The organism is Acinetobacter sp. KAM396, from assembly GCF_021602765.1.
Classification (GTDB): Bacteria; Pseudomonadota; Gammaproteobacteria; order Pseudomonadales; family Moraxellaceae; genus Acinetobacter; species Acinetobacter towneri_A.
Genome location: NZ_BPPH01000007.1, coordinates 1 through 110,765 on the forward strand (window position 1 = coordinate 1; position 110,765 = coordinate 110,765).

Genomic DNA, 110,765 nt, shown 5'->3' on the forward strand with positions numbered 1-110,765 from the left:
TCTCAATGAGTTTATTTCGCTATGGTTTAGACTATGTTCAAATGGCGATTCAGCGTTTAATTGGTTTTGGGAAAAAAGAAGAGTTTAAGGAAATTTTGGCAATTTTAAGAAAGCAGAATCCTGATAGGATAAGGGTTCTGTGAAATTTGTCGTGTACAGAGGAAAATAAAGATAATGTGTTTAATTTCTCATATTATAAGCGGCGGATTCAAGCGGCAAGTGCAACAGTATAAAAACCAGCCATAACTTCACTCGGTGTATACCAACCTAGTGTTTTTCTAGGACGATGGTTGAGTGCAAATTCTATCTGCTCTATTTGTTCGTTTGACACGCCATCAAACGATGATGATTTTGGCAGATATTGACGGATTAAACCATTCGTATTTTCATTTTGAACCGTACCGGGTTTGTCGGAGACTTTTTTATTTTTGTCGGAGACTTTTTTATTTAAGTTAAGCCACCTGACCTAACGGGTTAATCTTATCATAGTACATTGCTTCAAACTCAAAAGGCGACACATAACCCAGTGCACTGTGTACACGCTTTTTATTGAACCAATCTACCCAGTTTAGTGTCGCAAGTTGTACATCTGCTAAACCTTGCCAATCTGCTTTTAAATAGATGTTTTTGCATAGACCCAAGTGTTAAATCATCATTACGATTCTTGCGTACCATACCATGGGCACGTGAAAAAGTAGAAAGCTTATATTTGTACGTCTTACGCCAAAAGGCCAAACAGAAACCGTAGCCTCAGGCAACACCCCTCTCATCATAAAATTATACCAGTCAGTAAAATACCTTTAGATTAAGCATATGTATGTTGGTTATTATTGTTGATTATCACAATAAATTAGTGACCAAAAATAAAAGTACCCCACCCCATCTTAAATTACGTCACACAAAATAAAAACTCTATATAACTGTTATATATAGAGTTTATTAACGTACCAATTGTGTTATTTAGTGTATTTTATGTCGGTGACTCTTGCCAAGGTTGGGGTCGCGAGTTCGAGTCTCGTTTCCCGCTCCAAAATTTTAAAAGCCCTCATCGAAAGATGGGGGCTTTTTTATTGATTTTGAATAGTTAAAAACCTACCGCTCCCCATACACCGTTGCAATCAATTGCTCCACCACTTGCGGCTCAGCCAAAGTAGATGTGTCACCTAAACTATCCAATTCATTCGCTGCAATTTTCCGCAAAATACGGCGCATGATTTTACCTGAACGGGTTTTGGGTAAAGCAGGTGCCCAATGCAGCGCATCAGGTGTTGCCACAGGCCCCAAAATTTTGCGTACCCAGTTGACTAATTCTTCACGCAACTCCTCTGACTCAGGTGTACCAACTTGCAAGGTTACAAAGGTGCAAATCCCCTGTCCTTTAATCTCATGGGGCATACCCACCACTGCCGCTTCAGCCACAGCTTCATGTGCCACCAAGGCACTTTCAATTTCTGCGGTACCTAAACGGTGCCCCGAAATATTCAAGACATCATCCACACGCCCTGTAATCCAGTAATAGCCATCTTCATCACGGCGTGCACCATCTCCTGTAAAATACGCACCCGGATAGGTCGAAAAATACGCTTCAATAAAACGTGCAGGGTCGCCCCAAATACCGCGCATTTGCGCTGGCCATGAATCTTTCATAATTAAATTGCCTTCGGTCGCGCCTTCCAGTTCATTACCTTCGGCATCGACAATTGCGGGTTGTACCCCAAATAAAGGGCGCGTCGCCGAACCGGGTTTCAGTGGCGTTGCACCTGGCAATGCTGAAATTAATATGCCCCCTGTTTCGGTTTGCCACCATGTATCTACAATTGGGCAACGTCCTTCACCTACCACGTTGTAATACCAGTTCCATGCTTCAGGATTAATCGGCTCACCGACTGAACCGAGTAAACGCAAACTGCTACGGTAACTCTCACGTACAAAACGATCTCCCTCTCGCATCATGGCGCGAATGGCAGTCGGCGCGGTATATAGAATGGTGATGTTGTGTTTATCGACAATATGCCCTGTGCGCGCCCAACTTGGATAGTTCGGCACCCCTTCAAACATCACGGTTGATGTACCATTCGACAATGGCCCGTATAAGACATAAGAATGCCCTGTAATCCAGCCTACATCAGCGGTACACCAAAACACATCATCCTGTTTCAGGTCAAAAACCTCCCTAAACGTGCTATTCACATAGGTCAAATAACCCCCTGTAGTATGCAAAACGCCTTTGGGTTTTCCTGTCGAACCCGAAGTATATAAAATGAATAATGGGTCTTCGGCATTCATCGGCTCGGGTGGGCAGATGTCATTGACCGACATAATTTCCATGTGATACCACACGTCGCGTTCGGGCAGCATCTCAATCGGATTGCCTGTACGATGCACCACAATCACATTTTGCACACAGTCAGTACCTGCTACTTTTAGGGCAGCATCGACATTGGCTTTTAAATAAATTGGCTTACCACCACGCATGGCCGAGTCGGCAGTGACAATTAACTTGGCCTGACAATCTTCAATTCGGCTAGCCAAAGCATCGGGAGAAAAACCACCAAAAACCACACAATGCACTGCACCAATCCGCGCGCAGGCCAGCATGGCAATCGCAGCTTCGGAGACCATCGGCATGTACAGCACCACCCGATCACCTTTTTGCACCCCGTTCTTTTTCAGCACGTTGGCAAAACGACAGGTTTCATCATGCAAAGAAGCAAAAGAAACCACTTTATGCCGAGATGGATGATCTCCTTCCCAAATTATTGCAGGTTTATGCGGATGTTCTTTTAAATGGCGATCTAAGCAATTGGCACTGACATTCAGTTGCCCATCCACAAACCATTCAATTTTAAAATTCTCAGGGTCAAAGCTGGTATTTTTGACTTGGGTAAAAGGTTTAATCCAATCTAAGCGTTGGGCCTGCTCTGCCCAATAAGTTTCAGGGTCATCTATAGATTGTTGATAGCGTTGAAAATATTCTGCCTCAGTGGTGCGGGCAGTCTTTTTAAATTCATCTGGAACAGGATATACGTCTTTCATCTGCTACTTCCTTGATGTTCTCGCATCTCATCACGAGATGTATGCCACGTTATTGATTATTATTTCTGCATATTCACAGTATGAACTTTCTTTTTTATGGCCCACCATTCGGCTTTAGTCGCATAAATTTTATATAAAAAAAAGCATGCCAAAGCGTTGATCAAATGCCATGTTCTTGCATTCATACTTTTCAGGTTTTCATTCCACTGTACTGCACATTGCATTATTTTTAAACAAAATATCGTCCAATAATCATGAGTATTAACATTTTTTTACGCAGCTAATCATTCATACCTGCGACCCTGTCTTAAAGATAAAACCACATACAACTATCAGTTTAAGTGCTACAAAATAGTGTGCTCATCACATCTACCCAAGTTGTCTAAAATACTCGCAAGTAAGCATTGCTGCATTAACCAAATTGAGTTTTTCAGGCAAAATACTCGCTTCATTTTGAATTCGGAATTATCGTGGCAGAATCCAAACCCTCACTCAGTGAAGTTTCTGAAAATACCAGTCAGCTGTTGCATGAGGCCACTGAAAAAACTACGCAAACCGTGATCAATCATACAGCCAAGTACAATGACGCCTATTCAACCATCGACAAAATTATGGAAGGATTTTGGGAGCGTGTGCCGTATTTGATAATTGCAGCCGTAGTGCTGTTTGTATTTTGGCTGCTTGCTCGCGTGTTCAAATGGTCTATCCGTAAGACCCTAAACAATCGTTCCTATACCCGACAAAATCTGGTTTTGGTGCTGAATCGGGTTGGTAGTTCCGCTATTATTTTCTTTGGCTTTCTGATTGCGATGGTAATTGCGATTCCAGGATTCACCCCTAGCCAACTCATGAGTGCCTTGGGTCTAGGCTCTGTTGCAATTGGTTTTGCTTTTAAAGATATTTTCCAGAATTTATTATCGGGCGTGCTGATTTTGATTGGTGAGCCATTTAAAATTGGTGATGACATTATCGTAAATAATATGGAAGGTACGGTAGAAGATATTCAGATTCGTGCCACCTTCCTGCGCTCTCCCGATGGACGTCGCATCGTGATTCCAAATGCGACAGTGTATACCAGTGCCGTGACGGTCAATACGGCTTATACCCGTCGTCGTTGCGAGTTTGTGGTCGGTATTGGTTATGAAGATGACGTACAAAAAGCCAAAGATATTATTTTGGCCATTTTAGACCGTGACATAAAAATCTTGAGCCAACCTGCATTTAGCGTCAATGTCACTGCCTTGGCCGATTTTTCGATTAATTTAAATGTGCGTTGGTGGGTAAATACGACGGAAACCACCACTTCAGCATCCATCAGTGAAGTGCAAGAACGGGTAATTGCCGCTTTTGCCGAACATCACATTTCGATTCCTTATCCTGTGCAGGAAGTGAAAGTTTATCGTGGTGATGCAGCAGTCAATGAAGATGATTCAGCCCGCACTAAACAAACGCCCTAAAACATAAGCAATCACAGTTTCAGTACGAATAATACGGTTGCCCAAGTGCCGCGCTTGGCAGCCGTTTTTTTCGAGCAAATCAATTTCGTAGGGAATAAATCCACCTTCTGGGCCAATCACAATACTGCATGGATGTTGGATGGCATGTGGCATAGCTTGATCGGTATAAGGATGCGCCACATAAGCAGAACAATCGGCAGAAATCAAACCGGGCAAAACATCTTCCACAAAGGGTTTAAAGCGTTTATAAAGCTGAATCTCAGGTGCAATGGTATCGCCTGCTTGTTCCAAACCCAAAGTTACATATTGATCGAGTTGTTGCAAAAATGGTGTTTGCCAATAGCTTTTATCGACCCGATAGCTGTGCAGCAAAATAATTTTTTCCACACCTAGCGTCACGCTATCCATAATTAAACGACGCAATACTTTAGGGCGTGGTAAAGCCACAATCAGGGTCACAGGCAGTTTTTTTGGGACAGCTTCTTCACGCAGAGCTTTGACTTGAATCCGCTGCTCACTGACTTCCACCACTTCGGTCAAATAACGCTTGCCACCGCGAATCCCGACTTTCAAGGTATCACCCACTTGTATACCGACATGCGTATGCAAATGCTGTACTTGGCGCTGGGCGCTAATAGACCACACTTCATTTGGACCCTGTCGCGGGTCAAGCAAAACGATATTCATTTTTAAAGATACTGATTAATCACGTGAATATGCTCAGTTAAAGAGCCACGATTTTTATACATAATCACTTGAGCATTTTGATTCAGCTGTGCACGTAACGCAGGTTCAAACAACAATTGCGTTAACGTATTTACAGCTTGTTCAGCATTTTCGACCACATACACAGCTTCTGCTGCAACAAACTCATCCACAATACTTTGGAAATTAAAATAATTTTTACCCAATACCGTGGCGACACTTAAGGCCAAAGGCTCTAAAATATTATGACCGCCACCAGGTTCATTCAGCGAGCCGCCGACATAACACGCCTGACTCAAGGCGTACCATAACCACATTTCACCCATACTATCGGCTAAATACACCTGTGTGTCAGGTTGAATCACTTCGGCCAAACTACGACGCTGCATATTGAGTTGCAGTTTTTGTACCTGCACAGCCACTTCATCAAAACGCTCTGGATGACGCGGGACAACAATACATAACAGTTCAGGATGCTCTGCAAAATAAGGTTTCAGTGCAGTCAATAATTGCTGTTCTTCTGGTGCATGGGTACTGGCAAGGGTAATAATTTTGCGATGTGCCAATTGCCATGTCTGTTGCAACTGCACGGCTTGCTCTACAAAATCTTCTGGGGCACGAATATCAAATTTAATATTACCCACCACCTTTGTACGCTCGCTAGGCATCCCCAATGCAATAAAACGCTGCTGTGTGGTAAGGTCTTGCGCCAAAAGTTGCTGTAAATTTTGAAGCATGCCACGTGTCAATCCTTTAACTTTGGCATAGCCTTTGGCGGATTTTTCCGAAAGCCGTGCATTAATTAACAAACACGGGACTTGAAAATGCTGCGCCTGATCAATCAAATTTGGCCACAATTCTGTTTCAACCAATGCCAATAATTTGGGCTGATATTTCTGATAAAACTCACGAATTAGATGCACCTGATCGGCAGGTAAATATACGGCTTGAAATAAATCTAAATACGGTGCTTTTAAAAATAATGATTTGGCACGCGCCTGCCCCGTCTTGGTGGTATTGGTGACTAAAACCGGATGTCCCGCTTTTAAATAATGTTCAATTAAAGGTTGCGCGGCATTGGTTTCTCCTACCGACACCACATGAAACCAAATGGCATGTAAATTTTTAGCGGGCTGAAATGGGCCAAAACGCTCAAGCAGTTCTTGTTGTAATTGCTCAGGATGTTCGGCACGTTTACGAATACGTGACTGATAAATCGGTTTTAACAGCGCCAAGGCTGCGTTATACCATAATGGAGTTGCCAAAAGATGCGCCCTAAAAATGACTGTCGGCAAAATATAACAGAGCCACACGCGCATGTTAATTGCATGTGTGGCGCTATACGGGCTTTTATTCTACAGCGTGTTGTGTTTCAGCCATAGTTGGATAATCGATATAGCCTTCTGCAACAGCAGTGCCAATCATGTTTTCTAGTTTGAGTTCATTTAAAGGTGCATCTACCAATAAACGCTCATACAAGTCTGGATTGGCAATATACGCCCTACCAAAAGCCACCGCATCAGCCTTGCCTGATGCCAACAGCTCAATCGCATCTTCACGACTTAGTTGCATATTGGCAATATAAGGCACTCCACCTGAACGCTCTTTCATATATTCAGAAATACTGTCTTCAGCAAGATATTCACGGGTAAAGAAGAAGGCAATCTTGCGCTTACCCAGCTGCTCCATGGCATAGCCAAATGTTTCACGTGGATCATTGTCGCCCATGTCATGGTCATCACAACGCGGCGCTAAATGCACACCTACACGATCTGCGCCCCATACTTCAATCAGTGCATCAGTTGCTTCTAGCAGGAAACGTGTACGATTTTCCACTGAACCGCCGTATTCATCTTCACGCTGATTGGTTTTGCTTTGCAAGAACTGGTCAATCAGATAACCATTGGCAGCATGTAATTCAACACCATCAAAACCGGCTTCTTTAGCACGAATCGCGGCTTGCTTATATTGCTCGGTAATGGTGTGGATTTCTGCAATTTCTAAGGCACGTGGCAACACATATTCACGTTTAGGACGCAACAAACTGACATAACCTGCTTGTTGTACCGCACTTGCCGATACTGGTGTTGCACCATTGAGTAAATCTGGATGTGAAACACGACCTACATGCCACAGTTGCGCCACAATCAAACCACCTTTGGCATGCACGGCATCGGTAACGAGTTTCCAACCCTGCACTTGAGCATCGGTAAACAATCCTGGAGTATTTAAATAGCCATTGGCTTCTTCAGAAATCACTGTGGCTTCAGAAATAATCAGGCCAGCACTTGCACGTTGCGCATAGTATTCAACCATCATTGGCGTAGGTACACGATCATCGCTGGCACGATTGCGGGTTAAAGGTGCCATCACGACACGGTTTTTAAGATGAAGATCACCCAAAACCAAAGGAGAGTCTAATTCAGCCATTTTTGCCTCTAATCTCACAGTTAAAGTGAGTGTTTTAAATATTCGACGTATTGCTGAATGAGTGCTTCATTACGAGAAAAATATGACCATTGTCCGTATTTTTCTGCACGAATAAGACCTGCCTGTTGCAGTACCGATAAATGATTTGACATGGTCGATTGCGACAGGTTGCCCAAACGCTCAATATGTCCTGCACATACGCCACGCTTAAAGTCGCCACACTCATCGATCGACAAAAATTGTTCTGGTGCTTTTAACCATTCTAAAATTTGCCGACGGGTAGGATTGGCTAAGGCTTTAAAAATTAAATCGACATCCATCATTCAGACACATATTCGTAAATATAAGCCCAATTCAGCAGCTGTCCTTAATATATCGTATTTTTTCGATATTAATATCGTTTTTTTACGATTTATATGAATTTTTTAAGCAACTCAACTGAATTGGGCAGGCTCATTAGGATCTTACAGACCGTAAGTTATAGCCCCTGTTTTAAACTGGCTTCAATAAACTTGTCTAAATCACCATCTAAAACTGCACCTGTATTTGAAGTTTCCACGCCTGTACGCAAGTCTTTAATACGTGAATCATCCAATACATAAGAACGAATTTGGCTGCCCCAACCAATATCAGACTTCGAGTCTTCAAGTGCTTGAGCCGCCTCATTACGTTTACTCATTTCCAATTCATACAGCTTGGCACGTAACTGTTTCCACGCATGGTCACGGTTGGCGTGTTGTGAACGCTGGTTCTGACATGCCACCACAATTCCTGTAGGTGCGTGGGTTAAACGTACCGCAGAGTCAGTTTTGTTAATGTGCTGACCACCCGCACCTGAAGCACGATAAGTATCGGTACGGACATCGGCAGGGTTAATATCAATTTCAATGTTGTCATCCACTTCTGGTGAAACAAACACTGCAGAAAATGACGTATGACGACGGTTACCTGAGTCAAATGGCGATTTACGCACTAAACGATGCACACCCGATTCAGTGCGCAACCAACCATAGGCATATTCGCCTTCAACGCGAATGGTCGCAGATTTAATCCCTGCCACATCACCATCCGATTCTTCCATCAATTCTGCTTTAAAGCCGTGACGTTCAATCCAGCGCATATACATACGCAACAACATCGATGCCCAGTCTTGCGCTTCTGTACCACCCGAACCTGCCTGAATTTCAACATAGCATGGGTTTGGATCCATTGGATTACTGAACATACGGCGGAATTCTAGTTTCGCCAGTTCTTCTTCAGCAGAAGTCAATTCAGACTGCACATCCACCAATAAATCTTCATCATCGGCTTCAACAGCTAAGTCCAACATGGCTTGGGCATCTTCTAACTGTGTCGCCAAACCTTCTAGGACATGAATCACGTTTTCAAGCTCGCCCTTTTCTTTGGCCATGGCTTGCGCACGACTTTGATCATTCCAGATTGCAGGATCTTCTAACTCGCGGAGAACCTCTTCTAAACGCTCTTTTTTCAGATCGTAGTCAAAGATACCCCCGTAGTGTTTGACTACGTTCGTTCAAGTCTTTTAATTGGTTTAGATAAGGATTAATTTCCACGTAAATTCTCTCAATTAACAATGAAGCTTATTAACTGATAATTGTAGCACAGACCTGTTCTGGCATTTCTACCCTGCTGTAAATTCCAGCATAACTTTTCAACTTTTATAGGTTGAATGCTAAATAAGGTTGAAATAAAAATCGCTTTCAACTTTTAAAGTGAGAGTTCAGTGGATATCTAACCTACAAATAACATGCTCGATTAACACTGATGTTTATCTTAATGGCTGATCTATCGCGCTGATGTTTTGCCTGACACATTCAGCTGAATACAAGCCTAAAATTTGTGTATCGCAATGGCTTAAACCCGCCAAAATAAAACAAGGATGAAACAATATTGATTGCTTAATGATCAATCTTGGTGAAATTCACAAAACCTACATAGTTTTAATAAAACAAAACATTTAATTATTTCATTTTTATTTCAATCACTTAAACTCAAAAAATTACACAAACTTACGCTTGAAACAATGCGGTAACTTTCCTGTGATTGACGCTGTTTTATTTTCGCCTAGACTGAAAGTTGTAACAAAAAGTTTAACTGTTAACCAGATTTCAGAGGGGTACTTTCCATGAAAAAATTAGCAATCGCATCAGCCCTACTTTCAGCTTTGGCTATCACTGGTACTGCGAACGCATACCAAGCTGAAATTGGTGCATCAGCAGGACTGATTGATCCAGACAACGGCAGTTCAAGCGGTTCATTCGGTGTAGATGGTACTTATTACTTTAACCCTGTACAAACCCGTAATGCACCTTTGGCAGAAGCAGCTTTCCTTGATCGTGCTAGCAACGTAAATGCCAAATACCAATATGACGAAGTTGGCGACAATGAAGCGCATACTTATGGCGTAGGTGCAGAGTACTTTGTACCGAACTCAGACTTTTACTTAAGTGGTAATGTGAGCGGTCATGACTTGAAAGACAATGATGACCTAAACAATGATTTAACCACCTATGGTGCAGAAGTGGGTTATTTACCAGCACCGGGCTTGTTAATCGCAGCAGGTCTTAAGGGTTGGGATAATGACCGTGATGATGGTGTAGACCCGACTTTACGTGCTAAATACGTAACTACACTTTCGAATGGTAAAGACATTAACCTTGAAGCAGGTGCTGCTTTTGGTGATCTCGATGAATACAATCTGGCAGCAGACTACTTCATTGATAAAACGCTAAGTGTAGGTGTCGATTATTACAGCAACGATATCAACGATAATGATGAGTTTGGTGTGAGTGCACGTAAATTCTTTACCCCACAGGTTAGTCTAGAAGGCCGAGTAGGCTTTGGTGAAGTTGGTAATGCTGACTACAACCGCTTTGGTGTCGCTGCGAAATATCGCTTCTAAGTTTAGTCTAATTCCTCACTCAAATAGCACTCTTCTTCGGAAGGGTGCTTTTTTATGCCCCCCAAATAAACAGTTAGGTAGAAATAGTGCATTGACTGTATGTTTATTTTCCGTACAATCAGCAACAACTGTAACAAAACAGTCATATTTCTACAACAGAGGGAATCTCAATAATGTTAAAAAAACTTGCGCTTGCAACTGCTCTTCTTGCTGGTTTAAGTACTGCTCATGCATATCAAGCTGAAATTGGTGGATCACTTTTAGTGATTGATCCTGATTATGAAAATGCAGATACTTCTACAGGTTTTGCACTTGATGGGACTTTTTACTTTAATCCAGTTCAAGTGAAGAACTCACCATTAAATGAAGCTGCCTTTTTAAATCGTGCAAGCAACGTTAATGCCGCTATTAGTTATATTGATTTTGATGTAGCCGAAAGCACAACTTTTGGTATTGGTGTTGAATATTTCGTTCCAAATACGGATTTTTATTTAAGTGCTGGTATTGGTCAGACAACAATTGAAGAAGATGGTTTTGAGGATTTTGACACAACAAGTTATACAGCTGAGGTAGGTTACCTTCCAGTTTCAGGTTTACTCATTGCAGCGGGTATTGCTGGTTTTGATAACGATGATACTGATGATTCTGATGCGACTTTACGTGCCAAATACGTTACTCAAGTCGGTGCATATGACATGAACTTTGAGGGTGGTGTTGTTTTTGCTGATGATGAAATTTTCACCCTAGGTACTGATCTATATCTCGACAAAACATTTAGCATTGGCCTCGGTTATACCGATGACGGTGAAGATGATACCTTCCAAATTCGTGCTAAAAAATTCTTCAATCAACAAGTCAGCCTAGAAGGCTCTATTAACTTTGAAGAAAATGCAAATGTCTTCGGTCTTCGTGCTGCTTATCGCTTCTAATCCCTCACATTAAAAGCAAAAAAATCCGCTCAAATTTGAGCGGATTTTGTTATTTAGATTGCTCCAAATGCACAATATGCAACTGTAAACTCACATTGCCATTAAAAACATTGCGCTCTAATTCATAAACCAAACGTACATCATCCAACATCGGGTTAAATTCAAATTTATCTTTGGCGCCAAACGCAATCGCATCAACCACTTGTCCATTATCCAATGCCAAACGCAATTTTAAATGACTGTCCTTCAACCATCTAAAATCCACCACTTTAAAACGCCCTTCAAATACAGGTTGTGGAAATTTATGTCCCCACGGTGCCAAATGCTGCAGCATCTCTACCGTGTGTAAATGAAAAGCCTCTGGTGGCAATTCACCATCTGTCCACAGTACGGCATGAAACAGCTCAGCATCCATCTGCGCAATTAGCTGTTCAAACACCTGTTTAAATTCTGCAAAATGAACCTTTTTAATGGTCAAGCCTGCGGCTGCAGCATGCCCACCAAAATGACTAACCAAGTGTGGATATTGCTCTGCCACCAATTCAATGCTGTCACGAATGTGAATGCCTTCTATGGAACGGGCCGAGCCTTTAATATGTTCACCATCTTCATCGGCAGCAAACACGATTGCAGGCCTGTGAAACTGTTCTTTTAAGCGACCCGCAACAATGCCTATCACGCCTTGATGCCAATGTTCTTCAAACAAGACCAATGCATGCGGTAAATCAGTTGTATGCAATTGCAGCTTTTCCAGTTCAGCCAGCGCATCCTGTTTAATTTGTCCTTCAACTTGACGACGTTCCTGGTTCAGGCTATTTAACTGACGTGCCAAAGCATAAGCAGTTTGCATATCTGCTGCCAATAAACATTCAATCCCAATATCCATGGTTTCCATGCGCCCTGCAGCATTAATACGTGGCCCCAAGACAAAGCCCAAATCTTGTGCTTTAAGCTGTGCGGGTTCACGTCCTGCCAAATCCAGCAATGCACTAATCCCCGGACGGCATAAATTCTGCTGTATCCGTTTTAAGCCTGCATCCACCAAAATACGGTTGTTATAATCTAGACTGGCGACATCGGCATAGGTCCCCAAAGCCACCAAATCTAAATATTGAGTCAAATTTGCAGCAGATTTGCCCTGTTTTTTTCGTTGACTGGATAAGTTCGCCAACACATAAAATGCCACGCCCACACCTGCCAAGGCTTTACTTGGGAAATCACAACCCAATTGATTCGGATTGACCACAGCCTCTGCATTTGGGGTGGCTTTTGTGGTGAGATGGTGATCAGTAATAATGACCTGCATCCCCAAAGCTTGCGCACGTTCCACGCCTGCATGACTGGAAATGCCGTTATCTACCGTAATTAATACATCAGACGTATAACGCCCAAAAGCCAAATCGGCAATGGCGGGGGTTAAGCCATAACCATATTTAAAACGGTCAGGTACTAAATACTGCACCTGTGCGCCCATTTCACGCAACGCCAAAACCATAAGTGTGGTACTGGTCGCGCCATCGGCATCGTAATCGCCCACAATCACTATTTTTTTCTGCTGATCAATCGCTTGATCCATCAGCTGAATGGCGTCAGGTAGACCTTTCATATTTGGGGCAAGCAAATGCTTCAGTTTAAGTTCTAGCTCCTGCTCAGACGCAACGCCACGGCGTGCTAAAATTTGGGCAACAAATGTAGAGACGCCCTGAAAGTTTTCAGGGCGTGTAAGTAAAGGTCTTTGTTTTATTAGAATTTTTGACATAATTTCCGGTCATTTAAGGCATCAAGCGTTGTAGTTTCCACTCACCTTCAATTTTTTCATAAGCTAAGCGGTCATGCAAACGGTTCGGACGACCTTGCCAAAATTCGTAATAATCAGGCTGCAAGCGGTAACCGCCCCAAAATATAGGTTTTTGCAATTCAGATTGATCGCCCACCTGGGCATGCAAGTCTTGAAAACGCGCCTGTAATTCTTCGCGGTTGGCAATCACACCACTTTGTGGGGTACTGATATGCGCAGCAATCTGATTGTCACGCGGGCGTTTGTGATAATACGCAGTCGATTCTTGCTCATCAATTTTTTCGACATGACCGCTGACACGAATCTGGCGTTCCAGTTCAGGCCAGTAAAACAACAATTCAGCATAAGGATTGGCAGCTAAATCTAACCCTTTTTGACTGTCATAATTGGTATAAAAGTCATAACCTGCTTTGCTAGCTCCGCGCAGCAACACGGTACGCACATGCGGACGACCTTGCGCATTGGCAGTTGCCAATGACATCGCATAGGGTTCGTGTAGCTTAGCTTCTAAGGCATGGTTAAACCAATTCAAAAACTGAATATGCGGATTGGCACTAACCTGTGCTTCTAGCAATTCGCCTTTTTGGTAACTTAAACGCAGCTCACTTAAATCTTTAATTAAATCACTCATGATTTGCCCCCTTTAGACTGCATGACGACGTACAGCTGCTGCTAAATCTTTTGCCAATGCCTGCACTTCAGCCAAATCATCACCTTCCACCATGACACGAATCACAGGTTCAGTGCCCGATTTACGAATTAATAAGCGTCCACGACCTTTCAGCTGCTCCGTGGCACGATCAAACTCTGCAACCAAAGCAGGAACAGTATAAGGGTCAAACATATTCTCTAAGCGTACATTTTCTAGCACGTTTGGTAACAGTTTAAAATCTGCCACCAATTCATGCAGGGCTTTGTTTTGTTCTACCATCACCGTTAACACTTGTAAGGCAGCAATAATTGCATCCCCTGTAGTGCTCTTATCCAAAGTCAAAATATGCCCCGATGGCTCACCACCAATCACCCACCCATTTTCTTCCAAACCTTGTAGCACGTATCGGTCACCAACATTGGCACGCAGTAACGGTACTTGGGCTTTTTCCAACGCCAATTCCAGTGCCATATTACTCATTAGCGTCCCCACAATACCTGCAGGTTTTTTTGAGCCTTGTGTGGCAAGAATATATAAAATATGGTCGCCATCAATTTGCTTGCCTTGACTGTCGACCAAAATCACACGGTCTGCATCACCATCAAATGCAACACCCAAATCCGCCTGATGCTCAAGCACTGCTTTTTGTAAACTTTCAGGATGGGTTGAGCCACAATTTTCGTTGATGTTTAAACCATTCGGCTCATTATGAATAGCAATCACTTTCGCGCCTAATTCACGAAATACTGCAGGGCCCACATTGTAGGCAGCACCATTGGCGCAATCGACCACCATGGTGAGATCATTTAAATCTAAATGATATGGAAAGGTCGATTTACAAAACTCGATATAACGCCCATTGGCATCTTTGACACGCACACTTTTACCCAAGTTGGCCGTATCTTCAATTTTTAATTCTTGCTGCAATTCTTGGTTAATTTCTTCTTGCAAGGCATCTGGCAGCTTTTTCCCTTCGCCCGAGAAGAATTTAATCCCGTTATCAAAATATGGATTATGCGATGCTGAAATCACAATACCTAAACTGGCATGCAAGGCACGGGTTAAATGCGCAATGGCGGGCGTCGGCAATGGACCAAGCAAATGCACATAGACACCTGCGGCATTTAAACCTGCCTGTAGTGCTGCTTCTAAAATATAGCCTGAAAGACGTGTATCTTTACCCAATACCACAATCGGTTTATTTTTTTTGGTGTGCTTTTTTAAAACTTTACCTGCTGCAAAACCGAGTTTTAATGCAAATTCAGGTGTAATTGGTAACTCTCCAAACTTCCCTCGAATGCCGTCTGTACCAAAATAACTCATATTGTTCTCACTTCTTAGGGGTGATCTTTATCATCACTTTTTACTGCGAGTTACTTTACACCATAAATGAAAAAGCCGTCACATTGATGACGGCTTTTATTTGAAAACTCTACTAAATATTAACCAACGCGATAGTTTGGCGCTTCTTTGGTGATCGTCACATCATGCACGTGAGATTCCTGCATACCTGCTGCCGTAATTTTCACGAATTTAGCATTTTGGCGTAGGTCTTCAATAGTTGAAGAACCTGTATAACCCATTGATGAACGTAAACCACCCATCATCTGATGCACGATGTTGCCCATTGGGCCTTTGTATGGTACGCGACCTTCAATGCCTTCTGGTACAAGTTTTTCTGCACCTGCTTTCGAGTCTTGGAAATAACGATCTGCAGAACCCGTTGCACCGGCCATTGCACCCAATGAACCCATACCTCGGTATGCTTTGTAGTAACGACCTTGGAAGAATTCAACTTCGCCCGGTGCTTCTTCAGTACCTGCAAGCAATGAACCGACCATAATCGTACTTGCACCAGCACCAATTGCTTTGGCCATATCACCAGAGAAACGAATACCACCATCGGCAATTAATGGAATCTGTTCTTTTAATGCATTGGCAACAACGTCAATTGCCGAGATTTGCGGCATACCAATACCTGCCACAATACGTGTGGTACAAATTGAACCTGGGCCAATCCCCACTTTCACTGCGTCTGCACCTGCATCTAACAATGCCAAAGCAGCATCGCCAGTTGCAATGTTACCGCCAATTACTTGAACTTGCGGATAGTTGGCTTTTACCCAACGTACACGCTCAATTACGCCTGCAGAGTGACCGTGTGCAGTATCGACTACAATCGCATCGACACCTGCTTCAACCAATGCTTCTACACGGCTTGGTGTTTCTGCGCCTGTACCCACTGCAGCACCCACACGTAAACGACCTAAGTCATCTTTACAGCTGTTTGGATACAATTCTGCTTTGCGGAAGTCTGTGACCGTAATTAAGCCTTTTAATTCTTGCTGGTCATTCACCACCAAGACTTTTTCAATACGATGCTGTTGCAATAAAGCTTGAATATTTTCTTTAGATTCGTCTTCGCGTACTGTCACTAAACGATCTTGTCCTGTCATGATGTTGCTAACAGGTTGTTCAAGGTTGGTTTCAAAACGTGTATCACGCCCTGTCACAATACCCACAACTTTACCATCTTTTACTACAGGTACACCGCTAATATTGTTGGCTTGGGTCAACGCAATCAATTCACGTACTGTCGTTTCAGGCGTTACGGTAATCGGGTCTTTCACCATACCCGCTTCAAATTTTTTCACACGGCGCACTTCGGCTGCTTGCGCAACGATGTCCATGTTTTTATGCAAAATACCAATACCACCGTTTTGCGCCATCGCAATTGCCATACGAGATTCAGTCACCGTATCCATTGCTGCTGAAACAAGCGGAATATTCAGGTCAATGCCGCGGGTAAAACGTGTCTTTAGGGAGACATCTTTTGGGAGGACAGTAGAATAGGCAGGGAGTAATAAGACATCATCGAAGGTTAACGCTTCTTGAACGATGGTCAGCATAACAGTCTCACTGGTAATTTCCGTGAGCCATTATAAACAAATCTAGGCACAAATTTCATTTATTCTCTAAGAAATATTTTTTATTCTACCTTTTGGGGGATGCTGCACGAAAACAAGGCAATTTTCATCTATCTAAAAAATGAGGTTTTCACGCCTAATTTACTTTTTAGCCCCGTAGATTTAAAAAATTGTGATGTTTCGTTTTTCAGCCAGACAAACTGTTCCAATCTGAAGCATAATTTGGCTATCTATCCCCAATTAGTCACAAAAAAAGCAAAGCCACAGCCTTGCTTCACTCTAGATTGCCATCAACAGCTGACTTGACAATTAAACGACTTGATCGAAGTCATCATCATTCACAGATATAGCTGGATCAACCTGCACAAATGGAATCATGTTATGCGCACGACGTGCTTTATTGCATTGATCATCGGCAATTTGTACTTCTTTACAAGAGCTGCTGCGTAATTCATAAATCCCGCAGCTCACTTTCTGTCCAACCTCACCCTCTAAAGCAACACAACGCGGCTGACTCTGATTGGTACCACACATGCATGAATAGACTGCTGTAACTGGTTCCGTGTAGTGCTCAGGCATATTTATGCCTTCGGCCCAATAGAATGAAACACGAAAATAAGCGCAACACGCGCCGCAGCTTAAGCAGGCATCTGCTGTAGGTACTTGAGACAACATTCGTTAAGTTCTCGTCATCAAAAAAATCGTTTTTGGGCGAAAATCTTAAAAAAAGTTGTTTTTGCACTCAAGTTTTTTTTACAGTTTTTTCAGCTTTTTTTGTTGCTTATTCGGGGTAGCTAAACACGTGCTCATCCATCAAATCGACGCCACATTCCAATGTTTCAATCCAGTCTAGGAATTGATTCACCTGTTCTTTGCCCACAAATGGGGTACCGTGTTGTGGCACAATCATTTCAACGTCCATAGTGCGTACCATATTCACCCAGAGGCGAATCACTTTATTAGAACACATATAGCGCTGATGGAAGCCTTTCATAGCAGGAATATGCGCAGCAAAATCAGTCAATGGAATTGAAGCATCTTCCACCATTGACGCACCCATATCGCCAGAAAATAAAATTTTGGCAATAGGATCATAAAACTGGAAATTACCGACAGAATGCAAGAAGTGCGCAGGCACAGCAATAATTTTAGACTCACCCAAATGAATCGCCTGTCCTTCATCTGGCAGCTCCACCAAACGATCTAGCCAGTCGCCTTTCATACGATCACTCATAAAAGATGAGCTTAAGTGCGGCAAGAAACGCGCCCACAATTTTGATGCTACGATTTTTGCTTCGGTATAGACCAACCAACGCGGCATTGAAGTGATGATGTCTGGGTCTTGGTGCGATGCCATGACATAATCAAGATTGGTCAAACGGGTATATTTGTTTAATTCCATGGTCAGTGGCACATAGGTCAGGTCGCCACCTGGGTCTAGCACCGCAGCACGATTATTATCAATAATCAAAAATTGGTTGGCCTGAACACCTTCACCTTTGACCAAACTGGTAAAACTAATACATTTGTGTGTCCCATTATCAAATAAGACCTGCGATATTGTACGGTCAAATGCCATAACCAAACCCCAATTTTTTCATTTTAAAAATACATTTACTATGACTGAATAACATATAGCTATTTATGGAAAGTTACAATAAATAAAATAGCTTGGATTATCTGAAATATCAGTAAATTGCAGCTCGACAGACATAAATAAATCCCAAGCAACTCGCTCGGGATTTATGCATTTTAATAAATTATTTAGAATAAATAATGTTGCGCCAAAGTCGACAAACCAATAACCAAGAAAATCAGTGCACCAATTTTATGAATTAAAGCAATTGGCAATCGGGTCGCTAATTTATTGCCAATAAACACCGCAGGTGCATTGGCCAGCATCATCCCCAAAGTAGTTCCAAGCATGACCCAAAACACGCTGTCATAACGTGCTGCTAAAGCCACTGTGGCAATTTGAGTTTTATCGCCAATTTCTGCCAAAAAGAACAACACAAAGGTCGCGCCAAATACCCCGTATTTTTGCCATTTGTTAATGCTTTCAGTTTCATCATCCAATTGGTCTGGAATAAGCATCCAAATCGCCATGCCAATAAAACCTAAAGATAAAATCCACAATAAAATTTCAGGACTAAGTACCGTGGTAATCCACTGCCCCAAAACTGCAGAAAGTCCGTGATTAATGAGTGTTGCCAGTAAAATAGCAACCAAGATTGGAGCAGGTTTACGAAAACGTGCCGCGAGTAATAAAGCCAGTAGTTGGGTTTTATCACCCATTTCGGCTAAGGCGACAATGGCAGTCGAGATGAGGAATTCATACATGATGTTTTTCTCTGGCTAGCACACATACCAATGACCTATCCCTCCTGCTAGCCAAAATCTGCAGAGTGATAAATCAAAGGTCTTGCCAACAAAAGAAAGCTTGATAAAGCTGACTTGGTTCTTTGCTATGATGACCATGTTCTGTGGAACAAATATGTTGACCATCACCTTTTTACTACATTCAGTTGAAACAGAAATGAGTAAAAAGCGGCTACTCCCCAATGAAGTAAAGTTATTCTAAACGGAATACTGCAGTTAAGCAAATTTAGCCGAATAACAGCACTGACAAAAAAACCCTGCTGCAGCAGGGTTTTATAAAGCTTTGCTGAATTTAGAGCAGCAAGCTACGAATATCTGCCAACAATTGGGTCAATTTGTGGGTAAAACGTGCTGCATCTGCGCCATTAATTACCCGATGGTCATACGACAATGACAACGGCAACATCAAACGCGGATCAAAACCTTCACCATTCCAAACAGGCTGCATGGTCGCTGGTGAAATACCCAAAATTGCAACCTGCGGCCAATTCACTAATGGAGTAAATGCCGTACCGCCAATCGAACCTAAACTGGTGATGGTAAAGTTTGCACCTTGTAGATCCTTAGGCGATAACTTTTTATCACGTGCTTTTTGGCTGAGCTCGCCCAGTTCAATCGCAATTTGTTTAATCGATTTCTGATCTGGATTGCGTAGCACAGGCACGGTTAAACCATCAGGGGTTGCTACGGCTATGCCCATGTGGATTTCTTTACGCAGCAGCACAGACTTTTGATCGTCTGCCAAATGCGCAGCGAAATACGGCTCATCTTTCAGCAAATGCGCTACAGCTTTGGCAATGAACGCCAAAATGGTCAGGCTGACACCTTCTTTTTTGAAGTTGGCTTTCAATTCACCGCGCCACGCTTCTAGCTCGGTAATATCGGCCAAATCAAATTGCGTAACTTGTGGGATGTAATTGTTCAGGGACAATTGCGGAATTGACACTTGCTGTAAACGGGTCAAACTTTTTTCTTCCACACCACCAAATGCACTAAAGTCAGGCAGCTTTGGCAAACCTGTAACTTGCTGCGTGGCGGCAGCGACAGAAGCAGTCTGCGGCGCAGTAAGACGTGCTTTGACATAAGCCTTCAAGTCTTCTTTGAGTACACGAGCATGTGGGCCAGTAGGCTTCACCTCGGCTAAAACAACACCTAATTCACGCGCAAGTTTACGCACAGCGGGGCCTGCATAGACTTTTGCATTGGCTTCATGTTGTGCCTTACTCAGTTTGTCTACATTCGTATGCAGACTTGCTGCAACCGTCGTGGTTTGTGCTGTAGATTCAGCACTGACTGCTGGCGATGTACTTGGCGTAGAAACAACTTGATCTGCTGCAACTGCTGTTGGTCTAGCTGCGCCTGCAGTTACTATCGTCACTAAGGCATTGCCCTGCGCAACACTTTGCCCTAATTCCACGTGGATGGCTTGAATCACACCTGCGGTAGTACTTGGCACTTCAACCGTGGCTTTGTCTGACTCCACCACAATTAAACTTTGGTCCACTGCAACTCTATCGCCCACTTGTACCAAAATTTCTGCCACTGTGGCTTTATCGACCCCTAAATCAGGTACAGCCACTTCAACCTGAGTTGATGCTGCGGTTTGTGGTGCCGATGCAGTTGCTGCGCTCACTGTTGCAGCAGCCGCTTCTACTGGTGCTGATTGAGGTGTTTCCACCTGTGTGACTGCGCCAGATGTGGCAGTTTTCACTTTCAGAATCACCACACCTTCTTTTACGGTATCACCCTTATTGATTTGGATGGCAGTGACTGTACCCGACACCGTACTCGGCACTTCTACTGTGGCTTTGTCCGACTCCACCACAATAATGCTTTGATCAACATCAATCGCATCGCCGACTTGTACTAAAATTTCCCCAACAACGGCTTTTTCCACGCCAATGTCAGGTATTTGCACATCTACTTCTTGCGCAGTGTTTGATGTCGCTGAGTTTGGCGCTGCAGCGATCGACGCTTCGGCATCTTCCTTCGGTGCAGCATCTACTTCGGCTTGCGGTGCAGCCACTTCTGTAGCAGCTGCGGTTTGAGCATCTGTTTCTAACTCAATCAGCACTGCACCTTCAGTCACTTCATCGCCTTGTTGTACCAAAATACTTTTCACTACCCCTGCAGCAGTGCTTGGTACTTCAACAGAAGCTTTGTCTGATTCCAACAGAACAATGCTGTCATCGACTGCAATCGTGTCACCCACTTTGACAAGAATATCTGCAACAGTCGCTTTATCGACACCAATATCAGGCGTTTGAATTTGCATGATCAGTGCTCCTCTTTGTAGTCAGCAACCGCTTGTACTTCAGGAACCGCTTGCGGCGCCCACGCGACAGGACGATCGGTATCTAACTCAAATGTCGAAATTGCATCTTTGACTAAGCGTGCATCGACTTCGCCTTCATCAGCCAGTTTTTTCAAGGTTGCTACCACAATGTGTGCAGCATCGACCCCAAAGTAGCTACGCAAGTTACCACGGGTATCGGAACGACCATAACCATCGGTACCCAAGGCAACAAATGGGCGATTGTCTGGCAAGTAAGCTCGAATTTGCTCGCTATAGACGCGCATGTGATCGGTTGCAGACACTACAATGCCATCTTTGCCACGTAACTGTTGTGAAATCCAAGGCTCTTTGCTTTCTTGAGCCAAAGGATGCAAACGGTTGTACTCTTCACACGCCATACCATCACGCGCCAATTCGTTAAAACTGGTCACACTGTAGACATTCGAGTGAATTTGGTACTCTTCACGCAAGATTTTTGACGCTTTAATGACTTCACGCAGAATTACACCTGAACCCAACAATTGAACCGTGGCTTTTTCATCTTCCTGTAGTAAATACATACCGCGCTTAATGCCTTCTTCCACACCTTGCGGCATTTCAGGATGCTCGTAGTTTTCATTCATGAGAGTGAGGTAATAGAATACGCGCTCCTGATTGACATACATGCGCTGTAAACCATCATGTACAATCACGGCAAGCTCATAACCAAAACATGGGTCATAGGACACACAGTTTGGAATGGTATTGGCTAAAATATGCGAGTGACCATCTTGGTGTTGTAAACCTTCACCATTGAGTGTGGTACGTCCTGCAGTGGCCCCCAACAAGAAACCTTGCGCCTGCGCATCACCTGCCGCCCATGCAATATCGCCAATACGCTGGAAACCAAACATGGAATAATACATATACATTGGAATCATAGGCAAGTTATTGGTTGAATAACTGGTACCTAAAGCTGCCCAAGCACTCATTGCACCGGCTTCATTAATACCTTCTTGCAGCATGTGACCGTCTTTGGCTTCACGATAATGCATCAACTGTTCTTGGTCTTCAGGAGTGTATTTTTGCCCATGTGCGGCATAAATACCCAATTGACGGAACATGCCTTCTAAACCAAAAGTACGTGCTTCATCAGGTACAATAGGTACCACGCGGTCTTTAATGGCTTTTTCTTTGAGCAAGGCTGAAATCAAACGCACCATCACCATAGTGGTCGATTGCTCTTTTCCACCTGAACCCGCCAACACTGAATCAAAAACTGATAATTCAGGAATTTGTAAAGCTTCGCTGTCTTTACGGCGCGCAGGCAAATAACCACCCAACGCTTCACGACGCGCTTTCATATATTTTAATTCAGGCGAGTTTTCACTTGGACGATAGAACGGCACTTCTTCAAGTTGCTCATCGCTGAATGGCAAGTTAAAGCGGTCACGCACATATTTTAAGGAATCCAACTGCATTTTTTTGATTTGGTGGGTTTTGTTTACCGCTTCAATTTCATCCGACAAACCATAGCCTTTGACAGTTTTGGCTAAAATGACCGTTGGCTGACCTTTGGCCTTACATGCTTCAGCATACGCCGCAAACACTTTATACGGATCGTGACCACCACGGTTCAGGTTATCAATATCTTCATCGCTTAAATCTTTGATCAATTCTTTGGCTTCAGGATATTTACCAAAGAATTTCTCACGGGCGTATGCACCGCCTTTCACTTGTAAACGCTGATAATCACCATCGACCGCTTCTTCCATGATGGCTCTTAATGCACCTGTATCGTCTTTGTCCAATAAAGCATCCCAATGACGCCCCCAAACCACTTTAATTACGCGCCAACCTGCGCCACGGAATAACGACTCAAGTTCCTGAATGATTTTACCGTTACCTCGTACAGGCCCATCTAAACGCTGTAAGTTACAGTTGACCACCCAAATCAGGTTATCTAGCTTTTCACGACCTGCCAGTGAAATCGCCCCCAGACTTTCTGGCTCATCCATTTCACCATCGCCCAGAAATGCCCAGACTTTACGGTCTTCTTCTTTAATCAAACCGCGGTTCATTAAATATTTTTGAATATGCGCCTGATAAATTGACATGATTGGACCTAGACCCATCGATACTGTTGGGAACTGCCAATAGTCAGGCATTAAATAAGGATGTGGATAGCTAGGTAAACCGTTACCGCCCACTTCGCGGCGGAAATTATTCAATTGATCTTCTGTTAAACGCCCTTCTAAAAATGAACGAGCATAAATACCTGGTGCACAATGACCTTGATAGTAGATCATGTCACCACCAAAGTGATCGCTATTGGCACGGAAGAAATGGTTAAAACCAACATCATATAATGTTGCTGAAGATGCGAAACTTGCAAGGTGACCGCCTAAATCATCACCTGTTTTATTGGCACGTAACACCATTGCCAACGCATTCCAGCGAATCAAGGCCCGAATACGGCGCTCGATATCTGGATCGCCAGGCATAGCAGGTTGTTCTTCCACTGAAATAGTATTGAGGTAGGGAGTATTTAAGCGCTGAATGGGTACATGCTTTGCGATTGCACGTTGGTACAATTTTTCGAGTAAAAATGCTGCCCGTTCAGTACCCATATGTTGTAACACAGCATCAAAGGCATCTTGCCATTCTTGGGTTTCTTGTGAGTCCGTATCACCGTAAAACGCCATAATTCACTATTCCTAAGCCTAATCATATGCTTTATATGTATCATAATTTAAACTTTAGTAGATATGGCTAATCTTAAATGCGTATCCTTCATACTATTTAGAAAATAAATAGTGATTGACACTTTCTTACATCAAATAACAAAAAACCGCCAATTTAGGCGGTTTTTTATACAATAAAGCAGATACTGCGTGTTATTATTTTTATGTGAATAAGTTGAAGTCTGAAAAGCTTAACTGGATTTTGCTGGTTGTACTAGTTGTACTATAAAAAGTGCAAACTTGAGTATAAAGAAAAGCGACCTTTGCCGCTTTAATTTCATGTATTAATTTGTAGTGCGTCGTTTACAGTGAATGTGGCTAGAGCATGATTTTCTAGCCAAAGCATTACGGCAACATTGCTAAATAGGTTGAAGGGTTCTTACGTTGACCATCTTTCACTACTTCATAATGTAAGTGTGGACCTGTACAACGACCTGTACAACCCACGTTAGCAATATGTTCGCCTGCTTCAACGCGGTCACCCACACGTGCAATTAAACGTGAAGCATGTGCGTAGCGCGTGATATAACCATTACCGTGGTTGATTTCTACGAATTGACCATAACCTGTACCCCAGCCTGACTTGGTCACAATACCTGGTCCAGTCGCATAAATTGGTGTACCGCTTGGTGCAGCAAGGTCTAAGCCTGAATGGTTTTCAGCGCGACCACTCATAACACGACCGCCATAGTTCGAGCTAATACGTGCATTCGGTAAAGGATGTGACACTAACCACGAATAAGGATTTGAAGAAGCAAAACGAGTGCTGGTATTGGTACCGTATTTTTTGGCTAAAGAGGCATTATTTAATTCTGTGGTCTTTTCACGAAGCTTAACGGTCATCTGCGTTTGTGCAGGAATGTCAATGTCTTGTGTTTCTGTATAAGAACCTTGTGACAAGGTACGGGTTAATTGCTCAATACGATCAGTCGATGAATTTTGAGAATCTAACTCAACTAAATCAGCAAATGCGACAGATGCTGCTGAAGCTGCCAGTGAAAACGCTAATAAAATACGGCGCGAATGCATAAAAAAACCTCTTAACTGTTCTTACTTGAAGTTCCTTGTGATCTCTTCCTTGATATCTACTGAAAGGAGCGCATAAGATTAGGGCATAATCATGAAGGAATGATGTATGTCCGAACCTGTGAATCTCTTTCAACAAACAAGAAAACACATAAAAACAGGAAACCTAACGTTTCTCTCAACCCAAGTTGCTGCATGGCAGAAACTTGGCAAACTTATTCAACCTTTACTGCCGCAACCAGAGCAATGGCAGGTGGTTTGTTATCAACAAGGTGTCTTAACCATTACTGGAGCGAATCAAGCGATGGTAAGCCAACTTGGCTATTTGCAAAAGCAATACATTACTCAACTGTCACAACTGCATGAACTAAAAGACTTACAAAAAATTCAGGTTCGATTAAGAGTTGAATCTCAAACGCCCCAAAAGAGTGATAAGCCTTTAAAAACACTTAGTCCAGAAACTCAAGATATGTTACGAGGTGCTGCTGACTTTGTGAGCGACCCTAAGCTTAGCCAAGCTTTGTTACGTTTGGCAAGCAATAAAAAATAATTGTTTGCAGAAAACTCCAAATACTCGTACTCGAATTTGTGATGAAACTCACACTTTATTAGTGTTACATTATAACGTAGTGAGAAAAGACAATGACTTATGTCACATGCACATAAGTGATCGGGCAAGAATTTATGTCATCAAATGTTACAATTTCATAACTACTTGGATCGCTCTGAACATTGCGTAGTAACTGATTATTTAAGGCATGTCCTGACTTGTAACCATCAAACTTGGCAATAATTTGATGTCCAAGTAAGTACAAATCCCCCACAGCATCTAAAATTTTATGCCGTACAAACTCGTCCGAGAAGCGCAAACCTTCTTCATTGACCACGCCTGTATCATCTACCCCAATCGCATTCTCTAAACTCGCACCCAAAGCCAAATTATTGGCTTTTAAATAGTCCAAATCTTTCATAAAGCCAAAAGTACGTGCGCCACTAACTTCATAGACAAAGGTTTCTGTAGAAAAGTCGATAGTGGCAGACTGAAATTCTTTGTTAAAGGCAGGATGATCAAAGTCGATAGTAAAATTGAGCTGAAAACCTTCATGCGGACTGAACACCGCGCGCTTATCATCAATTAATGCTGCTACAGGTTTTAAAATTTTGATGAACTTTTTAGGAGCCTCCTGTTCTTTTAAACCGCCCTGCATCAACAAATAAATAAAAGGCCCTGCACTGCCGTCCATAATAGGCACTTCAGAAGCAGACACCTCAATAATCAAGTTATCAATGCCCAAACCTGCTATGGCACTCATGATATGCTCGATGGTGCCAACTTTGGCATCATCCTGAACCAAATTCGAGCACATAAATGCTTCTTGAATCAGCATGGCATCGGCTGGAATATCAACAGGTGGATTTAAATCGATACGACGAAACACAATTCCCCCATCAGCATGATGCGGCACAAAGTTGATCAATACTTTTTGACCACTGTGCAGACCAATACCGCTCGCTTTGACGACACGTTGTAGGGTACGTTGTTTCAGCATGTTCTCAATTCATCTAAATTTTAAAACCGTTATACGTTAGCATATTCAGCCATTGATAAAAAACAAAAAAGGCAGTTTAAAACTGCCTTTTCCCGATCACACGATGAAATTGAGCTTCTTGGCTTATTTACGCTGCTGATTTTTCAAATAGTCTTGAATACTCATCGGCGTTGGGCGCGCAGAGCCTGATGTGGTTGTCGCACTAATTGCAGGTGCAGTTTCTGCTTGTTGACGCTGAATTGCAGGAACATCGTCTTCTTCCACTGCCGCTGTTGGTGCTGCAGAAGCGGTTTGTGTCACAGTGCGTTTCGCAGGCTCTGGTGTGTCGCCTGTGTTACGCGCCAAACCTGTAGCAATAACCGTTACACTGATTTCGTCACGCGCTTCAGGGTCAAATACCGTACCATAGAATACTTGGGTTTGTTCAGTATCTGAAAGTTGATGAATTACCTCCATAATCTCATCAATTTCACCGAAGGTCACATCATCTCCACCCGTGACGTTAATCAACAAGCCTTTGGCATTTGCAATAGTCACGCTATCTAGCAATGGGCTGCGAATGGCTTGTTCAGCCGCTTGACGTGCACGGTTTTCACCACGCCCTGAACCAACACCCATCATCGCATAACCGCGCGTGCTCATTGCCGTTTTCAAGTCAGCAAAGTCAAGGTTGATGTGACCCGGACGCACCACCAAATCAAAAATACTGCGTACACCGTTCAACAAAACGTCATCGGCTTTTTTATACGCATCTTTCATTGAAATATCGCGGTAAACTTTCATTAAACGCTGGTTTGGAATAATGATTAAAGAGTCTACATGCTGCTCTAATGCCGCAATTCCTTTTTCCGCAGAAAGTAAGCGACGCTTACCTTCAAAGTTAAATGGCGTAGTCACCACACCTACGGTCAAAATACCCATTTCTTTGGCAATTTCAGCAACTACTGGCGCAGCACCTGTACCTGTGCCACCACCCATCCCTGCAGTCACAAACACCATGTCTGTACCTTCAAGTTGCTGACAAATTAGCTCGCGGCTTTCTTCTGCTGCAGTTTGACCCACTTGAGGATCGCCGCCCGCGCCTAAACCACGTGTGCTTTGTTCACCTAGCTGGATTTTGAATTGCGAATTCATGCGATCCAATGCTTGTTTGTCCGTATTGGCACAAACAAATTTTACACCCTGAATATCTGACTCGAGCATGTGCTGCACAGCGTTACCGCCTGCACCACCCACACCAAACACAGTGAAACGGGCTTGACCGTTGCTATCGGTTTGATCATCTATAAATTCAAATGAGGCCATGACCTTTAGATTTCCTAATACGTTATTGGCAGTCACTTAAGCCCGTATACTGCCTTGATCTTCATAAAAATTATTTTTAAGAATGCTGTTCAACTTCTGGCTTGTCAAGTACCAGCGATGATCCTTACAACTCCTAACAATATTCCCCAAAAAACTCAACTAAAAAATAGATTTTAGCTTTTCGTTCAAGCCTGACCATGCCCGTCCGACACGCCCCCAAACCGATAAGGTTTCAGGGTCTTCATGTTCTACAATTGTGTCTTGAGTATAGTTTTGACTATAAAGCAATAGGCCTGAGGCCGTTGCATATTGTGAACGGCGTAAAGCAGCCTGATGCGGTTCATCGGCATACACTTGTGAAGGATGATTCCCCAAGTGCGCCGAAACACCTAACATACGACGTACCAAGCTGATCATACCTTCAATTTGTGAGGCATCGCCCGCCAAAACCACACCATGATATAAACCATGAATGGCACCGCTTTTTTCAAGTTCCTGACGAATTTGTGCGAAAATTTCTTCATAACGCGCAATAATAATTTCCGCCAGTTCAATGCGGCTAATGGTTTGTGGCCCATCAATGCCTTGAATTTGAATCATGTGATCAGGTTTGACCACTTTCATATCTACACAGCCATACAATAGCTTAATCCGTTCAGCTTCTTCAGTTGTGGTTTGTAACACCGCTGCAATATCGCGGGTGACATGCTCACCACCACGTTGCAAAGTGTGTGCTAAGGCCAAACGCCCATCTAAATAAACCGCAATACTGGTCGTGCCTGCGCCAATATCTACCAGACACACACCGTATTCTTTTTCATCTTTAAGTAGACTGGCTTCTGCAGTGGCTAAATTTGACACCACCATTTTTTCGACACCAATATTAGCACCTTTTAAAGCGCGGTCTAAATTCTGCATGGTGCTAATAGGTAACATCATCAATTGATAATGCCCCGTCATGCTATGTGCCGACATGCGAATTGGGTTTTGTACCCACTCACCCGAATCATCTAAATCGAAACCGAGTGGTACAGCGCTCACCAAATAATGGTCTGAGGTGAGGTGACTGGCTTTGGCCAAGTCCAACGCGCGTACCACTTCACTGGTAGTAATGGTGTGATCACTACTTTCAATAGGTGTGCGACCTGAAGCATAAAAGCTTTTTAGCTCTGCACTAGGAATAGAAATCCATGCCGAATGCACACGGCATTCTGCCATATCTTCCGCTTCTTGCACGGCATTTTTAATTGCAGTAATCACTTTATCGAGACTGACAATTTTTCCTTTACTCATGCCTCGATTACGTGCGGTGGCCATACCAATGACTTGGATATTGTCTGGCGCATGGACCTTAGCAATCAAAACTGAAACTTTATGCGTCCCAATGTCAATCGCAACAACCGAGGGAACAGCTTCACTCATTTATTCACTACCATTACCAGTATGTTTAATTTATGGCTTAATGCCTCTATTTTTTTAAAGCCCAATATTATGGCTTTGCTCTTATTCCCTCTGCAATGCTTGTGTCATCAATCGTTACAACAAAGTGACCATTTGCAATTTTTGGCGGAGTTGAGTTTTTCCATTGAATGGCTAAACCATTGCGATAACGCAAATCGATGGCGGAGATTTTAGACCATACAGGTTTCAAATCACTTTGTGCAAGATGTCCCAAGCGCTGCAGCTTACTCATGGTTTGATCTTTATCTACAATAACACGTAGACCTGAATCAAACTGCATAAACCACGTCATACGTTCTGTTAAATATAGTTCTTTTAAACGATCGTTGACGGGTAAGAATAATTGGTTAATTTCATTATAACGACGCATCATCATTTTAGATTGATGCGTTGGCCCGTGTAATAACGGTAAATGTTGATTATTTTGTGGCGTGACCTCGGTAAAGACTTCACCGCTGTCACTGAGCAAACGACCTGTCCCCCAACGTGCAATTGGATGACGCGGCATAACCCGCACACGAATAGCATTCGGCCACGCACGTGAAACCACCACTCGATCTACCCAAGACAACTCCAAAGCGGTATCGCGGATTTGCTCTAGATCAGAAGTGAAATAGTTCTTGGTCATCACAGGGTTCACATGTGTCATCACTTGACGATGTTCCGCATCTGAACGTGTACCCACTACATCTAGCTTTGCAATTTGTGCATCGGTCATGACTTTATATAGCCCATACGCACCCACTGCCAGCACGAGCACTGCAACGCACAGCATTACCCAGCCGCCAAAATGGATCAGCTTTTCTTTGGCTGTTGGCGGTTTGTCATGAATCGAGGTAATCGCTGCCCGTTTACGGCGCAAGGATGCAGGAAGTTGAGCCATATTTAGTGTGCTTCACCTGTGAGGGTTTGTGCCAAAATTGCCACACACAGCTCATCAAAACTATAGCCGACTGCATTTGCCGCTTTCGGAACTAAAGAATGGCTAGTCATTCCCGGTACGGTATTCACTTCCAGTAACCAGAAATTACCCTTTTCATCTTGCATGGCATCAATACGCCCCCAACCACTTGCACCCACCGCTTGGAAGGCACGCAATGCCAAAGCTTGTAACTGTTGCTCTTCGGCAGCGTTTAAACCACACGGAATACCGTATTGCACATCGTTACGCTGATATTTGGCTTCATAATCATAGAACGCTACATCTTTCGGGGGTTCTAAACGAATAATCGGTAAAGCCTGACCGTTGAGTAGTACGATAGTAAACTCACGTCCTGTAATCCATTTTTCAGCCATAACAATGGCGTCATGTGCAGTTGCTTTCGCTACAGCATTGGCAAAGTCTTCTACTTTTTCGACTTTGCTCATGCCAATACTTGAACCTTCATGTACAGGCTTGATGATGAGTGGTAAACCCAATTCGGCAACCACGTCTTCAATATTGGAATCTTTGCTAACAATACGATATGGCGCAGTTGGCAAGTCAGAACCTTGCCAAATTTGCTTGGTCTTCACTTTGTCCATGCCAATGGCTGAACCTTGCACGCCCGTACCCGTGTATGGAATATTCAACCATTCCAAAACACCTTGAATTTGACCATCTTCACCACCGCGCCCGTGTAACACAATAAAGGCACGATCATAATTGACCAATTCGGTCACGCTACGTGTTTGTGGATCAAATGCTTCTGCATTGACCCCAGAACGTAGCAGTGCTTCGAGTACTGCTTGACCGCTGTCTAGAGAAACCTCACGCTCAGCAGATTTTCCACCCAATAACACGGCAACTTTGCCGAACTTTGAAGCATTTGACACGTTTATATCCTTAAACTTTAAACTGGTCGATCAAATTCAAACATCACAGGTTGTGATTATTTTAAATATAAATGGTTTTGTGCAAGCTCGATTGAAATCGCCCCCACATTACCTGCACCTTGGGTCAATAACAAGTCATTAGCCTGTAACACTTGTTTCACAATATTCGGTAGGTTGCCGTCATTTGGATCGACCAAAATTGGCTCAACCTGACCACGCAAACGAATACTGCGTGCCAAAGTACGACTATCTGCACCAACAATTGGTTTTTCACCCGCAGGATAAACATCGAGCAATAACAATTGATCGACTTGTGACAACACTTCCACAAAGTCATCAAAACAGTCACGAGTACGACTAAAACGGTGTGGCTGGAACAACATCACCAAACGGCGATCAGGATGACTTTGACGCGCAGCTTTAATGGTGGCTTCCACTTCTTTCGGGTGATGTCCGTAGTCATCTACCAATTTCACATTGCCGTCTGCTACCGCAAACTCACCTTGTACTTGGAAACGACGACCAACACCACTAAAGCCTTCTAAAGCACGGCAAATTGCACCATCAGAAACACCTTCATCGGTGGCAATTCCAATTGCAGCCAAAGCATTTAATACGTTATGCAGACCAGGTTGATTCACCGTCACGCGTAACGGTTCGCGGTCTTTACGCAATACGGTAAAGTGTGTGCGCATACCGTCTTGATCAACATCAATGGCACGAATATCATTGTCTTCGTTAAAACCATAGGTCAATACCGGACGCCCGATACGTGGCATAATTTCACGGATATTGGCATCGTCGCCACACACGACAGCTAAGCCATAGAATGGCAGTTTGTGCAAGAATTGAATAAAGGTATCTTTTAAAGTATCGAAACTACCACCATAGGTGTCCATATGGTCGGCATCAATATTGGTCACCACAGCCGCCATTGGCTCTAGGAATAAGAACGATGCATCAGATTCATCGGCTTCTGCCACGATATAACGGCTAGCACCCAATGCTGCATTGGCCCCAGTACGGTTTAGCAAACCACCAATCACGTAAGTTGGATCCATGTTTTCTTCGGCCAACATACAGGTGATTAAACTGGTAGTGGTGGTTTTACCATGTGTACCCGCGACTGCAATACCATGACGGTAACGCATCAACTCGCCCAGCATTTCAGCACGACGCACCACAGGAATACGGGTGTCAATTGCTGTTTTAATTTCTGGGTTTTCTGGGTCAATTGCAGTAGACACCACCAACACATTGGCGCCTTTAATATTCTCTGCCGCATGCCCAATATAAACCTTGATGCCGTTTTCTTCTAATTGCGCTGTGGTTTTTGAAGCTTTGATGTCTGAACCCGATACTTTATAGCCCTGGTTTTTCAAGACTTCGGCAATACCACACATCCCCGCGCCACCAATACCCACAAAATGAATGTGTTTGATACGGCGCATTTCAGGCACTTTGATTAATTTTTTCGCTTGATCAGCGGGTGTAGATGGAGACATATTTTACTCGAACAATGCTTGAATAAGACGAACCACGTGCTGAGTTGCATCTGGCTGTGCCTGCTGACGGGCTTTGACCGCCATTTCAGACAACAATTGACGATTCATTAACGGGGTTAATAATGTTGTTAAACTTTCGGGGGTCATACTGGCTTGCGGACAGATTTTTGCTGCACCCAAATCGGCTAAAAATTTGGCATTGGCAGTTTGGTGATCATCCACCGCACTAGGCAGTGGCACAAATACTGCTGCAACACCTGCAGTCGCGACCTCGGTTACCGTGAGCGCGCCCGCACGACAAATGATTAAATCGGCATCACTATAGGCTTTGGCCATATCTTCAATAAAAGGCTGTACCTCAACCTGTAAATGGTCAGGCTTGTGTGCATAACGTGCCTGCGTCGCATCGGCATGGTTTTGCCCACATTGATGATAGACATCTAAAGCAACATTCAGTTGCTTTAACGCTTCAGGTACACATTCATTTAAGGCTTGTGCACCAAGCGAACCACCCACAATTAAAATACGAATTGGCAAGCCTGCTTTTTCACGTTCCTGATAGCGCCATGCAGGGCTTAAGGTCGCAGTGATTTCTTCACGAACAGGGTTGCCTGTGGTGACAATTTTGTTACTGTTTGGAAAGGTATTTGGGAAAGCCTGACACACGGTTTTTGCCACACGTGACAATTGAGTGTTGGTAAAACCCGCGACTGCATTTTGTTCATGAATCAGCACAGGAACACCCAAAGCGCGTGCTGCCAAGCCACCTGGTCCTGCTACATAACCACCAAAACCTGCAACTGCATCAACTTTTAATTGCTTCATGTAACGCATGGCGCTTAATGTTGCACCTAAAATTTTAAATGGTGCAGCCAGTTTACGGATCAAACCGTTGCCACGCACACCTTGAATATTAATTTGGTAAATCGGGATATTGTGATTTTTAAGCAGACGATTTTCCATGCCCGTTGGGGTCGCCAACCATGACACTTGAATCCCTTGTTGCTGTAATTGTTTTGCGACGGCTAAAGCGGGAAAAACATGTCCACCTGTACCTGCGGCCATCATCATGACATGTTTAGGCTGTTGTTGCTGTGCATCAGTCACGGTTTAATTCTTCAACTCAAAATAAGGCAAATAAAAATCTTGTATAAGCTATCAATTGTAATCACAAACGCATGGGCTTGAAAGGTTATTTACTTTTTTTCACCAAGTGCTTGATTGTTTTTTTCTACAGATTTTCAAGTTTAAACTAGTTTTATTATTAATCTACGGAAAATGTTAAGTTTTATTCAATTTTAGATGCTTTGCTTGAACCCTTTTGCAAGTGTTTAAGTTGTTTTTTGTCTCCACGTGTCTAAAAATAAAGCCGCTTTCAAATAGAAACGGCTTTTGTATTGATACAGTGAACATTAAAGCCTAAACTTAGTTTGAACGACCTGCTTCAAGTACTTTAAATAAATCATCGGCAATAGATGTGCCAAACTGTGCGTCAATTTCACGAATACACGTTGGACTGGTCACGTTAATTTCAGTGACATAGTTGCCAATCACATCTAACCCGACAAAAATCAAGCCTTTTTCACGTAAAAATGGTCCAACTTTGGCGGCAATGACTTTGTCATTTTCAGTCAATGGACGTGCTTCACCCAAACCACCTGCAGCTAAGTTGCCACGCACTTCGCCATTTTGTGGAATACGGGCCAAACAATACGGCACAGGCTCGCCATTGATCATGAGGATGCGTTTATCACCCTCTACAATTTCTGGAATATAACGCTGCGCCATGATGGGCTGAGTGCCGTTATTGGTCAAAATTTCAAGGGTTGAGCCTATATTGACCCCGTCTTGGTACAAACGGAAAATACCCATGCCACCCATACCATCGAGCGGTTTAACAATTACATCGCCATGTTGCTGAATAAATTCACGAATCAGGCTTTGTTGTGAAGTAACCAATGTCGGAACTTGTAGTTCTGGGAATTGGGTCGCAAACAGCTTTTCATTACAGTCACGCAGGCTTTGCGGTTTATTGATGATCCATGCGCCTTCGCGCTCAGCTTGCTCTAAAATATACGTGGTATAAACGAAATTCATGTCAAAAGGCGGGTCTTTACGCATGAGGATGACATCGTAATCGGCTAAGGATTCTTTGTGTTTTTCGCCCAATTCGTAATAATGGTTATAGTCTTCAAAGACTTTAAGCGGAGCAATCAGACCAAATGCCTTGCCCTGATCAATATATAAGTCTTGCTGTAATGCATAGCCCAAGGTATGCCCACGACGTGAAGCAACCCATAGCATTGCCATGGTGGAATCTTTTTTGAGATTGACTGTTTCAATAGGGTCCATCACCACAAGTACGCGCATATTTCGGTGCTCTTTTGAAGAATTGAATAAGCAAAAGTATAGCGGAGTTTGGCTTTGGTGTTGCTGCAATTTTCGTAACGCTTCATCCACAATCATCATGCACTTGGGAGTACGCGATGCAACAAGCAATTATTGGTTTTCATTTAGATGAAGAAAATGATTGGGTCGCAGATTTGGCCTGCGGTCACGGGCAGCATGTGCGGCATAATCCGCCGTGGCAAAACCGCCCGTGGGTAATCACAGAGCAAGGGCGCAAGGAGAAGTTGGGGGTGATGCTGGAGTGTAAGAATTGTGAGGAGGAGACAGAGTGAGTACGCTTAGATGTACTAATTGAGCCCTCAATAGGAATAATCAAGCTCAGGGGGGGGGGAGGTAATATTACAGTTCAAATTGCCAGTTGACTATTACTATCTAATCAAACTAACTTCAAAATAAGCAGTTGAGCTTCTTCTGTTTTCTTATATACGCTGATCTATAAAGAAACTAAAATTTAATTTTTCTAAGCTTAACAACATGCAACTCTAAAACAAAAAATTATTCATTACAATTCAATGCATTACCCAAAAAACCCAAACCTACCGATCTGGGTTTTTTACAGATTTATCACGTTCCACGCTAAATTATTGATCAGTGTTCCATACGATCATTAAATAATGCGCATGAGACTTAAATCCCATACTTCACACGGTACGCTTCCATTTTCGCCAAGGCCTCTTTTTCACCTTTGGCATCTAAATAATTCATTAAATCTTTCATGGTAATTAAAGCATGCACAGGAATCTCCAACTCTTTTTGCACTTCCTGAATCGCAGACAAATCGCCCTGACCTTTTTCTTGACGGTCTAAAGCGACCAATACACCCGCAATTTGCGCACCTGCATTTTTCAAAATGGTCACCACTTCACGAATAGCTGTACCCGCAGTGATCACATCATCAATAATCCAAACTTTTTTGCCCTCAACTGCAGCACCCACCAACACACCACCTTCACCATGGTCTTTGGCTTCTTTACGGTTAAAACCCCACGGCACACTTACGCCATGATTTTGTGATAAAGCCACTGCTGTAGCTGCTACAAATGGAATACCTTTATAAGCAGGCCCAAAAATAACATCTACGTTTTTGCATTGCATGAGTTGATCTGCATAGCCCGAAGCCAATAGCGATAAAGCTTCGCCATCATTCAACAAACCTGCATTAAAAAAATAAGGACTCACACGACCCGATTTTAAAGTAAACTCACCAAATTTAAGCACACCACGTGATAAGGCGAGTTCGATAAAAGCTTGCGGGTTAAATTGAGCTGGCGATGTCATGAGGTGCTCCAAATTAATACATTGAGGTAAGACCCGAGCATGATACCAAAGAGTAGCTATCCGAGTGATCAAAAAATTCTTCGAGTGGTTTCAATTAACGTCAATGGGTTGCGTTCATCGGTAAGCAAAGGCTTACTCGAATGGTTAGAAAAGTCTGAAGCAGACGTGATTTGCATGCAGGAAAGCCGCATCACCCACGCCCAATGGACCGATAAATTTAAGCCCGAAGGCTGGCACACGCATCTTTTCCCTGCAGAACGCGCAGGTTACGCAGGGACAGCCATTTATAGCCGTTTGCCCTTTGTTTCTGTGCAAAATGGTTTAGGCTTTGAATTGGCCGATTCTCAGGGTCGTTTTATCAGTGCTGAATTTGATGTAGGACTAGATCACCCAATTTACATCTGTTCACTGTATTTGCCTTCTGGCTCTTCAGGTGAAGAAGCGCAAATGCGCAAAGATCACTTTTTAGAAGAGTATCAAAAAATTCTAAAACAGTGGCGTGAAGAGAATAAATCGATCATTGTCTGTGGTGACTACAACATCGTACATAAACGTATTGATATTAAAAACTGGTCGGGTAACCAAAAGTCTTCAGGCTGTTTACCACATGAACGTGCATGGTTAGATCATATTTATAATGACTTAGGCTATGTCGATACCTTCCGTGAAGTACGCCATGAAGCAGAGCTGTATTCTTGGTGGTCAAATCGTGGGCAAGCACGTGCCAAAAACGTTGGTTGGCGGATTGATTATCATGCCTGTTCACCCGACTGGAAAGCACGTACTGTCAATGCTTGGGTGTATAAAGACGAATGGTTTAGTGACCATGCTCCTGTGATTATTGATTATAAGATTTAATATTCACACAAATTTCACAGCCTATATGAGTGAACAATTGTTCACTCAACTGAGGTTCAATTCGCACTTAATCTGTCGACTTTGTGTATTTATCTTCAAGTCGATTCAGCGCATTATTGCATCACGGCAAAGGGACAGTCAGGATGACACAAAAGGATTGGAAGCCGAAGGATGGAAAATAAACTAACTAGTTTTGGTTAGTTTCAAGGAAGTAACAATGGACGTTAAAATGAGACCCGCATAATCAGGATGATTAAATGCGGGTTTTCTTTTTTTATCATCTTATTTTCTATTTTGCGCTATTACTGTTGTTCTTCACTGTATTTTTTATTTTCACTTGAGTCTGTTCTTATCAAGTTTTTTTATTTTGTTCTGTTTATGCGTCCCATTTTAGAGCGATCAAGTGTCAATTTGGTGACATCGATATGACATCTTGATGACACATACCATTTAAACAGCCAATCATTGTTCACTGCAGGTTTCTAGCACTTCACGTTATTTTGGGCTAGGCTATAGCCAGTTTGATGATATTAACGTGAAAAAATATGTTAAAAATTTATGGGATTAAAAACTGCAACTCAATGAAAAAAGCTTTCGATTTACTCAATGAATTGGGGCTAAGTTATGAGTTTCATGATTATAAAAAGCAAGGAATCGATGCCGACACTGTCAAAAGTTGGTTAGATGCACTTGGACAAGATGTAGTACTGAATAAAAAAGGCACCACTTGGCGCAAACTCAGTGAGGCAGAACAGCAAACCGCTTTGGCCAGTGAAGCTAACTTAATTGAAGCACTTTGCACTCACACTAGTTTAATTAAACGTCCTGTCTTAAAAACTGAATCAGGCTTTATTGCGGGTTTTGATGAAGAAGCTTATCGTTATTTAGGTTAAATTTAAAAAATACCAATAAAAAACCTGCTCACATGGAGCAGGTTTTTTATATCCTGTGCAATATGATTTCAATTGCAGAGGGTGGAATACATGCTTAGTTCGCACGAATCCATGTTTGGTTACGACCCAATGCCGCTACACCAATGAAACCACGCAATTCAAGTTTCTTACCACCATCGGCAAGTTTACCTTTTAGCTTGTAGGTTTTACCTGTTTGAGGATCAAGGATTGAACCACCATCGTAGCTCGTGCCACCTGTGTTTTTCAGACCGCGAACAATGGTCAAACCTTTGAGTGATTTGTTGTGATACGGACCTTCACATTTTGTACAGGCATTTTCTTCACCAGGCGTTAAAATAGACTGAATGCTTGCGGTTAAAGTTCCATTTTTTTGCTCAGTAAATCTTACCGTGGCTTTGGGTTGCTTGGTTTTGTCGTCAATTGTTTTCCAAACTGTGCCGTTAAGCGGATCTGCAGCATTGGCCAAAGCGCTTAAACCTAACAGCCCGAATGCAAGTGCAATTTTTTTCATTGTTTTGTTTCCCTAGTCTACTATTAGACAACTTTATTATTAAAAAGCCACAACAAATTTGCAATTTTTGAATGTGACCGTTTAGTGTACCCTTGTAAATTATGTTGGTAAATACACAAATATCCGATCAAATAAAGAACAAGATGGAAAAATCATGAAGATTAACCCCATGTGGAAACAAATTATTACAGAGCAGTTTTTAAAAACCACCATTCGCAAACCAAGCCAATTTAATTTACCCCCCAATTCTGTACGTTTTGCACTAGAACAAATGTGCCGTTTATTTCCCATGCAAAAGTCGGTGCAGGTACGCGCGCTGCGTTTAGCAGGTCTGCATGCCGAAGAATTAAAACCACAGAATGCTGCAACACAGCTCATTTTTCATATTCATGGCGGGGCTTTTTTTCTGGGTTCGTTAAATACCCATCGAGCATTTTTGAGTCAAGTTGCGGCACGCACCCAAATGCAAGTGATTCATGTCGATTATCCGCTTGCACCTGAGCATCCTTTTCCACATGCTTTGGAAGCCGTGTTTGATGTCTATCAAAGTCTGTTGGCGCAAGGTATACACGCCAAAGATATTATTTTGTCAGGAGATTCTTGCGGTGCAAATTTAGCGTTGGCGCTAGCTTTAAAAATACGTGATGAGCAATTGCCGCAAGTGAGTGGCTTAATGCTGCTGTCACCATTTTTAGATTTAACCCTCACCAGTGAATCCTTGCGTTATAACAGCAAGCATGATGCCCTGCTGTCAATTGAAACGCTGGAAACAGGCATTGATTATTATGTACCACCTGAACTTGATCGGGCAGACCCGCAAATTTCGCCATTATTTGACGACTTACATGAATTGCCACCCGTTTTAGTACAAATTGGTTCTAAAGAAATTTTGCTGGACGATGCAACACGCTTTAAAGAAAAAGCCGAACAGGCAGGCGTAGAAGTGCATTACAAACTCTACACGGGTATGTGGCACAATTTTCAAATGTTTTCACCGTGGTTTGAAGAAGCCAAACGTGCATTCGCAGATTTGGCAGAGTTTGCACATCGACAAGATCAAAGTTAAGTTCAACCATATAAGTCTTTGCTCACCTACCCTTTTAGCCGATCCATCTATTTTAAAAAAGCTCAGTACCCTTAAAGCACTGAGCTTTTTTTATTGAAATAGTGGGTTAAATCGCCTGATTTTTTTGCATTGCATTGGCAAGGGCTTGGTCTTTAAATTCCGACATGCTCACCCCTTCAGCGCGAATAATTTCTACATCATTCACCCGGTAAAGTTGAAAATGGTTTTCAGGAAATCTTCCTGAAGGTCGGCAAGGTTGTTATCAACAATACCCACCGCCACGCTAATGCGGTCAATCCATGCTTTTAAGGTTAAAGTCAAACCAAAGTTATACATGGCTGCACCCACCACCACGACATCGGCATCAATATATTGCTAGATGATTTTTTAACTTAAAGTCGCTTGTTCTGCATCCTGCCCCATTAAAATTTCGGTAGTTAAATGCGGAATTGACTGTTGTACTAAATCTAAATAACCGATCTGCGCATTGCTATTTTTTGCAGTCAATTGTTGCACAATCGCTTGGCTTCACTGACGTGAAACTGAGTTTTTACCCAAAATACCCGAGTCGATGTGTAAAATTTTCATGGGGATGTTCCACTCTTGTATTCATTTAATAACGCTATTTTAATCGTGCAGCGTAAATAAAATAATTAGAAAAACTAAGACACTATGTTTTATTTTTGGAACAAAAAAGACCACTTTACCGCACAAAAACTTCCGCAGTATTTTTCCTAATCCTACTTTTTACAATTCATTTTACTTGGTTTTGATAAGGCTCTAAATAATTAACCCACATCGGTTCTTTTAAAGCTGCCTGCACCCACATCTGCATGGCTGGATGTTGCATGACCCGCTGCATATAGTGTTGGCTTTTTGCGCTCACAGGCAAAGCATAACTCATAAAACGTGTCACCACAGGAGCATAAAACGCATCAGCAATGCTAAATTCACCACACAAGAAACCATCTGCTGCAGGACGTGCCGACCAAATGTGTTCAATGCGTGCCACATCCTGTCTTAAACCCGAATGTTCTTGCCATAATTTTGCACCCACTTCTGCTAAATTGGCGCGAATATTCATGCCACATAAACTGCGTAAATCGGTAAAACCGCTGTGCATTTCTGCGCTGATGCTACGCGCCCAAGCTCGTTGCTGTGCGTCACGTGGCCAAAGTGCCTGTTCAGGATAATGCTCTGCCAAGTATTCGCAAATGGCGAGAGAATCCCAAACCAATCTACCCCGATCTAATAAGGCAGGCACTTTACCATTGGGGTTAATTTCTAGGACACGTTGTTTAAAATCGCCCTCACCACGCTCGCATGGAAAGTTCAGTTGTATTTCTTCAAAAGCCAAATCAAACGCCTTCAGTACCAACCACGGGCGCATCGACCAGCTCGAATAATTTTTATTGGCAATGTACAGCTGCATCATGGCGATGATTCCTGTGTGGTTTGAAGTTGCTGCAGTTGATTTAACAAAGTGCTTTCGTTAAATGCACCCGTTAAACGTAGGCTGCGAATTTCTTGTTGTTGTGCATCCAAAAATAAAAAGGTAGGTGGCCCTAAAATTTCCCACTGATTCAACAAGGCTTGATGACTGGCATCGTAATGGCTTAAATCGAGTTTAATTAAATAAAATTCTGCAAGTGCCTGTTTTACGGTAGAGGATGTCAATACCTGCTGTTCAATCGGACGGCACGCCACACACCAATCGGCATAGACATCTATAATCATGCGCTGATTTTTCGGAGCTTGGGCAAGTAACTGTTGTAATTCTGTTGCAGTCGTTGCTCGGTGCCATTCTAAGACGGCATCGTTTTTCTGCTGCCAAAAACGCTGACTGTGTTGATATTGGTTATAAATCAGATACGGCACCACCACTAATAACGCACTCAGATAAATCGCCCGCAGCGCACCATGATAGCCACTCAAACGATGCAGCACATAGCCGACAAAACCCAGTCCAAGTGCCAAACTAAGCCATTGCATCCATGCTTCACCCAATAAAGGACGAATAAAATACAATGCCAATGCCAACATAATAAAGGCAAACAGCACTTTAACTTGATGCATCCACAAACCTGCGCGTGGCAAAGCTTTTGCACCAAGCACACTGGCCAACAATAACGGCGTGCCCATACCAAAACCGAGCGTAAATAGCAGCAGCGCCCCTTGCATCTGACTTTGGGTTTGTGAAATAAACAATAACGCCCCTGCCAGTGGTGCAGTCATACATGGGCCAACTAAAAGTGCCGACAACATGCCCATGAGTGCAGCACCTGCCAAATTACCGCCTTTTTGCATGGATTGTGCCTGATCGAGTCGATTGACCCAAGCATGCGGCAACTTGATTTCAAACAACCCAAACAGATTTAAAGCAAACAGCACAAATAGCAAACTAAAAGCAATTAAAGTCGCAGGTTGTTGTAACCAACGCTGAAAATTCAAACCTGCGGATGACGCAATTAAACCCAATATGGCATAGACCATTGCCATGCTACAGACAAAGACCAGTGCAATCGTCCACGCTTTGACACCTTTATGTTCACGCACCAACAAGGAGGTCAAAATCGGTAGCATCGGCAAGGAGCATGGGGTAAAGGCCAATAAAACCCCTAAACCAAAAAACAGCAGCAAGCCATAGGCAAACGAACTCTGTGCCAATTTTTCTGACCACATTTGATCTTGTGCGGTGACGGGTTGCGCTGCTGCAGGACTTGTTGAAGATGCTAGAGTGGAGTTTGTCTGAGTTGTCGAAAATACATTCTGGGGTGGGTTACTGTGTCCGCCCCACAGATTTTTTTGTGCTGCACTTTGATTGTCTAAAATCACTAGACCAGTGCTGTCGGTCTGAAATTCAATGCGCTGTGGCGGATAGCAAAGTCGATCTTGCGCACAACCTTGCCAGCTCACTTGATAGCGCTGTGCAGCCTGCGTAGGGATTTTAAAACTGACTTGTCGATAATAAACTTGAGTGTGTCCATAGTTTTCATCATAGACATCTTCTGCGGGAGGCAACTCTAAAGCCAGTATTTGCTGTCCATGCTCAACCTTAAATTGATGCTGATACAAATAATACTGTTCAGGCATGTTCCAACGCAGTTCGGCTTGCTGGAGATTGACCGATTCAACACTAAACTGAAAGGCTTGTTCAGGTGGAAGCAAAGGCGCTTCCGCATGTAGGCTTAACGAACATAGCAAAAATAGACTTGCGAGCAGACAAGATAAACCCTGTGTCACATAACGCAGAATGTCAGCCATGAGATCAACAGCAGCTTGCCAAAAAGTCTGAAATAAGGACTGCTTCATGTTCTGCTCGCCTCGGCATGAACTTGATTAGGATGAAAACGAATCTGCAGCAAGCTTGATGAGTTTAGCCTGCTGCAGCATACAACGTATTTTAAAGCTTTAAATGGTTTTGATTGCTTAGAATAGGAACGCCATACCTAAACCTGCACGGTAACTTTTATCTGCACCGTCTAAATCGACACAGACACTGGCATCCAGCTGAGTGCGTTCATTCAGTGCGTAAATCACCCCTGAAGTTAAGCCATATTCATTATCCTGACTTTCAGCTTTACGATAGACTAATTCTGAAAAACCTGACCATTGATCGTTTAAACGGTATTGAATATTGGGAATCGCTGTAATCGCCCAATCGCTATTTTGCACATCATAACGCATGTTGATGCCTGTTTTTAACAGCTCGCTGTATTGATAGTTGACTGCCGTAGCCAAGCTATAAATATCATCTTCTTCGCTAAAACCATCATTGCCTGTAGCAATTAGCGCTTGCAACAACACGGCCATGGAAAGTTTGTCGTCATTTAAATCAATGGCTTGTTTCAAACCAATGCTGACATCGCCTAAACCATCCTCTTCAACCGATTGACCTGCGGTTTTGCTTTTGCTCCAAGCAGGACCTTGCCAGCCCAATTGCAACTCTAAATCTTGTGCCAACCCTGTACGTAACAGCATGTCAGCATTGAGGCGAGTGGTTTTAACTTTTTCGCCCAAAGCATTGTTGCTTTCCTGATAACTTGCACTTGGCAAAGCCTGTTCCCAAGCCAATTTCCCTACAGGTGTAATACCCGTACTGATTCCTGCACCAGGACGATCAAATTCAAAATCTGCCGCGCTCACCTGCATGCTGATGCCTGCCGCCACGATCAAACCAACTGTTTTTAATGCTGACATATTATTATCTCTGCTCTTAGGCCAATTCTTTGCTCATTTTAGCGCCATAACGACGCAACAATTCTAAAGTCTGTTGTTCTTCTGGCAAAGCATCCGACCACTGAATTTCGTCAAAATCACAATCAAACAATAAATCACTAATTGAAGATAGAATAGTTAAACCATCTTCATCTTTGCTGTTCGGATCGACTTTTTCATCCAATAAACGCTGTACAGCAGGAACACACGCTGCAGAAGCCGCATCCCATAACGGGCCATAAATTTCTTCGGCATCCCATAAATGCAAATTCACTTTAGCTTGAATCAGTGCCTCTAATATATCGAGATGCACTTGTAAATCTTGCTGTTTTTGCTGCTCTGTGAGTGGTTGACCCGCTTCGTATGCTTCACAGACTTTTTCCCACCATTGAAATAAACCATCTGACCAAACTGAAATCACAGGGCCTTTTTCGGCATCCATAAAGTTAGGGTCTAAACCGTCTGCCAATAGGCGTTGCACTTGGGCAAGGTCTAATTCTTCTATTGCTTGCACCAAGACTTGTTGTTGCGCAGTTAACATGCAGAGAGCTCTCTTATTCAATGTTTAATTTAGAACTATTATGCCCAATAAAGCGACATTTGTATGAGATAAATGTCAGGAAATGGTGAATTTAGTGCATTGGCTGCATGCAAACACAAAAAAGCCCCGCAAAATTTGCGAGGCTCTTGGAATCTGTCTGATCCTTATTCGTCGTCGCCACCAACATCTGTATCTACAAATTCTGGGCGAGCACCACGAGGATTCTCATTTTTCTCAAACGCATGTTCGAGGCTGCGTTTTAAGCGGTCAATCGCACCATGAATGGCTGTATCAATATTATGACCACGATGATTCACAACCACTGGTTTTAAACCTGCTGGACGGGCTTCAATCATGCAACGGATGTCGTCATCACCGCCTTTTTCCCCATTTTCATCACTAAAATGTACTGAAAAATGGGTAATACGCTCACTGTGGCGTTGGAATTCATTATTCAGTTCTTCACGAACGTAACTAATTAATCGATCACTGTTTTGAATGTTTTTATCGGTACGGATTTCAATATTCATGATTTCATCCTCTTGCGTTCGTTATTTCTGAATCTTGTTGTGCCAAAATCTTACATATAATTTTATACATATACGTTTTAGCGTGTTTATAATGTGCTGTTTTTACAGCATAAAGTACATCTTCAACTTAGTTTGGAATAACTTCCTCCCGTTTGAATGATGAACACTTTTAAGTCTGCAGAACCGTGTCCCTATACCTTGAATATCGGGCCTATCCAAAAAATATGCAAGCGATATTTATAGAAAAGCAGCAAAAGAATAACCCTTTTAGGACAAGTTTTCGCTCAGATGTTCAATAAGCAATCAATTTGACTGTTCAAGCAGATGTGATTGATTTTTCAACACAGAAACTTGATGCTTTTAAGGGGCTTAGCATGGCATGCAAAAAGCTAGACATTATTTTTACCATTGGTTTTAAATCCTGCAAAAAATGCAGCGCTTTTAGAATTGGCAAAAAATACCAAGAAATGACCTGTCAATAATCGAATTTTGCTTTATTTTTGCTTAAGAATCTGTATCCTTGAAACGCTTTTCTTGGGGTCTTATTTTATGAAATTTACACATATTGCTGCGCTATGCGCTCTCTCTACTGCTGCAACTTTTACGCAAGCAAATCCTATTGTATGGCAGGATTTCAGCTTGACTGGTCTTTATGGTGAAAACTATGAAGTAGGTACTGAAGATCGTACGACTCTTACTGCTGAATATGCAGCTAAACTCAAATATTCTGATGTGTTCTTCTTCGTTGACCAACAGTGGGATGGCAATGATGATGACTCAACCTATTTTGAATTAGCACCACGGTTAAGCTTGGGTGAAACTACAGGTCAAAACTTATCTTTTGGCCCAGTGAAAGATGTTCTCATTGCAACCACTTGGGAACATAATGCTGGACACGGTACCAATACTGAATTCAATAACTTCTTATACGGTATTGGATTTGCTTTAGACATCCCATATACCCAATATGCAAACATCAACTTCTATAAAGTAGAAAATGATGACCAAGAAGATGATTATCAAATGACCATCAATTATGCTGTTCCATTTAAAATTGGTTCAGAAGAGTTCTTGGCCGATGCTTTCCTAGACTGGTCTACGGCAGAAGATGACCATGCCAGCGAATTGAACTGGACTTCTCAATATAAATGGAATGTGGGCAAACACATTTCACCTAAAACTAAATTATACGTGGGTATCGAACACTCTGTTTGGAACAACAAGTTTGGAATTAAAGGCGTAGATCAAAACGATGTTAGCGCATTGGTCAAATACCACTTCTAAGCCTGCCCCATCGCTATTCAAAAAAGCAAGACTTCAGTCTTGCTTTTTTATTAGTCGTTAAAATAGTTTCAATCGTTATACATTGCACACCACCACGCAAGCCATTTGTACTTGGTGCAAAACTCCGCTACATTGAGTTAAATTTCAAATAAAAAGCACTGTGAACCCCACATGCAAAAAACCGATTTCATTATTCTGCTGTTTTGTGCGATTGCTGCAATTTTGCATGGCATGAGTGGTTTTGGCTTTCCTATGCTCAGCACCGCAGCAGTGGCGATGCTGTATCCACTCAGTACCGCAGTTGCCTTAGTCCTTATTCCCTGTTTACTGTTAAATCTATTTATGCTGCGGGGCGATACACAGCAATCTTTATTGAGCAGTTTATATGGCTACTGCAAAAAATATTGGGGCTTAATTCTCAGTGCGCTGATTGGCAGCTATTTGGGCGTCAGTTTGCTGCTGATTCTAAATGAAGGCTATTTAAAATTTGCGATGGGTTTACTAATTCTGCTTTATGTGGCCGATCAATTTCGACAATATCCTTTGCAAATTTCTGCCTCACTGAAAAATATGCTGATTTTTGGTTTTCTAGCAGGTGTGATTGGTGGTGCAACGAATGCCATGGCACCATTTCTGATGATGTATTTGCTCAGCACCCAACACAGCAAAACTGATATTGTAGTGATTAGTAACTTAAATTTTATTATTTCCAAACTCATTCAACTGGCAGTTTTATTTCCAGTCATTCAACAGTTTAATCACATACAATTACAAGTTTTAGCCCTGATTTGCCTAATTTCTGTGGCAATGGTTTATGTGGGCAGTCAGATTCGTAAAAATATTTCTCAGACTGTATTTAAGCAGATTGTATTTACTTTACTGGGTCTTATGGCTATTTACGCAATTGCTCAAGGATTATCCATCATTTTAAAACAGCCTGCATTGATGGTATAAATCATTAAAATGTACATAACAAATGGAAAATTATTTAGATTTTTTTAGCTTAAATAAATTTTTAAACCTATAATTAAAGCTAGCTTAAAAGACAGTCTATTCAGACTGCTTCGGTCGTTTGCATCGACCAATCTTCCCTCTTTTCTTTTAATTCCTTTTTGACGGAGTGAACTTCTATGGAAAATAACCATATAGAAGTGCCAGCCAATATTAAGCGAAAAGAACTGATCAAGACCTGGGTGATTGTTGCAATTGCAGCCCTGCTCTCTTTCGGTTTATACAATGTCTTGCCCTATGATGAAAATGCAAATAAGGGTCTAAGTCTGTTGCTTTTTATTGGTATATTATGGCTCACCGAAGCTGTACACATTACCATTACCGCGCTTTTGGTGCCAGTGCTTGCCGTAATTTTGGGCATGCCTGTAGAAAATGCCAGCAAAGTGCTTGAGCCAATTAGCACCAGCAAGGCATTGGCAACTTTTGCCGATCCTGTTATTTTCCTGTTCTTTGGTGGTTTTGCTTTAGCAACTGCACTGCACATTCAGAAACTGGATCGTAAAATTGCAATGTGGATTATTTCCATGTCGGGCGGTCATTTGGGAATTTCGGTTTTATCTATTTTTGCGGTCACTGCTGCGTTGTCAATGTGGATTTCCAATACAGCCACCGCGGCAATGATGCTACCGTTAGCACTGGGTTTATTGTCACACCTTGATGCCACCAAAGAGCGTAAAACCTTCGTTTTCATTTTATTGGGGATTGCCTACTCTGCCAGTTTAGGTGGTTTGGGTACTTTGGTCGGTTCGCCGCCAAACGCCATTGCAGCCAAAGCATTAGACTATGACTTTGCTGACTGGATGAAAATTGGTTTACCAATGATGCTGATTTTACTACCAGCGATGTTGGTCAGCTTATACTTGGTATTGCGTCCAAATTTAAACCAGAAAATTCATTTTGAAACTGAAGTCATTCCTTGGACCAAAACCCGTATTGCAACGATGATTTTATTCGCATGTACTGCAGTGGCATGGATTTTTGGTAAAAAACTTAGCGAAACCTTTGGTATTAGCCAACCCGATACATGGACTGCATTAGCTGCTGCATGTTTGGTGGTCATGCTAGGTACTGCATCATGGCGGCAAGTGGCTGAAAATACCGATTGGGGCGTGTTATTACTGTTTGGTGGTGGTCTAACCCTCAGTGCAATCTTAAAAGATTCAGGAGCATCTTTGGTATTGGGTCAAACCCTTGCCAATACCTTTGGTGATACTTCGCCATTGGTAGTGATTTTTGCGGTGACCATCTTCATTATTTTCTTAACTGAATTTACCAGTAATACAGCGTCTGCTGCGTTATTGGTTCCTGTATTTGCTGCAATTGCAGACCAAATGGGTATTCCAAAAGAAATTTTAGTGGTGATTATTGGTATTGGGGCATCTTGTGCCTTTATGCTTCCTGTGGCAACGCCACCAAATGCGATTGTATTTGGTACTGGTCAAATTAAACAAAGTGAAATGATGAGTGTGGGCATGGTCTTGAACGTCATGTGCGTATTTATTATTTCATTATTCGTATATTGGTTCTTTAGTTAAGTATCAATAAAAATGGAGCACAAGATGCTCCATTTTTTTCACCTTAATTTTAGAATATTTTAATCATCAAATAATTACCTAAATAAATTCGCTATACTCAGGACTTAATAATTTAGACACGATGAGGAGGGTTAAATGGCTAAGTTTTTGAATACGAGCGCGACCAATTTTTTCTTAGAAGAACTTATAAAAAATGCCAAAGAAAGGTTAATTTTAATTAGCCCATATTTACGTTTAAATGACCGTATTAAAGAGTTACTTGAAGATAAAGATCGACTCAAAATTGATATTCGAATCGTTTATGGAAAAAGCGATTTACATCCTGATGAAATAAAATGGATGCAAAAACTTGATTTTGTTCGGCTCAGTTTTTGTAAAAACTTACATGCTAAATGCTATCTCAATGAATCTGAATGTATTATTTCTAGTCTAAATCTTTATGAATTTAGCCAAATTAATAATAACGAAATGGGCATTTTGATTCGCAAATATGAAGATCAAGATGTCTTTAAAGATGCTTATGAAGAAGCACAACGTATTATTCGTATTAGTGATGAAGTTAGAATTAGTTTAGATGAAGTGAAAGCCGAACCAACAAATGAATCTGTTGAAGAAACCAATGACAATAATGTTGGTAAATTAACATCATCTAAACTTGCAGCAAAACATAAAATGAAAACCAATGAATTGTTGGCTCATTTTACCGAAAAAGGCTTCTTAAATATCAATGATGCTGGAAAGCACATACTCACTCAACAAGGCAAAGACGTAGGTGCAGAATTTAAAACCAGTCAATATGGTGGATATTTTTTATGGCCTGAAAATATTGAATTATAAAATACCAATTAAAATCACACTAAAAAGCATCCATTACTTTTTTGAAAATAATGGATGCTTTTTCCAAACTAAATCAGCTAAACCGCCAAATCGGCTAAATTACCTTTCTGCTCTAACCATACTTTACGGTCTGCAGAACGCTTTTTGGCCAGCAATTTATCTAATAAACCTGCAGTAAAATGACTGTCATCTAAATCAAGTTGCACCAAACGGCGTGTATTTGGATCCATCGTGGTTTCGCGTAGTTGACTGGCATTCATTTCACCCAAACCTTTAAATCGGGTAATTTGCGGATTTTTGGTTTTGGCTTTTTTAAGCGTATTTTCCAACTCATCTTCATCTAGCGCATAATGCACATCTTTACCGTCATCAATACGGAATAATGGCGGCATGGCAACGTATAAATGCCCATCTTCCACCAAGCTTGGGAAATGTTTCACGAATAAAGCACACAGCAAGGTAGCAATGTGTAAACCATCTGAGTCGGCATCGGCCAAAATACAAACCTTGCCGTAACGTAATTCAGACAAGTCATCACTGCCTGGGTCAACCCCAATCGCAATTGCAATATCGTGTACTTCCTGTGAAGCCAAAACCTCGTCCGAAGATACTTCCCACGTATTTAAAATTTTTCCGCGAATTGGCATGATCGCCTGAAAGTTTTTATCGCGCGCTTGTTTGGCAGACCCCCCTGCAGAATCACCTTCTACAATAAACAGTTCCGATTCTTCACGGGTTTGCCCCACGCAGTCGGCCAGTTTACCTGGCAAGGCTGGGCCTGAAACAATTTTTTTACGTTCTACTTTTTTCGCCGCTTTTAAACGACGACCTGCTTTGGAAATAGCCATTTCTGCCAATTGCATGGCAATGTCAGAGTTTTGGTTCAACCACAAGGCAAAGGCATCTTTGGCGATATTCTGCATAATACTTGCCGCTTCACGGCTCGATAAACGCTCTTTGGTTTGCCCTGAAAACTGCGGTTCTTGGAACTTTAACGATAAAATATAGTTGACCCCATCCCAGACATCTTCGGCAGACAGTTTTAAATTGCGCGGCAATAAATTGCGTAATTCACAAAACTCGCGTAAAGCATCGGTCACACCAGAACGCAGCCCATTGACATGCGTACCACCTTGCGCAGTCGGAATCAAGTTGACATAACTTTCCTGAATTTGCTCGCCGCCTTCTACATTCCAGCAAATTGCAAATTCGGCACTGGCACGTTCTGCCTCACCTGTGGCCACAAAAGCAGGAGCAGGTACAATCTCACGATCTTCCAGCTCATCCATCAAATAGTCGACTAGACCATTTTCAAACTGCCAAACAATTTTTTCATCGTTAATTTCATCAATGTAATGAATTTCTAAACCAGCAGCCAGTACAGCTTTGGCTTTTAAATTGTGTTTTAAGGCTTTAAGCGCAAATTTAGGCGAATCAAAATATTTAGCTTCAGGCCAGAAATGTACCAACGTACCCGAAGCACGTTTTGGTGCTTTGCCCTCTAAAACTTCTAAAGGGGCTGCCGCTTCGCCCTGATCAAAAGCCATTTTATACAGGTTGCCTTGACGCTGTACGGTCACTTCAACCCGACTGGATAAGGCATTCACGACAGAAATACCGACCCCGTGCAAACCACCCGAAAATTGGTAGTTGTCGGTGCTGAACTTACCGCCTGCATGCAGCTTGGTCAGAATAATTTCAATCCCGCTTTGCCCGTATTCTGGGTGAATATCGACAGGCATACCACGGCCATTGTCTTCTACCGACAAAGAGCCATCTTTATAGACTTTTACGGTAATTTTATTGGCATGCCCTGCAAGTGCTTCATCCACCGAATTATCAATAACTTCTTGCGCCAAATGGTTCGGACGTGTGGTGTCGGTATACATGCCCGGGCGACGACGTACTGGATCTAAACCAGATAAAACTTCAAGAGATTGAGCGGTATATTGAGACACGTTGTACTGTTTCCTTAAGCTAGGGAATCCGATAAAAATTGCAGTAACATCGGAATTTTGTCTGCAAAATCATCCATGGCATGATTGCCGTGCGCTTCAGTCATGATCATGGCCGAAGGCGAGGCAGCACTATAATAACGCTGCGCTTCACGATAATCCAAAACTTCATCGCCTTGTTGCAATAACACCAATATTTTGTCTGCATCTTGCGCAACTGGCAACGCAATGTCTGCTAAGTCATCCAATTGCGCTGCAGTTAAGCTCCAGTTCGGATGTACCACGTATGGCAACACATCGCCAAACAAGTCCTGAAACAATTGCCATGGTCGCATAGCAGGGTTAATCACAACAGCAGGTACATGATGCTGTGCGACCAGTTGTGTCGCATAAAAGCCGCCTAGACTGCTCCCTACCAACGCCACGTTGGTCAAACTTTGAATCAATCCCGAAACGTTTGCTAAGACCTGTAAAGGTGGGGCATTTAAATCGGGCAAGTGCATTTGAATATCAGGGCGATGCTGCTGTACATAAGCATGCAATAACTGCCCTTTCATGGACAAGGGACTACTTTGAAAACCATGTAAGTAAATTAAATTCATGCGTGACATTTCTGAGCAACACCATTCATTTTTTGGCTGATACAGCACTTATTTTGCGTTTTTAATTTAATTTTCATGGAAAAATGCAATTGTTAGACAAAAAGATGCGAACATCTTGGCATTCATCGGTATTTTACAAGTAGTTCAAGATGAACACGATAAAATAAAAGTATCGGGTTTGGTGACAATTCAGCTAAAAATTTACAGTCCTGTAAATTCATGAAATGCCAGCAGACCCTTGAGTTTATACCGCGAACCCAAGTAAAAATAAAGCGTTCGGTATATGGGAACATAAGGGGCAACACAGTATGCCAAGTTTAACACCGCTCCATGAAACCTATTGTAGATGGGACCGTACACCTCCAAGTCAGGCCGATGTACTAGAAGGCTTGGCGCAGTTGGTCAGCACGCGCCTGAATGCCGTGATGAGCGAAGTGATTCAAACTATTCAGCGTGAAGTTTTGCTCAGCGTATTTGGCATGAGCGAACAACGCTCTCAAAAGTTTCAAAAAACTGCGACTTTTCAAAAGTTGTATAAGTTTACATTCCACAGCTTACAACAATACGGCTATCACTTTATTGCGCCTGGTTTACGTAAAATTATTGCGCAATTTCCCAACTTACATGACAAGGCACTTACACCAAGCCTACATTTTTTAGTGGGTGTACTGAATGGCATACTGGGAGATTATCTACTCGAACAGCAAAATCCGCTCGCCTTACCCATGGTGCTCTATGACCATTATGGCGAAGTCCAACAGGGCGATTTGTCTGGGCGTGTGGTAATTTTTGTGCACGGTTTATGCCGCAATCACCTCGATTGGACTACACATCAATTTGGTGGTTTTGGTGAAAAATTACTGGCACAACGTGACCATAACACCATGCTATATCTGAATTACAATACAGGACGTCGTATTTCTGCCAATGGTCGCAGCCTTGCCAATACCTTAGATGATTTAATTCAGCGCCATCCTAAAATTACCAGTATTGATTTAATTGGGCACAGCATGGGCGGTTTGGTATCGCGCAGTGCGCTGTTTTACGGCAAGCAAAATTTACAGCACTGGATTCACTTGGTCGAAAATCTGGTTTGTTTGGGCTCACCACATCACGGGGCAGTTTTAGAGCGTTTTGGTTTCCATTTACAGGAAAAATTAGGTCGCTTCCCCATTGTGAAAATTGTCGGGCATTTGGTGAATATCCGCAGTAACGGCATTTTAGATTTGCGCTATGGCAGTGTGCGAGATGATGACTGGGAACACAATCAGGCACGAATTGGTCAGGTAGATGACAACCGCAAACCTGCGCCTTTGCCGACCCATATTAATGCTTATTTTGTGGCAGGAAGCATTGAGTTTGAGAAAAAGCAGAACCTGACCCGTAAAGTCATTGGCGATTATTTGGTCAGTATAAAAAGTGCTTTGGGGGAACATCCTAACCCACGTTTTCAATTAAAACTGCCTGAATCGCACAAAGCTGTGTTCTATGGTCTGAACCACTTTCAGTTACAATATCATCCAAGTGTGGCAGAGCAATTGGTGAAATGGTTTTATCCTGCGCATGAAGAAGTACCAGAGCAGCAAATTCATGAATTTATTGGCGATTGGTCAAGTTTAGAAGGCATTGCGCTTACCTAACACAGTCCAAGCAGTTCAAAATACCCTACAACACGATGATTGGTAGATAGATTTTCAACAGATACACAAAAAAAATGCGCCATCGCAATTTTATGGATGACGCATTTTTATCAATTCAGTGGGTAGGCTGCCGGAATTTATTTTTTCTTCACTTTGCCAAATGTAGCCGATGCCACAAACGGATAGTTACGCAACAATTGCCATAAACTGATGATCGCCAACACGCTAAAGAACAGCAATGACCACACAGGTAAAGACTGCCCTAAGAACGTCCAGTCAATCACAGCACATTCACCTGAACCGGACAGTACTTGTTGCAATACAGCTTTCATGGGTAAGGCATCTACCAAATAATCCAGTCCTGGACCGCAGCTTGGCACTTGATCGGGCGGAAGATTTTGCAGCCACACATGTCGTGCTGCCACACCCACTGACCACAAAATTCCAATACTGCCAAGCAGCGCATAAATACGCTTAACTACGTTAGATTTAGGATTATGCACAAAAGCAATCAGTGAAACCAAGCCCAATGCAATTAAACCCACGCGCTGAAAAACGCACAGTGGACACGGCGCTAAACCTTGCACATGCTCTAAATACAATGCAAATGTCATCCCGATGACACTGGCTAAAAATAAAACACCACTTAGCAGACGATAACTCAATTGCATGTTTAAATCTCTGAGCTGTTATCTATATTGTGCGACATAGTCTGCAAAACTCAGACCCTGTGCTTGTTCAAGTTGTTTTTGTTGCTGAATAGATTGCACTGCAATTTCATCAAAATATGTTTGTGTTTCAGGACGCAATAGATGTTGCTCATAGGCATGTGCATGTTGCTGGGCCATATAACTGCCAAAGCCCCAGGTACCGCCATGTTGAATAGTATCGGCAATCATGTGTGCCGACAGGGTTTCATCGTCTTCATGCAAACGTGCCATCATGCGCTCTAAAGCTTGAGAATATAGCTGCGTCGCATAACATTGATCAAGTAAAGCAGCCAAAGGTTGCATCGCGGTGACATACTGCTTTCCCCAAGCTTCAATTGGGGTTTTAACATCGCCCTCTTGAATTTGCGCATTTGGCGCACGCCCACGATTGACCACTTCAGCCTGATTTTTTTCGATAATGCTTTGTTCTGCATCTAACAAGGCAGGGCTGTCTTGCAATAAACAATACAATGCCAAGACTTCCAAAAAGCCTGCTGTATCTTCATCTATCCCAATTGGGCTGTACGGATTGACATCTACCGCACGCAATTCGACATAACCAATACCACGATTGGCAAGTGCTTGAGATGGGGTTTCACCTTCTTGTGGTACTTGTTTTGGGCGCACCAAACTGTAGTACTCATTTTCAATTTGCAGCACATGGTCATTAATTTGAATTGGTTCACCCGTGGCATCATCTAAACCTAAGCGGCTAAATGGCAAGTACGGGGTTTTTACAGCTTTTTGTAAACCATCCAAATAACCTGTTAAGTCATTGTAATGAATACCAAGTTTTTTCTGTGCTGAGTTTTGATAGCCAAAGTTACCCATACGCAGCGCAGTCGCATACGGCAAATACAAAGTGCCTCGTAACAACGGCAATAAATGATGCTCGCGCCCTGTCATAAAACACTGACAGACCGATGGACTCGCACCGAGCAGGAACATTACCAATGGCGTTAAACGAATAAAATTACGAATTAAACCCAAATAACGATGACTACGATAATCTTGCAAACTCAGTGCTTTGAGCTGCTCATCGCTTTCATGTTGTTGCAAAGCAGCAAATAAATGTTCAGGGAAGGATAAATTATAATGCACCCCTGAAATGGTCTGCATATGGCGACCATAGCGCACGCCCAAACCACGACGATACAAGGTTTTAAAACGCCCGATATTGGAGCTGCCATATTGCGCCAGTGGGATATTGTCATCAGTTTCATCGAGCATACACGGCATCGACAGCGGCCAAAGCTTTTCACCTTCGCCCAAGTGTTGATGCACCACGCTATGAATATCACGCAAATAATCCAGCGCGTGTTGAATGCTGCTTTGCGGTGGAGTAATGAACTCCATCAGTGCTTCAGAATAGTCTGTGGTAATGTGTGGATGTGTGAGTGCCGAACCTAAGGCTTGAGGATGTGCTTGCTGCGACAAGAAGCCATCGCTTTGCATACGCAGACTTTCGCGTTCAATCCCGCGCAACATCCCTTGAAGCAGCGCAGCATCTACCCATGTTGGTAGAACATCTTGCGCATTTGGTTCGGGTTCACTCATTATACTCTCGCTTAATCCAATACACTGCAAATACCACATAAACCACAGGCTGATTTTGGGTCGGTGGCGATTTTCTCAATCATACACATGATCTGAGATGAAATTGCTACCGTTCAAGTATAACTTGATTTGGCATCAGCACATGCGCTTGGGCTGTTTTTTCTAACAAAATAATGATTTTGGGGCATGCTGACATTTTATAAAGTGGTCAACATCAATAAATTTTAATTTGGCAATTTTTATCACAAAGTTGCACTATAAGACATGCTCAATTTGTGATTTTATAATCAAAAGAACAGAGGTAAATAATAAAGCGTATGAATTATCAAGATTTTTTAGATTTTTGGTTTTCTCCTGTTGCAGAACCGAACTGGTTTGTCAAAAGCGCAGAATTTGATGCCCTGCTCGCAGAAAAATTTACCGATGTACTGCAACAAGCGGCACAAGGAGAATTATGGACATGGCGCGAAACACCTGCAGGTCGTTTGGCTGAAATCATTGTTTTAGATCAATTGTCACGTAATTTATACCGCAATGACCCGCGTGCTTTTGCCCAAGATGGAATGGCCTTGGTATTGGCACAGGAAATGATTCACTTAAAATTAGATCAGGACTTAAACCGAACCGAACGTCGTTTTTTATATATGCCATTTATGCACAGTGAATCCAAACGTATTCACGAAGTCGCATTGACGTTATTTGAAAGTTTGAATGACCCCACCGTGTTGGACTATGAACTGAAACATAAAGTAATTATTGACCGTTTTGGACGTTATCCGCATCGGAATCAGGTGTTAAGACGTACATCTAGCGCAGAAGAACTTGAGTTTTTAACCCAACCCAATAACAGTTTTTAACTGGCGAGTTTGTCTTGGCTGGTTGATGTGTACAGGAGCTTTCACATGAAATATTCCCTACTCGGTCTTGCCCTTGCCAGCAGTTTGCTGTTTACAGGCTGTACCACGACACCCTCTAAACCACTCAGTTTTGAACAGTTGGGGCAATTCAGCACCACACCACTGAATGTACAGACCTATCGGATTAGTTTTTTAGCGGGTCATAACATGAGTTTTGGCACCGCAGAAGAAATTACTTTGGTGAAAGCAGCACAAACCACACTGCAACACGGTTTTCGCTTGTTTAAAGTTCTAGATGATCCGAGTAACCGTAGCCACAAACCACCTAGACAGGCCGTGGTCTATCCTGCACCAAGTTATTATCCTTATTATCCGTATGGCTATTATCATCGTCGCGCACCCTTCTGGCCTGACCCATTCTATGACATGCCACAAGTGGTCACCCTCGATCCGACTCAAGTGTCTTATACCATTCAGTGTTTTAAAGATCAAAAATCTGCACCTGAAGATGCCTTTGATGCGAGCCTGATTTTACAATCACTGGGGGCAAAATATGGTTTAAGTGCAACAGGACAACCATTAACGCCACCAAGCTCTGCCCCTGCCGCGCCCTAATGAAATAAGGATGCCTGCATGAATACAGCGTCTGACCATACTTTAGCGAGCAGCTCGCAGCGTACTTCTCCGAGTCTGCAACGCAGTAAACGCTTTGCCACCATTGCTTTAGTGATTGCCGTGGTGGCATGGCTGACATTAATGCTGACCGCAAAATTACTGCCTGAATATACGTGGTTGATTCACATACTCATGCTGTCTGCCGAAGCAGGCGTGGTGGGTGGTCTGGCAGATTGGTATGCAATTACGGTGCTGTTTCGCAATCCTTTTGGCAAAATGCCAATTCCTAAATTCTTGCGTGATCACACCGAAATTATTCCACGCAATAAAGACCGTATTGCCGAGTCGATGGGGCGTTTTGTACAGGAAAACTTTTTATCGCCACAAGTGGTACAAAAAAGCCTGCACAGCACTGACTTATCTTTAGCTGTGGGCAAATGGTTAGCGAATCCACAAAATAATGCGCAAGTCACCCAAGTCATTCAGCAAACTGTACCGAAAATTTTTGAATTTGTTGGGCAAGAACAAATTGGGCGCTTTATTCAAAGCAATAGTGTGCAATGGGTTCGCAACACACAGGTCAACCACTTGGCCAGTGAAATGCTGCGTGCAGTTTTGGAAAATGACTTCCATCAGGATGTGCTGCAACGCGGTTTAGACCTTGCCCATGACTGGATGCTGAAACATCCTGAAAAAAGCCGTGAATTGACCCGTCAATTGTTTAAAGAACTTGGCGTATGGAAACTGGCCAAAGGTGCGAGTTGGATTGGAATTGATGTGCAGCAACGCACTATAGATTCTTTACTGCAACGGGTCGAATCCATGCTGGCAGACCCTGAACATCCTTGGCGACAAAAAATTGAAGAGGCTGGGCAGCAACTCATGTTACAACTGGCAGATAACAACAGCAGTGCCAGTCTGCGCCTAAATGACACTAAAAATGCTCTGTTAGACAGCCCACAAGTCTTGAATTTTATCAGTGGTGCGGTGGTCATTCTCTGCAATGCGATTAAGGAAGATTTACAAAAACCTGATTCGGGAATTGCGCAAAACCTGCGTGTTGCCATTCAGCAAGTCGGTGAAAATATTATTGCCAATACCGCAGTACGTCAGTTATTGAATGAAAAAATGAGTACGATTGCGGTGAATTTGTCTGATCAATATAGTGAAAAAGTGATTCGTTTTATTAGTGAGCGTATTCATGAATGGGACTCACGCGAAATGATTGGCAAAATTGAAAACGAAGTGGGTGGTGATTTACACATGATTCGGGTCAATGGTGTGGTCGTAGGTGCATTTATTGGTCTAGGATTGGGGATTATTCGGGCATTGGTGGAGTGGATTTAAGATGCAAGTTTTTGATAAGACGATCTTGAGGTATTAAATAAAAATAACGCCCCGAATGATCTACTCAAGCTACATCACCGCACTTACCCCCATTTGCATTCACGCCTGAAAAAGCTACGATGTAAAATAAGCTGCTGCCACCACTAGAACCTCACTATGCTCGATATTCATGCGAAACTGCCTGCTCAAGGTCTGAGTATTTTTAGTACCATGTCTAACTTGGCACAACAACTAAATGCCTTAAATTTATCGCAGGGTTTTCCCGACTTTCCCCCACCTGCAGCATTACTGGATGCTTTAAGCCAAGCCACACACGCAGGCTTCAATCAATATCCTTCGGGCGATGGTTACTTGCCACTACGCGAACAACTGGCACAGCAATTTTTACAGCGTGATCAGCTAACACTTGACCCGATCAGTGAAATTACCATCACACCTGGGGCAACACTGGCTATTTTTAGCATCATGCAAACCGTGCTGCAGGCAGGCGATGAAGTCATTCTTTTTGATCCAAGTTATGACAGTTATGCGCCCTGTGTAAAATTATTGGGTGCAAAAGCCATTCATATTCCGCTACAGGCTCCACATTTTCAGGTGGACTGGAATAGGGTCAAAGATGCCATTCATTCAAAAACCCGCATGATCATCATCAACACGCCACATAATCCCACAGGTACAGTATGGTCAGCGCAAGATTGGCAGCATTTAATTGATGTCATTCAGGAACATAATATTGTGGTGCTGTCCGATGAAGTCTATGAACATTTAGTCTTTGATACGCATCAACATCGCTCTGCGCTGTCTTTTCCTGAGCTTAGGGAACGTAGTTTTGTCGTGGGCTCGTTTGGTAAAACTTTTCATGTCACAGGCTGGAAAACAGGCTACTGTACGGCTGCACCTGCCTTAATGCAGCTCTTTCGCCAAGCCTATCAATTTATTAATTTCTGCGGGGTTAGCCCTGTGCAAGTAGCTCTGGCGAATTATATGCAGCAGCATCCTGAACATATTGCAGAATTGGCAAAGTTTTATCAGGACAAACGTGATTTGTTTAATCAAGGGATTGCCAATTCACGTTTTCAATTCAGCCCTGCTCAAGGCACTTATTTTCAAAATTTAGATTACAGCAATATCCGCCCTGACTTAAATGCCGTAGATATGTGTCATTTTCTAGCCGAGCAGTACGGCATTGTCGGTATTCCTGTGTCTGCATTTTATCAAACCCCACCCGATGATTTACGTTTAATCCGCTTCTGCTTTGCTAAAAAAACTGAAACCCTGTTGCGTGCAGGTGAAATTTTATCGGCAATTTAAGTAGTGAAGCTCTACTGAAATGTCACTGAGTTACTGAAAAGCTAAGGCTTTTTATGACTCAATCATGCTAGGGTGAAATTTAAAATAACCGCATATTGAAGCGCAGGATTTGGCATGGCAAGACCTCAGGCACTGGTCGATCACCCTCAGCTTTGGAAAACCTTTTTGGTATTTCTATTGCCACTGATTGCCACCAATATTTTGCAAAATCTTTCGGGCACCATTAACACAATTTTTGTCGGGCAAATGCTGGGTGTGGAAGCCATTGCTGCAGTGTCGGTATTTTTTCCCATTATTTTTTGCCTAATGGCCTTTGTGATTGGGCTTTCGGCAGGCTCGACCGTGTTGGTTGGACAAGCATGGGGCGCACAAAATGTCGAAAAAGTGCGCTGTATTGTCGGCTCGACTTTATTTATGACCCTGATTGGCGGCAGTTTGATTGCCTGTTTAGGGGTAATTTTTGCCAAACAAATTTTAATCTTATTGGGCACAGACCCTAAAGTGATGCATCTATCCCTGCCGTATGTGCAATGGATGTTGGCAGGCAGCCCACTGCTGTTTGTGTATATTATTTATACCTCTATTTTACGTGGAGTGGGCGATAGCCTTACACCGCTCATTGCCCTAAGTCTGACCAGTTTAATGGGCTTAGTGATTACCCCCATCCTGATTGCAGGTTATTTTGGCTTTCCTCGCTTGGGCATTATTGCCCCTGCCATTGCCACCATTCTGGGCTATCTGGCTGTTTTAATTTTTTTGGTGATTTACCTGAATAAAAAGAACCATCCCCTCAAAATGGATAGGCATCTGCTACGTCAAATTCGGCATCAACCCAATCTAAGCAAGGTGATTTTACGCTTAGGCATTCCTACAGGCTTACAAATGGTCACCACCTCTATGGCGGGTTTGGTGATTGTCGGTTTGGTTAATCGACATGGTGCTGAGGCCACTGCCGCCTATGGTGCAGTTAATCAGGTGTTGAACTATATTCAATTTCCTGCTCTATCCATTGCCATAGCTGCTTCAATTTTTGCAGCACAAGCCATTGGTGCAGGCAAAGCCGAATTACTGGCCAAAGTCACCCGTACTGCCTTGGGCATGAATCTGCTAATTACAGGTATTTTAGTCACCTTGGGTTATTTATTTTCTAAATATCTGATGGCGCTGTTTATTACCGATCCTGCAGTGGTGGTACTGGGTCAGCAACTCTTATTTATTGTGCTATGGGCCATTTTATTTTTTGGTGCCAGTGCAATTTTTGCCTCTATTATGCGCGCCAGTGGCACGGTCAATGTGCCAATGATCATCAATATTTTAGCGATTGTTTTAATTGAAGTGCCGTGTGCTTATTTCTTCAGTCAGTGGTGGGGCTTGCAAGGAATTTGGTATGCCTATGCCTTGGCATTTGTGAGCCTGTGCATTGGTCAAGGTGCGTATTATCAATTTGTCTGGAAGAAAAAAACCATTCAGGTTTTAGTCTGAATGGTCTTATATTTCTAAGTTAAATTAACCGCGTTTCTTGCCAAACTTAGTCGCCCATGCGGTTACTTTCTGATAACCCGTTGGAACAATACGCTGGATTAAATCCAAAGTTTTAGCATCATTACCAATCAATAAGCGGCGTTTGTCTTTTTGTACTGCCTCTAAAATTTGGCGTGCAGCTTCTTCAGGCGGGCAACGCAATAATTTATTAAACGCACGTGCCGATTTTTCAGGATTCATGCCCAAAGTGCGTATGCTGTCGTTCATTTTGGCGTTGTTGGCAATATTGGTGCGAATCCCACCTGGATGCACGCTCAACGCGCTCACTCCACAATTTTCCAAATCTAATTCCTGACGCAAGGATTCAGTAAAACCGCGCACCGCAAACTTGGTCGCATTATAAGCCGACTGCGAGGGTTGTGCGGTTAAACCAAATAAACTAGAAATGTTAATGATATGACCATCCCCAGTTTGTTTGATGAAAGGCAAAAATTCTTTGGTGCCGTACACCACACCCCAGAAATTTATACCAACAATCCACTCCAATTCTTTGTAACTTGCACCTTCTACGGTAGAACCCAATGCCACGCCTGCATTATTAAAAATCATATTGACCGAGCCGTGATCTTGCACAGTTTCAGCTGCCCATTCGCGCATTTGTTCTAATTGAGAAACATCCACTTTTTTAATGGTCACGCGCACATTACTGTCTTTGAGTAAATCTACTGTTTGCGACAGACCTTGTTCATTCACATCACTGAGCGATAAATGACAGCCTTGCTTCGCCAATAGAACAGCCAGTTGCTGCCCAATACCCGAGCCTGCGCCTGTAATTGCGGCAACTTTATTTTTAAAATTTTTCATATGATTTCCTTGAGTATATGGCGTGCACAGTTCAGACCTGCTTGTTGTTTTGTAGGGCTATGCGATGCGCTGTGGTTTAAATATAATTTTGACAATAAGTATTGTCAATATAGGCCAGTACGAATATCGCAAATGAATCTGAAATCATAGGTTTAACAGATAATTATTGCTAATATAAAGCCTGCTTACGGTTCGTATTTGGCTTAACTGAACAGGACAGAACGACTGCCCATGACTGCACAAACAGAAAAAACCACCCAGAAACCACAAAAAGAACGTCAGTTTAAAGGCTTATCTTTAACTGAGCGCAAACAGGTACGTCGTGAGAAATTGATTGAGGCAGGTATTCAAGCCTATGGGACGCATGGCTTTTTTGCCGTGACCGTAAAAGATATTTGTACCGAAGCTAAACTGACCGAACGCTATTTCTACGAATCCTTTAAAAAAAGTGAAGAACTGTTTCAGACCATTTTTTTAAAACTGATTGATGAATTACAGCAAAATGTCATGCAAGCCATTATGCAAGCTTCGGCGGATCCAAAAAAAATGATTGATGCTGGACTAACGGCTTTATTGACTACGCTAAAAAATAACCCGCAAATGGCACGTATTATTTATATTGATGCCATGCTGGTGCAAGAACTGCATAACCAAGCCACTATTCACGAAACCATGTCACGTTTTGACCGCATGATTCAGGCCTTTGTCATGCTGATGATGCCGCATTTAGACCGCCCCAATCGAGAGATTTCACTGGTGGCGACAGGCTTAAATGGTTATGTCACCCAAATTGCGATTCGCTGGGTCATAAGCGATTTCAAACAATCTATGGAAGATGTCTTGTCTTCTTGCCGTATTGTATTTTTATCGTTATTACAGACCTTTTCGGAAAAAGAGCAAACTTTTATGAAAGATTCTTCGACCTTGTCATCACATTGAAAAAACAGTCATAATATTTTTCAAATCATTATTTTACTTTTACTGAATCTGTTCAGTTTTTTCATCAAATCGACATTAGTTTGTCACAAATTATTGCAAAAACAGCCCGTTTAACCCTTTCTGCAATGATACTGTCATAATTAATCTTTGTAATAAGCCTGTCATAAATAAAACGGCCCACCGTTAACATCTATAGGATATTGCGTTGTGAAAGATGACTACATTTTAATCGTCGATGACGAACTTCCAATTCGGGAGATGATCCATACCTCTTTAGATATGGCAGGCTTTCAGTGCTTACAAGCAGAAGATGCAAAACAAGCTCATCAGATGATTGTCGATCAACGTCCAGCGCTTATCTTGCTTGATTGGATGATGCCAGGCGGTGTCAGCGGTGTAGACTTGTGTCGTCGCCTAAAACGCGATGACAACCTTGCCGAAATTCCTGTGATTATGCTCACTGCACGTGGTGAAGAAGATCACAAAGTTCAAGGTTTAGATGCAGGCGCGGACGACTACATGACCAAGCCATTCTCAACTCGTGAACTGGTGTCGCGAATTAAAGCCGTCTTGCGTCGTGCCAATGCCTTAAGCGGTGAAAAAACCATTGATGCCAACGGTTTAATTTTAGACCCAGTTAGCCAGCGTGTCAGTTTTGGCGACAATATTTTAGAAATGGGCCCAACCGAATATCGCTTATTGGCATTCTTTATGACGCACCCAGAGCGCGCTTACACCCGTGCGCAATTGCTTGACCAAGTCTGGGGCGGCAATGTATATATTGAAGACCGAACTATTGATGTGCATATTCGTCGTTTACGTAAAGTCTTAGAGCCGTATGGTGTAGACCGTTTTGTGCAAACGGTACGTGGTACAGGTTATCGCTTCTCGACACGTGCGGATGTTGCTTTAGGCTAAAATTATTTTATGTACGAACCTTACCCAGTCCCTGAACTCGCTCGTGACCTCAAACAAGTTCGTTACAGCAGTTTATGGACTTTTGCCAAACAAGATTTTCGTTTATTGGCCTTTTTCCTAATTATTGCAAGCTTGATTGGTTTTGGGATTGGGTATTTTTGGATTTGTATTAGCCTCGCCTTTTTGCTGTTTTTTCTTCAGCAAATGCGCTCGCTCTATTTAGTCAATGATTGGATTTCCAATCGTCCTTATGATGTCCCGCCGAATCTGCATGGAATTTGGGGTGCATTACTATTCAATGTTTATCGCTCGCAACGTCAGGAACGTATTGTTCAGGCTGAAATGGTCGGGTTGATTGACCGCGCCCAGTCTTCATTGGTGGCACTAGATGAAGCCGTGATGCTGATTGATGAAAATCATCAGATTGAATGGTGGAACCCTGCTGCAGAAAAACTGTTAGGTATTCAGCCTTTAGACCGTGGACGCAACATCCTGACTATTTTGCGCCAACCTAGTTTTATTGAATATTTTAATCATATTGACCAAGCACCCGACGGTTTAAAAATGAAATCGAGTGTGCATGAAGGGCAATATGTGCACGTCAAAATGACTCAGTTTGGTGGCAATAGCCGTTTGTTATTTGCTTACGACATGACGCGTATGCATAACCTAGAACAAATGCGTAAAGACTTTGTCGATAACATTTCACACGAATTACGTACCCCACTAACCGTGCTGAGTGGTTATATCGAAACCTTTACCGATCAGGATGATATTAACCCGCGTTGGAAACGTGCTTTTGAGCAAATGCAATCACAAACCCGACGTATGAATGCTTTAGTGAATGACCTTCTGCTATTGTCACGTCTGGAAAATGAAAAAACCATCGCCAAAAATCAAATCATTGAAATGCCAAGTTTAATGAATCAATTATTTGACGATGCACATGCCTATAACGTCGATTATGGACACACGCTCAACTTAAATATCGACAGTCATTATGATCTGATTGGTTCAGATGTAGAATTGGCCAGTGCCTTTAGCAACCTAATCACTAATGCAATTAAATACACCCCAAAAGGCGGGACGATTACCATTGGCTGGCATGATGATGGCAATCAAGGCTATTTTACTGTAGAAGATACTGGCATCGGGATTGATCCGAAACACTTACCACGCTTAACTGAACGCTTTTATCGTGTAGACAGCGCGCGTAGCCGACAAACAGGCGGCACAGGTTTAGGTTTAGCAATTGTGAAGCACGTTTTGATGCAGCATAATGCACACTTAGAAGTCGAATCTAAAGAAAATCAAGGCTCTATATTCAAAGCTGTGTTCCCGAAAGAGCGTTTGTATTACGAAAGTTAAGCGCTGATTTGGTACAACCCCCAACAAATTACAAAGTTAAAAATAAAAAACGCCAAATTATTTTGGCGTTTTTTTATTTCTCAATTCATCAGATTTTATTCTGCGGAAACAACATGCCCCAAGGCTTTCCCCATTTCCACCACAGAATTAGCCTTGAATTCGGCATCCCACTGCATTTTATTTTCTTCAAACAAAACAATCGCGGTAGAACCCAAATAAAAACGTCCTAATTCTGCACCTTTTTCAAGGAATAATTGGTGTTGATTCAGCTCCAAACGTCCCGATGGTTTTACTTTACCTGTCGCCACGGTTTCAATACCCGCCACAATCATAGCACCCACCAAAACGACCGCCATACGTCCCAGTTCGGTATCAAACAAACAGACCATGCGCTCATTGCGGGCAAATAAACCCGGAATATTTTCGGCTGTGGTTTGATTGACAGAAAACAACTCGCCTGGCACATATAAAGTTTCAGTGAGCGTGCCTGCAAAAGGCATGTGTACACGGTGATAATCACGTGGAGATAAATACACGGTTACAAACTGACCATTTTTAAAGGGTTCAGCCAATTGCGGGTCGGCAATTAAGTTTTCAACAGTAAATTGCTGACCTTTGGCCTGAAAAATTGCCCCATCTTCTATTTTACCTAGCTGCGAAATCGCCCCATCTGCAGGCGATACAATGCTGTTCGGATTGCTGTCAATTTCCCGCACACCTTGCTTTAAAGAACGGGTAAAAAAATCATTAAAAGATTTATATTTCAAGGCATTGCTTTGCTCTGCCAAAGACATATCAATGCCGTATTGTGCCTTGAATGCAGTAATCACTGCATTTTTGAGCACAGGATGCTCACTGGCTGCTAGTTTACCCACTACACGTGATAATTGATGTTGTGGCACAACGCGTTGTGCCTGAATGAAAATTTGTTTTTTTAAACGTGATGTGAGGCTCAAGACGGCAACTCTCCAGTAATAACAGGACTGTCAGGGCGGTTGCCCCATTCACTCCACGCACCATCATAGGCCTGAATTTTCCAACCCAATAAACGCCCTAAAATGTAGGCCAAACCTGAACGGTGATGTGACTGACAATACACCACTACAGGTTCGTTTAAATTGAATCCGATTAGTTCGAGACGCTGTCGTGTGCGTTCTAAGGGATGCAATTTTAAATGATTTTCACGATTAAGGGCAGTACTCCATTCAAAATGCAGTGCTCCAGGAATGTGACCGCCGCGTCGTGCAGCCAAACGTAGCCCTGTATATTCATCAGTAGTGCGGCAATCCCAAAGTTGTACCGACTGGTTTTGGCATTTTTCTAGCAACTCATCATATTGAATTCGATACTGATTTTTCTCAACAACAGGAACAAGCGTACTAACGGAGGTCAGTGGTTCAACCTCCGAAGTGGTTGGAAAACCTGCTGCCAACCAGGCGTGAATCCCACCATTCAGCAAACTGGTATTCTCAAAACCCAAGCAGTGTAAATTCCAGATCAGACGCCCTGCCCAGGCACCACCTTCATCGTCATAGGCAACGACATGATGTTCAGGAGAAATATTCAAATACTGAATTAAGTCTTGTAAAGCTTCATGTTCAGGCAATAAACCCGACGTATCTTCATCCTGACGTAGCAACATGCTCGGTTTGACCTGTAAGGCATGCGGAAGATGCAATTGCTCGTACACCGAATTGCGGCTCAAATCGACAATGCGCAATTTTTCATGCCCTAAATAGGGAACTAAATCTTCTGCTTCAATCAGCAGTCCAAAATTGAATGGAGAAGTGCTCATTTTTATGCGGTTCAGTCTGTTTGGCAATCAACTTTAACTTAGTATAGGTCATTTTTGATGGCATGCTGTTTTTTTCATAACTTTCGCAGAATTTTAACAATCACATGCTTTAATCTAGAAAAAAAACCGAAGATTTTCTTCGGTTTCTTGAATGAGCTAAATTTTTAAACAGGTGTTTGCACTTCAAAAACTTGGCGTAAATATGCAAGGAAAGTGTCATTATCGGTCATGGTTTTACCCGGACTATCAGACAATTTTGCCACCGACTGCCCATTACATTCCACCAATTTCAACACAATATTCAGCGCAGTTTGCCCCATATCATTGGTTAAGTTGGTACCAATCCCAAAACTAACCTGAAAACGGTCTTTAAAATACTGATGTAAAGCCCACGCTTTTTCGACATTTAAGCCATCACTGAAAGTCAGCATTTTAGTTTTACTGTCAATTTTCAGCTTTTTATAATGGGCATAAGCTTTATCGCCCCATACATACGGATCGCCACTGTCATGTCGTAAGCCATCAAACAACTTGGCAAAATATAAATCAAAGTCACGCAGGAAAGCATCCATTCCAACCACATCAGTCAAGGCAATACCTAAATCCCCCCGATATTCCTGCACCCAAGTTTCTAGTGCGGCTTTTTGGAAGTCACGTAAACGCACATCTAGCGCCTGAAAAGCCTGTAAAAACTCATGTGCCATTGTCCCAATTGGGGTAATGCCTAATTCTTTAGCCAGAAATACATTACTGGTACCACGGAACACCTCAGGTACAGCTTGATGAAGGGCCGTAATCACGTGTTTTTGCCATGCAAAACTATAACGGCGGCGTGTACCAAAATCTGAAACCAAAAATGGTGGATCTTCGGCTTGTTGTTGCTGTTGGTAACTTTGAATCAGGGCAATTTTTTGCTGTAAACGACGTTCACCTTCTGCCCAGACCTCATCATTGCGAATGCGCTGGAAATAGAGCTCATTGACAATTGCCAAGACAAAAATCTCGAACATCATGGCCTGTACCATCGGACCTTCTATCCGAATATCCAAACGACCTTGCGCATCAATACTGGCTTGAATAAAACGACGCTTGAGCTGAAATAATTCTAAATAATCGACAAAGTCACTTTTAATAAAGCGTAAATTACGCAAATACTGCAATTCATCTTCTTTAAATTTCAACTGACACAAATGGTCAAGCTGTGCGTTCAACTCAGCTAAAATATCGCTCAGTGGATACGCAGTATCTTCAAGGTTACGGCAGCGGAATTGATACACACTGTGCGTTTGTGGAAATTTATGCAGCACCACCTGTAACATGGTGAATTTATATAAATCAGTATCGAGCAGAGATTGAATAATGGGGCTCATAGGGATCATCATTTCGCGGTACTTCTTGCATTAAAGCATACTTTATTCAGCAAAAAAGGGCTTTTATCGACAATCTTGTTAGAGCTTTGCTTAAGTTTAGCTATATCGTGGTGTTTTACCTCTTTACGAGCAGCGACCGTCTGGAGCTTACCTGACTGATGTTAATGCACGCCAAAGTGCCTGAGTTTGGTACAATCTGCAGCCATCCCCACACTGAGAAAGTTAGTCCCCCATGCGTGCATTATTACAACGAGTTCTTGAAGCCAAAGTCTTGGTCGATGGTGAAATCACTGGCGAGATTCAACAGGGTATTTTGGTGTTTTTGGGCTTAGGCAAAGACGATAATTTTGAGAAAGGTAAAAAGCTGATTGATAAAATTTTGAAATATCGTTTTTTTGATGATGAACAAGGCAAAATGGGTTGGAATGTCAGTCAGGCCAACGGCAGTGTGCTATTGGTTTCACAATTTACCCTCATGGCACAAACCCAAAAAGGCCTGCGCCCTGATTTTGGCCCTGCGATGCCACCTAACGATGCCAAAGCACTGTATGAACAATTGGTAGACTATGCCAAAAGTCAGTTTGACAAGGTGGAAACTGGTATTTTCGCTGCCGATATGAAAGTGCATCTGGTAAACGATGGGCCTGTGACTTTTTGTTTGGAAGTCGAGTAAATCACATAAAAAAAAACCTCTGTCAAAAATTGATCAGAGGTTTTTTGATGGCTAAATAACTTATTTGCCCGTTTTTTGTTGAATAAACTGGCGTGCCATTTTAATTTTTTCTTTTACAGGTTTTGGCAGTTTCGGTGGAATCAATTTCGCTACTTGGTTAAACCACACCAATAAGCCAAAATCACCTTCCATTTTAATGCTGCCGTTTTGCATGCCGGTCATAAACGCAGTTGGATCGCCTTTCATTAAGGTTTTTACGCCTTGCTCGCTGTCTGCAAACTGCAAAATAAAATCCGCTTTTTCTGCATCGCCTGCCACAGTGTCAATATGTCCATTGTTGACAATAATTTGACGCGCCAGGCCTAAATCAGTGCCAATCTGAATGCGGAACTGACGCTCATGCACTAACTCAATAAATTTTGGACTGGTACGTGCCAGCTGCTTCATACGCAATGCCAATCCTGCCACAAGCAGGTCAAGTGGATCGGTACTGACATCAACCAAAGGAAGTTTGATCACAGGAATTGCAGAAAGTTTCATGACCGAGAAGCCTATTGTAATTGTTGGATAATGAATAAACTCATCCTATCACATCTCCTGCTTTTTGCTGCAAGGCTTTGTATAACAATCTTTAGCAGGGTTTAAAATTTTGTTGCTGTTTGGATGGCGCAAACTGCCGTTCGGATAAAGCAAAAAAGATGCAAGCCAGTTGCATCTTTTTTAAAGTTTTTGAATTTAGTCTGTACGATTTAGCGGCTTGAGCACTGCTGCTGATCGTCTTCATACACGGGGGTATGTTCGATATAGCGACGTTTTGCCAAAGCACGCTCTGCCCGACGATCTTCTCGTAATAATAATAAAGTCACCAAAGCCATCGCCAAGAAAATTGCCGACAAGTAACTGTAGGTAATTGGCAGTTCAAATACGCGTTGCACACTGTAGCGCACCACTTCCAATAACCCCCAAAACACCATACCTGCCAACATAAAGTTTAACCAGCGACGATAAGGCGAAAAGAAAACAGCAATCAACGCAGCTGCGACGAGGCTTAAGCCTACAATGGTCGCTAAATTCGCTGTTAGCATAAAAACCTCCGTCTAAAGATGCAGCCTCTGTTTGATTCGGTTTGCAACTTCAAATACCGTTTAAATAAATAATGGATGTCGATTTAAATTCTATGAATGCATTATGCTGCGTTTTCTAGATAAAAAAAGACTTGTATTTTTATAAAGCGACACACCTTGTCGCAATATTATATTGTCATTACATTTTTAAAATTTTGTAGTTTTCGGGAAGCTAAGCTAGCTCTTTATTCGCGTGTCATTACAAAAAAACACCTTATTTTTTTCCTTAAAGAATATTTTTTTCATTCGGTGCTGTTGCAGTTTTTATTGATAAGATTTTTTTACCGTTCATCGTTATTTGCTGATTATACAAACAAAAAACGCAGCATGACTGCTGCGTTTTTTTCATTGAATTGTCATATTAGGCACGATTCAAATCTTTGTCATGCACGCCCAATAAGTACAGCACGCCATCTAAGCCCACACTTGAAATGGCTTGATTTGCGTTTTGGCGTACCAATGGTTTAGCACGGAATGCCACACCTAAACCTGCAATAGAAAGCATTGGTAAGTCGTTCGCACCATCGCCCACCGCAATGGCTTGTTCCAACGATATCCCCATTTTGTCTGCCAGTTCGCGTAGCAATAACGCCTTACGCGCGCCATCTACAATGTGACCTTTTACTTCGCCTGTGACCACACCATTTTCTACATCTAGAATGTTGGCATGCACTTCATCAATCCCGAGTTTTTCCTGTAGATATTCTGCGAAATACTGGAAACCACCCGACAAAATTGCGGTGCGATAACCTAAGGATTTCAGGGTTGAAATCAGGCGTTCTGCACCTTCGGTCACGGTCAGACGTTCGGCAATTTTAGGCAGCACAGCAGCGTCTAAACCTTTAAGTAATGCTACGCGTGCGCGGAAACTTTGCTGAAAATCTAGTTCACCTTGCATGGCACGTTCGGTAATTTCCGCCACCTGATCGCCCACACCTGCCTCAATCGCCAACTCATCAATCACTTCTTGTTCAATGAGCGTCGAGTCCATGTCAAAACACACCAAACGGCGGTTACGACGGTAAGCGTTGTCTTCTTGTACTGCGACATCCACACTCAGTTCATTCGACAGGCTTAAACACGCAGCACGCATAGCCACTGCATCTAGCATTTGCCCACTTAATCCAAACTGAATACAGGCACGTTTAGGTTCGTCTTCGGCTGCATTAAGCTGTGGACGACCCGACAAACGAGTCACGGTTTCAATGTTAAAACCTTGGCTAGATACAATATGCGTGACCGCCTGTAAATGTGAGGCATTCAGCTCTGGCGCCAGTGCAGTCACGATATAGCGAGTGCGGCCGCCTTCTTTGACCCATTGCTCATATTCAGTTGCAGAGATTGGTTTAAAACGCACAGTTAAGCCAATATCATGTGCTAAAATCAGAATCTCCTTCATGGCTAAAGCAGTTGCAGTCTGGTCTTCTGATGCAACAACAATACCTAAAGTCAGTTGATTATGAATAACGGCTTGGCCAACATCTAAGATTTGTAAGGAATGAGCGGACAATACCTGCATTAATCGAGTAAACTGATTAGGTTGGTCAGGTCCTAAAAATGATATAAGAATGATTTCTCGCATGAATTGACTCGGGTCTGAGCTACAACTATTGTGAGAATCATAATCTAAATTGAATATAAATGCCTTGGAAGTTTTACCTTGAATGCGCCTAGACAAGGGCTATTTGCTAGCCTATTGATTGTAAGTTTTGCTTTTCACACCTTTTTATTGGTGCTTGCAACAACACACCAATTGAATGAAAACCGCGCCAATCAGGGGCAGTTAATGACCAGCCAACTGGTCACCGACAGCCTTTCTGAGCTGGAACCTGCCAATACGGTATCGCTGGCCTTGTTGGTGAATCGCTATGCCACCAATCCAAGCATTGCTTCTATTCGCATTTTAGATGCGAAAAATCAGGTCTTGGCCACAGGTGGACAATCACGTACCCGTCAGGGCGAAGTTTTTGTACGTGATGCACTGGTGAATGAAAAGAAAGTCGGCACTATTGAAATTACTTTAATTCAGCCAAGTATTGGTGAAATTCTGCGTACTCAATGGCTAGCCACACTTTTATCATTACTGGTTCATGCCTTGTTATGGTTGGCTTATCGCGCGATTGCCCGTCCTAGCCGTAGTGAATATTTGGCACGCATTAATAATGAATCCCGCCTCAAACACGAATTACAATTATTGACGCAAGCCCTTGAGCAAGAAAAACATCAGACTGCTTTGGCACTTGCGCAGGCACAGCAACAACCTAAACCTGTGATTTCGCCTAAAGCAAAAAAAGCCATTGAGCAAAGCCAAGATCAGAACAACATTGCGCTGAATATTCAGTTTTATGACCCGAAACAATTATTAGACACGGTCACGCAAAGTGTGTCTGTGCCTTATTTTAGCTTATGTCAGATTTTCCTGAACAAAAGTGTTGAACTTTGTGTACAACACTACAAATTAAACCGTTCCGATATTCAAACGGTAGAGCCATTCAATGAAGATGGTGCAACACTGAGTATTGCAGCCAATACACCAAATGCAGCAGCCTGTATGGCAATGATTGGCACGGTGTTCCAATTATTGTCTGAAGTGCTGTATAAACGTTACCGCGAAGAAAAACGTTTTGTTTTGCAAACTCGTAGTGGTTTATCTACCGCCGTCGAAGCCATGCAGTTATCTGCGGTGCAGGCGGCACAGCGCTTGGTGCATCAATTATCTGCCCGTGAAAATGCAGTGCATCTACCAAAAGAATTGCTGGATGAACTGTCTACGCATTATGAATTGGTAAGTATGCCAAATCCGACCAATGTGCTGATGCGCCACGCCTTTATGGTCAATGGTATGGACAGCCAATCGGCTGAGTTAGCGCAAAGCTTGCGAACTGAAATTCTAAAAGGTAAACATTCAAAAGCCTCTTAAAATAATCCGTTCGATGCTTTGAAAAACATAAAAACCTGAGTATGCGCACATACTCAGGTTTTTTTATATTCGTAGATGCGAGATCACATCCATTCACTACAGCCAAATTTACACATTCAGCTGCTTTTGCTCGACCAAATACATTTGCGCATTGTGTACCGCAGCCTGCCCCACCACAGCAGCTTTCTGCCATTCACCATTGGCTTGAAGCTCCCACGCATTTTGATTGTCATGCAAATAACTCAGCAAGCCATCTTTCACAATACGCTGTTTAATTTTCTCATCCAAAATAGGGAAGCAGGTTTCCACCCGTGAAAATAAGTTGCGTCCCATCCAGTCTGCGCTGGCGCAGTACAATTTTTTCGCACCCCCATGCTCAAAATAATACACGCGGGTATGTTCCAAAAAACGCCCTACAATCGAACGAACATGAATACGCTCGGACATACCTTTCACTTTTGGAATCAAACAACAAATTGAGCGGATAATTAAATCGACCTGTACCCCTGCCTGTGAAGCGCGGTACAAAGCCGTAATTAACTGTGGCTCAGTCAATGCATTGACTTTAATGATAATTCGGCCAGCTTTGCCTGCTTGTGCAAACCCGATTTCTTGTTCAATCAGTTTGAGCAATTCACTGTGTAAGGTAAATGGTGCATGCAGCAAGTTTTTTAATTTTGCCGATCTGCCCATACCTGTGAGCTCCTGAAACACCCGATGCACATCTTCACAAATATCAGGATGTGTGGTCATTAAACCGTAGTCGGTGTACATCCGCGCATTGCCTGCGTGATAGTTGCCTGTGCCCAAATGCACATAGCGCACCAACTGGTCTTGCTCACGACGCACAATCAAAATCATTTTGGCGTGGGTTTTATAACCCACAATGCCATACACCACCACAGCACCTGCCTCTTGTAAGACATTAGCAACCATAATATTAGATTCTTCATCAAAACGTGCGCGTAGCTCAATCACGGCAGTGACTTCTTTGCCATTACGCGCGGCCTCTGCAAGTACCTGCACAATTTCAGAATCTGGGCCACTGCGATACAGCGTTTGCTTAATCGCCAACACATTTGGATCTTTAGCCGCCTCTTTGAGTAAATTAATCACGGGCTGAAAAGAGTCAAATGGATGATGCAGTAACACATCCTGCTTTTTCAAAATCTCAAACATCGGCTTTTGCTTTCGAAATATTTTAGGAATCACAGGTGCAAAAGGGGGATATTTCAATTCAGGTCGGTCAAAACTACTGGTCAGACGCGACAGATTAATCGGCCCGCTAATCCGATATAGCTGCTGTTCATCTAAATCAAACTCTCTGAGCAAATAATCAATAATTTCTTGCGGGCAATCATCTTCAATTTCTAAACGTACTGCACGCCCAAAACGACGTGAAGATAATTCATCTTTTAAGGCGACTGCCAAATCATCGACATCTTCAGCCAAAATCAGGTCGGCATTGCGGGTCACCCGAAACGCATAGCAACCTGTGGCTTTCATGCCTGGGAACAGATCATTGATATGTTGCTGAATAATCGCAGTCAGGAAAATGTGTTCTGTTGCACTGCCTGCCACTTCTTTTGGCAAATTGATTAAACGTGGCAAGGAGCGTGGCGCAGGCACAATCGCCATTTCAATTTCACGGCCAAAGGCATCTTTGCCTTGTAAGCTGACAATAAAATTAAGGCTTTTATTGACCAAACGTGGAAATGGATGCGATGGGTCAAGGCTGATTGGCGTTAAAACAGGCTGTACCTGACGCGCAAAATAATCGGCAATCCACGCTTTATGTTTATCCAAAATGTCATGATATTGAATAAAGTGAATCCCTAAACTTTGCAACTGCGGCAAAATGGCATAGTTTAACGTGTCATATTGCTGCTTCACCGCCTGATGCACTTTATCAGACAACTCTGCCAAGACCTGTTCAGTCGGAATGGCATCTGGGGTACGGGTAATGGCATTCAAATCGAGTTGCTTCATCAAACCTGCAACACGAATTTCAAAAAACTCATCTAAATTGCGTGAAAAAATAATCAGAAAGTTGAGTCGCTCTAAAATAGGTAACTCCGGGTCTAAAGCCTGCGCCAAAACCCGACGGTTAAACTCAATTAAAGAGAGTTCACGGTTAAAATAAGTATCAGATGAATGCTGAAAGTGTTCCATATCTTCTCTATGCTGTTTTTAAGACAGTCTGCTTATTTCGCCTCTGTGCAAGGCATGGTAGGTAGAGATTATGACAATCATGTTACAGCCACACTTAATTGCAGAATATTTCGCTAGGATAAGGTTAATATAAAAACATGATTTTTATTTAGTTTATTCTAAATTCAATTTATTTAATAGCAAAAAAGGAAGGTATAACCCTTCCTTTTCACAATTAGTCTATTATCTACTTTTAGCCAAGTAAGTGCTGACTCTGCACTCGCTGTACCCCATGTGCCAACATCTGTTGCCATGCTTGTTCTAAAGAGCCATTTAAATCAATCGCTTTGGTGGCATCTTCAATCACGTAGGTACTAAAACCCAACTCACAGGCATCTATCGCTGTCCACGCCACACAAAAGTCGGTAGCTATGCCCACAATATAAACTGTATCAATTTCACGGGCTTTTAAATAGGCCGCCAAACCTGTGGTGGTTTTACGGTCTGCTTCCATAAAGGCAGAATAGCTGTCTATTTGCTCGTGGAAACCTTTGCGAATAATCAATTGTGCTGTAGGTAAATCTAGGTCTGGGTGTAATTCGGCATCAAGTGTGCCCTGTACACAATGCACAGGCCACAACACTTGCTCACCATAACTGAGTTGAATCTGCGCATAGTCCTGTTTGCCTGCATGATTAGCAGCAAAGGACACATGCGTTGCAGGATGCCAGTCTTGGGTGATCACAATGTTTTGAAACACACGCCCAAGCGCATTAATGCAGGGAATAATTTTATCGGCATCTGCAACCGCCAAATTACCTCCTGGACAAAAACCATTTTGCACATCGACCACAATCAAGGCGCTATTCAGCTGCTGCATGCTGTTTCCTTTCTCATCCTAAATGCGACCTTCAGCATAGCTGAAATTTAAGTCTGAGTGGTTTCACTTTGATAAAAATAAAAAGAATTGTGTTCAGCACAATGTTGATAGTTCGGTAGCTGTAACAATAATTGCCGTACAAAACGTGGATAGATTTTGGCTTTGCGTGCAGTCGCAGCATGAAAATAAAAATAAGGCAGTGAATGCCGAGTTAAATAATTGACCAAATGCTGTCGAGTTAAACGCATCACCTGAAAGGCATCAATACCTGCGTTAACATCTTCATAAGTGGCTTGATCGGCAAATGCCAGCCATGCATTTTGTTTTGGAGAAGTCCGTGTTACCCGAAAATGGCGTTTCAATTCTAAAATAAATTCATATTCAATCAGATACAGCGAAAACTGCTGTTGATTCAACTGAAATTCTGCGATTAATTTTTTCTGCTTCAAATAATGCTCTTATCTTTACTGTTTTTTAGGTCTTATTATACCCTGCTTGCGTCATTACCACCCAGTGAAATAAGCAGCTTTGCGACAGTACTTGTCACAATTCATTCAATTGTTTTTGCAAAAAAATCAGCAATCAAAATACAAAAAAATAGCCTGCATATTCAGGCTATGGGTCTTTCAACTGTTCTCATTCTTTTAAACAGTTGGAATACGACGTAGCAATAACCACATCATCAAGGGAATCACAATAAATGACAATAAACCATCTAAATAAATGACGTAGCAAAATATAGCCAAAAACAATCATTCAGCTGCGTTCCTATCATTTAAAAAAACAAAATATTCCCAATAAAATTCTCAGATATAAGCGCTATAAGCTCTGAATTGAGCCTTAGTTATATAAAAAATCTGCTGTTCAGTATCGTAGTATTCCCACTTAAGGCTAATAAATCACTGGTGACCGTTGCGCTATACGGGTAAAAATTTGGGCACTAAAGAGATGATCATTATTTTCATTTTAAAGAACAAGCAACTGATCCTAAAATACTAAATTAAACAAAGTTTATGATTGCTTTGACGAAAGCATATTGTTCTGACACACTGAATCAGTCATAATTTGGCTAAGCATTATTTAATCAATTTGATTGAATTTTGCCCCAAATCAAAATACTGCAACCATCCACATCTACTTTTCTACACCTCTGTGGATGGAAAAATAGGATCTTTTTAAAAAATGACTCAGCAAGCACAGACCATTCAAGGCTCAATTGTCGCAATTGTCACCCCAATGTTAGAAGATGGCAGCGTAGATTGGAAAGGTCTCGAGAAGCTGGTTGAGTGGCACATAGAACAAGGAACCAACAGTATTGTTGCTGTGGGTACAACAGGTGAAGCATCGACCTTAAGTATGGAAGAGCACACCAAAGTAATCGCAGAAATTATTCGCGTCGCAAATAAGCGTATTCCTGTCATTGCTGGTACTGGTGCAAACTCAACGCATGAAGCCATCGAACTCACCAAAGAAGCGCAACACCTAGGCGCAGATGCAGCTTTATTGGTAACGCCTTATTATAATAAGCCAACCCAGCAAGGCTTATACGAGCACTATAAAGCAATTGCAGAAGCAGTTGATTTACCTATCATTTTATATAATGTTCCAGGTCGTACTGGTGTAGATATGTCCAATGAAACGGTTATCCGTCTCGCTGACATCCATAATATTGTGGGTGTAAAAGATGCAACGGGCGATGTGCCACGTGGTCAGCAATTACTGGCTGGCTTGGCAGGCAAAAACATGGTGGTGTACTCAGGTGATGACGCTACGGCATATCAATTGATGCTACATGGTGCTAAAGGCAATATTTCTGTAACTGCTAATGTTGCACCAAAAGCCATGAGCCAAGTTTGCGCGGCTGCAATTGCAGGTGATGCTGTAGCTGCAGAGCAACAAAACAGTACGATTGCAAATTTACACAATATTCTATTTTGTGAATCGAACCCAATTCCTGTGAAATGGGCACTTCATGAAATGGGATTAATTGGTACAGGAATTCGCCTACCATTAACTCCGCTTGCAGAACAATATCGTGCACCGTTACGCGAAGCCCTTCAGGCTGCGGGTGTCATTCAATAAAAGAGCTTAGTATGATGCAATTACGTTTTGGTTTTATCGCTGCACTTTCAGTATTGAGTTTGGCTGGTTGTAGTTCTCTTGCCATCAATAATGGTTCCTTGGACTATAAAGACGCCGCTTCTTTAGCACCACTTCAATATCCAGAAGGTTCTGTGGTTCGACCTGCAACACCATTGTATCCTGCACCAAGTGTTGACCCTTTAGCAACGGCAAATGCACCTAAGCTTGAAAATGCACGTGGCAACCGTTTTGCGATGCCACGTCCTGAAGCCATGCAAGCCAGCAGCAACACCGTTCAAGACAGTACGCAAATTGGGCGTCCTCAACCTGTAGTTGACGGAAACCAAAATCCGTTGCTCAAAATTGATGGAAATTCTGCTACAATTTGGCAATACACACTTGCCACCCTCAGCAGTCTGAATTACAGCATTGTTGGTCAAAGTAAGAACCGTTACGAGGCAACCATTAAGGTCGATCAACAGATTTATGTCTTAAGATTGACCTCTGTCGGTTCGAGCAACAACCTAGCCGTATTCAATGCCGATAACAGCTTTGCAGATCAAGAAAAAGCTGCAGATCTGTTGGCCCAGATTTACCAAAATTGGCCAGCCTAGCCGTACTAGGCATTTTTTTTGAAAAAGGTTCCCTCATGTTAAAACAAACCTTGCTCTATACTGGTAAAGCAAAATCTGTTTATACCACAGACAGTGCAGACCACCTGATTTTAGTCTTTCGTGATGATGCCTCTGCGTTCAATGGCGAAAAAATCGAACAACTAGATCGTAAAGGTAAGGTGAACAACCGTTTTAACGCCTTTATCATGGAAAAATTGGCTGAAGCGGGTATCGAAACTCACTTTGAAAAACTACTTACACCAACAGAAGTATTGGTGAAAAAGTTAGACATGATTCCTGTAGAGTGTGTTATTCGTAACTACGCTGCAGGTTCACTCTGCCGTCGTTTAGGTGTAGAAGAAGGTAAAGAACTGACTCCACCAACCTTTGAATTGTTCTTTAAAGATGACGCTCTTGGCGACCCAATGGTAAACGAATCTCAAGCAATTGCTTTAGGTTGGGCGAATGCTGAACAATTGGCAAAAATGAAAGAATTAACTTACCAAGTCAACGATGTATTAAAAGCATTGTTTGACGCAGGGAATATGATTTTGGTCGACTTCAAACTTGAGTTTGGCGTATTCCACGACCGTATTGTGTTAGGTGATGAGTTCTCTCCAGACGGTTGCCGTTTATGGGACAAAGACACCAAGAAAAAACTCGACAAAGACCGTTTCCGTCAAGGTTTAGGCGGTGTAGTTGAAGCTTATGAAGAAGTTGCTGCACGTTTAGGTATAAACTTAGACAATATCTAATTCAAGCTTTTCAATTTTCAAAAGCTGTATTGCACAAACCGAGCAACTTTGCTCGGTTTTTGTATTTTGCTGTATACCAAGCAAGTTTTAAATTAAATCAATGAAAAAAATAAATCTTTGAAAACCACACCCAACCACAATACCCGATCTTCCCACTTTTTTAAATTTATCTGAATTTAAATTGCGTATTCTTTAATTCCGTGTATGCTTGTTGTCATACTAGAAAAATATGAAGTTCGTTTTAATCGTCTAAGTCCGTAGTTTTATTTTGTAATCCTTCGTTTGTTCAGATTTTAAGTCGCATTTTTTCCAAGTTATTCAAAATCTTTTTTAGATTGCAACATATTAAAATTCAGCAGGATATTTCCCTATGTCAAATCCGACAATGAAAGGCACGGTAAAGTGGTTTAACGAAACTAAAGGCTTTGGTTTTATTCAACCAGAATCTGGTCCAGATGTGTTTGCGCATTTTAGCGAAATCGCACACTCAGGCTTCAAGACTTTACACGAAGGTCAGCAAGTTGAGTTCAGCATTGCGCAAGGTCAAAAAGGCCCAAATGCTGTAAACATCAAACCGCTTTAAGCCTTTGAATGCAGACCTTAAGTCTGCAAGCAAAAGTAAAAAAAGCTCAAGTTGATTCTTGCGCTTTTTTTTTGCCCATACTTTTTGCAAATATCTTTTTCAGCTGTACCAAACCGCTTAGGATTGTGTCTGCTGCCAACGCCGTTGTTGTAAGCGCTCACCTTCCACCTCACGTTTATTACGTGCCGACTCATACAACTTTGTGCCTTTCAGTTCAGGCGGCAAATAGTCTTGTAACACAAAATGCTCGGGGTAATTGTGTGGATACAAATAATCTACCCCATAGCCTTGTTCTTTCATCAGTTTGGTCGGCGCGTTACGCAAATGCAGTGGCACAGGCAAGTTGGCGGTTTTTTCAGCCAAATTCATGGCTTTGTTAATCGCCAAATAAGTACTGTTACTTTTGGCACTGGTCGCCAAATATACTGCACATTGTCCTAAAATAATCCGTGCTTCAGGCATACCCAACACTTGTACCGAGCGGAAACATTCACCTGCCAATAACAAGGCATTCGGGTTGGAGTTACCTATATCTTCCGAAGCAGCTATCAGCATACGACGTGCAATAAAAATCGGATCTTCACCGCCTTTAAGCATACGTGCCATCCAGTACAATGCGGCATCGGGATCACTGCCACGAATTGACTTAATAAAAGCCGATACCAAATCATAATGTTGCTCGCCCGACTTGTCATAACGGGCAATGTTTTGCTGCGCGACCTTGACCACAATCGCGTTGGTGATGATATTTTCTACATCGGGTTCAAAGGTGCTTGCCACCAAGTCCAATAGATTCAAAGCCTTGCGTGCATCGCCTGCAGCAAACTGAATCAAGGCATCAAATTCTTCAATCTGAATATAACGGTCTTTTAAGAATTGATCTTGTAAAATGGCTTGGGTGAGCAAAGTCTGAATCGAATCGGCGTCTAAAGCCTTTAAAGTATAGACCTGACAACGTGAGAGCAGTGCGCTATTGACTTCAAAAGATGGATTTTCAGTGGTCGCACCAATTAAGGTGATTTTGCCCTTTTCCACCGCATTTAATAAAGCATCTTGCTGCGACTTATTAAAACGATGAATTTCATCAATAAATACCACTGGTGTGAGCAAATCACCGCCTTCGGCAATAATTTCACGCAGCTCTTTGACCCCAGTATTTAATGCAGAAAGGCTGATAAAAGGACGATCTACCGCCTGCGCCAACAGCAAAGCAATGGTAGTTTTCCCCACCCCGGGTGGCCCCCAGAAAATAATCGACGGCAAATGCCCCTGATCAATCATTTGGCGTAACGGCGCTTGCTCACCTAAAAGATGATCTTGACCAATAATTTGCGCTAAATCGCGTGGGCGCAAACGCTCAGGCAGTGGAATATGACTCTCTGACATCTTGTTATTTCTTTACTTGACTTCAACCTAGTCTACTATGATCTCAAGCTTTGGAGTATTTCTAATCGTGCCGTTTTATCTCTAAAACGCGACTCACGGTTTATTCTGCAATATGAATTAACGCACCCAACGCACCACGTAATCTTCTATGTCTTCTTCTGCAACATCCAGTTCTGAAATACAACGCCCTGCCGCAGATTTTTTGGCTTTAATCACACTTTGGCGTGAGCCCGTATTTAAGTAATGCCAAGATGGCAAATTTTTGCCCTGTTTTAAACGACGATAGGCACAACTTGGCGGCAACCAGTGAATTTTTTCTAGTTTTTCGGGGGAAAGTTGAATGCAATCGGGCACAAAGTCAAAGCGATTGGCATAATCTGAACAACGTGCTGTGTTACAGTCCAGTAACTTGCACGCCACTTTGGTATAGGCCATTTCTTGCGTGTCTTCATCTTCTAGTTTGACCAAACAGCATAAACCGCAACCATCGCATAAGGCTTCCCATTCCGCAGTATTTAAGGCATTCAGCGGATAGTTTTTCCAAAATTCAGGTCGTAATTGATCAGACATAGCGCACAGAAAATAACAAAACTGCGTCATTATAACAGCCTTGTTTCAACTTGTTGCTTTTGTTTAGTCTTTAAATGAATCAAACACTTAACTCAAACAACTGAACATTTAATACACAAAAACAAAACAGTGTGCTGCGTTCAGCCCCCTATACTAAATCCAGAAGCTATAAAAACACATGGAGAACAATTATGTTTCGTTGGGCTATAATCTTCGCAGTGATTGCGTTAATCGCGAGTTTACTTGGTTTTGGTGGTGTCGCAGGTTTATCCAAAGACTTTGCCATTATTTTATTGGTGATTGCTGTGATTTTAGCAATTGTTGGTTTCCTCTCTCGCGGCAAAGTCTAGTGATCTCGTCTATAGACTTGTAAATTTGTTAAAAAAAGAAGGATTGATTCCTTCTTTTTTTATATGTGCTTTTTACGCAACAGATGGCAATTGGGGCGTTTTTAAAATATTTTCTCACATTTATAGGCAGTATTTGCCCTGTTTTTAAAAATGCGTGCCATATTATTATGCTTTAATCATGGCATTGAAAACGATAAGGGATAAGACATGGCTTTAGCAATCAAAACTCGCGAAATTGAATATACGGCTGCAGATGGCAGCAAACTGATCGGTTATTTTGCTGCACCAGAAGCAGCTCAAGCTGTCGCGGGGGTGATTGTCGCACCTGAATGGTGGGGACGTAACGAATATACCGAACAACGCGCGCGTGAATTGGCTGAACATGGTTTTGCAGCCTTAGCGATTGATATGTATGGCGATAAAAAAGTCACCACCACCGCAGCCCAAGCCAATGAATGGATGATGCAAACTTTTGCAGATGCCGACACAATTGTGACTCGTGCGTCTGCAGCTTTGGACACTTTAGCAGCCCAACCTGAAGTAAATCGCGATAAACTCGCTGCAATTGGTTTCTGTTATGGCGGCAAAGTTGTACTGGATTTGGCTCGTTCTGGCGCAGCATTAAAAGCCGTGGTGACCTTCCACGCCAACCTCAGCCCGAAAGCCCCCGCACAACAAGGTCAGGTTCAAGCTGAGATTTTGGTGTTGCATGGTGAACTGGACAGCATGGTAACTTTAGACGACGTCGCAAGTTTCCGTGAAGAAATGCACGCGGCTCAAGTAGAGCATGAAGTGATTATTTTTGAAGATGCCAAACACGGCTTTAGTAACCCTCAAGCCGATGAACGTGCCAAAGCCAATGGGGTCGATTTAGGCTACAACGCATCGGCAGAGCAACAAGGTTTAGCTGCCATGTATGAAGTATTGGATCGTCGTTTAGCAGATTAATCTGCTGTTCAAATTTCGCAGCATATACTCAACGCAAGCCAAGAAAATTTTAAAGAAGAGGATATAACAATGACTGAGCAATGCCCTTATTGCAATTTTGATGATTATGATGTTTTGGCAAAAAATGAATTTGGGGTAATTTTACCTGAACCCAATGCCCTGTCTAAAGGACATTGCGTGATCATTCCGCTACGTCACGTCGGCTCTTTTTTTGACATTACAGACAAAGAACGTAAAAGTTTATTGTCTTTATTAGAATTGGCGCGCAATGAGTTGCAATTGCGTCATCAACCTGCAGGTTTCCATGTGGGTTTTAATGATGGCGATGTATTTGATGCCAAATCTGAGCATTTACACATCCACATTATTCCACGCTACGAAGGTCAGACCTTAAAATTGGATAACCGTTGGGGTATGAGCGGTCAAATTTAAACCACGACTCGTTTTATCCCAAACTAAGTGAAACAAAACCTAAAGAAGAAGATGCAAGCTCATCTTCTTTTTTTTATGCACGTAATTCCCACGCCAGTTTGGCTATACTAAGCCGCTACTTTACAAACTGGGTTCGCATGACTGCTTTTTCATTTTCCGATGCTCTCCTCACATGGTTCGATCAACACGGACGCCATGACCTGCCGTGGCAAGTCGCCGATGATCCTTATGCGGTGTGGGTGTCTGAAATCATGCTGCAACAAACTCAGGTCAAAACCGTATTGCAATATTTTGAACGTTTTTTGCAGCGCTTTCCGACAGTGCAAGATTTAGGACGCGCAACTTGGGATGAAGTTGCACCATATTGGGCAGGTTTAGGCTATTACGCCCGCGCCCGTAACTTGCACAAAGCAGCAGCCATTGTGGCTCAACAAGGATATTTTCCAAACACACTGGAGCAGTGGATGGCTTTGCCGGGCATTGGTCGCTCTACGGGCGGTGCCATGATGTCGCTGGGTTTACGCCAATACGGCGTGATTATGGATGGCAACGTCAAACGGGTGTTGGCACGTTTTTTTGCTATTGAAGACGATTTATCTAAACCTGTGCATGAACGTGCCATGTGGCAACTGGCAGAACAACTCTGCCCCGATGTGCGTAATCACGACTATACACAAGCTATTATGGATTTGGGTGCCACCATTTGTACCCCCAAAAAACCACTGTGCTTATATTGCCCGATGCAACAGCACTGCAAAGCACATCAACAAGGTTTAGAACAGGAATTGCCCTTTAAAAAACCAAAAAAAGCTGTGCCTGTTAAAGCTGCACACGTCTTGGTGCTGCAATGTGCTGATCAATGGTTGTGGCAACAACGTCCCAATACAGGACTTTGGGGTGGACTCTGGTGCTTGCCTGTCATTGAAGATGCAAAAGCTTTTGAACAACTGTGTCAAAGCTTGCACCTTAAACACGTAAAGCAACGTGCACAGATTTCGCATAGCTTTACCCATTTCACTTGGCAGCTTGAAGCTCTTTGTTTTCAGATCGATGCTGATTTAAAAGAACACTTGGCAATTGAACTGAATGGAGAATGGCATAGTCCGCAACACGCCAGCGATTTAGGCATTCCAACCGCCATGAAAAAATTGATCTCGGCAATCAATCTGTGACATAGTCAAGCATCGTGATGAATGAAATTTTTGCTTTTCACTGCCATTACAAGGATGTCTTATGTTTCGATGGATTGCTGTTTTAAGCCTATCACTCTTCACTTTATTGATTGCGGCCTGTAGTTCTACACCGAAACGTCCCAGCTCCCCACTCCCGCCTGCCTTGGTGCAAAAACTCAATCAAATGAGTTTAAAAAACCGCTTACCCATTCCAGTACAGGGCATTAAAGCGAATCAATTGAATGACACTTGGGGCGCATCTCGTAGTCGCGGACGTTTACATGAAGGCATCGACATCATTGCTCCGAAAGGCAGCAAAGTGTATAGCGCCACAGAAGGTTTAATTGCAGACTTACGCGATAATCGCTTAGGTGGTAAAGTAATTTGGATATTAGGGCCTGCAGGCACTTGGCATTATTATGCACACTTAGATGGACACAAACGCGGTTTAAACGTGGGCGATTATGTCAAGGCAGGAACGCATATTGGCTATGTCGGCAATACAGGCAACGCCCGACACACTGCCGCACATTTGCATTACGGACTTTATTTAAATGGTAAAGGACGCGGCGCAGTCAACCCTTATCCTTATTTACGTTAATTTTGTTAGGAACATTTCATGTCTGAAGCCTTGATAAATCGATTGGTGGAATTTGCAGAATCTGGCAATCAACAAAAAATTGTGTTGACAGGACAAGTCCACCAAGGCTGGGTCATGGAAATTACTGAAGATGCCCTGCTCATCAGCACAGGTTATTCAGATAAAGTCGGTAAAGACAACTGGATTTCCTTTCACGATCTGCAACAGGCAGAACTATATTACTGGGATAACCAAAACAACCAATGGGCAGCTTTTCAGCTTTAAGTCCTTCCCATTTATATATATTCAGCTATCTATTCAACAAGGAGCATGACCCATGACGATACAGCGCTGTGGCTGGTGTTCCGATGATCCGCTCTATATTGCCTATCATGATTTAGAGTGGGGACGAGCTGTATTTACCGAAGCGCATTTATTTGAAATGCTGTGTTTAGAAGGACAGCAAGCGGGCTTGTCTTGGATTACTGTATTAAAAAAACGTGAAGCGTATCGTCAGCATTTTTTCCAATACAGCATTGCTGAAATTGCAGCCCTCAGTGATGACGATATCGCACTTAAATTACAAGATGCTGGATTGATTCGACATCGAGGTAAATTACAAGCGATTCGTGACAACGCACGGGCATGGCAGAAACTAAAAGACGCCGATATAAACGTCGTGACTTGGATTTGGGATTTTGTCGCTCAACAACCTTTTAGGAATGATGTGCCTGACTATCGTCTTGCACCTGCACAAACCGACGCCAGTGTTGCCATGTCGAAAGCCCTAAAGAAAAATGGTTTTAAATTTGTAGGCCCGACCACCTGCTATGCTTTTATGCAAGCTGTAGGCATGGTCGATGATCATGAAAATCACTGTCACTTTAAAACAACATCTTAAAGCAACATCCAAGCTTTAGTATTCAAAACTGCTCAACCCATAATAGCAAGATCACCAATCAATACAGTCAGCCTTATGACAAGGACGGTGCAATATGAGTAATACCATTCGAGCCTATGCCGCAATGCAGGCAGGTGAAGCCCTGCAAGCCTATCAATTTGATGCGGGTGAACTGCAGGCGCATCAGGTAGAAGTCAAAGTCGAATATTGTGGCTTATGCCATTCCGATCTTTCAGTCATTCAAAATGACTGGCATTCCTCAGTATATCCTGTGGTGGCAGGACATGAAATTATTGGCACGATTACTCAATTGGGCAGTGAAGCCAAAGGCTTAACCATGGGGCAACGTGTAGGCATTGGCTGGACTGCAGACAGTTGCCAACACTGCGATGCCTGTATTGCAGGCGAACAAGTGCTGTGCAGCAATGGCACCACCGCAACCATTGTGGGACATGCAGGTGGTTTTGCCGATAAAGTCCGTGCAGGTTGGCAGTGGGTCATTCCATTACCCGATGAGGTCGATCCTGTCAGTGCAGGGCCTTTGCTCTGTGGTGGAATTACCGTATTTGATCCGATCTTGAAACATCAAATTCAGGCAGTACATCATGTTGCTGTGATTGGTATTGGCGGTTTGGGGCATATCGCCATCAAATTATTAAAAGCATGGGGCTGTGAAATTACAGCGTTGAGCTCCAATCCAGACAAAACTGCAGAATTATTGGCTATGGGTGCAGACCATGTCGTGAACAGCCGTGATGCTGCTGCGCTTAAAACCCAACGTGGCAAGTTTGACCTGATTTTAAGTACGGTAAACGTAAGCTTGGACTGGAATGCTTATTTAAGTACGCTGGCACCGCATGGCACTATTCACATGCTAGGTTTAGCGCTGGAACCCATGCCTATTAAGGCAGGCAGCTTGATTGGTGGTGCAAAATCAGTGACGGGGTCTTCAACAGGTTCACCAAAAGCTCTGCGTCAATTACTACAATTTGCAGCACGCAAACAGATTGCCCCGCAAGTCGAAGTTTTTCCAATGTCACAGATCAATCAGGCCATTGAACATTTGCATCAAGGCAAGGTTCGCTATCGGGTGGTGTTAAAGGCCGACTTTGACTGATTTTTAAGTTAAATCAGGATAGTCAAATATATTTATGTCTCTCTTTATTTAGGTAAAACCGCTCATCTAAAAACCTAGATCACATGAGGATACTCGGAAGTGTCATCCACAACCTGAGCAAAAACAAGCACTGCTTTGTTTGCAGCGCAAGTCAACTGTGGATGAATAGTTCTAATATGGCGAATAAATAAGTGGTAATAGCACAGCATCGCAAGATGGTTTTCTTGCGATGCTTTCAACTTTTCATTTTACCGAATGAGAGTATATTTCGTAAAAGTGGGTCGAACCGAAGGTTAATCCAATTATTGGACGACAAGCCCACAGAACGCTGTCTTAATCATTTTACGATTACAATAAAAATTTACCTGCAGCTCAAACTAAATCAGAATTTTCTTAAATTGCTCACAGCGAATCCTGAATTGATAAGATTTATGTATAAAAAATGTTTTAGATATTCAGTCTGTTATAGAATAAACTGCGTAAGCAGCATATATTAAAACGTTGAATCGATACCTACTTCAACGCAGGTATCAAAATAGAAAAGTCTGTAAAAAAGTCTGCTAAGATGAATGCTGCTTTTTTAACTATAAAATGAATTTGAGAAAACCTATGAGTAAAGCCTTACCCATCGCTGTTGCTGTAATTTTAGGCGGTGCTGCACTTGTTCCTGTTTATTATGCCTCTCAAAACCCTGCGGTTGCGACTTCTAAGGCGTCTGCAAATGCCTCAGCCGTTGAAAAAATCAGCTACGCTTTGGGTTATGAAGTGGCACATCAAACCCCACCAGAGCTGGACATCAACAGCTTTGTAACAGGTGTACGTGAAGGTCATGCGCGTAAACAACCTGCTTATACCGAAGAAGAACTACAAAAAGCCTATGAACAGTTCCAGCAAGAGTTGCAACAAAAACAAGCGACTCAAGCACAAGCTGCCCAAACTGCCAGTGATTCATTCTTAACTGAAAATGGTAAAAAAGCAGGCGTACAAACTACAGCATCTGGCTTACAGTACCAAGTCGTTAAAGAAGGTACAGGCAAACAGCCAACAGCAAGCTCTGTGGTGAAAGTGCACTACACGGGTAAACTGGTCGATGGCAAAGTATTTGACAGCTCAGTGCAACGTGGTGAGCCAATTGAATTCCCTCTGAATCAAGTCATTACCGGCTGGACTGAAGGTTTACAGCTGATGAAAGAAGGTGGTAAAGCTACGTTGTATATTCCATCAAAACTGGGCTACGGCGAACAAGGTGTACCCGGCATGATTCCTGCCAACAGCACTTTAATTTTTGATGTTGAACTGATTGAAGTGAAATAACAACATCACCCTTTCAGGAGAGCTTGGCTCTCCTGTATGGTCTTAGGACGTAAAGAATGAAAAAACACCTTGCCCTTGTGTGTATCGCACTGCTCAGCAATGGCAGTTTTGCCAAAACCGTAACTAATAAAAGTCCTGTTGCAGATCAGGTCGGTTATAGCTTTGGTTATTTAATGGGGCGCAGTAATGCGGAAACCTTAAAAGATATTGATATCGAAGCCTTTATTGCTGGCTTAGAAACGGCAACTCGAGACCAAACTGCTAGTTTAAGTGATGAAGAAATGGCACGCGTGCTGACTCAATTCAAAAAGCAGGCCGAAGCCAAACAACTGATGGAGCTTAAAAAAGTAGCCGATAGCAATGCCAAAATTGGAGAAGCCTTTTTAAACTCAAATGCCAAAAAAGCAGGTGTCCAAGTCACCAAATCTGGACTGCAATATCAAGTATTACAAGCGGGTTCGGGCAAATCCCCCAAAGCCACCTCTACCGTTAAAGTGCATTATGAAGGTCGTTTAATTGATGGTACGGTATTTGACAGCTCCATTGCTCGTGATCAGGCTGCTGAATTTCAGGTGAGTCAAGTCATTCAGGGCTGGACAGAAGGTTTACAACTAATGAAAGTCGGTGCCAAATACCGCTTCTTCATTCCTGCTGCATTGGCCTACGGTCAAATTGGCTCAGGTGATGCCATTGAGCCAAACAGTACACTTATTTTTGATGTGGAACTCTTAGAGATTTTAAAATAATCACCGCTCACACTTTTGATCAAGCGCTGAGAGAAAAATACCGCAATTTAAATTGCGGTATTTTTTTACTTTGATGTTTGGGATGCATTCAACAGCGATTTCTGTATTTATGGTTTTAAATGACGTGGTCTAAAACCTGTTGCCAATAAACCAATCGCATACGCCAGTACCCCTACCACACATAGTGCAGTCACTTCAGCGACACGCATCCACTGTGATACATCACCGTTATACCAAGTTAAGGCGTACCACAACGCAGCAATCATCACCGCATTGGCAACGGAAAATTGCAGAATAAGTTTTTTCCAGTGTGCACCAAAACGGAAAATCTTACGCTGATGCAAATAAAAATACAGCATGCCAGCATTGACCAAAGCCGAACCTGAAGATGCCAACGCCAATGCCATGTGCTCAGCTTCCCAATCAATCAGTTTAAAGAAGCCAATGAACACCACGTTTAAAATGGCATTGGCTGCTACGGCCATTAAACCAACACGTACTGGGGTTTTGGTGTCTTGCTGCGCATAAAAGCCTGGTGCAAAAACTTTAATCAACATGAATGAAATTACCCCTGCACTCATACATTGCAAGGCCAAAGCCGTCATTTGAGTGTCTTGAAAGGTAAACTGACCACGCTCAAACAAGGCCTGAATAATCGGGGTAGACAACATAAACAGTGCAATACTGGCAGGTACACCCACCAAAATAATCACCCGTGCCGCCCAGTCCATCATGCCACGGAATTTATCCATATTCTGTTCTGCATGACGTGCAGACAGTGACGGTAAAATCACTGTACCAATCGCGACACCAATTAAACCTAGCGGCAACTCTGTCATACGTTCTGCACTATACAACCAAGATACCGAACCATCCTGCATAAAAGAGGCCCAAATGGTATTGAGTAACAGGTTAATTTGCGTGACCGACACCCCAAACAAGGCAGGCAGCATCAGCTTCATAATCCGATCCACACCTTCGTGTTTAAAATCAACCTTGGGTGGAATCAGCAGTTTTTTACGCCACAATTCAGGAATTTGAATTGCAAGTTGTAAAGCCCCCGCAATAATCACCGCCCAACCCAGTGCCATAATCGGCTCTGCCATGTACGGAGTAAGCCATAATGCACCTGCAATCATCGCCACATTCAGCAATACAGGTGCAAAGGCAGGCGTGGTAAATGAGCCATAGCTGTTCAAAATACTGCTGGCAAATGCCGTCAGCGACATAAACAACAAATAAGGAATGGTCAGGCGGAACATATCGGTGGCTAGCGCAAATTTTTCAGGGTCGCTATGGAAACCCGGTGCGTAGATATACATCACCGCAGGCGCAGCCACCATGGCGGCAAAGGTTAGCCCTGTCATTACCGTCATTAAGCAGCCAAAAACCCGACTAATTAAAATTTGTACTTCGGCATGAGTGCGGCTGGTTTTATATTCGGTCAATACAGGAATAAAAGCCTGCGAAAATGCCCCTTCAGCAAATAGTCGCCTGAAAAAGTTCGGAATGCGAAACGCCACCACAAAGGTATCGAAATCTTTACCTGCACCAAACACATTCAACAACACCACATCACGGACTAATCCTAGCACCCGTGACAGCATGGTCATTGCACTGACAATAAAGGTCGATCGCCAAAGCGCCATCGTTACCACCCAATTAAAAATTTAGTCGCTATTGTAATCAAAGCATCAACAAAGTTTTGTTATTGATTGATCAATTTTTCCTGTGATGTCGAAGCTTTAAGTTGAGATAACTGTTCACGAAAATACTGCCAGTCAAAATACGGCCCCGGATCAGTTTTGCGTCCCGGTGCAATATCAGAATGTCCTGCAATATGCTGTTGAATACTCGGATAGGCCTGCTGCAAACTGTGTACCACCTGCACCAAACTCTGATATTGCGCTGTTTCAAAAGGCAAGTCATCACTCCCTTCCAACTCTATCCCAATTGAATAGTCATTACATTCAGGCTGTGCCAAATAACTAGAACGTCCCGCATGCCACGCCCGATCTGCAAAATTAACAAATTGCAGCACCTCGCCTGTTCTTAAAATCAGCAAATGTGCCGAAACCTGCATGCCCTGAATGGTCTGAAAATAAGGATGCTGCGACCAATCCAGTTGGTTCTGAAAAAATTGCACAATATAACCGCCACCAAATTGTGACGGCGGCAAACTAATATTGTGAATGACCAGCAATTGAATCTCTTGGTCTGTCGGACGGGCGTTGAAATTCGGAGATGGGACTTGTCTTGCCCCTTGTAATTGACCCTCAACCACCTGAAACGACGGCACATGCTGCATAAGGCAATCCCCAAACCATTAGAATAGAAAACTAGAACAGAAATTTCAGTTTAATGCCAACACGTGACAATGAACATCTTAAATTACACCCGAACGTGGCTAAAAAACACATCCAGACGCAGAACAGTGTTAATATAACGCGCAATTTTCATGGGCAAGATCGACACGGAAAATCTTATGAGCATCTCTCCAGCTTTGCTTGAACAATCCATCCGAATCAATATTCAGCAAGCCTTGCAAGAAGATATTGGCGATGGTGATATTACCGCATTATTGACCCCTGAAGATGAGCAGGCCACTGCTACGATTATTAGCCGTGAAGATATGATTTTGGCAGGTCAACCGTGGGTAAATGCCCTGATTCAAGCATACGATGCCAATGTGCAAGTCACGTGGTTAAAAAATGATGGCGACCATGTTGCTGCCAATGAAGCCTTTTTGAAATTGGCAGGTTCTGCACGCAGCCTGTTAACCGTAGAACGCCCTGCGCTGAATTTTGTGCAAACCCTGTCTGCTGTTGCGACCAAAACCGCAGCCTATGTACAACAACTCGAAGGCTTAAACACCAAACTGCTAGATACCCGTAAAACCTTACCGGGTTTACGCATTGCACAAAAATATGCTGTCTCGGTCGGTGGTGGACAAAACCATCGTTTAGGTTTGTTTGATGCCTTTTTGATTAAAGAAAATCACATTATGGCAGCAGGTGGCATTACTCAGGCGATTGCCAAAGCACATGCCATTGCCCCGGGCAAACCTGTAGAAGTTGAAGTGGAAACTTGGGATGAACTGAATCAAGCCCTTGAAGCCAATGCTGATATTGTAATGTTGGATAACTTTAGCCAGCAACAAATGATTGAGGCGGTCAAGCATGTAGCAGGTCGCTGCAAACTTGAAGCGTCGGGCAACATCACCATTGAAAATTTACGTGAAGTGGCTAGTACAGGCGTAGATTATATTTCGATGGGTGTTTTAACCAAAGATGTCAAAGCTGTGGATTTATCAATGCGTTTTAATGCGTAAACGATTACTTTTAAAATTAAGGGTGCAATCTGCACCCTTAATTTTTTCCAAAAATTGATTTTAAGGAGGCAAATGAGCCTCCTTTTTTTATGCCTCAATTTTGAATTTAATCATCGTCCTTGTTGTCGTTGTCGTTGTCGTTGTCGTTGTCGTTGTCGTTGTCGTTGTCGTTGTCGTTGTCGTTGTCGTTGTCGTTGTCAGAAGCTTGACCGAGTACACTACGATTGTCTTCATTTTCACGCTCAGTACGTGAATCACATGCAGTTAAAAACAACATCATGGCAGACATTAAAATAATCAATAGTTTCATGCTTTCCTCCTCTTTTCATTCAAGCTCTTTGCATACAGTTTTCCATCTTAAAAGAACGCATCCTGCAATATTGTAGCTTTTTGCTTCATGCCTCCTATCGCAATCCACGCGTCATCCATAAAAAAACGCATCCGAAGATGCGTTTTGAACAGTGCTGCAATCTTAGAAAACTTGGCTTACCAGCCCAAAGCCTGCTGCTGTTTTTTCACCAATTCCTGAATGCCTTTTTCTGCCATTTCCAACATGGCATTACATTGCACACGATTAAACGGCTTATCTTCAGCAGTACCCTGAATTTCAATAAATTCACCTGCTTGGGTCATCACCACGTTTAAATCTGTCTGGCAATTTGAATCTTCTTCATAGCACAAATCCAATAACACTTGGTCTTGGTACATGCCCACAGAAATTGCAGCCACCAAACCCTTTAATGGATCATGCTTAATTTTTTTCTTTTCTAGCAACACATTCATGGCATCAATCAACGCCACTGCTGCACCTGTAATGGCTGCCGTACGCGTACCACCATCGGCCTGAATCACATCGCAGTCAATAGTAATGGTGTTTTCGCCCAATTTTTTCAAATCGACCATAGCACGTAAGCTACGACCAATTAAGCGCTGAATTTCCTGTGTACGCCCGCTTTGTTTACCACGTGCCGCTTCACGGTCACTACGGGTATGCGTTGAACGTGGCAACATGCCATATTCTGCAGTTACCCAACCTTGTCCCTGCCCTTTTAAAAAACGAGGTACAGAGTTATCAATACTTGCAGTACACAAAACTTTGGTATGACCAAACTCTACCAACACTGAACCTTCAGCATAGCGAGTATAGTTACGGGTAATTTTTACCTCACGTAATTGATCTAAAGCTCGTTGGTCAATACGCATAATGTGTCCTATTTTTGACTCAAATAAATTGCCCGCAAGTATAACAGATGCCACCGCGCAGGTCGCTGATCCAAAGCTTGTCGTGTTCTGTTTCGGTAAATTTTAGCTGTATTTTATAAGGTAGCTTCATTCATCTTTTAGTATTATCCTGAAACACAGGTTTTTGTTAGACTGCGTGGCACTTGCAGAATCAGGAAATACAATGTCGATTCGGGAAGAACGAAAACAACAAAGTCGTCAGGCAATTTTTGATGCAGTGCTACACCTCAGCAGCGCAGGGCGTGCATTTAGTAGCATTAGCTTAAGGGAAATTTCACGACAGATTGGTCTCGTGCCCACCGCGTTTTATCGGCATTTTCAAGACATGGATGAATTGGGGCTAGATTTGGTCGATCAGGTTGCCTTGCACATTAAAGGGATTTTAAATCAATTGGGTCAAGACTATTTATACCAACCCGATGCACAGACCGAAACGGCACTGACCCTGTTTTTTAAATCGGTCTATCATCACCCACAACAATGGATTTTTTTAATTTCCGAACGCTGGGGCGGTTCCGCTGTTTTACGCCAAGCCATCGCCCGTGAAATTGATTTTTTAATTGAAGATTTAGCCAATGAATTACAACGGGTCGAAAGCGTACAACATTTTCAACATGCTGAAGACTTGCACATTTTGGCCAATATTTTAATTAATTTATTGTTAAATTGGGCAATGAGCTGGATTGGTTTAGAACGCCAATTTGAAGCCGAAAAGCTACCAGAACAACAGCAGCGTTTTATTCAACAAACCATTACCCAAGTACATTTATTATTTCGCGGCGTTTATCACTGGCAACGTCCACAGCCTGTTGCAGATTAAACATACAACAGGCTTTTAACCTGCATTAAAAAACCGCAATGACATTACAATCATTGCGGTTTTAGCGATGCGCTGCCGATTCAGCATCACATCATCTTGTTATTGCATCTGCTTATTTCTTGGCTTTACGCTCTTGATCAACCAAGTAGTTGACTACTTGAATCACTTTGCCGTTATCGCCTTGCACGATATATTTACCATTCACCACCACCGCAGGTACGCCTGTCAATTGGTACTGACGCGCCAATTGTTTGGCTTGTGAAATTTTAGAGGTGATCGCAAACGAGTTAAACATACTGTTAAATTTCGCTTCAGGTACACCATATTTCACAAAGAATTTAGCTTGTGATTGCTGGTCAAAAATTTGCTGACCTTTGTCATGAATGGCATGGAAAAGTGGCAAGTGAGTTTTCTTACGCACACCCAAAGCTTCAGACACATAATAACCACGTGCATTCATTTCCCAAACAGGGTTCATGGCCGCAGGGGTACGCACAAAATTCACATCTTTAGGTAACTGGCGTAACCATGTTTGCATATATGGTTCTAAAGTAAAGCAGTGACCACAGCCATACCAAAAGAACTCACGCACTTCAATTTTACCCGGTACATCGATCTTACCTGGGTTAGCGACAACGCTATAATCTTTACCTGCTACAAAATTTGCCGCCATAGTGCTACCAGAAATAGCAAAGATGGCAGTTGCCAAACTACCTAAAAGGAATTTTTTCATTGCGTTTATAATCCTCTAAATCATTCTGTTTAGTGTATGGCAACACTATAAATCAATTATGCCGATTTCGTTTTCCTTCTGTGAACTTTTTTACAGCTTTTATCGCTTTTTTTAGAATTAACGCTACACTAGGATTTATACATATTTTTACTATCATCACGATTAAATTGAGGTGACACCCATGTCGCATTTGAATGTTGATCCACAAGAAATTGCCAAATTTGAAGCATTTGCTGCCATATGGTGGGATCAGCATTCCGAGTTCCGCCCTCTGCACATGATTAATCCATTACGCTTAAACTGGATTGATGAACACGCAGGCGGCTTGGCAGGCAAAAAAGTACTAGATGTCGGCTGCGGTGGTGGTATTTTGGCTGAAAGCATGGCGCGTCGCGGTGCCAATGTGCTTGGAATTGATATGGGCGAGGCACCTTTAAACGTGGCACGCCTGCATGCAGAACAAGAAGGCGTACACAATATTGAATATCGCCAAATTCCTGTTGAACAACTGGCTAATGAGCAAGCTGGTCAATACGACGTGGTGACTTGCATGGAAATGTTAGAGCACGTACCCGACCCTGCCTCAATTATTCAAGCCTGTCAAAAACTGGTCAAGCCAGGTGGTCATGTATTTTTCTCGACCATTAACCGCAACCCTAAATCATACCTATTTGCCATTATTGGGGCAGAATACGTGCTGCGCATGCTGGCCAAAGGCACACACGATTATCATAAATTTATTAAACCATCTGAATTGGCGCATGACATCCGCCAAGCAGGCTTAAAACTAAAAAATATGACGGGCTTACACTACAACCCGCTCACCAAGCGCTATTGGTTAGCACCAAATGTGGATGTGAACTACATGGTCTATACGGTCAACGAGGCAACAAAATGAAGGCGGTTTTATTTGACCTCGATGGCACCTTAATTGATACCGCTGCAGATTTTATTCGCATCATTCAAGACATGTGCCGCGATAAAGGCTGTGAGATTGTGGCAGCAGACGCCATTCGCACACAGGTATCTGAAGGTGCACGGGCAATGGTCAAACTGGTCTACCCAGAACTTGATGTAGATGACCCTGTATTTCTGGCCCATCGACAGCGTTTTTTAGACCTGTACGGCGCAGATATTGCAGTCGAAACTGATCTGTTTGAAGGCATGTATCCCCTGCTTGAAGCGTTAGAACAGCGTCAAATTCCGTGGGGCATTGTGACCAATAAACCGCGTTGGCTTAGCGAAGCGCTGCTCAAAGCACTGAATTTAACTGAACGCTGTGCCGTTTTGGTCTGCCCTGAAGATGTTAGCCGTACCAAACCAGACCCAGAACCTATGTATTTGGCGGCCAAACAGATTGAAGTTGCCCCAGAAGATTGTATTTATGTAGGTGACCATCCACGTGATATCGATGCAGGCCGCAATGCCAATATGTATACGATTTTAGCCGCTTACGGTTATTTACCGTTACAACACAAAGATGACTTAACAGCATGGCAAGCAGATTGTATAGTAGATTCAGTGACTGAATTACATACGGTTTTAAACAAAATGGTGTTACAGGTTAGCTCGCAAAACTGCAGCACCATTGCTTGAATCAATCCTGCAAAGCGATGACATGAAACTCAGCCCATAAGCAATCAGAAATGAACAGGAGGGAGCCCATGAAATATTCAGAATATCAACCTCGCCCCGATCTTCTCAAAGATCGTATTATCCTCATTACAGGTGCGGGTGATGGTATTGGACGAGCGGCTGCCCTCAGTTATGCACTACATGGAGCAACCGTGGTACTGCATGGTCGTACTCTCAATAAACTTGAAGTCATTTATGACGAAATTGAAAGTTTAGGCGCACCGCAACCTGCAATTTTGCCACTACAGCTTTCGAGTGCTTCACCGCGAGATTATGAATTATTAGTCGATACCCTAGACAAACAATTCGGACGTTTGGATGGTATTTTGCATAATGCGGGCATTTTGGGTGAACGGACTGAGTTGGCAAATTACCCTGCCGATGTTTGGGATGATGTCATGGCCGTGAATTTACGTGCGCCATTTGTACTCACTCAGGAATTATTGCCGCTTTTGGCAAAATCGGAACATGCTTCAGTGGTGTTTGCCAGTTCTGGTGTAGGTCGTGAATCACGTGAACGCTGGGGTGCTTATTCGGTGTCTAAAATTGCAATTGAAGCAGTGAGTCAATTATTTGCCAAAGAAAACGTGCATCCAAATATTCGCTACAACTGCATTAACCCGGGCGCGACCCGCACGGCCATGCGCGCCAAAGCCTATCCAAATGAAGATCCAAAAACTTTACCTACACCCGATGCCATCATGCCGGCCTATTTATATTTAATGGGCGATGACAGCTTGCACATGAATGGTCAAAGTATTGATGCACAGGATTAGTCCTGTCATTTGATTCTAAGAAAGGAAGCGCGTGCTTCCTTTTTTATGGACTTAACCTAGCATATTGCCAATATTTGCACATTGATTTGCGGTAAAATGGCATCACACAAGCATTTTGAGGTTTTTATCCTGCCTATTTTGACAGCACAAAGCCTGATTGCCATGCTTCCACATTTCCATTCAACCTCAACGATGCAGAGAGCAACATGACTGAATTAAACAACATCACAGTGACACCACTTGAAGATGGTATGGTGTCTTTATTCATTGATGGTCAGCCTATTTCTGAAAAATATGGCATGAAGTTTGAAGCCAGCATCGTAGATGACATTCAGGCACTCGACAACGGTCAGAAAATCAAACTGTTTGATCAGTTTGTGTTTTCACATACCGATCTTAATTTTGAACATGCTTACTACTATGTTACAGGCATTGAGAAATTGGACAATGCCTACAAAGTGGTTAAAAACTTTGTTTATCGTATTAAAATTGAAGGGCAACCTGAAATTGAACACGTGATTACCAAACAAGGTACACCAATGAGTACTGAAGATGTGCGTGAATTTATCAATGCACATATTCAAAAATCACTGACCGACTACACCGATTTAAACTACGCCTATTAAGCAAAAATCACGGCAACGGCGGAACAAATCGTTTTATCAGATTGTTTTCATAAAATTATACGGTTTTTCAAATCAATATAAATCACCTATGCTTGATGCATCTCCCCAACAAGCATTAGGTAAATTGTGATGACTGATATTCAACGTAAAACTGCCGTGATTCAAAGTATTGAAAACTTACAATTAGGTCAGCATTTAATTGTGGCTTTAGATGATCGTGAAACAGCCGAAAGTATTGCCATTGCTGTGCAATCCTTACAAGGCTTAACTGAACATTGGAACTAGAGCAGACCATAGCCGTACGCTGCTATGGTGATGCCTCATCCTTTCCTTAGCACAACAAAATCATCCTGCCCCTATTTTCTGAGCAATACTTGCTGCAAATTTCGTATTTTGTCGCATAATAGAATCAATGCCGCGCTGCATCCTGCAGATGCGTATTTAAAAAATTCATGTGCTTTCTTCACAGTTTCTCTGCATTTAATGGTTAAAGTATGAACTGTGATATGAAGATGAGAGAATGAGGGGTTTAGATGAAAAAGATTTTGACAGTTCTGGCAATGTCTTTCAGTGCTTTACTAAGCAGCAATTTTGCAACTGCCGCTCCTCAATTTGATCGAGACTCTGCTGACCATCCTCGTAACCAAGCACACAATAAACGTGAATTTCGTGGTGATTTTGAAGAGCGCATGCAAGACAAACGCCGCATGCGTGAAGAACGTGGTGTGAAACGTCTACAGCAACATAAATGGCAAACGGGTTATGTCATGCCGCAGCATTATCGTGGCAATGGTTATAAAGTCGATTATCAGGAACATAACTTGCCCCGCCCTGAACGCAAACAGCAATGGTACAAAATTAACCAAGACTACATTTTGGTCGATGTCGAAAATCACCATATTTTACGTATCGCAGGTTTATAGATCTACTCGCTACACAATAGCTAAATACATAGCCCAAAGACCTCTTTGGGCTTTTTTATAGGATAATGTCCTGCGTAGGCTCTCCTTGTTTTCTCCATAAAATTCACAATTCACCTCTATTTCCACCATCGTTTATCTTGAGTATTTGATTAATTTGGACACATCTACCCCATATTTAAAACTGAAGGTAAGTCGCATGAAAAAATTACTCAGCACCTTAGCACTGTCTTTAAGCGCAATCATGGCAACATCGGCTATAGCAGCACCCGACCATCATTATGATGATCGTCGTCATCAAGCAAATGCTGGCTACAAACATCAGGACAAGCATTGGGACAATCCACGTCATCCTACACAGTGGGAACAAAAGCGTTATGATCAAAAACGTGTAAATCCAAGTCGCGACTGGCGTGTAGGGCAAAACCTTCCACGTGGATATGACGCGAACCGCTACAAAGTCAGTGATCGTGAAGCACGTCGTTTACCTAACACAGGGCGCTTTCAGCAGTGGTATAAAGTCAACGGTGACTATGTCCTGATTAATGAACGTACCCAGCGTATTATTCGTATTATTGGCTAAAACCGTTCAGCCTGAGCTGAAAAATAGCATTTCTCCACAACACCTGAAGCACCATTCAGGTGTTTTTTTATATTTAGACTTCCGCTATAGAATTTTTTGATTAGAATCAAAGACAGCACCATCGACCATTACAGCAGGCCAACGAATGACTCCGACTGAAAACCCGCACAGCACAACCTTACAATATGTGCATTGGTTTAGACATTCTGCGCCTTATATCAATGCTCACCGCAATAAAACCTTTGTCATTATGTTCGATGGCGAAGCAGTTTTGCATGAAAACTTTCAGCACATTATTCATGATATTGCCCTGCTGCACTCGCTTGGTATTCGTTTAATTTTGGTACATGGTGCGCGTCCACAAATTAATCAAAACTTAGAATCCAGCCAAATTGATACACCGTTTCATTTGCAACGTCGTGTCACCACGCGTGAGTCTTTATCTTGTGTCATGAATGCTGTTGGTTCAATTCGCCTGCAAATTGAAGCTTTATTGTCGATGGGGCTAGCGAACTCCCCGATGTACGGCGCACGGATTGATGTGGTTTCGGGCAATTTTATTACCGCCAAACCGTATGGTATTCGTGATGGGGTCGATTATCAACTGACTGGCGAAGTCCGCACGGTAGATGCAGATGCCATTCAACGCCATTTAGAAAATTATAATATTGTGTTACTCGGTCCGACAGGTTATTCCAGCACAGGTGAAGTATTTAACTTGTTAGCCGAAGAAGTGGCGACTAAAACTGCCATTCAATTAAAAGCCGACAAACTGATTTTCTTAGGCGCGCAGCACGGCTTACAAAATGCCGAAGGTCAATTGCAACGGGAAGTTCATCCTCAACATTTAAATCCCTATATTGAAGATGCTCAGCGACATCAGCCTGAACTGGCTTTACATTTAAATGCAGCACAAGAAGCTTCACTCAACGGCGTTCATCGTGTGCATTTGATTTCTTATGCTTACGATGGGGCTTTACTCGAAGAACTGTTTACCCGCGATGGTTCAGGGACAATGGTGAGTGATGCACACTATGAAGAAGTCCGCATGGCCAATATTCAGGATGTAGGCGGTTTAATTCGTTTATTACGTCCTTTAGAAGAAGAAGGTGTGCTGGTTTATCGTTCACGTGAACGTCTGGAAAATGAAATTGGCCAATTTGCAGTGATTGAACGTGACGGCATGATTCTCGCCTGTGCTGCGCTATATCCAATTCCGACCACAGGTCATGAACTCAAGTCTGCTGAAATTGCCTGTGTTGCGGTACATCCTGCTTATCGTAAATCGAACCGTGGTCGCCAAATTTTGGATTATTTAGAAGATAAAGCCAAAGCCATGGGCATTCAGCAATTATTTATTTTAACCACCCGCACCGCACACTGGTTTTTAGAACAGGGTTTTGCACCTGCCAGTGTTGATGATTTACCCGATGCACGTCAGGCTTTATATAACTATCAACGCAACTCAATTGTTTGTAAAAAACGGCTCTAAGTGAGATTTTTTTTGCACGTTTAATGACACAGCATAACCAAAACCCAAAGATGTTTCACGTGGAACATGCTGCCGATTAAATCAAGTCAGCACGACAGTGTAGGGATGATCAAAATTGGCAGCACTCACACCACTGCTTAGTTTTTTTAGATAAATTTGATACAAGGCAGAAAAAAACCTTACTTTTACCATTTATAAATAAAATCAAAAATCGCCCATCATTTAGTCAAAAAATATCACGAAATAAACTCCGCTATCCGACTCATACCTTTCACGGATTGAAGAGCTAAACTACAGAATAGACTAAAAATATTCTACAAATACATCTTTAAAAGATGCACAAGCCTTATGATTTGCCGTACAATAAATAATTCCTTTTTTTCATTGTTTTAAAATTACGAATGGAACAAAAAAAGAGTACACAAAAACGCCATCAGCTTCTCAATGCCGCGCTCGACGTATTTTCTTTATACGGATTTAGTGGCGCGAGTTTGGACGAAATCGCACAAATTGCAGAGATGCATAAGTCGAATATTTTCTATTATTATGAAAACAAAGAAGCCTTATATGTTGAAGTGCTGACCACAGTACTGCAAAAATGGCTAGCACCTTTGCAAATGCTCGAAGCTGAACTCGAGCCTGATGAAGCAATCACCAATTATCTGCTGCAAAAAATTGAGGTTTCACGTACTCAACCCAAAGCATCACGTCTATTCGCATTAGAAGTGATTCAAGGGGCACCACATATTCACGAAATTTTAAAAGGTCCTCTGAAAAAACTAGTCAAACGCAAAGCCAAAGTCATTACCATGTGGCAAGAGCAAGGCAAACTGTCTAAACAGATTGATCCTGAATTGCTTATTTTGAATATTTGGGCGATTACTCAAAACTATGCCGACTTTGCAACGCAAATGGAAATGGTGACAGGTAAAACCCTGCGCAACCGCAGCATGTTGCAACGTGTCTTGCAACATACGGTTCACATGATGCTCTACGGTATTATGCCGCGTCAGGACGAAGTGGATGCACCCCAAGCTGCTGTGAATACTGCCGCACCTAAACAAGAATCAGAAGATTAATTGCGCAGCACTAACTAAGATATGCACTTTTACTCACGACCCTAGTTATGACTAGGGTCGTGGCGTTTTTGCAACGATATTATTTAAGACCCTGATACAAAGACAATAGTTTTTGCGCACCCAACAACAAGTTTTCTTCCCAATCTAAATGCGCTGTATCATTGGCGCCATCGGTAATATATTTGACCGACAACATGCGTACCCCTAATTTTTTACAGACTTTGGCGATGGCATAGCCTTCCATATCGACCAACTGACATGGCACTTTCGGCGTCCCCGTTTCAAAGCTATCTCCCGTGCCACAAACACCACTCGGCAAATGCTCAAAATACCGTTGCAAATGAATTTCTGCAGGATATTCCTGATCCATTGGCGTGACTCCCACCTGAAAACCCAACGGTGAAACATCCATATCACGCTGCACAAACTGACAGACTTCTACCAAAGCATGTGCATCAAAATATGAGCTGCCAGCGGTGCCTAAATTCAATAAAGTTTTACAACCTGTCTCTTGAATCACTTCAAAGGCTTTAAACGCAGCATTGACCTTACCAATGCCACTGTAATGCACCTGAATCCCTGCCTGCTCAAACAAACCCTGAGATTCACTGGGCAATGCCATAATTAAAGCGAAATCAGAATTCACCATTTTTTACTCTTGCAGATCATTAAACTCGGCACATTAGAAAAGAAATTTGAATGCGGTGCAAACCCCATTGCGCTTTGCAGATTAAATTGTCGGATTTTTCCTAATTTTCAGATAATTTTTCAGGTTAAAAACACAACAGCAAGACGAAAGCGCGAGAATATGGCAATATATAACCCTTACAAATTTTCAACTTTCATCCGATCATGCAGCTGCTCCGCCTGAATGCTTTATCTTCTACCACTGACCTCGCCCAAACTGCCGTAACCATTGGCAATTTTGATGGTGTGCATGTCGGTCATCAGGCGATGATTCAACAGCTCAAAGCAGTGGCTGCAGCGCAACAGCTCAAAACCGTGGTGATGTTGTTTGAACCTCAACCACTGGAGTTTTTTAAAGGCTACGATGCACCACCACGCATCAGCTCTTTACGGGAAAAAGTCGAGTATTTGACCGAATTGGGTATCGACTACATTGCCGTGGCCAAATTTGACAATCATTTCCGCAGTTTAAGTGCCGAAGCCTTTGCAAAACTTTTAAAAGAGACCCTGAATGCCTCGCATTTGGTCTTGGGTGATGACTTCCATTTTGGAAAAAATCGCCAAGGCAATAGTGACTTTTTGCGCAACTATGGCTTTCAGGTTACCAATTTAAGCACAGTAAATTTATCGGGTGAACGGGTCAGCTCCACACGTATTCGCCAAACCCTACAAGCAGGTGACTTGGCACTCGCTGCCCAATTGCTCGGACGTCCTTATAGTATTACGGGGCGCGTACAATATGGCGATCAAATTGGTCGTACCCTAGATTTCCCCACCATTAACGTACGTTTAAACCGTTATAAACCTTGTTTGAACGGTATTTATGGTGTTGAAGTGGTCTGTGAAACCACTTCCTTAACCGACACAGTCAGCAATGCACATCCTAGCAAAACAGGTGTTGTAGGCTACAGCCCAAACAGTTTATTTGGTGCAGGGCATGTCGGAACGCGACCTGCCATCAAGCAAGAACATCCCGAATGGCGATTAGAAGTACATTTCCCCAATGTTTCTGCTAATCTGTATGGCTTATTAATGCGGGTCACATTTTTAAACTATTTACATGGCGAAAAAAATTACCCTTCGCTTGAAGCACTCAAAGCGGGAATTGATGATGATGTTGAAAAACTTCTTGAATTTCGACAAGATCATCCAAGTTTCCCTTTTTAATTTACCCTAAATATTTAATGTAAAACGCGTCAGTCCATGGGCTGATTCAACTGGAAGACAACTTGCATGAGCGATAAGCAAACTCCTGAAAATGCAGTGGATTATAAAGCCACGCTAAACCTCCCAGGTACTGAATTTGCAATGAAAGCAAATCTCGCAGTACGTGAAGCGAAATGGTTAGAAGAGTGGTATGCCGACAACATTTATCAGCAGATTCGTGCATCGCGTATTGGCAAGAAGAAATATGTGCTTCACGATGGCCCTCCATACGCCAATGGTCAAATCCACTTGGGTCACGCGGTCAATAAAGTCCTAAAAGACATCATCATTAAAAGCCGTGTCATGGATGGCTATGATGCCCCTTATGTTCCAGGTTGGGATTGTCACGGTTTACCAATTGAACTTAAAGTAGAAGAAAAAGTGGGTAAGGTGGGCGTTAAAGTCGATGCTTCGACTTTCCGTAAAGCCTGCCGCGAATATGCTTACACCCAAGTCGAATTACAGAAAAAAGACTTCGTGCGTATGGGCGTATTTGGTGATTGGGACAACCCTTACCTCACCATGAACTTCAAGCAAGAAGCCGACATCGTGCGTTCATTGGGTGCAATTGCCAAAGCAGGTCATATTGAACCAGGTCTTAAACCTGTAAACTGGTGTTTGGACTGTGGTTCTGCATTGGCAGAAGCCGAAGTTGAATATGAAGATAAAAAATCCGATGCAATTGATGTTGGTTTTGCTGTGGTCGATTTAGCCGATTTATCTGCACGTTTGGGTGTGCAAATCAATGATGCTACTGACATTGTGATTTGGACGACCACACCGTGGACTTTGCCTGCTAACCAAGCCGTTGCATTGCATGCCGAAATTGAATACCAATTGGTGAAAGCACGTGCCGATGACAAAGCACCACAAAACTTTATTTTGGCCAAAGAATTGGTACAGTCAGCGACTGAACGCTATGGTTTTAGCAGCTATGAAGTGTTGGCGGACTTTACAGGTGACAAACTCGAAAACCTGATCTTGCAACATCCACTGATTCAAGCACGTCAAGTGCCTGTGATTTTAGGTGAACACGTGACCGCAACAAGCGGTACAGGTGCAGTACATACCGCGCCTGGACATGGTGTGGACGACTATAAAGTTGGCCTACAATACAACCTAAAAGTTGACAATCCTGTTGGTGGCAATGGCGTATATTTACCTACTGCACCAATCTTTGCAGGCGAACACATCTACAAAGCCAATCCACAAATTATTGCGACTTTGGCAGAAAACAATAAGCTTTGGGCACATCACCCAATCAAACATAGCTATCCACACTGCTGGCGCCATAAAACTCCAATTATTTTCCGTGCTACACCACAATGGTTTATCAGCATGGATGCCAAAGGTTTACGTCAAGGCGCACTCAATGCAATTGAAAATGAGATCAGCTTTGTACCAGATTGGGGTAAAAACCGTATCCAAGCGATGATTGAAGGTCGCCCAGATTGGTGTATTTCTCGTCAACGTACATGGGGTGTACCAATTCCATTCTTCGTGCATAAAGACACCAATGAATTGCACCCACGCACCCCTGAATTGATTGAAGAAGTTGCGAAACTGATCGAACAAGAAGGGATTGATGGTTGGTATAACCGTGAAGCTAAAGACTTCATTGGCGATGATGCCGAGCACTACAATGCAGTACGCGACACCTTAGACGTTTGGTTCGACTCAGGTACGACGCACTATGCGGTTCTACGTGAGCGTGAAGAGCTGCAAGACCCAGCCGATTTGTATCTTGAAGGTTCAGACCAACACCGTGGTTGGTTCCAATCTTCATTACTCACCTCGATTGCAATCAATGAACGCGCACCATACAAAGGCTTGTTAACCCACGGCTTTGTGGTCGATGAAAAAGGTCGCAAAATGTCGAAATCGTTGGGTAACATCATTACCCCACAAGACATTATTAAAGACATGGGTGCAGACGGTTTACGCTTCTGGATTGCATCGGCGGATTACCGCTATGAAATGACCGCAGGTAAGGAAATCTTTAGCCGTGCCTCTGACGGGTATCGTCGTATCCGTAACACCTTGCGTTTCTTGTTGGCCAACCTAAATGGCTTTAAACCGTCAACAGATGCGCTTCCTGTTGATCAATTGATTGCTTTAGATCAATACATCCTGCAACGTGCCGCAGAAGTACAGAAAACTATTCAGCAAGCCTATGAAGATATGAACTTCCATATCGTGACCAGCGCACTGACCAATTTCTGTATTAATGACTTGGGTGGTTTCTACCTCGACATCATCAAAGACCGTCAGTACACCACCAAAGCGGACTCGCAAGCACGTCATTCTGCACAAACTGCTTTGTATCACTTGGTTCAGGCTTTCGTTCGTTGGATGGCGCCAATCTTAAGCTTTACGGCACAAGAAGCATGGCCGCTCATCCCTGAGCAATCAGAAAAATACGTGTTCACTGCAGAGTGGTATGAGATTCCAGTGGCTTCTGAAGCCAATATCCTAGCAGAAGCGCAATGGCAAACTTTGATTGCTGTTAAATCTGCTGTCAATAAATTCATTGAAGCTGCACGTACCGCCAAAACTGTCGGTTCCAACCTGTCTGCCAAAGTTGAACTTTGGGCCAATGACGAACTCAAAGCCGTATTGGATAAACTAGGCGATGAGCTACGTTTTGTCCTGATTACCTCACAAGTGATTGTGAATGGCTTTGATGCTGCACAAGGCGAAGCCTCTGATTTAGATGGCTTTAACGTGAAAGTTTCTGCAGCAGATGGCGAAAAATGCGTACGTTGCTGGCATGTACTCCCTGATGTGAATACACATTCTGCACATCCAGGTTTGTGCTCACGTTGTATTATCAATCTACCAACAGGTCAAGGCGAAGAGAGAAAATATGCCTAATCCACAACACAAAAAGGGCTTATTCCAGTTCTATCTACATAATTTATGGTGGGTGGGCTTGTCTATTGTTGCGATTATTCTCGATCAATGGACCAAATGGATTGCAGTATCGTATCTGAATTACGCAGATCCTGTGCCTGTATTGCCTTTTTTGAATTGGACTTTACTGCATAACTATGGCGCTGCCTTTAGTTTCTTGTCCGATGCAGGTGGATGGCAACGTTATTTCTTTACCTCACTAGCAGGTTTAGTGTCTGTAATTTTTGTATTTTGGCTAATGCGTATGCCAAAAAATGTAATTGTACTGCCTTTAGCGATTGCCTTAATTTTAGGCGGTGCGATTGGGAATTTAATTGATCGGGTCAGCCTTGGCTACGTGGTCGATTTTATTCACGTGTACTATAACAACAGCCACTTCCCTGCCTTTAATATTGCAGACAGTGCCATCACGCTTGGCACAATTCTGCTGTTAATTGATACGTTTTTCCTAGAAAAACACCGAATTGAACGAGCGCAGGCGCAACATGACTGAAATTATTAATCCAAATGATGAAACTCGTATTGAAGATGGCTCAAAAGTCGAGTTGCACTTTTCTGTCGCCATTGAAAATGGTGTAGAAATTGACAACACCCGTAGCCGCGCTGAACCTGTAAGTTTGGTTATGGGTGATGGTAGTTTGTTACCTGGTTTTGAAAAGTCATTATTTGGTTTACGTGCAGGTGACCGCCGCACCGTGAGTCTTCAACCTGAAGATGCATTTGGTCCATGGAATCCTGAAAACGTACAAACTTTTGATACGGTTAAATTTGAGCAACGTCCAGTTGAAGGACACATGATTGAGTTTGAAGATAAAGCCAAACAAAGCCTCTATGGCGTGGTGAAATCTGTAAATGATGATGTGACCGAAGTAGACTTTAACCACCCTTTAGCGGGTAAAAATATTACCTTTGAAGTGGAAATCTTTAGAGTCACCCCTGCAGGACAACAAGGCATTAAATTGATGTAATCAATTTACATACTTGCTGTATCTTGCTGCTGTCCAAATCCCCCCAAGTACAAGAAAATGAACTCGGGGGATTTTTATTGAAAAATATAATTATTAAATATAATCAACCACTTAAAATTAAATAAATCCAGTTTATTGATCTTTATTTTGCGGATATGCCGCTGTACGTTTTCGCTTACATGCACTGCAGAAAATTGACGCTAGGCTAAGTTAAGCTTTCCTTTTATATTTAACTCATACAGAAACAGGATGTTTCTAAAAGCAAGAATAACAATAATAAATAAAATAACGGCAGGACGCTGAAAGGTATAACAGGAGTAATACCTAAACATAAATCTGAAAAAGCCCTGACATGATGTTGGGGCTTTTTTCTATCTGTTTTTTGTCCCGACCTGAAGTAAGTTTACACATTTAAGAGGCTTATTTTATGGAACATGAACGAGAACAAAGAGTTAAACGTACACAACGTGATTATAGCTTTGCCTTTAAAATGATGGTTCTACATGAAGTAGAAAAAGGGCAAATTACTTATAAACAAGCTCAGGTAAAATATGGTATTCAAGGAAGATCAACTGTGCTGGAATGGTCACGCAAGCACGGACAACAGGACTGGACTTCGGATATCTAAAGATCTTGGCTTATTTAGTATTTGAGTGAGTTTAACAATCTGCTGAAAAGGACTCATACCTTGTAATGTCTTAGACAAAACCTTGTTCGATGAATAAATATTTAAGCGTTTTAAATCTGATAACAAGGTTTGTTGAATAATTTTTAATCCTTAAGGAATAAATTAAGGTAGCTTAACCAATCCATCAAGTTGAAATTGTTGGTCCAAATCAGCTAAATAAGAAGTATCCATATTCATTAAGTCCATTTAATGAACTCATTATTATAGCGCTTATTTTAAAACAATAAAAAACACCCCCAACGTTTGTTGAGGGTGTTTTGAATAATGAGCTGGCGATGACTTACTCTCACATGGGTAACCCCACACTACCATCAGCGCGAAGAGGTTTCACTTCTGAGTTCGGGAAGGGATCAGGTGGTTCACTCTTGCTATTGTCGCCAGCACAACTGTTATGGACTTGTTCGGGTCTTAGTTACTTTGCTTTTGCATGTAATGCCTTACTTGGTTCCAAATGAGTTATTAACAGGTTGGCTATTGGGTCTGAATTTTATTGTTTAGCCTTAACTAAATCAAGTTTTCGTCTGATCGT

106 protein-coding genes, 1 rRNA gene, 6 pseudogenes and 1 riboswitch are annotated in these 110,765 nt (G+C 42.6%); of the genes and pseudogenes, 56 read left to right on the forward strand and 57 right to left on the reverse strand.

The window, feature by feature from the left end; all coding sequences use genetic code 11:
* A pseudogene (locus L6C30_RS05525) lies at positions 1-143 on the forward strand (IS4 family transposase); the annotation flags it as partial.
* Positions 144-208: 65 nt separating this feature from the next.
* Here L6C30_RS05525 and L6C30_RS05530 read toward each other — a convergent pair.
* Both L6C30_RS05530 and L6C30_RS05535 read right to left on the reverse strand, forming a co-directional pair.
* Positions 209-391: pseudogene (locus L6C30_RS05530) on the reverse strand (transposase); the annotation flags it as partial.
* Between the two features lie 61 nt (positions 392-452).
* Positions 453-620, reverse strand: a pseudogene (locus tag L6C30_RS05535) (integrase core domain-containing protein); the annotation flags it as partial.
* Between L6C30_RS05535 and L6C30_RS05540 the strand changes: the two are divergent.
* A pseudogene (locus L6C30_RS05540) lies at positions 620-748 on the forward strand (VF530 family DNA-binding protein); the annotation flags it as partial. The pseudogenes L6C30_RS05535 and L6C30_RS05540 overlap by 1 nt on opposite strands.
* 344 nt (positions 749-1,092) lie before the next feature.
* Here the strand turns inward: L6C30_RS05540 and acs are convergent.
* A complete protein-coding gene (acs, locus tag L6C30_RS05545; RefSeq protein WP_236162536.1) occupies positions 1,093-3,036 on the reverse strand; it encodes an acetate--CoA ligase in 1,944 nt (647 codons plus the stop codon).
* Positions 3,037-3,506: 470 nt separating this feature from the next.
* Between acs and L6C30_RS05550 the strand changes: the two genes are divergently transcribed.
* Positions 3,507-4,493: a mechanosensitive ion channel family protein gene (locus tag L6C30_RS05550; protein ID WP_019837097.1), complete on the forward strand. Its 987-nt coding sequence runs from the start codon at positions 3,507-3,509 to the stop codon at positions 4,491-4,493.
* Here the strand turns inward: L6C30_RS05550 and L6C30_RS05555 are convergent.
* The 5 genes from L6C30_RS05555 to prfB form a co-directional block, all read right to left on the reverse strand.
* The gene (locus L6C30_RS05555) at positions 4,467-5,180 is read right to left on the reverse strand and encodes a 16S rRNA (uracil(1498)-N(3))-methyltransferase (protein ID WP_019837096.1); all 714 of its coding nucleotides are present in this window, start codon (positions 5,178-5,180) and stop codon (positions 4,467-4,469) included. The two genes, L6C30_RS05550 and L6C30_RS05555, sit on opposite strands and share 27 nt — an antisense overlap.
* Before the next feature lie 2 nt (positions 5,181-5,182).
* Complete coding sequence (locus tag L6C30_RS05560) at positions 5,183-6,463, reverse strand: 3-deoxy-D-manno-octulosonic acid transferase (protein ID WP_236162537.1); 1,281 nt, start codon at positions 6,461-6,463, stop codon at positions 5,183-5,185.
* Between the two features lie 85 nt (positions 6,464-6,548).
* Positions 6,549-7,628 carry an alkene reductase gene (locus L6C30_RS05565; RefSeq protein ID WP_236162538.1) on the reverse strand — a complete coding sequence of 360 codons (1,080 nt, stop codon included), beginning with the start codon at positions 7,626-7,628 and terminating at the stop codon, positions 6,549-6,551.
* Positions 7,629-7,648: 20 nt separating this feature from the next.
* Positions 7,649-7,948 (reverse strand): helix-turn-helix transcriptional regulator, encoded by a 300-nt coding sequence (locus L6C30_RS05570; protein WP_236162576.1) that lies wholly within the window; start codon positions 7,946-7,948, stop codon positions 7,649-7,651.
* A 158-nt stretch (positions 7,949-8,106) separates the two neighbouring features.
* A protein-coding gene (gene prfB, locus L6C30_RS05575; RefSeq protein WP_096901669.1) for a peptide chain release factor 2 occupies positions 8,107-9,202 on the reverse strand; the annotation gives its coding sequence in 2 pieces (ribosomal slippage) (positions 8,107-9,129 and positions 9,131-9,202; 1,095 coding nt in all).
* Between the two features lie 572 nt (positions 9,203-9,774).
* Here prfB and L6C30_RS05580 point away from each other — a divergent pair.
* Positions 9,775-10,551, forward strand: coding sequence for a putative porin (locus L6C30_RS05580; RefSeq protein ID WP_004974263.1), 777 nt, complete (start codon positions 9,775-9,777; stop codon positions 10,549-10,551).
* 173 nt (positions 10,552-10,724) lie between these two features.
* Complete coding sequence (locus L6C30_RS05585) at positions 10,725-11,480, forward strand: putative porin (protein ID WP_236162539.1); 756 nt, start codon at positions 10,725-10,727, stop codon at positions 11,478-11,480.
* 49 nt (positions 11,481-11,529) lie between these two features.
* Here L6C30_RS05585 and recJ read toward each other — a convergent pair whose 3' ends face one another.
* The 10 genes from recJ to L6C30_RS05635 form a co-directional block, all read right to left on the reverse strand.
* The gene (gene recJ, locus L6C30_RS05590; RefSeq protein ID WP_236162540.1) at positions 11,530-13,239 is read right to left on the reverse strand and encodes a single-stranded-DNA-specific exonuclease RecJ; all 1,710 of its coding nucleotides are present in this window, start codon (positions 13,237-13,239) and stop codon (positions 11,530-11,532) included.
* A gap of 13 nt (positions 13,240-13,252) precedes the next feature.
* Positions 13,253-13,909, reverse strand: coding sequence for a pyridoxamine 5'-phosphate oxidase (pdxH, locus tag L6C30_RS05595; protein ID WP_236162541.1), 657 nt, complete (start codon positions 13,907-13,909; stop codon positions 13,253-13,255).
* Positions 13,910-13,921: 12 nt separating this feature from the next.
* The gene (gene glmM / locus L6C30_RS05600; RefSeq protein WP_236162542.1) at positions 13,922-15,253 is read right to left on the reverse strand and encodes a phosphoglucosamine mutase; all 1,332 of its coding nucleotides are present in this window, start codon (positions 15,251-15,253) and stop codon (positions 13,922-13,924) included.
* A gap of 119 nt (positions 15,254-15,372) precedes the next feature.
* Positions 15,373-16,839 (reverse strand): IMP dehydrogenase, encoded by a 1,467-nt coding sequence (gene guaB / locus L6C30_RS05605; protein ID WP_019837088.1) that lies wholly within the window; start codon positions 16,837-16,839, stop codon positions 15,373-15,375.
* 327 nt (positions 16,840-17,166) lie between these two features.
* On the reverse strand, positions 17,167-17,532 hold the full coding sequence (locus L6C30_RS05610) for a YkgJ family cysteine cluster protein (protein ID WP_074964477.1): 366 nt from the start codon (positions 17,530-17,532) through the stop codon (positions 17,167-17,169).
* A 106-nt stretch (positions 17,533-17,638) separates the two neighbouring features.
* Positions 17,639-18,436 (reverse strand): MBL fold metallo-hydrolase, encoded by a 798-nt coding sequence (locus L6C30_RS05615; RefSeq protein ID WP_236162543.1) that lies wholly within the window; start codon positions 18,434-18,436, stop codon positions 17,639-17,641.
* Positions 18,437-18,621: 185 nt separating this feature from the next.
* Positions 18,622-19,197 (reverse strand): TMEM165/GDT1 family protein, encoded by a 576-nt coding sequence (locus L6C30_RS05620; protein ID WP_070155881.1) that lies wholly within the window; start codon positions 19,195-19,197, stop codon positions 18,622-18,624.
* A gap of 72 nt (positions 19,198-19,269) precedes the next feature.
* Positions 19,270-19,429, reverse strand: a riboswitch (yybP-ykoY riboswitch).
* Positions 19,430-19,528: 99 nt separating this feature from the next.
* Positions 19,529-21,511, reverse strand: coding sequence for a 2-oxo acid dehydrogenase subunit E2 (locus L6C30_RS05625; protein WP_019837084.1), 1,983 nt, complete (start codon positions 21,509-21,511; stop codon positions 19,529-19,531).
* Between the two features lie 2 nt (positions 21,512-21,513).
* Positions 21,514-24,216 (reverse strand): pyruvate dehydrogenase (acetyl-transferring), homodimeric type, encoded by a 2,703-nt coding sequence (gene aceE, locus L6C30_RS05630; RefSeq protein ID WP_236162544.1) that lies wholly within the window; start codon positions 24,214-24,216, stop codon positions 21,514-21,516.
* Positions 24,217-24,600: 384 nt separating this feature from the next.
* Entirely contained in the window at positions 24,601-25,284 is a 684-nt protein-coding gene (locus L6C30_RS05635; RefSeq protein WP_236162545.1) for a M23 family metallopeptidase, read from the reverse strand.
* A 106-nt stretch (positions 25,285-25,390) separates the two neighbouring features.
* On the opposite strand from L6C30_RS05635, the gene L6C30_RS05640 reads away from it, so the two are divergent.
* On the forward strand, positions 25,391-25,831 hold the full coding sequence (locus L6C30_RS05640; protein WP_236162546.1) for a DUF721 domain-containing protein: 441 nt from the start codon (positions 25,391-25,393) through the stop codon (positions 25,829-25,831).
* Positions 25,832-25,928: 97 nt separating this feature from the next.
* On the opposite strand, the gene lpxC is transcribed toward L6C30_RS05640, so the two are convergent.
* From lpxC to gshB, 8 genes are all read right to left on the reverse strand, one after another.
* A complete protein-coding gene (gene lpxC / locus L6C30_RS05645; RefSeq protein ID WP_019837080.1) occupies positions 25,929-26,831 on the reverse strand; it encodes a UDP-3-O-acyl-N-acetylglucosamine deacetylase in 903 nt (300 codons plus the stop codon).
* 123 nt (positions 26,832-26,954) lie between these two features.
* Positions 26,955-28,136: a cell division protein FtsZ gene (ftsZ, locus tag L6C30_RS05650; protein ID WP_019837079.1), complete on the reverse strand. Its 1,182-nt coding sequence runs from the start codon at positions 28,134-28,136 to the stop codon at positions 26,955-26,957.
* A gap of 159 nt (positions 28,137-28,295) precedes the next feature.
* Positions 28,296-29,558 (reverse strand): cell division protein FtsA, encoded by a 1,263-nt coding sequence (gene ftsA / locus L6C30_RS05655; protein WP_004974236.1) that lies wholly within the window; start codon positions 29,556-29,558, stop codon positions 28,296-28,298.
* Positions 29,559-29,625: 67 nt separating this feature from the next.
* The gene (locus tag L6C30_RS05660; protein ID WP_019837078.1) at positions 29,626-30,480 is read right to left on the reverse strand and encodes a cell division protein FtsQ/DivIB; all 855 of its coding nucleotides are present in this window, start codon (positions 30,478-30,480) and stop codon (positions 29,626-29,628) included.
* 2 nt (positions 30,481-30,482) lie between these two features.
* Positions 30,483-31,412 (reverse strand): D-alanine--D-alanine ligase, encoded by a 930-nt coding sequence (locus L6C30_RS05665; protein WP_019837077.1) that lies wholly within the window; start codon positions 31,410-31,412, stop codon positions 30,483-30,485.
* Positions 31,413-31,468: 56 nt separating this feature from the next.
* Complete coding sequence (gene murC / locus L6C30_RS05670) at positions 31,469-32,917, reverse strand: UDP-N-acetylmuramate--L-alanine ligase (protein ID WP_236162547.1); 1,449 nt, start codon at positions 32,915-32,917, stop codon at positions 31,469-31,471.
* Between the two features lie 3 nt (positions 32,918-32,920).
* Positions 32,921-34,024, reverse strand: a complete 1,104-nt coding sequence (gene murG / locus L6C30_RS05675; RefSeq protein WP_070155856.1) for an undecaprenyldiphospho-muramoylpentapeptide beta-N-acetylglucosaminyltransferase — start codon at positions 34,022-34,024, stop codon at positions 32,921-32,923.
* Between the two features lie 318 nt (positions 34,025-34,342).
* On the reverse strand, positions 34,343-35,287 hold the full coding sequence (gene gshB, locus L6C30_RS05680; RefSeq protein ID WP_236162548.1) for a glutathione synthase: 945 nt from the start codon (positions 35,285-35,287) through the stop codon (positions 34,343-34,345).
* A gap of 116 nt (positions 35,288-35,403) precedes the next feature.
* Here gshB and L6C30_RS05685 point away from each other — a divergent pair, with 116 nt between their 5' ends.
* Positions 35,404-35,598 (forward strand): DUF3565 domain-containing protein, encoded by a 195-nt coding sequence (locus L6C30_RS05685; protein WP_236162549.1) that lies wholly within the window; start codon positions 35,404-35,406, stop codon positions 35,596-35,598.
* 355 nt (positions 35,599-35,953) lie between these two features.
* Here L6C30_RS05685 and pyrE read toward each other — a convergent pair whose 3' ends face one another.
* Positions 35,954-36,604 (reverse strand): orotate phosphoribosyltransferase, encoded by a 651-nt coding sequence (gene pyrE, locus L6C30_RS05690; protein WP_019838102.1) that lies wholly within the window; start codon positions 36,602-36,604, stop codon positions 35,954-35,956.
* A 39-nt stretch (positions 36,605-36,643) separates the two neighbouring features.
* Here pyrE and L6C30_RS05695 point away from each other — a divergent pair, with 39 nt between their 5' ends.
* Positions 36,644-37,462, forward strand: a complete 819-nt coding sequence (locus L6C30_RS05695) for an exodeoxyribonuclease III (protein ID WP_019838101.1) — start codon at positions 36,644-36,646, stop codon at positions 37,460-37,462.
* 545 nt (positions 37,463-38,007) lie between these two features.
* Entirely contained in the window at positions 38,008-38,355 is a 348-nt protein-coding gene (locus L6C30_RS05700; protein ID WP_236162550.1) for a Spx/MgsR family RNA polymerase-binding regulatory protein, read from the forward strand.
* A 94-nt stretch (positions 38,356-38,449) separates the two neighbouring features.
* Here L6C30_RS05700 and L6C30_RS05705 read toward each other — a convergent pair whose 3' ends face one another.
* On the reverse strand, positions 38,450-38,887 hold the full coding sequence (locus L6C30_RS05705) for a DUF2147 domain-containing protein (RefSeq protein WP_004974208.1): 438 nt from the start codon (positions 38,885-38,887) through the stop codon (positions 38,450-38,452).
* A 154-nt stretch (positions 38,888-39,041) separates the two neighbouring features.
* Between L6C30_RS05705 and L6C30_RS05710 the strand changes: the two genes are divergently transcribed.
* Positions 39,042-39,953, forward strand: a complete 912-nt coding sequence (locus tag L6C30_RS05710; protein ID WP_178318903.1) for an alpha/beta hydrolase — start codon at positions 39,042-39,044, stop codon at positions 39,951-39,953.
* A 106-nt stretch (positions 39,954-40,059) separates the two neighbouring features.
* Here L6C30_RS05710 and L6C30_RS05715 read toward each other — a convergent pair.
* The 6 genes and pseudogenes from L6C30_RS05715 to L6C30_RS05740 all read right to left on the reverse strand — a co-directional run bounded on the left by L6C30_RS05715 (position 40,060) and on the right by L6C30_RS05740 (position 45,242).
* Positions 40,060-40,541, reverse strand: a pseudogene (locus tag L6C30_RS05715) (FMN-dependent NADH-azoreductase).
* Positions 40,542-40,707: 166 nt separating this feature from the next.
* Complete coding sequence (locus L6C30_RS05720) at positions 40,708-41,388, reverse strand: glutathione S-transferase family protein (protein ID WP_236162551.1); 681 nt, start codon at positions 41,386-41,388, stop codon at positions 40,708-40,710.
* Complete coding sequence (gene dsbD, locus L6C30_RS05725) at positions 41,385-43,217, reverse strand: protein-disulfide reductase DsbD (RefSeq protein WP_236162577.1); 1,833 nt, start codon at positions 43,215-43,217, stop codon at positions 41,385-41,387. The genes L6C30_RS05720 and dsbD overlap by 4 nt, the downstream gene beginning before the upstream one ends.
* A gap of 165 nt (positions 43,218-43,382) precedes the next feature.
* Positions 43,383-44,153: a transporter gene (locus L6C30_RS05730; protein ID WP_236162552.1), complete on the reverse strand. Its 771-nt coding sequence runs from the start codon at positions 44,151-44,153 to the stop codon at positions 43,383-43,385.
* Positions 44,154-44,169: 16 nt separating this feature from the next.
* Complete coding sequence (locus L6C30_RS05735; RefSeq protein ID WP_136144366.1) at positions 44,170-44,712, reverse strand: ankyrin repeat domain-containing protein; 543 nt, start codon at positions 44,710-44,712, stop codon at positions 44,170-44,172.
* A gap of 164 nt (positions 44,713-44,876) precedes the next feature.
* On the reverse strand, positions 44,877-45,242 hold the full coding sequence (locus L6C30_RS05740) for an HPF/RaiA family ribosome-associated protein (RefSeq protein WP_004974190.1): 366 nt from the start codon (positions 45,240-45,242) through the stop codon (positions 44,877-44,879).
* A 308-nt stretch (positions 45,243-45,550) separates the two neighbouring features.
* Between L6C30_RS05740 and L6C30_RS05745 the strand changes: the two genes are divergently transcribed.
* From L6C30_RS05745 to L6C30_RS05765, 5 genes are all read left to right on the forward strand, one after another.
* A complete protein-coding gene (locus L6C30_RS05745) occupies positions 45,551-45,724 on the forward strand; it encodes a hypothetical protein (RefSeq protein WP_180169342.1) in 174 nt (57 codons plus the stop codon).
* 67 nt (positions 45,725-45,791) lie between these two features.
* On the forward strand, positions 45,792-46,526 hold the full coding sequence (locus tag L6C30_RS05750; protein WP_236162553.1) for an outer membrane protein OmpK: 735 nt from the start codon (positions 45,792-45,794) through the stop codon (positions 46,524-46,526).
* Between the two features lie 171 nt (positions 46,527-46,697).
* A complete protein-coding gene (locus L6C30_RS05755) occupies positions 46,698-47,480 on the forward strand; it encodes a sulfite exporter TauE/SafE family protein (protein ID WP_236162554.1) in 783 nt (260 codons plus the stop codon).
* Positions 47,481-47,656: 176 nt separating this feature from the next.
* Positions 47,657-49,072: a DASS family sodium-coupled anion symporter gene (locus L6C30_RS05760; protein WP_230245555.1), complete on the forward strand. Its 1,416-nt coding sequence runs from the start codon at positions 47,657-47,659 to the stop codon at positions 49,070-49,072.
* Positions 49,073-49,207: 135 nt separating this feature from the next.
* Complete coding sequence (locus tag L6C30_RS05765) at positions 49,208-49,909, forward strand: phospholipase D family protein (protein ID WP_180072864.1); 702 nt, start codon at positions 49,208-49,210, stop codon at positions 49,907-49,909.
* A gap of 77 nt (positions 49,910-49,986) precedes the next feature.
* On the opposite strand, the gene parE is transcribed toward L6C30_RS05765, so the two are convergent.
* Together parE and L6C30_RS05775 are read right to left on the reverse strand one after the other, a co-directional pair.
* Positions 49,987-51,867 (reverse strand): DNA topoisomerase IV subunit B, encoded by a 1,881-nt coding sequence (gene parE, locus L6C30_RS05770; protein ID WP_230245557.1) that lies wholly within the window; start codon positions 51,865-51,867, stop codon positions 49,987-49,989.
* Positions 51,868-51,881: 14 nt separating this feature from the next.
* Entirely contained in the window at positions 51,882-52,466 is a 585-nt protein-coding gene (locus L6C30_RS05775; protein WP_230245668.1) for a YqiA/YcfP family alpha/beta fold hydrolase, read from the reverse strand.
* Positions 52,467-52,774: 308 nt separating this feature from the next.
* On the opposite strand from L6C30_RS05775, the gene L6C30_RS05780 reads away from it, so the two are divergent.
* Positions 52,775-54,106 (forward strand): GPI inositol-deacylase, encoded by a 1,332-nt coding sequence (locus L6C30_RS05780; RefSeq protein WP_236162555.1) that lies wholly within the window; start codon positions 52,775-52,777, stop codon positions 54,104-54,106.
* A gap of 137 nt (positions 54,107-54,243) precedes the next feature.
* On the opposite strand, the gene L6C30_RS05785 is transcribed toward L6C30_RS05780, so the two are convergent.
* Together L6C30_RS05785 and gshA are read right to left on the reverse strand one after the other, a co-directional pair.
* Positions 54,244-54,777: a disulfide bond formation protein B gene (locus tag L6C30_RS05785; protein ID WP_230245558.1), complete on the reverse strand. Its 534-nt coding sequence runs from the start codon at positions 54,775-54,777 to the stop codon at positions 54,244-54,246.
* A gap of 18 nt (positions 54,778-54,795) precedes the next feature.
* On the reverse strand, positions 54,796-56,373 hold the full coding sequence (gene gshA / locus L6C30_RS05790) for a glutamate--cysteine ligase (RefSeq protein WP_236162556.1): 1,578 nt from the start codon (positions 56,371-56,373) through the stop codon (positions 54,796-54,798).
* A 317-nt stretch (positions 56,374-56,690) separates the two neighbouring features.
* On the opposite strand from gshA, the gene L6C30_RS05795 reads away from it, so the two are divergent.
* The 5 genes from L6C30_RS05795 to L6C30_RS05815 all read left to right on the forward strand — a co-directional run bounded on the left by L6C30_RS05795 (position 56,691) and on the right by L6C30_RS05815 (position 61,985).
* Positions 56,691-57,230: a DUF924 family protein gene (locus L6C30_RS05795; RefSeq protein WP_236162557.1), complete on the forward strand. Its 540-nt coding sequence runs from the start codon at positions 56,691-56,693 to the stop codon at positions 57,228-57,230.
* 45 nt (positions 57,231-57,275) lie between these two features.
* A complete protein-coding gene (locus L6C30_RS05800) occupies positions 57,276-57,845 on the forward strand; it encodes a hypothetical protein (protein ID WP_236162558.1) in 570 nt (189 codons plus the stop codon).
* Between the two features lie 18 nt (positions 57,846-57,863).
* Positions 57,864-59,192 carry a DUF445 domain-containing protein gene (locus tag L6C30_RS05805; protein WP_236162559.1) on the forward strand — a complete coding sequence of 443 codons (1,329 nt, stop codon included), beginning with the start codon at positions 57,864-57,866 and terminating at the stop codon, positions 59,190-59,192.
* Positions 59,193-59,348: 156 nt separating this feature from the next.
* On the forward strand, positions 59,349-60,503 hold the full coding sequence (locus L6C30_RS05810; protein ID WP_236162560.1) for a methionine aminotransferase: 1,155 nt from the start codon (positions 59,349-59,351) through the stop codon (positions 60,501-60,503).
* Positions 60,504-60,617: 114 nt separating this feature from the next.
* Positions 60,618-61,985 (forward strand): MATE family efflux transporter, encoded by a 1,368-nt coding sequence (locus L6C30_RS05815; protein ID WP_236162561.1) that lies wholly within the window; start codon positions 60,618-60,620, stop codon positions 61,983-61,985.
* Positions 61,986-62,009: 24 nt separating this feature from the next.
* Here L6C30_RS05815 and L6C30_RS05820 read toward each other — a convergent pair whose 3' ends face one another.
* Positions 62,010-62,849 (reverse strand): SDR family oxidoreductase, encoded by an 840-nt coding sequence (locus L6C30_RS05820; RefSeq protein WP_236162562.1) that lies wholly within the window; start codon positions 62,847-62,849, stop codon positions 62,010-62,012.
* 231 nt (positions 62,850-63,080) lie between these two features.
* Between L6C30_RS05820 and L6C30_RS05825 the strand changes: the two genes are divergently transcribed.
* The 3 genes from L6C30_RS05825 (at position 63,081) to phoR (ending at position 66,074) form a co-directional block, all read left to right on the forward strand.
* Positions 63,081-63,788 (forward strand): TetR/AcrR family transcriptional regulator, encoded by a 708-nt coding sequence (locus L6C30_RS05825; protein WP_230245562.1) that lies wholly within the window; start codon positions 63,081-63,083, stop codon positions 63,786-63,788.
* Positions 63,789-63,995: 207 nt separating this feature from the next.
* Positions 63,996-64,706, forward strand: coding sequence for a phosphate regulon transcriptional regulator PhoB (gene phoB, locus L6C30_RS05830; protein ID WP_004974162.1), 711 nt, complete (start codon positions 63,996-63,998; stop codon positions 64,704-64,706).
* A 9-nt stretch (positions 64,707-64,715) separates the two neighbouring features.
* Positions 64,716-66,074 (forward strand): phosphate regulon sensor histidine kinase PhoR, encoded by a 1,359-nt coding sequence (gene phoR, locus L6C30_RS05835; RefSeq protein ID WP_070155810.1) that lies wholly within the window; start codon positions 64,716-64,718, stop codon positions 66,072-66,074.
* A gap of 95 nt (positions 66,075-66,169) precedes the next feature.
* Here phoR and asd read toward each other — a convergent pair whose 3' ends face one another.
* From asd to pncB, 3 genes are all read right to left on the reverse strand, one after another.
* Positions 66,170-67,030, reverse strand: coding sequence for an archaetidylserine decarboxylase (gene asd, locus L6C30_RS05840; protein WP_070155808.1), 861 nt, complete (start codon positions 67,028-67,030; stop codon positions 66,170-66,172).
* A complete protein-coding gene (locus L6C30_RS05845) occupies positions 67,027-67,869 on the reverse strand; it encodes a sulfurtransferase (RefSeq protein ID WP_230245563.1) in 843 nt (280 codons plus the stop codon). The genes asd and L6C30_RS05845 overlap by 4 nt, the downstream gene beginning before the upstream one ends.
* Before the next feature lie 164 nt (positions 67,870-68,033).
* Complete coding sequence (pncB, locus tag L6C30_RS05850; RefSeq protein WP_019838070.1) at positions 68,034-69,239, reverse strand: nicotinate phosphoribosyltransferase; 1,206 nt, start codon at positions 69,237-69,239, stop codon at positions 68,034-68,036.
* A 232-nt stretch (positions 69,240-69,471) separates the two neighbouring features.
* Here pncB and dtd point away from each other — a divergent pair, with 232 nt between their 5' ends.
* Positions 69,472-69,912, forward strand: a complete 441-nt coding sequence (dtd, locus tag L6C30_RS05855) for a D-aminoacyl-tRNA deacylase (RefSeq protein ID WP_019838069.1) — start codon at positions 69,472-69,474, stop codon at positions 69,910-69,912.
* 60 nt (positions 69,913-69,972) lie between these two features.
* Here the strand turns inward: dtd and L6C30_RS05860 are convergent, their stop codons facing one another.
* The 3 genes from L6C30_RS05860 to serB all read right to left on the reverse strand — a co-directional run bounded on the left by L6C30_RS05860 (position 69,973) and on the right by serB (position 72,618).
* Complete coding sequence (locus L6C30_RS05860; protein ID WP_236094229.1) at positions 69,973-70,452, reverse strand: SCP-2 sterol transfer family protein; 480 nt, start codon at positions 70,450-70,452, stop codon at positions 69,973-69,975.
* A 209-nt stretch (positions 70,453-70,661) separates the two neighbouring features.
* A complete protein-coding gene (gene aciT, locus L6C30_RS05865) occupies positions 70,662-70,997 on the reverse strand; it encodes a ciprofloxacin tolerance protein AciT (RefSeq protein WP_236094230.1) in 336 nt (111 codons plus the stop codon).
* A gap of 400 nt (positions 70,998-71,397) precedes the next feature.
* Positions 71,398-72,618 (reverse strand): phosphoserine phosphatase SerB, encoded by a 1,221-nt coding sequence (serB, locus tag L6C30_RS05870; RefSeq protein ID WP_236094232.1) that lies wholly within the window; start codon positions 72,616-72,618, stop codon positions 71,398-71,400.
* A gap of 78 nt (positions 72,619-72,696) precedes the next feature.
* Between serB and L6C30_RS05875 the strand changes: the two genes are divergently transcribed.
* The gene (locus tag L6C30_RS05875; protein ID WP_236162563.1) at positions 72,697-73,956 is read left to right on the forward strand and encodes a hypothetical protein; all 1,260 of its coding nucleotides are present in this window, start codon (positions 72,697-72,699) and stop codon (positions 73,954-73,956) included.
* 108 nt (positions 73,957-74,064) lie between these two features.
* On the opposite strand, the gene ppk1 is transcribed toward L6C30_RS05875, so the two are convergent.
* The 3 genes from ppk1 to L6C30_RS05890 all read right to left on the reverse strand — a co-directional run bounded on the left by ppk1 (position 74,065) and on the right by L6C30_RS05890 (position 77,436).
* Complete coding sequence (ppk1, locus tag L6C30_RS05880) at positions 74,065-76,128, reverse strand: polyphosphate kinase 1 (protein WP_070155800.1); 2,064 nt, start codon at positions 76,126-76,128, stop codon at positions 74,065-74,067.
* 232 nt (positions 76,129-76,360) lie between these two features.
* Positions 76,361-76,987: a bifunctional nicotinamidase/pyrazinamidase gene (pncA, locus tag L6C30_RS05885; RefSeq protein ID WP_070155798.1), complete on the reverse strand. Its 627-nt coding sequence runs from the start codon at positions 76,985-76,987 to the stop codon at positions 76,361-76,363.
* A 47-nt stretch (positions 76,988-77,034) separates the two neighbouring features.
* Positions 77,035-77,436: a hypothetical protein gene (locus L6C30_RS05890; protein ID WP_019838061.1), complete on the reverse strand. Its 402-nt coding sequence runs from the start codon at positions 77,434-77,436 to the stop codon at positions 77,035-77,037.
* A 733-nt stretch (positions 77,437-78,169) separates the two neighbouring features.
* Between L6C30_RS05890 and dapA the strand changes: the two genes are divergently transcribed.
* From dapA to L6C30_RS05910, 4 genes are all read left to right on the forward strand, one after another.
* Positions 78,170-79,069, forward strand: coding sequence for a 4-hydroxy-tetrahydrodipicolinate synthase (gene dapA, locus L6C30_RS05895; RefSeq protein ID WP_019838060.1), 900 nt, complete (start codon positions 78,170-78,172; stop codon positions 79,067-79,069).
* A 14-nt stretch (positions 79,070-79,083) separates the two neighbouring features.
* A complete protein-coding gene (locus tag L6C30_RS05900; RefSeq protein ID WP_026438229.1) occupies positions 79,084-79,683 on the forward strand; it encodes a hypothetical protein in 600 nt (199 codons plus the stop codon).
* A 35-nt stretch (positions 79,684-79,718) separates the two neighbouring features.
* A complete protein-coding gene (gene purC / locus L6C30_RS05905; RefSeq protein WP_019838058.1) occupies positions 79,719-80,438 on the forward strand; it encodes a phosphoribosylaminoimidazolesuccinocarboxamide synthase in 720 nt (239 codons plus the stop codon).
* 370 nt (positions 80,439-80,808) lie between these two features.
* The gene (locus tag L6C30_RS05910) at positions 80,809-81,021 is read left to right on the forward strand and encodes a cold-shock protein (RefSeq protein ID WP_004974113.1); all 213 of its coding nucleotides are present in this window, start codon (positions 80,809-80,811) and stop codon (positions 81,019-81,021) included.
* Positions 81,022-81,138: 117 nt separating this feature from the next.
* Here L6C30_RS05910 and L6C30_RS05915 read toward each other — a convergent pair whose 3' ends face one another.
* Together L6C30_RS05915 and L6C30_RS05920 are read right to left on the reverse strand one after the other, a co-directional pair.
* Complete coding sequence (locus L6C30_RS05915) at positions 81,139-82,407, reverse strand: replication-associated recombination protein A (protein ID WP_019838056.1); 1,269 nt, start codon at positions 82,405-82,407, stop codon at positions 81,139-81,141.
* Positions 82,408-82,524: 117 nt separating this feature from the next.
* Complete coding sequence (locus L6C30_RS05920) at positions 82,525-82,977, reverse strand: YcgN family cysteine cluster protein (RefSeq protein ID WP_019838055.1); 453 nt, start codon at positions 82,975-82,977, stop codon at positions 82,525-82,527.
* A 191-nt stretch (positions 82,978-83,168) separates the two neighbouring features.
* On the opposite strand from L6C30_RS05920, the gene L6C30_RS05925 reads away from it, so the two are divergent.
* The 10 genes from L6C30_RS05925 (at position 83,169) to L6C30_RS05970 (ending at position 90,537) form a co-directional block, all read left to right on the forward strand.
* Positions 83,169-83,327, forward strand: a complete 159-nt coding sequence (locus L6C30_RS05925; RefSeq protein ID WP_004647174.1) for a DUF1328 domain-containing protein — start codon at positions 83,169-83,171, stop codon at positions 83,325-83,327.
* Positions 83,328-83,534: 207 nt separating this feature from the next.
* Complete coding sequence (locus L6C30_RS05930; RefSeq protein ID WP_070155796.1) at positions 83,535-84,275, forward strand: dienelactone hydrolase family protein; 741 nt, start codon at positions 83,535-83,537, stop codon at positions 84,273-84,275.
* A 69-nt stretch (positions 84,276-84,344) separates the two neighbouring features.
* Positions 84,345-84,707 carry an HIT family protein gene (locus tag L6C30_RS05935; RefSeq protein ID WP_070155794.1) on the forward strand — a complete coding sequence of 121 codons (363 nt, stop codon included), beginning with the start codon at positions 84,345-84,347 and terminating at the stop codon, positions 84,705-84,707.
* A 137-nt stretch (positions 84,708-84,844) separates the two neighbouring features.
* Positions 84,845-85,879 carry an A/G-specific adenine glycosylase gene (gene mutY / locus L6C30_RS05940; RefSeq protein WP_236162564.1) on the forward strand — a complete coding sequence of 345 codons (1,035 nt, stop codon included), beginning with the start codon at positions 84,845-84,847 and terminating at the stop codon, positions 85,877-85,879.
* A 61-nt stretch (positions 85,880-85,940) separates the two neighbouring features.
* Entirely contained in the window at positions 85,941-86,480 is a 540-nt protein-coding gene (locus tag L6C30_RS05945) for a M23 family metallopeptidase (protein WP_230245570.1), read from the forward strand.
* A gap of 18 nt (positions 86,481-86,498) precedes the next feature.
* Complete coding sequence (locus L6C30_RS05950; protein ID WP_096902478.1) at positions 86,499-86,744, forward strand: hypothetical protein; 246 nt, start codon at positions 86,499-86,501, stop codon at positions 86,742-86,744.
* Positions 86,745-86,796: 52 nt separating this feature from the next.
* Positions 86,797-87,360 (forward strand): DNA-3-methyladenine glycosylase I, encoded by a 564-nt coding sequence (locus L6C30_RS05955; RefSeq protein ID WP_236162565.1) that lies wholly within the window; start codon positions 86,797-86,799, stop codon positions 87,358-87,360.
* A 94-nt stretch (positions 87,361-87,454) separates the two neighbouring features.
* Positions 87,455-88,477, forward strand: a complete 1,023-nt coding sequence (locus L6C30_RS05960) for an NAD(P)-dependent alcohol dehydrogenase (RefSeq protein WP_236162566.1) — start codon at positions 87,455-87,457, stop codon at positions 88,475-88,477.
* 609 nt (positions 88,478-89,086) lie between these two features.
* Positions 89,087-89,791 carry an FKBP-type peptidyl-prolyl cis-trans isomerase gene (locus L6C30_RS05965; RefSeq protein WP_236162567.1) on the forward strand — a complete coding sequence of 235 codons (705 nt, stop codon included), beginning with the start codon at positions 89,087-89,089 and terminating at the stop codon, positions 89,789-89,791.
* A gap of 56 nt (positions 89,792-89,847) precedes the next feature.
* A complete protein-coding gene (locus L6C30_RS05970; RefSeq protein ID WP_019838047.1) occupies positions 89,848-90,537 on the forward strand; it encodes an FKBP-type peptidyl-prolyl cis-trans isomerase in 690 nt (229 codons plus the stop codon).
* 107 nt (positions 90,538-90,644) lie between these two features.
* On the opposite strand, the gene murJ is transcribed toward L6C30_RS05970, so the two are convergent.
* Together murJ and ampD are read right to left on the reverse strand one after the other, a co-directional pair.
* The gene (murJ, locus tag L6C30_RS05975) at positions 90,645-92,195 is read right to left on the reverse strand and encodes a murein biosynthesis integral membrane protein MurJ (RefSeq protein ID WP_230245572.1); all 1,551 of its coding nucleotides are present in this window, start codon (positions 92,193-92,195) and stop codon (positions 90,645-90,647) included.
* A 50-nt stretch (positions 92,196-92,245) separates the two neighbouring features.
* The gene (gene ampD / locus L6C30_RS05980) at positions 92,246-92,845 is read right to left on the reverse strand and encodes a 1,6-anhydro-N-acetylmuramyl-L-alanine amidase AmpD (protein ID WP_230245573.1); all 600 of its coding nucleotides are present in this window, start codon (positions 92,843-92,845) and stop codon (positions 92,246-92,248) included.
* 177 nt (positions 92,846-93,022) lie between these two features.
* Between ampD and nadC the strand changes: the two genes are divergently transcribed.
* Positions 93,023-93,868, forward strand: a complete 846-nt coding sequence (nadC, locus tag L6C30_RS05985) for a carboxylating nicotinate-nucleotide diphosphorylase (RefSeq protein WP_230245574.1) — start codon at positions 93,023-93,025, stop codon at positions 93,866-93,868.
* Between the two features lie 106 nt (positions 93,869-93,974).
* On the opposite strand, the gene L6C30_RS05990 is transcribed toward nadC, so the two are convergent.
* Positions 93,975-94,178 (reverse strand): hypothetical protein, encoded by a 204-nt coding sequence (locus tag L6C30_RS05990; protein ID WP_165492521.1) that lies wholly within the window; start codon positions 94,176-94,178, stop codon positions 93,975-93,977.
* A 176-nt stretch (positions 94,179-94,354) separates the two neighbouring features.
* Complete coding sequence (rph, locus tag L6C30_RS05995) at positions 94,355-95,071, reverse strand: ribonuclease PH (RefSeq protein ID WP_004974074.1); 717 nt, start codon at positions 95,069-95,071, stop codon at positions 94,355-94,357.
* Between the two features lie 202 nt (positions 95,072-95,273).
* On the opposite strand from rph, the gene L6C30_RS06000 reads away from it, so the two are divergent.
* Positions 95,274-95,930 carry a TetR family transcriptional regulator gene (locus tag L6C30_RS06000; RefSeq protein ID WP_236162568.1) on the forward strand — a complete coding sequence of 219 codons (657 nt, stop codon included), beginning with the start codon at positions 95,274-95,276 and terminating at the stop codon, positions 95,928-95,930.
* 112 nt (positions 95,931-96,042) lie between these two features.
* Here the strand turns inward: L6C30_RS06000 and L6C30_RS06005 are convergent, their stop codons facing one another.
* Positions 96,043-96,663: a thiol:disulfide interchange protein DsbA/DsbL gene (locus tag L6C30_RS06005; RefSeq protein WP_019837015.1), complete on the reverse strand. Its 621-nt coding sequence runs from the start codon at positions 96,661-96,663 to the stop codon at positions 96,043-96,045.
* Between the two features lie 181 nt (positions 96,664-96,844).
* Between L6C30_RS06005 and ubiG the strand changes: the two genes are divergently transcribed.
* From ubiG to L6C30_RS06050, 9 genes are all read left to right on the forward strand, one after another.
* Positions 96,845-97,561: a bifunctional 2-polyprenyl-6-hydroxyphenol methylase/3-demethylubiquinol 3-O-methyltransferase UbiG gene (gene ubiG / locus L6C30_RS06010; protein WP_019837016.1), complete on the forward strand. Its 717-nt coding sequence runs from the start codon at positions 96,845-96,847 to the stop codon at positions 97,559-97,561.
* Positions 97,558-98,259 (forward strand): HAD family hydrolase, encoded by a 702-nt coding sequence (locus L6C30_RS06015; RefSeq protein WP_236162569.1) that lies wholly within the window; start codon positions 97,558-97,560, stop codon positions 98,257-98,259. Before ubiG ends, L6C30_RS06015 begins: the two co-directional genes overlap by 4 nt.
* Before the next feature lie 68 nt (positions 98,260-98,327).
* Entirely contained in the window at positions 98,328-99,074 is a 747-nt protein-coding gene (locus tag L6C30_RS06020; RefSeq protein WP_236162570.1) for a YciK family oxidoreductase, read from the forward strand.
* Between the two features lie 206 nt (positions 99,075-99,280).
* Positions 99,281-99,700, forward strand: a complete 420-nt coding sequence (locus L6C30_RS06025) for a hypothetical protein (RefSeq protein ID WP_236162571.1) — start codon at positions 99,281-99,283, stop codon at positions 99,698-99,700.
* A 129-nt stretch (positions 99,701-99,829) separates the two neighbouring features.
* Positions 99,830-99,985, forward strand: a complete 156-nt coding sequence (locus tag L6C30_RS06030; protein WP_230245577.1) for a hypothetical protein — start codon at positions 99,830-99,832, stop codon at positions 99,983-99,985.
* A gap of 248 nt (positions 99,986-100,233) precedes the next feature.
* Entirely contained in the window at positions 100,234-100,623 is a 390-nt protein-coding gene (locus tag L6C30_RS06035; protein WP_070155776.1) for an RcnB family protein, read from the forward strand.
* A gap of 196 nt (positions 100,624-100,819) precedes the next feature.
* On the forward strand, positions 100,820-101,203 hold the full coding sequence (locus L6C30_RS06040) for an RcnB family protein (protein ID WP_236162572.1): 384 nt from the start codon (positions 100,820-100,822) through the stop codon (positions 101,201-101,203).
* A 145-nt stretch (positions 101,204-101,348) separates the two neighbouring features.
* The gene (gene argA, locus L6C30_RS06045) at positions 101,349-102,695 is read left to right on the forward strand and encodes an amino-acid N-acetyltransferase (RefSeq protein ID WP_236162573.1); all 1,347 of its coding nucleotides are present in this window, start codon (positions 101,349-101,351) and stop codon (positions 102,693-102,695) included.
* 401 nt (positions 102,696-103,096) lie between these two features.
* Positions 103,097-103,774 carry a TetR family transcriptional regulator C-terminal domain-containing protein gene (locus L6C30_RS06050; RefSeq protein WP_236162574.1) on the forward strand — a complete coding sequence of 226 codons (678 nt, stop codon included), beginning with the start codon at positions 103,097-103,099 and terminating at the stop codon, positions 103,772-103,774.
* 79 nt (positions 103,775-103,853) lie between these two features.
* Here the strand turns inward: L6C30_RS06050 and L6C30_RS06055 are convergent, their stop codons facing one another.
* Positions 103,854-104,420, reverse strand: coding sequence for a 5'-nucleosidase (locus L6C30_RS06055; protein ID WP_236162578.1), 567 nt, complete (start codon positions 104,418-104,420; stop codon positions 103,854-103,856).
* A 206-nt stretch (positions 104,421-104,626) separates the two neighbouring features.
* Here L6C30_RS06055 and ribF point away from each other — a divergent pair, with 206 nt between their 5' ends.
* The 5 genes and pseudogenes from ribF to L6C30_RS06080 form a co-directional block, all read left to right on the forward strand.
* A complete protein-coding gene (gene ribF / locus L6C30_RS06060; RefSeq protein ID WP_070155765.1) occupies positions 104,627-105,628 on the forward strand; it encodes a riboflavin biosynthesis protein RibF in 1,002 nt (333 codons plus the stop codon).
* Between the two features lie 66 nt (positions 105,629-105,694).
* Positions 105,695-108,541 carry an isoleucine--tRNA ligase gene (gene ileS, locus L6C30_RS06065; RefSeq protein ID WP_236162575.1) on the forward strand — a complete coding sequence of 949 codons (2,847 nt, stop codon included), beginning with the start codon at positions 105,695-105,697 and terminating at the stop codon, positions 108,539-108,541.
* A complete protein-coding gene (lspA, locus tag L6C30_RS06070) occupies positions 108,534-109,073 on the forward strand; it encodes a signal peptidase II (protein WP_019837027.1) in 540 nt (179 codons plus the stop codon). Before ileS ends, lspA begins: the two co-directional genes overlap by 8 nt.
* Positions 109,066-109,548 (forward strand): peptidylprolyl isomerase, encoded by a 483-nt coding sequence (locus tag L6C30_RS06075; protein ID WP_230245584.1) that lies wholly within the window; start codon positions 109,066-109,068, stop codon positions 109,546-109,548. Before lspA ends, L6C30_RS06075 begins: the two co-directional genes overlap by 8 nt.
* Before the next feature lie 427 nt (positions 109,549-109,975).
* Positions 109,976-110,173, forward strand: a pseudogene (locus L6C30_RS06080) (IS3 family transposase); the annotation flags it as partial.
* 330 nt (positions 110,174-110,503) lie between these two features.
* Here the strand turns inward: L6C30_RS06080 and rrf are convergent.
* Positions 110,504-110,618 (reverse strand): 5S ribosomal RNA (gene rrf / locus L6C30_RS06085).
* Positions 110,619-110,765: the final 147 nt, after the last annotated feature.

Coding starts and splice junctions, on each gene's coding strand:
- L6C30_RS05640 (WP_236162546.1), top strand. CDS start 25,391: ATGTCCGAACCTGTGAATCTCTTTCAACAAACAAGAAAACACATAAAA.
- L6C30_RS05955 (WP_236162565.1), top strand. CDS start 86,797: ATGACGATACAGCGCTGTGGCTGGTGTTCCGATGATCCGCTCTATATT.
- aciT (WP_236094230.1), bottom strand. CDS start 70,997: ATGCTAACAGCGAATTTAGCGACCATTGTAGGCTTAAGCCTCGTCGCA.
- L6C30_RS05585 (WP_236162539.1), top strand. CDS start 10,725: ATGTTAAAAAAACTTGCGCTTGCAACTGCTCTTCTTGCTGGTTTAAGT.
- L6C30_RS05990 (WP_165492521.1), bottom strand. CDS start 94,178: ATGAAACTATTGATTATTTTAATGTCTGCCATGATGTTGTTTTTAACT.
- gshA (WP_236162556.1), bottom strand. CDS start 56,373: ATGAGTGAACCCGAACCAAATGCGCAAGATGTTCTACCAACATGGGTA.
- L6C30_RS06050 (WP_236162574.1), top strand. CDS start 103,097: ATGGAACAAAAAAAGAGTACACAAAAACGCCATCAGCTTCTCAATGCC.
- phoR (WP_070155810.1), top strand. CDS start 64,716: ATGTACGAACCTTACCCAGTCCCTGAACTCGCTCGTGACCTCAAACAA.
- L6C30_RS05660 (WP_019837078.1), bottom strand. CDS start 30,480: ATGGCTCAACTTCCTGCATCCTTGCGCCGTAAACGGGCAGCGATTACC.
- ftsZ (WP_019837079.1), bottom strand. CDS start 28,136: ATGGCCTCATTTGAATTTATAGATGATCAAACCGATAGCAACGGTCAA.
- L6C30_RS05930 (WP_070155796.1), top strand. CDS start 83,535: ATGGCTTTAGCAATCAAAACTCGCGAAATTGAATATACGGCTGCAGAT.
- ampD (WP_230245573.1), bottom strand. CDS start 92,845: ATGCAGCATGTGCCGTCGTTTCAGGTGGTTGAGGGTCAATTACAAGGG.
- L6C30_RS05620 (WP_070155881.1), bottom strand. CDS start 19,197: ATGTATGAATTCCTCATCTCGACTGCCATTGTCGCCTTAGCCGAAATG.
- L6C30_RS05555 (WP_019837096.1), bottom strand. CDS start 5,180: ATGAATATCGTTTTGCTTGACCCGCGACAGGGTCCAAATGAAGTGTGG.
- ileS (WP_236162575.1), top strand. CDS start 105,695: ATGAGCGATAAGCAAACTCCTGAAAATGCAGTGGATTATAAAGCCACG.
- ribF (WP_070155765.1), top strand. CDS start 104,627: ATGCAGCTGCTCCGCCTGAATGCTTTATCTTCTACCACTGACCTCGCC.
- dsbD (WP_236162577.1), bottom strand. CDS start 43,217: ATGGCTGACATTCTGCGTTATGTGACACAGGGTTTATCTTGTCTGCTC.
- L6C30_RS05775 (WP_230245668.1), bottom strand. CDS start 52,466: ATGAATTTAATTTACTTACATGGTTTTCAAAGTAGTCCCTTGTCCATG.
- L6C30_RS05570 (WP_236162576.1), bottom strand. CDS start 7,948: ATGGATGTCGATTTAATTTTTAAAGCCTTAGCCAATCCTACCCGTCGG.
- L6C30_RS05810 (WP_236162560.1), top strand. CDS start 59,349: ATGCTCGATATTCATGCGAAACTGCCTGCTCAAGGTCTGAGTATTTTT.
- L6C30_RS05710 (WP_178318903.1), top strand. CDS start 39,042: ATGAAGATTAACCCCATGTGGAAACAAATTATTACAGAGCAGTTTTTA.
- L6C30_RS05750 (WP_236162553.1), top strand. CDS start 45,792: ATGAAATTTACACATATTGCTGCGCTATGCGCTCTCTCTACTGCTGCA.
- gshB (WP_236162548.1), bottom strand. CDS start 35,287: ATGCGCGTACTTGTGGTGATGGACCCTATTGAAACAGTCAATCTCAAA.
- L6C30_RS06035 (WP_070155776.1), top strand. CDS start 100,234: ATGAAAAAGATTTTGACAGTTCTGGCAATGTCTTTCAGTGCTTTACTA.
- L6C30_RS05910 (WP_004974113.1), top strand. CDS start 80,809: ATGTCAAATCCGACAATGAAAGGCACGGTAAAGTGGTTTAACGAAACT.
- L6C30_RS05695 (WP_019838101.1), top strand. CDS start 36,644: ATGATACCAAAGAGTAGCTATCCGAGTGATCAAAAAATTCTTCGAGTG.
- L6C30_RS05845 (WP_230245563.1), bottom strand. CDS start 67,869: ATGAGCACTTCTCCATTCAATTTTGGACTGCTGATTGAAGCAGAAGAT.
- argA (WP_236162573.1), top strand. CDS start 101,349: ATGACTCCGACTGAAAACCCGCACAGCACAACCTTACAATATGTGCAT.
- ppk1 (WP_070155800.1), bottom strand. CDS start 76,128: ATGGAACACTTTCAGCATTCATCTGATACTTATTTTAACCGTGAACTC.
- pncB (WP_019838070.1), bottom strand. CDS start 69,239: ATGAGCCCCATTATTCAATCTCTGCTCGATACTGATTTATATAAATTC.
- L6C30_RS05580 (WP_004974263.1), top strand. CDS start 9,775: ATGAAAAAATTAGCAATCGCATCAGCCCTACTTTCAGCTTTGGCTATC.
- L6C30_RS05795 (WP_236162557.1), top strand. CDS start 56,691: ATGAATTATCAAGATTTTTTAGATTTTTGGTTTTCTCCTGTTGCAGAA.
- pncA (WP_070155798.1), bottom strand. CDS start 76,987: ATGCAGCAGCTGAATAGCGCCTTGATTGTGGTCGATGTGCAAAATGGT.
- murC (WP_236162547.1), bottom strand. CDS start 32,917: ATGTCTCCATCTACACCCGCTGATCAAGCGAAAAAATTAATCAAAGTG.
- L6C30_RS05970 (WP_019838047.1), top strand. CDS start 89,848: ATGAAAAAACACCTTGCCCTTGTGTGTATCGCACTGCTCAGCAATGGC.
- L6C30_RS06020 (WP_236162570.1), top strand. CDS start 98,328: ATGAAATATTCAGAATATCAACCTCGCCCCGATCTTCTCAAAGATCGT.
- ubiG (WP_019837016.1), top strand. CDS start 96,845: ATGTCGCATTTGAATGTTGATCCACAAGAAATTGCCAAATTTGAAGCA.
- L6C30_RS05920 (WP_019838055.1), bottom strand. CDS start 82,977: ATGTCTGATCAATTACGACCTGAATTTTGGAAAAACTATCCGCTGAAT.
- L6C30_RS05625 (WP_019837084.1), bottom strand. CDS start 21,511: ATGCAAATTCAAACGCCTGATATTGGTGTCGATAAAGCGACTGTTGCA.
- guaB (WP_019837088.1), bottom strand. CDS start 16,839: ATGCTGACCATCGTTCAAGAAGCGTTAACCTTCGATGATGTCTTATTA.
- L6C30_RS05730 (WP_236162552.1), bottom strand. CDS start 44,153: ATGTCAGCATTAAAAACAGTTGGTTTGATCGTGGCGGCAGGCATCAGC.
- L6C30_RS05860 (WP_236094229.1), bottom strand. CDS start 70,452: ATGAAACTTTCTGCAATTCCTGTGATCAAACTTCCTTTGGTTGATGTC.
- rph (WP_004974074.1), bottom strand. CDS start 95,071: ATGCGTATTGACCAACGAGCTTTAGATCAATTACGTGAGGTAAAAATT.
- L6C30_RS06015 (WP_236162569.1), top strand. CDS start 97,558: ATGAAGGCGGTTTTATTTGACCTCGATGGCACCTTAATTGATACCGCT.
- L6C30_RS05815 (WP_236162561.1), top strand. CDS start 60,618: ATGGCAAGACCTCAGGCACTGGTCGATCACCCTCAGCTTTGGAAAACC.
- pdxH (WP_236162541.1), bottom strand. CDS start 13,909: ATGAGTGATTTAATTAAAGATTTAAGTGAGCTGCGTTTAAGTTACCAA.
- L6C30_RS05935 (WP_070155794.1), top strand. CDS start 84,345: ATGACTGAGCAATGCCCTTATTGCAATTTTGATGATTATGATGTTTTG.
- L6C30_RS06030 (WP_230245577.1), top strand. CDS start 99,830: ATGACTGATATTCAACGTAAAACTGCCGTGATTCAAAGTATTGAAAAC.
- L6C30_RS06040 (WP_236162572.1), top strand. CDS start 100,820: ATGAAAAAATTACTCAGCACCTTAGCACTGTCTTTAAGCGCAATCATG.
- L6C30_RS06025 (WP_236162571.1), top strand. CDS start 99,281: ATGACTGAATTAAACAACATCACAGTGACACCACTTGAAGATGGTATG.
- L6C30_RS05615 (WP_236162543.1), bottom strand. CDS start 18,436: ATGGCATTTGACCGTACAATATCGCAGGTCTTATTTGATAATGGGACA.
- lpxC (WP_019837080.1), bottom strand. CDS start 26,831: ATGCTGAAACAACGTACCCTACAACGTGTCGTCAAAGCGAGCGGTATT.
- L6C30_RS05960 (WP_236162566.1), top strand. CDS start 87,455: ATGAGTAATACCATTCGAGCCTATGCCGCAATGCAGGCAGGTGAAGCC.
- L6C30_RS05900 (WP_026438229.1), top strand. CDS start 79,084: ATGCAATTACGTTTTGGTTTTATCGCTGCACTTTCAGTATTGAGTTTG.
- glmM (WP_236162542.1), bottom strand. CDS start 15,253: ATGAGTTATTTTGGTACAGACGGCATTCGAGGGAAGTTTGGAGAGTTA.
- L6C30_RS06075 (WP_230245584.1), top strand. CDS start 109,066: ATGACTGAAATTATTAATCCAAATGATGAAACTCGTATTGAAGATGGC.
- L6C30_RS05780 (WP_236162555.1), top strand. CDS start 52,775: ATGCCAAGTTTAACACCGCTCCATGAAACCTATTGTAGATGGGACCGT.
- L6C30_RS05915 (WP_019838056.1), bottom strand. CDS start 82,407: ATGTCAGAGAGTCATATTCCACTGCCTGAGCGTTTGCGCCCACGCGAT.
- lspA (WP_019837027.1), top strand. CDS start 108,534: ATGCCTAATCCACAACACAAAAAGGGCTTATTCCAGTTCTATCTACAT.
- L6C30_RS05740 (WP_004974190.1), bottom strand. CDS start 45,242: ATGAATATTGAAATCCGTACCGATAAAAACATTCAAAACAGTGATCGA.
- L6C30_RS06000 (WP_236162568.1), top strand. CDS start 95,274: ATGTCGATTCGGGAAGAACGAAAACAACAAAGTCGTCAGGCAATTTTT.
- serB (WP_236094232.1), bottom strand. CDS start 72,618: ATGCGAGAAATCATTCTTATATCATTTTTAGGACCTGACCAACCTAAT.
- L6C30_RS05685 (WP_236162549.1), top strand. CDS start 35,404: ATGCAACAAGCAATTATTGGTTTTCATTTAGATGAAGAAAATGATTGG.
- recJ (WP_236162540.1), bottom strand. CDS start 13,239: ATGTCAAAAATTCTAATAAAACAAAGACCTTTACTTACACGCCCTGAA.
- pyrE (WP_019838102.1), bottom strand. CDS start 36,604: ATGACATCGCCAGCTCAATTTAACCCGCAAGCTTTTATCGAACTCGCC.
- L6C30_RS05700 (WP_236162550.1), top strand. CDS start 38,008: ATGTTAAAAATTTATGGGATTAAAAACTGCAACTCAATGAAAAAAGCT.
- L6C30_RS05950 (WP_096902478.1), top strand. CDS start 86,499: ATGTCTGAAGCCTTGATAAATCGATTGGTGGAATTTGCAGAATCTGGC.
- L6C30_RS05565 (WP_236162538.1), bottom strand. CDS start 7,628: ATGGCTGAATTAGACTCTCCTTTGGTTTTGGGTGATCTTCATCTTAAA.
- nadC (WP_230245574.1), top strand. CDS start 93,023: ATGAGCATCTCTCCAGCTTTGCTTGAACAATCCATCCGAATCAATATT.
- L6C30_RS05735 (WP_136144366.1), bottom strand. CDS start 44,712: ATGTTAACTGCGCAACAACAAGTCTTGGTGCAAGCAATAGAAGAATTA.
- L6C30_RS05965 (WP_236162567.1), top strand. CDS start 89,087: ATGAGTAAAGCCTTACCCATCGCTGTTGCTGTAATTTTAGGCGGTGCT.
- L6C30_RS05925 (WP_004647174.1), top strand. CDS start 83,169: ATGTTTCGTTGGGCTATAATCTTCGCAGTGATTGCGTTAATCGCGAGT.
- L6C30_RS05785 (WP_230245558.1), bottom strand. CDS start 54,777: ATGCAATTGAGTTATCGTCTGCTAAGTGGTGTTTTATTTTTAGCCAGT.
- L6C30_RS05720 (WP_236162551.1), bottom strand. CDS start 41,388: ATGATGCAGCTGTACATTGCCAATAAAAATTATTCGAGCTGGTCGATG.
- ftsA (WP_004974236.1), bottom strand. CDS start 29,558: ATGAGTGAAGCTGTTCCCTCGGTTGTTGCGATTGACATTGGGACGCAT.
- L6C30_RS05825 (WP_230245562.1), top strand. CDS start 63,081: ATGACTGCACAAACAGAAAAAACCACCCAGAAACCACAAAAAGAACGT.
- L6C30_RS05610 (WP_074964477.1), bottom strand. CDS start 17,532: ATGTTGTCTCAAGTACCTACAGCAGATGCCTGCTTAAGCTGCGGCGCG.
- dapA (WP_019838060.1), top strand. CDS start 78,170: ATGACTCAGCAAGCACAGACCATTCAAGGCTCAATTGTCGCAATTGTC.
- L6C30_RS06005 (WP_019837015.1), bottom strand. CDS start 96,663: ATGAAAAAATTCCTTTTAGGTAGTTTGGCAACTGCCATCTTTGCTATT.
- L6C30_RS05760 (WP_230245555.1), top strand. CDS start 47,657: ATGGAAAATAACCATATAGAAGTGCCAGCCAATATTAAGCGAAAAGAA.
- L6C30_RS05765 (WP_180072864.1), top strand. CDS start 49,208: ATGGCTAAGTTTTTGAATACGAGCGCGACCAATTTTTTCTTAGAAGAA.
- L6C30_RS05820 (WP_236162562.1), bottom strand. CDS start 62,849: ATGAAAAATTTTAAAAATAAAGTTGCCGCAATTACAGGCGCAGGCTCG.
- purC (WP_019838058.1), top strand. CDS start 79,719: ATGTTAAAACAAACCTTGCTCTATACTGGTAAAGCAAAATCTGTTTAT.
- mutY (WP_236162564.1), top strand. CDS start 84,845: ATGACTGCTTTTTCATTTTCCGATGCTCTCCTCACATGGTTCGATCAA.
- L6C30_RS05945 (WP_230245570.1), top strand. CDS start 85,941: ATGTTTCGATGGATTGCTGTTTTAAGCCTATCACTCTTCACTTTATTG.
- L6C30_RS05805 (WP_236162559.1), top strand. CDS start 57,864: ATGAATACAGCGTCTGACCATACTTTAGCGAGCAGCTCGCAGCGTACT.
- dtd (WP_019838069.1), top strand. CDS start 69,472: ATGCGTGCATTATTACAACGAGTTCTTGAAGCCAAAGTCTTGGTCGAT.
- L6C30_RS05755 (WP_236162554.1), top strand. CDS start 46,698: ATGCAAAAAACCGATTTCATTATTCTGCTGTTTTGTGCGATTGCTGCA.
- acs (WP_236162536.1), bottom strand. CDS start 3,036: ATGAAAGACGTATATCCTGTTCCAGATGAATTTAAAAAGACTGCCCGC.
- L6C30_RS05635 (WP_236162545.1), bottom strand. CDS start 25,284: ATGCATTCGCGCCGTATTTTATTAGCGTTTTCACTGGCAGCTTCAGCA.
- aceE (WP_236162544.1), bottom strand. CDS start 24,216: ATGGCGTTTTACGGTGATACGGACTCACAAGAAACCCAAGAATGGCAA.
- L6C30_RS05705 (WP_004974208.1), bottom strand. CDS start 38,887: ATGAAAAAAATTGCACTTGCATTCGGGCTGTTAGGTTTAAGCGCTTTG.
- L6C30_RS05800 (WP_236162558.1), top strand. CDS start 57,276: ATGAAATATTCCCTACTCGGTCTTGCCCTTGCCAGCAGTTTGCTGTTT.